A 114,223-nucleotide genomic window follows, 5' to 3' on the forward strand; every position below is an offset into this window, starting at 1 on the left:
AACACGCTGGACCTGAATCGCGTCCAGGCTGAGGCCGATACGCGCAACGCGGCTTCTGCCCGCGTGCTGGAGAAGCTCGGCTTCGTGCGTGAGGGGACGTTGCGGGAAGACTGTGTTGTCAACGGCGAGGTCTCTGACTCGTGGGTCTACGGGCTGCTCAGGCGGGAGTGGCGGCCGTCGTCCGAGCCGGCTCCCGCCCGCTGAATCCCATCGCCCGGCACCTGGTATCGACGCCCCGAACCACTGATCACTGCGCCTCATCCAAACTCAACGACGAACCGGATAAAAGCTCACATCTCGCCCTCTCAGAACCGGGGACGAGCCGACGACCGGCAGCATGACGCGGACCCTGCTGAACATCTGCGCCGCCTGTCCAGCACGACGGCGGCACCCATGCCTGCCGCCGCACCGCCGCCCGACTACCGCACGACTGCTGACGTCATCGGCGGCTGTCGCTCTCCTTGCCGGGGCGCAAGGCCTCGGCGCTCGCCCTGGTGCGCACCTCAGCAGCAGCAGTAAGGGCTGCGTGCACGACTCGGCGGGCGCCGAAGGTGCCCTTGCCGACACGGATTGTCGGGGGCCGGGCCCGGTGCCCGCCATGAAGCCGCCGAGGACGCCGGGCCGTTGCTGGAAGCGTTCGAGCCGGTTGAGGACGGGGTCCTTCCTTGGCCCGATCTGTCGCGGAGCGCCCAAGCCGGCTCAGGGGATTATTGACATCCTCCCCCTCTTAAATGAGGGGGATTCCAACCGAGGTGGGTTGGGGTTCACGGACGCTCGACCGTTGTTTGGGCGGTGTCGTCCCTCCGGCACCGGCTGATTGCCGGGGGCGGGGTATCCCGCCCTGTCCTGCCGCGATGTTGGTTGCTGCGTTGGTGTCCGCGTTGCAGGTGAAGCCGCACAGGGAGCAGACGAACTCGGCTTGGCTCTTGCGCGAGTTCTTGTCGATCCATCCGCAGGCGCTGCATCGCAGGCTGGTGTAGGGGGCGGGGACGTCTTCGACCCGGCCGGGGGCCTTGTGTTCGGTGCGCTGGCGCAGCAGGCCCCAGCCCTGGGCGAGGATGGCCCGGTTCAGGCCGGCTTTCTGCCTGACCTGCTTGCCGGGCTGCTCGGTGTTTCCGCCGGCCGAGCGGGTCATGTTCTTGATGTTCAGCTTCTCGAACCGCACCAGGCGGTAGGTGCGGGCCAGCATCGTGCTGGTCTTCTCGCACCAGTCCTTGCGCCGGTCGGCTTCACGCGCTTTGAGCCTGGCCACCTTGGCGTACGCGGCAGTCTTCCGCTCACTTTTGGGGGCGCGTGCGGCACGCCGCTGGTGTTTACGGACCTGCGCGCGTTCCTTCACGGTGAGCTGCGGGCAGTTCAGCTTTTGCCCGTCGGACAGGGCGGCCGTGATGGTCACGCCCCGGTCGATACCGATGACCTCGCCCCTGCCGGGTGCGGCGACCGGTGCGGGGACGACCGCGAAGGCGATGTGCCAGCGGCCGTTGCGCAAGGTGACGCGGAACGTCTTCGCGGCGGGTAGTTCGGGCCGGGTGAGCCGGAAGCGGACCCAGCCGCAGCCGGGCACCTTGACCTGAGCCCACCGGCGGTTGAGCTGGTGCACCACCACGGACCGGCCCATGACCTGCCTGCCGGTCTTCGCGTTGAGCTTCGGCGAGCCGTCCTCGGCCAACTCCGCCACCCGGTCGGTGCCGATGACGCGGAATCCCTCGTGCCGGTACTTCTTACGCCAGGTCGGCTCACCGAACCCGGACGTGAAGCGGGCGTTCTTGGCCTTAGCGAAATCCTTCAGCGCCTGCTGCTGAACATCCGCATTCCCGCTGCCGAGCCACTCATTGGCGCGCCGGGCCTCAGTGAGCTGCCGGCACTGCTCAGCGAAACCCGGCGCCGGCCTGCGGCCCGGATACCAGTGCGCATGCTGCTCGACCGCCAGGTTCCACACGTACCGGGCGTGCGCGCAGTGCAGCAGCATCTGCCGCTCCTGCCGCGGCGTCGGGTACATACGGAAACGTGACATTCCGTCACGGTAATGGCTCAATAACGCCATAACAGCGGAATGCTCAAATTCACGCTTCGCATCCCCAAAGAACTCCACGCCCGGCTCACCGCTCAAGCGGCCGCCGACCGGCGGCCCCTCAACGCCGAGATCCTGCACCTGCCCGAGATCGCCCTCCACCCCGTCAGGGCGACGACGAATCGCCCCGACGGCGATTCCTCTACCCCTGCCCCGCTCCGCAGGGGCTCGCATTCACCCCCGGCCCGAAGGCCGGGGCACCCTGCAAGGAAACGAGGTGGTTGTTTCGGTCCGGGTGCCCAATATGATGTGGGATCCGATCGCGGCCCTGGAGCAACCACCTCGTCGGGGGCCTCAGCGTGGGGGTGGAGTGACGTCAGCAGGCAGCAGTGACCATCCGCCTGGCCAAGGCCGTGACGAGCGCCTCTCCGGTCCGTTTCCGCCACCGTTACGTCCGCCGGACTCGTCCGGCCGCAACTGGTCCGCGGTGGCCGACGAGGTCACCGACGCCACCCGGCTGCTGAGCGCGGGCACGTACGTCGATCCCGGCTTCCGGGACGCGGTCGTCCAGGAGCTCCACGTACATCAGGAGCGCGTCATCGCCCCGTCCGTCGGCTTTGACGCCGTCACGGTCCTGTGGCACGCGTTGCGCGCACGACGCCTGCAGACCCTCTGGGCGGCGGCAACCGCGGTCCTGTGGGTGGCCGGCCTTCTGCTGGGCGGCGTCTTCTTCGCGCTTTTCACCGTCCCCGCCGCCGTGCTCCTCCTCGCATCGGCTCTCGCCGGGCCGGCACCCGGGAAGGACCGTGGCCGTCTCGGGAGCCCAGCCCGCCGGACCGGCCGGATACGACGGGTCCTCGCTACGGCGATGAACGTCGTCGGCGGCCTGCTGTTCGCCGGTTACGCCGCAGTGGCGCTGGCGAAAGTTGCCGTCGACCCAGGAGGCAACGGCGTTCCCGCCTGGTTCGCCCTCGCCGTCCCGATCGCCATGGCCGTTTGCGCCGCGGGGTACCAGGCGCAGGTGTCCCGGATCATCGGTGAGGATCTGGGGCCTGCTTCGTTTCGTCCAGTCGGCGTCAGCGGGCTGGAGGGGCACCCGTGGATGCAGGTGCCGGGACGAGACATCCGGCGTGAACAGCACTCGCCGCTGATCGTCTACCACCCGGATTCTCCCTTCCTCGGCTTCGGCGCCCCCCATCGGCCCTGGGTCGTGGCAGTCGGACTGGTCCGCAGGCGTCCGGGCCGGCCGTATGCCGAGGACGAGTTCGACGACCGGATGGTCATGGACCAGGTCCGCGCGCAGGTCGAGCAGCTGCGTGAGCCGGACGGGGGCCGTGCGGGAACGAAACGGAACGTCCTGCGGAGACTGGCGGTCGACGACTGCGTGTTTCTGCCCGTGACCGGGTTGCCGCACCGCACCGCCGCACCGTACGCCTGGCAGGACTTCCCAGTGCACCGGGACGCCGCCCTCGCCGAGAGTGGCACCCGAAGGCGGCACTACCTGCGTGTCCAACTGGACTCAGGGGGCGGCGAGAGCGTCCTCACCGTGTTCGTCCGCGCGTATGCGCAGCGCGGTGTGCTGACGCTCGAATGCGTGCCGTGCGTGCTGCCCCCTGTCCGGTCGGCGTTTCGCGAGGTGGACCGGATCACCAGCACGCGGCGGGGTGAAGCCGCGGTCGTCAAGGCGCTCCGGGCGATGGGGCAGACGCCGGCTTTCGCGGCACGATCGGTGGTCGATCTGGTCCGCCGGACCGCGGCCGCGTTCCGGGAGTGGACCGCAGGCCACGGTTCGGCACCGGCTGACGGACCGCACGTTTCGGTACGGGAGCTGGGCAGCGGCGAGAGCGCGTCGCTGTTCCAGGAGATCGACGTCGAGGGCTCGCTGGCGGCCATCCGAGACCGCGTGCTGGGTGGTGTGACCCAGGCTCTGCGTGAACAGGGTTACGAGACGGACGAGTTCCAAGACGCGCTGGGCAACCTCGCCCGCGGAGCGGTCTTCCTCGGCGGTCCGATGACCGGCCAAGCCATGGCCACCGGTGCAGGGAGCACCGCGACTCCGCTGGCAGCCGGCCCCCGCTCCCCCGGCCCGACGACGAATCCCGACGACGACAGCTGGGAGAGCGACTGAGCCCATGGGAGACATCGCCAAGGGAGTTCTGGTAGGGGCATGGGGTCTTCTCGTCGGCTGGATCCTGCCGACGACGATCAACCTCGCCATCCTGGGTTTCACCGTCTTCCCCAGCGTCGACGACGAGTTCGGCGTAGCCCGGCTGCGGCCCGCCACACCCCACGGGGCCACACTGCTGCTGGTCCTGGCCGTGCTGTTCGGGCTGATCCTGTACGCGCTGCAGAACCCCCTCTACCGCATCCTGGAGGGCTACCTCCTGTGGCCCCCTGCGGCTTACGGCCGGCGATGCAGGCACCATCAGAAGGCGCGTACCGCCCTCGACGACCGGCTGACGCTGCTGCGCCTCGAACGGCAGTCTCGCGCCGGAACGTTGCGCGAACCGGAAGCACGGACTCTGGCGCGGTTGAGCGGCAGCCCGCACCTGACCCGTTGGCGCGAGGCCGACCGGCGGCGCAGCCTGACCCAGCGCGCTCTCCTTCAGGAGCAGCTGGCCCGCTATCCCGTCGACACGGACCAGATCGCCCCCACCCGGCTGGGCAACGCCATCCGCCGGTTCGAGGAGTACGGCCACGACCGCTACCGCCTCGACACCCAACTGTTGTGGAACGAGCTACAGGCGACCGCCCCGGACCAGGCCTGCCGCCAGGTTGATGCCGCCCGCACCAGCGTGGACTTCTTCGTAGCCCTGCTGTACGGGCACGCGGTCCTCGTCGTCCTCGCGTTGGCCGCGCTGACCGCTCCCGATGCCGCCCCCATCCGGCTCCTGCCGACGGCGGCGGCCGTCACCGTGCTGATCCCGGTCTGGTACCGCTCTGCGGTCGTGGCCACCGACGAATGGGCGACCGCCGTCCGTGCCCTGGTGAACGTCGGCCGCGGCCCTCTCGCCCACTCCCTCGGCTTCGCTCTCCCCAAGGGCCTCGCCGACGAACGGGCCATGTGGACGATGGTCTCGAAGTTCACCCGCATCCCCTACGACGACCCCGCCGTCGCCGTGGACCGGTTTCGCAGACAACTGGAGCCGCCCTCCGCGCCGCCCGCCAGTCCTCCCGGGCCGGGCCCCGCGGACTGACAATCGGCCCTCCTGGTCACAGGTCGTGCAGGCGCTGCCCCCGACCGCAACCGGTCGCCGCTTACCCGGCCAGCCGCTCCGACCGGACGTCGAACAACCACCGGACGGCCGCTGCCGCCTGCTGTCCCTGGTCGTCACGCCAGGTCAGCGGGCGGACTGCACCCAGTTCAAGGTGGTCCTGGAGAAGATCCGAGTACCCAGCCCCTGCCAGGGTCGGCTCAACAACCAACCCACAGTGCCTATTAGGCCTACAGCAACGGCCCCATCCGGGAGTACCTGCGCAGGAGGGGCATTCGCCACACCATCCCGGAGAAGACCGACAGCCAGGCTGCCCGCCTGCGCAAAGGTTCGCGCGGCGGACGGCCACCCGGGTTCGACGAAGATCGCTACAAGAAGCGCAACACCATCGAACGAGCGATCAATCGCCTGAAACAGTTCAGGGCGATCGCCACTCGCCATGACAAGCGAGCCCGAGTTCACGCTCGCCCAGGGAGGCGAAGAAGCGCTCGACGTCGGCGTCGGTGACCTCGGCGAGGGTTGCCGGGGACCAGTGCGGGTCGCGGTCCTTGTCGATGATCTGGGCCCGGACACCCTCCACCAGGTCGGGGGCGGACAGCGCCGCGCAGGAGACGCGGTACTCCTGGTCCAGAACGCGCTCCAGCGAACCGAGCCGCCGGGCGCGGCGCAGGGCGGCCAGCGTGACCTTCACCGCGGTGGGCGAGTTGCCGAGGAGGATCTCCGCCGTCTCCTTCGCCGCCGGGTCGCCGACCGCGAGCAGTCGCTGGACGATCTCCTCGACCGTGTCGGCCGTGTAGCAGGCGTCGATCCACTCCCGCCGCTCCGCCAGCTCACCCCGGGGCGCCGGCTGCGCATGGCGGGCCAGAGCCTCTCGCACGGGAAGGTCCGCGAGGTCCGAAACGAACTGCCGGAGCGACGGGGACGGCAGGTAGTGGTCGGCGAGTCCGCACAGCAGAGCGTCGCCGGCACCGACCGAGGCACCCGTCAGGGCGAGGTGCGTACCCAGTTCGCCCGGGGCGAGGGCGAGCAGATGGGTGCCGCCGATGTCGGGGACGAAGCCGATGCCGGTCTCGGGCATGGCGACGCGTGAGCGCTCGGTGACGACCCGGACGCTGCCGTGCGCGGAAATACCGACGCCGCCGCCCATGACGATGCCGTCCATGACCGCGACGTACGGCTTGGGGTAGCGGGCGATACGGGCGTTGAGGTGGTACTCGTCGCGCCAGAAAGCGGCGGACGCGGTGCCGTCCCCGTCGCGCGCGTCGTCGTGGACGACGCGGATGTCGCCACCCGCGCACAGTCCGCGTTCGCCGGCGCCGGTGATGACGACGGTCTCGACGGCCGGGTCGTGTTCCCAGGCGGTGAGCGCCCGGTCGATCCGGCGCACCATTTCGTGGTTCAGGGCGTTCAGCGCCCTCGGCCGGTTCAGAGTGAGATGAGCGGCCCGTCCGTCGGTGTGCAGCAGGACGGATTCCTCGGCTCCGGGTGCCTCGGTGCCGTTCATCCGAGAGCCTCCGTCAGGCCGCGGGCCACGGTGACGCGCATGATCTCGTTCGTTCCTTCCGGGGGTCTTTCGGATTCGCCGGTCACGACGATCTTCCCGATACCGTACTCACCGAGGACCGTGGCCCCTGTACGGGTGCGGAGTGCGGTACGCCACCGGATACCCCGGATCGGCGGCGAGCCGCTTCATCGGGACGCTCGGCCGAACGGCCTGTCCCGTCAGACTTCCTCTGCTGGTCCTTCTTCCCCCGGCCGCAACACGTACAGCTGAGGCAGGTTGACCACGATCGCCTCCTGGGTGCTGCGGGCGATCACGACGACGGCCTCTTCGGCGGGGTCCGGGTTCTCCTCGCGGTGCGGCACGAACGGGGGTACGAAGATGTAGTCACCGGGTGAGGTGCGCAGGCGTACTTCCTCGGGCTGCGCCCCCGTGTCGTCCAGGAAGACGAACTCCGGGTGTCCGCTCACCACATAGATCGCGGTCTCGGACGCTCCGTGATGGTGGTCCGAGGAGGCGGTGGAGGGGGCGACGTGGGTCTGGCCCATCCACAGCTTCTCGGAGCCGACGGTGGTGCCGCTGACAGCGGCGAATCTGCGCATGCCTCCGGTCTGCGCCGTGTCGCCGTCGAGGGCGTCGGCGCGGACGTGGTGCAGGCGGGTACGCAGGGGTCGTACGGACTCCCCTGCGCCGTCCGGGAGATGGGGGTGGAAACCTTCGCCGGGGGTCGTCAACGGCTCGCTCATGGACGGGGACGCTAGAGCGGCCCGGAAAAGGATGTCAAGAGGTGTCCATTGCGCTTCACCTGCGGCAATGTTCCCGCAATGTAAGTGGGGAACCCGTGGAAGCCCTGTCGGCGCACACCGTGTCGGGCATCATGGGCGCATGCATATCTCCGCGAAGGCGGACTACGCCACCCGGGCCCTTCTGGAGCTCGCCCGCGAACCTGCCCGCCCGCTCACGTGCGAGGCCATGGCCTCGTCGCAGCAGGTCCCGTTCCGGTTCCTGAAGTCCGTGGTGGGCGAGTTGCGCCGATCCGGCCTGGTGCGCAGCCAGCGAGGCTGCGAGGGCGGGTACTGGCTCGGAAGGCCCGCCGACGAGATCACCCTGCTGGACGTCGTACGCGCCGTGGACGGCGAATTGATCACCTTGCGGGGCGAGTCGCTATCCGGGCTCGACTACCCGGGTCCCGCGTCCGGACTGCCGGGGGTGTGGCGCCGTATCGAGGCGGACGCGGCGGCCGTTCTGGGCGGGACGACCCTGGCCACGCTGCTGCCCGCCGAGGTGGGCGAGCCGCTGAACCGCAAGGGAGCCGCGTGACACGCCCGCCGGACCGGCCTGCGGTGGAGGCGGAGGTGGAGGTGGTGGAGTACACCGACCCGCTGTGTCCCTGGGCCTGGGGATCGGAGCCGGTGTTCCGCCGGCTCCGGGCCGCGCTGGCGGGCCGGGTCACCTGGCGCCGCGCGTACTGCGTTCTCTTCGACCACGACGACGACCCGCCGCCCGACCCGGCGGCGGAGACCGCCTGGTACGCACGCTACGTCGAGGACATCAGCGGCCACACACGGGCGCCCCGGGCGCTACGGCTGAGCCGGGTCGCGGCGAGTTCCTGGCCGTCCTCGCTGGTAGCCAAGGCCGCCGAGCGGCAGGGCGACGAGGTGTCCGGGCGCGTACTGCGGCGGCTGCGGGAGAGCGTGTTCGTGCTCGGTGAACCGGCGGACACACGTGCGCTGGCGGAGGCGGCGGTACGGGGCGTGCCCGGCCTGGACGGTGAACTGCTGGCCGCCGACGCGGCCTCGGCGTCCGTGCTGGAGGCGGTGCGCGCCGACCGTGCCGAGGCGCGCCGGCCGGTCCCCGGGGTGCTGTCGGTGCGCGGCGGGTCGCCGCATCCCGGCGCAGCCAAGGAGACCGCCGACGGCGGGTACCGCTATGCGCTGCCGACCCTGCTGGTCCGCACTCCCGCGGGGTCTCGCGTGGTGCCCGGCTGGCGGCCGTACGAGGAGTACGCGTCGGCGATCGAGGAGTTGAGCCCCGGACTGCTCACGGAACCCCTGAGGCCGGCCCCCTCGGACGCCCTCGCGCGCTACCGGAGCCTGACCGACCCGGAGCGCGAGCTTCTGACCGACGGTCCGTGGCCTCCCTCGGGTGCCGTGCGCGTCGAGACCGGCAACGGCCCCGTGTGGCTGCACCCGGAGGAGGCCGCCACGCACCCGGCCCGCGGCCGCGGCGCTCCTGCCGCACCCTGACGGGCTTCTGATCAGTGGTCAGGGCGCGGGCGGGCGGGTGCCGCGAGCCCGGGAACCTTCCGTGAGGAACCTTCCGTGACAGGCGACTGATCGGCAACAGGGCAACGGCCGGTGGCCGCGATGCTCCCTGCCGTCCCCTGCCCATGCTCTGATCAGTGGTCAGGTTCCGTCCCGCCCAATGAGACACCAATTGGTGTCCATTGACAGCCGCCGAGAACCGGCCCCAGGATGTGCACCATGCTCACGACGCACCCCGGCGTGGTGTGCCGCTACGTGGACCTGCGGCGCACCTGCAGCGCTCTCTGTCGCTGACCGCCCGCACACCGCGGCCACCAGGCGCCTGACGCCCGTCCCGCCGGCACCGGCCACGCGCCGCTTCGCCGCCCGGCCCCCGTCGTCACGCGCCGCCCTCTCGGCGTTTCGTCGCCTCCGCTCCCCTCTCCTCCTGGCTCTCCCCGCGATCCGCCGACGCCTCCTGCCCTGAGCGCGGCATGCCCACGTGCGCACCGAAGCCCACGCACGCATGCCTGTTCCCGGGTTGCGCGGCGTCCGTCGGCGGGGCGTGCCGCCCTTGCTCCCCTTCCGCTGCCCCGGCGCGGGCGGGAGCCTTCGCAGAAAGAAAAACCGATGCCCGGACGCCTCACTCTCCGCAACCCCGCAGCCACCTTCCGTTCCGGCCGGCGGTCCGGCCGACTGCGCGCCGCCGCCCTGGGGACCGCACTTGCCACCGTGCTGGTCCCCGGGCTCAGCGCCTGCGGCGGCCAGGCGGCGTCGGCCGCCGGCAGTGCCGCCGCACTCAAGTGGACCTCCTCCTACTTCCCCGCCCACTGGGACCCGGTGGTCGGCGGCAGCGGCGCCCAGTTCCGTGAACTCGCCCTGGTGTACGCCTCGTTGACGCGCACGGACGAGGACGGAAAGGCCGTCCCGGACCTGGCCAAGAGCTGGGAGTACAACACCAGGGGTGATGTGATCACCTTCCACCTGCGCCCGCATCTGAAGTTCAGCGACGGTGCGCCGGTCGACGCCGCCGCCGTGAAGGCCGCCATCGAACGGGCCCAGAAGCAGAAGAACTCCGCCCTTTTCGGCGACCTGACCTCCATCAAGTCGGTGGACGCCCAGGGCCTGGACGCGGTGATCCACCTCAGCCAGGTCGACTACCAGATCCCCCAACTGCTGGGCGAGCGCGTCCTGCAGATCGCCAGCCCCAAGGCGGCGGCCTCCCCCGAGAAGCTGGACCAGAGTCCGGTCGGCGCCGGTCCGTTCACCGTCACCCAGCTCGTCCCGGGCACCAAGGCGGTCCTGAAGAAGAACCCGGACTACTGGGACGCCAAGAACATCCACATCGACACCGTCGAACTGACCTCCGCCCCCGACGCGTCCACCGTCGTCTCCGGCCTGCAGACCGGCGTCTACAACTTCGCCGACATAACCCCCAGTCAGGCCGACGCCGCCAAGAAGGCCGGACTCGACGTCTTCGTGCAGCCCGGCTTCAACGCCTCCAACCTCAGTCTCAACACCAACAAGGCGCCCTTCGACAACGACAAGGTCGTCGACGCGTTCCGCTACGCGATCAACCGTCAGGAGTTCGTCGACAAACTGACCTTCGGCTACGGCTCGGTGACCAACCAGCCCTTCCCCAAGGGCTACGTCGCCTTCGACCCGCAGTCGGCCGACGCCTACCCCTACGACCCGGCGAAGGCGAAGAAGCTGCTGGGCGAGGCCGGTTACAAGCCGGGCGCGCTCAAACTCAGTCTCGTCATCCCGGCCGAGGATCCCCAGGCCGAGATCGTCCAGGCGCAGTTGGCGAAGGTCGGCATCACCGTCACCATCAAGATCGACAAGAACTGGGCCACGCCGTTCTTCGCCAAGAACCTGACGTTCTCGCTGTACGGCACCACAGGGCGTGACTCCGCGGCGCAGACCCTCACGGCGCACTTCGGCCCGAACGGCCCGCTCAACCTCAGCTCGCCCTATGAGCCGACCGGTTTCGAGGCCGCCATCGCCAAGGTCCGGCAGACCCCGCTGGACTCGCCCGACTACCCGAAGGTCCTCCAGGCGGCGACCCGGGCCGGACTGAAGAGCAAGGCGCTGGTGTTCACGTACTCCTCGCCCAACCTCATCGCCAAGAGCAAGTCCATCTCCGCGCTGCCGAAGAACCCGGCCCACATCGACTGGACCGGCGTGACCATCGACGGCTCCAACTGACACTCCGTCCATCACAGAGAGGGGGCAACCCATGACGACGACGGAGGCACCGGCCCCGCCCGACGTCCGTGTCCCGGCCACCACGGCCAGGACACGGCACACCCTGGGCCGCGTCCTGGCCACTCTCGCCCGGTCGGTCGCGATCTTCGTACCCGTCTTCCTGGTCGCGACGTTCGTGACGTTCGCGCTGCGGTCCCTGAGCGGGCTCAGCCCGGCGCGCATCCAGCTGGGCGAGGAAGCGACTCCCGAAGCGGTCGCCCGCGTCGAGGCCCACTGGGGCCTGAACCGGCCGTTCCTCGTGCAGTACGCGGACTGGTTCGGCGGTGTCCTGCACGGACAGCTCGGCGCGAGCTGGACCAACGGCGCCGACATCTCCACCCTCATCGGCCTCGGCCTGGGCGTGAGCCTGTCGGTGGCGACCTTCGCGCTGCTCATCGGGGTGGTCGCGGGCTTCGCCCTCGGCACGGTGGCGGCCCTGCGGCGCACCACCTGGGCCGACCGCGCGATCACGGGCTTCGTCACGGTGATCTCGGTCATGCCGGCCTTCGTCGTCGGCATCGTCCTGGTCGCGGTCTTCGCGGTGGGACTGCACCTGTTCCCGTCCGCCGGGTACGTTCCGGCGGAGCAGGGGTTCGGTCCGTGGCTCGCCCACATCACCCTGCCCGCCGTCGCGCTGAGCTTCGACGTCGTCGCCGATGTCGCCCGGCAACTGCGCGGCAGCCTCATCGGGGCCTACCGCGAGAACTACGTGACGGGCGCCGTGGTCCGCGGGCTGAGTCCGCGCAGGATCTTCTTCGGCCATGTACTGCGCAACGGCCTCGGGCCCGCGCTCGCCACACTCGGCCTGAAGTTCCCCGCGCTGGTCGGTGCCTCCGTCGTCACGGAATGGATCTTCGGGCTCCAGGGCTTCGGACGGTTCGCCAACGACTCCGCCCAGGCCGGCGACGTACCGGCCGTGCAGGGCGTCCTCGTGGTGTCGATCGTCCTGGTCGTCGCCTTCAACCTGCTGGTCAACCTGGTGCTGGCGCGCGTCACGCCGACCGCGCAGCGGGGGGTGTGACCATGGTGCGCCGCGTCCTCTCCCTCGCCACCGGGCGGATCGCCCTGGCCGTCCTCACCGTCATCGCCGTGCTCGCCCTGTTCGGGCCGCTGCTCGCTCCGCAGAATCCCCTGGCCACCGGCGACCACCCGCTCGCCGCCGCCTCCGGCGCCCACTGGCTGGGGACCGACTATCTCGGCCGCGATGTGCTGAGCCGGCTCCTCGACGGCTCCCGTGTCAGCGTCCTCGGCTCGCTGGAGGTCGCGTTCACGGCCCTGGCCATCGGCGCCGTCCCCGGCATCCTGTCCGTCCACCTCGGCCGGGTCTTCGAATGGGTCACCCTCCGGCTCGCCGACACACTGGTCGCCCTGCCGTTCCTGCTGTTCGCCGTCGCCGTCATCGCGCTGCTCGGCAACGGCCTCTCCCAGGCGATGCTGGTCACCGGCGCGTTGGTGTCTCCGCTGTTCTACCGCGTGGCCCGCGCGGCCACCCTGGCCGTGGCCCGCTCGCCGTACGTGGAGGCCGCCATCGTCTCGGGCGCCTCCATCGGCTGGGTCGTACGCCGTCACGTCTGGGCCAAGGTGCTCCCGCCGATCGCGGTCGCGCTCGCCCAGACCGTCGGCGTCGGCTTCGTGATCGTGTCGAGCCTGACCTTCCTCGGGATCGGCGTCCAGCCTCCCGCACCCACCTGGGGCGGTCTGCTCGCCTCGGATCTCGGTTACCTCAGCCACCAGCCGTGGGCACCGCTCGCCCCCGCCCTGCTGATCATGGTCACCGTCTGGGCCTGCAACCTCCTCGCCGACGCGATACGCGATGTCTCCGGCGAGGCGGGTCGCGCGCTGGTCAACACCCGCAAGGCCCGTGCCAACCGCCGCCGCGAGGCCGACCCCGCTCCTGCTCCCGCTGGAGGTGTGCGATGACCACCCTGTCCGAGAAGATCCTCACCGAGGCCGAGTCCGAGATCGAGTCCGAGGCCGAGTCCCAGGCCGAGATCGAGGAGAGCACCGAGCCCGGTCCCGGGCACCCGGCCGAACAGCCGTCCCCGGTACTGGCCGTGCGCGATGTGCGCATCAGTGACCGGGCCGGTGACCGGGAGATCGTCCACGGCGTGAGTTTCACGCTCACACCCGGCAGCGCCGTCGGCATCGTCGGCGAATCCGGCAGCGGAAAGACCCTCACCTGCCGTGCCGCGCTGGGCATCCTGCCCGCCCACTTCGAGATCACCGGCGGCTCGGTCGAGATCGACGGCAACGACATCGCCGGCCTGTCCCCCACGCGGTGGACGGACCTGCGGGGCGCCACGATCAGCGCGGTCTTCCAGGATCCGGCGTCCTATCTCAACCCCTCGATCCGGGTGGGGGCCCAGATCGCCGAAGTACTCCGGGTCAAGAAGGGACTGAAGCGGCGCGCTGCACACCGCCGCGCGATCGAACTGCTGCGGGTGGTCCACCTGCGGGACCCGGAACTCGTCCACGCCCAGTACCCCCACGAGCTGTCCGGCGGCATGCTCCAACGGGTCCTCATCGCCGTGGCCATCGCCGCGGGCCCGCGGATCCTCATCGCCGACGAGGCCACCACCGCGCTCGACGTCACCGTCCAGGCCGAGATCCTCGACCTGCTGGCCGACCTGCGCGAGCGGACCGGACTGGCCCTCGTCGTGGTCTCCCACGACCTGGCCGTCGTCGCCCAGCTGTGCGACGAGGTCCTGGTCATGCGCCGGGGCGAGGTGGTCGAACAGGGCCCGACCAGGGACGTACTCCACCATCCGCGGCACGAGTACACCCGGCTGCTGATCGCCGAACACGAGCAGTACGGCCTGGAGAAGTTCCTCGCACCCGCGCCCGAGGAGGACGCATGAGCACCGGTCCGGCGCCCAAGGCCACCACCCCCGGGGAACCGGCAAAACCCGTCCTGGAGGTCAAGGACCTCCAAGTGCACTACGGAACGCCTCGGCGACGCCGACCCGCCCTGCGCGGCGTCTCCCTCAGCGTCGCGCCGGGCGAAACCGTCGGCATCATCGGCGAGACGGGTTCGGGCAAGTCCACCTTCGCTCGGGCCGCGCTCGGCCTGGTGCGCGCTTCGGCGGGATCCGTCGTCGTCGACGGTGAGGACGTCAGCGCGTACGGGGCACGCCAGTGGCGCGCTCTACGCCGCCGCGGTGTGATCCAGTACGTCTTCCAGGACCCGCTGCGCAGTCTCGACCCGGACCTCACCATCGAGGCTTCCCTGGCCGAACCGCTGCTCGTCCGGGGCGATTCCCGTGAGGAGGCGGCGCGCCGGGTCCGTGCGTTCCTCGCCCGGGTCCACCTGTCCGAGGACCTGCTCGACCGGCTGCCCGGTGAGCTCTCCGGCGGGCAGCGCCAACGCGTCGCGGTGGCACGGGCGTTGGTCACCGAACCCCGGCTGGTCATCCTCGACGAGCCGGTCAGCGCCCTGGACTCCGCCAACCGCGTCCAGATCCTGCGGATTCTGGAGGAACTCCGCGACGACGGTGTGGCGCTCGTCTTCATCTCCCACGACCTCGGTTCCGTCGCCGGGATCGCCGACCGCATCGCCGTGCTGTACCAGGGCGAACTGGTCGAGGTCGGCGCCGCAGGCGATGTCATCGGCCGGCCCCGGCACCCGTACACCCGCCTGCTGGTCCGTTCCGCGCCCACGCTGCACTCCGCCCCGGCCGACCGGGCCGAACGCGCGGCTCTGCGGGCCCTCTTGAACGCCTGAACGCCCGACCCCCACGAGAGACAGGAAGAAAAGCCATGCCCCGCACGATCCATCTCGCCCTGCACCCCTACGGCGTCGGCGGTCCCGGCCAGCACGGTCTGTGGAAGGACCCGCGCGTAGCGAAGAACGCGAGCATCGACATCGACTACTACATCCGACTGGCCAAGGCAGCCGAACACGCCCTCTTCGACGCGCTGTTCATCGTCGACAGCCAGTTCATCAACGCCACCTACCCGGCGCACTACCTCAACCGCCTCGAACCACTGACCCTGTTGTCCGCGGTCGCCACCCACACCAAGCACATCGGCCTGGTCGGCACGGCGAGTTCGACCTACAACTCGCCGTTCAACCTGGCCCGCCGGTTCGCCTCCCTGGACCACATCAGCGGCGGCCGGGCCGGCTGGAACGTCGTCACCAGCTTCGACACCGGCACCTCCCGGAACTTCGGGCTCGACGAGCACCTCGACTACACCGCCCGGTACGGCCGCGCCCTGGAGTTCGTCCGGGTCGCCCGGGGCCTGTGGGACTCCTACGAGGACGACGCCTTCCCGGCCGACGTGGCCCGGGGCGTCTTCCTCGACCCGGCCAAGCTGCACGCGCTCGACCACGAGGGCGAGCACTTCAAGGTGGCGGGACCGCTCAACCTCTCCCGTTCCCCGCAGGGCCAGCCGGTGATCTTCCAGGCCGGGGTCTCCGAGGAGGGACGCGACCTGGCCGCGCAGGTCGCCGAGGGCATCTACGCGCCGGGCGGCACCCTGCAGCAGGCGCAGGAGTACTACACGGACATCAAGAAGCGCACCGCTTCCTACGGCCGGAACCCCGAGCACATCAAGATCTTCATCCACGGGAGTCCGGTCGTCGCCGCCACCGACGAGGCGGCTCGGCGGCGCGAGCGGGAGATCTTCGAGGAGGACAACGACTTCGACCGCAACCTCGCCCTGCTCGGCCGTTCCTTCGGCGCCTACGACTTCAGCGTGCACGACCTGGACGCGCCGTTCCCCGACGTCGCGCACCTCGCCGAGAAGGGCGGCCGCACCGGCGCGGCGGCCCTCATCGAGCGGGCCCGGACGGAGAACCTGACGCTGCGTCAAGTCGCGGAGTCCGTCAATCAGTTCCGCAGTTCACCCTTCGTCGGGGCACCTCGGACCGTCGCCGACACCATCGAGAAGTGGTTCGACGCCGGCACCTTCGACGGCATCAACCTGGCCTTCCGTACCGAGGACGAGCTGAACCTCTTCGTCGACGGCGTCGTCCCGATCCTCCAGAAGCGCGGGCTGTTCCGCACCGAGTACACGGCCGACACCCTGCGCGGCAACCTCGGCCTGCCCCTCCCGGCCAATCGCCACACCCGCGAACCCCAGCTCGTGAACGACTGAGTCCATCGCCGCGACCGTCCGAGCACGCCTTCGCACCCTCAGGCCCCGCACGCCGGCCGGCCCGGCACCGATGCCGGCCGGCCCGGCGGCCCGACACCGAAAGGCCTTCACCTCATGACGAGCGAGCGACCGCGCTTCAGGCTCGGCTTCCTCACCCATGTCCAGGGACGTGACCAGGACATCGCCCGCACCTACCGCAACGCGCAGGAGCTGTTCGTCGTCGCGGACGAACTCGGCTTCGACGTCGGCTGGGTCGCCCAGCACCATGTCGCCCTCGGAGGCGGCGGACTCTCCTCGCCGTGGACCTTCCTCGCCCACGCGGCGGCGCGGACCAAGCGGATCCGGCTCGGCACCGCCGTCACCGTCCTGCCGCTGGAGGACCCGGTCCGCCTCGCCGAGGACGTCGCCACCGTCGACGCGCTCAGCGGCGGCCGCGTCGAGATCGGCGTGGGCAGCGGAACGAGCGGTCTGGAGTACGCCGCGTTCGGCAAGGACGCCGCCCGCAAGAGGGAACTGACCAGCGAGAACCTCGACGTCCTGCGCCGGGCGCTCGCCCAGGCCGAGGTGGGCGCGCCCGGCTTCCGCATCCAGCCGCGGTCCGGCGACTTCACCCAGCGCGTCTGGCAGGGCGTGTTCAGCGCGGAAGGGGCCGCGTACGCCGCGAAACGCGGTTCGCATCTCCTGCTCAACCGGGCCGCCTACGGCTACGACGCCCCCACCGACGAGGTGCAGCGCCCCTGGGCCGACGCCTTCCTCGCCGCCTGGGACCGGCCGCACCGCCCGCGCATCGGCCTGTCCCGCTTCGTCTTCCCGGCCAAGGACCGGCGCACGGCGCTCCGCGCGATCGGCGACGACGTGCACCGGGCGGCACTGCGCATGGCCGAGAGCGGAGCGTTTCCGAAGGGCCTCGGCCCGGACGAGGCGCTGCGCCGCTTCCACGCCTTCTACGGCCATCCCGACGACATCGTCGCAGCCCTGGGCCGCGAGAAGGTCCTGCCCGTCGCGACCGACCTGATCACCCAGTTCAACCCCGCCGTCCCCGACCACGACGCCTCCGTCCGTGCCCTTGAACTCATCGCGACCGAGGTGGCACCAGCTCTGGGCTGGAGGCCCGCGCACACGGACGAGCCCGCATCCGCAGGAGTATGAGATGACCCAGTACAGCGACCACCACGGGCCCGAAGGGCTCCTCGTCCGCGGCACGGTTCTCGTGGTGCCCGGTCGCGGCGAGACCCGGGCGACCTACGCGCGCTTCGGCGGACGGCTCGCCGCCGACGCCTACCGCGTCCGGGTGATCGACCCCCCGGCCCTCGACGCCGAGGACCCGACCGCGTCCCTGACCGATCTGGCGGCCCGGCTCGCCGAGGCCGTGGAGGGCACCTCCTCGAAGGACGGTGGCGTGCGGCCTGTCGTCCTCGTCGGGGCGGACTCGGGGGCCGTCGCGCTCGCCGCGCTCCTCGGCGGGGCCCAGGCTCCGACCGCCTGGTGGCCGGACGCCCTCGTCCTCGCCGGCCTTCCCGGCCCGTCCGCGGAGACCGGCGAGGACGTCGAGACGTGGGACGACGAGCTCGACGTCCGCACCTCGTGCCCCACTCATCGGGGCAACCTCACCCAGGACCCCCAGGTACGGCGAGGGTCACTCAACGACGCGATACCGGAATTCGTGCTCGGCGCGGCCTACGACAGCGAGACACCCGTCCCGACCCTGCTGCTCGTCGGCGACTCCGATCCGCTCGCCGACGACGAGGCGCTCGCCCGCCTGGCCAAGTCGCTGCCCCTGGCCCGCCTTTCGGTCGTGCGCGGCGCCCACCACGACGTCCTCAACGACCTCCAGCACCGCTCGGCGGCGGCCGAGATCATCACCTTCCTCGAAGCGCTGCGGGGTGGTGACCCGCGGCCGCTGATCACCGTGCGCTCGAGCGCCTGGTGAGGGCTCGCGGTGCGGGCTCGGCGGGTGAACTCTCCCGCCGAGCCCGCACCGCCGCTCGCCGCACACCCGCTTCACGTAACCGAATCCCGACCCGGAAGGTCCGCCATGGCCACGATCGTGTCCGTCTCCGGAAGCCCCTCCCCCACCTCCCGCACCACGCGTCTCCTGCGTCACCTGGACGACCGGCTCCGCCTCCAGGGCCATGAGGTGATTCCGCTGGAGGTACGTGCACTTCCCGCCCACGCGCTGCTCGGGGCCGACTTCCAGCACCCCGCGATCGTCGAGGCCGCCGCCCTGATCGAGGGGGCGGACGGAGTGGTGATCGGCACACCCGTGTACAAGGCCGCCTACTCGGGCCTGTTGAAGTCGCTGCTCGACCTGCTCCCGCAGTACGCGCTGGCCGGCAAGACCGTACTGCCCCTCGCCACCGGCGGCAGCACGGCCCATGTCCTCGCCATCGACTACGCGTTGCGTCCGGTGCTCACTTCCATGGGCGCGTCGCACATCGTGCCCGGCTGGTTCACCCTCGACAAGGATGTCACCGCCGGCGAGGACGGCACGGCCGTGATCGCGCCCGCCGCGGCCCAGGCGCTGGAGCAGGTGACGGACCACTTCTCCGCCGCGCTGGGAGGCCGCACGGCCGCCCTCGCCTCGACCGGCTGAACGGGACCGCCGGCATCGCCCCGCACCGTGGATGTCAGTCCCCGATGCCGGCATGGAGCCATGAAATACATGGTGCTGATGTACTCCGATCCCGCGGCGACCGAAGCGATGACAGCGGAGCAGCGGGCCGAGGTGTTCCGTCGGCATGAAGCCCTCCACAAGGATCTGGAGGGCTCGGGCGAGTTGCTGAACGGAGCGGGGCCGGCCCATACGCGGGACACCACGACTCTGCGATGGAGCGAGGAAGGACCGGCCGCGGCCGCCGGGCCGTTCGTGGAAGCCGCCGAACACCTCACCGCCTACTACGTGATCGAGTGCGCGACCCCCGAGTACGCGCGCGCCGTCGCCGAGCGCGTACTCGACTTCCACGTGGTGGCGGTCGAGGTGCGGCCGATCCACGACGTGTTCGGCATGGGAGACGTCTGATCACACGCTTCGAACGCCGGGTTCCTCGAACCGGAGCAATCGCTGGGCAGCGAGCTCGGAACGGGTCAGTTCGAGCAGTCGTCCGATCCAGTTTCGCCCTCGGCCGTCGGGCACGTCCCGCCAGAAAGGTGAGTCCGAGAAACCGGTGTAGCTGATCCTGGCATCCTCTGTGGACACGAGGACCTGGGCGAGTGCGGGGTGCTGCGTGAACTTCGCGCAAAGGAGACCTGCCATGACCGCGAGGCGAACCTCCGGCCAGTCGGTCCTGTGCTTCACCTGACCGCCCAGGTCATGTGCCTCCCGGCCGGAGGCCGCGTCCCGGATTCTCCTTCTGTCGGCGTCGTCCGCCGCTGCCCATGCCCAATACCCGTGCAGAACGGACGCGTAGCATTCGCCGGCGAACACGATCTGCGCCGGGAAGTCGTTGCGGAGCATGAACAGACCCGGTTCCTCGGGCCAGCCCTGGGGGTAGACGGTCTCGTGGGAGATGAGAGCCGGTCGGCCAGGTTCTGAAGGATCGTCGGAATGCTGGGCGGCTCGCCGCTCTCCCTCGCTCTGGACTCTCTCATCTCCGGCGTTGAAGTAGTCCAGGACGTCCTGATGCATCTCCGCTGTCACGACCGGGCCATCGCCGTCGACGGGCTCACCGATGTCCGTGAGCAGGATCCGCAAGGGCCGGTCCTGACGGTCCATGTCTCCGAGGACATAGATCCGAAGATGCGGTGGCACCGCCAGATATGCCGCTCGGAGAAGTGCCCGGCTGGACTCGGCCGGCTCCTGCTGAAAGCGTCGAATCGCATCGCGGCAACGTTGCCCGGCAGTCGGCCGCTCGTTGAGCTCTTCGATGCGGTCGGAGACTTCCAGAAGAAATCCCTCTGGTGTGAGCGGTTCGCCGCGACGGGAGGCCCACTTCGAGGGCTCGTCTGGAAGCGGCGGAGTCTCAGGCCTGGTCACCGCCAGTCGGCCCGTCGCCAGCATTCTCCCGAGGCCGGCCAGGTCTGTGCGTTCTCCGCAGGTGATCGCCCCGTCCGCGAAGACGATCAGGTCGGCGACGTAGTAATCACCATCTGCTCGATACCGCCGCCAGACGTGGCACCAGGCCCCGTCGATCCTCTCTCCGTCCACCATCCGATAGGTCGGTCCCCGCCAAGTCATGGGCGCACGCTATCGCCTGTCCTCCGCGAGGGGTGCGCGCGGGTGCTCATGTGACGGCCCCGTGCCCGGAGTCCCGGGCACGGGGTTCACGGCTCGCTGCTCCGGCCGTCTCTCGGCCGATGCCGGCTCACCGCACGCGCCACTCCTCGGCCAGCAGCTCGTACGACCGCACCCGGTCCGTGTGCCCGTGGGTGATGGTCGTGATCAGCAACTCGTCGGCTCCGGTGGCTTCTTGGAGCTGCTCCAGCTGGTCGGCGACGCGGCGCGGTGAGCCGACGAACTGGGTGTCGAGACGGTCCTGGACGAGTGCCCGGTCGGCGTCCGACCAGACGTGGGCGCGCGCCTCGTCCGGCGTGGGGAACTCGATGGCACCCTCGGCCGTACGGATGCTGCGGACCCAGAGGCCGTATCCCGTGGCGAGTTCACGGGCCCTCTCGTCGTCCTCGGCGACCACGACGTCCGCGGACACGCTGACGTACGGCTTGTCGAGGACGTCGGAGGGCTGGAACGCCGCGCGGTAGCCGTCCACCGCCTCCAGCACGGTGGCCGGACTGACGTGGTAGTTCGCCGCGAACCTGAGCCCGCCCCGGCCCGCGACCTCGGCGCTGGTCCCACCGCTGCTGCCCAGGATCCACAGTTGCAGGTCCGCGCCCTCACCGGGTACGGCGCGCGCCTGCGTGCCGTCCGCCGAGCGGTAGGTGCCCGCGAGCAGCGCGAGGATGTCGTCGATCTGCTCGCCGTAGTCCTGCGACTGGGCGTTGGGCTGCTGGAGGAGGGCGCGCTGGACGGCGACCCGCGGTGAGCCCAGAAGGTGTTCGAAGGAGAAGCGGGGTGGAATGCGGAGTCCGTTCGGGGCGCGGCCGTCGACCACGGGAGTCGCGGTCACGGGCGGGACGGAGGGCGGGCCGGACGGTTTGCCACCGGAGCGCCCGAGGCCCAGGTCGAGGCGCCCGGGGTGCAGCGCGTCGATCAGGCCGAACTCCTCGACCGTGGACAGGGCGGTGCGGTGGCCGAGTTGCACGGCACCGGAGCCGAGGCGGATGGTCGAGGTCGCGGAGGCGGTCAGGGCGAGGACGACGGCGGGCGAGGTTCCGGCCACGCCCGGGTTGAGATGGTGTTCGGCGAACCAGTAGCGGGCGTACCCGAGGCTCTCGGCCCGCCGGGCCAGATCGATGGAGTTGCGCAGGGCGTCGCCGGCGGTGGAGCCGGAGGAGATCGGAACGAGATCAAGGACGCCGAGAGGGATGTCGGACATGTGCGGAGGCCTCCTCAGCGCTCGGCGGATGTGCGGACGGGTTCGAGAGCGGGTACGGCTTCCGGCGCGGGCTCGGACGACCCGAGGACCGGCTCCCACGGGAACGGCGGATCGGGAATCTCGCGGCGCAGCACGGGCGCGACGGCGGACTGGAACAGTTCGAGCGAGTCACGGTGCTGACGGTCGGTCAGCCCTCCGGCGTCCGCGTGCAGATGCAGCACGCTGTGCCCGAACTCCGCGTGATACCGGTGCACTTTGTCGATGATCTGCTGGGGACTGCCGATCAGTGCCGAGCTGCGCTCCACGAAGTCCTCCAGCGAGGTGAACACCGGCTCCAGACCGAGCCGCTTCTGGAACGCCAGGTTTCCCTCGAAGACGGGCCGGTAGGCGTTGAGCGCCTCTTGGGAGGTCCGCGCCGCGTAGAAGCCCGCCGTCCCGGCGCCGACCGCGATGCCGGCCGGATCGTGGCCGTAGTACTCCCAGCGTTCGCGGTAGTGGCGGATCAACTCGGCGTACGGCTCTATGGGGTTGGTGACGTTGGCGGAGAAGAGCGGGTCGCCGTGGCGGGCGGCCAGATCGACCGACTCCTTGCTGGTGGCGCTGCCGTGCCAGACCCGGACGGGCTGCTGGAGGGGGCGGGGCCACACCTCGGCGTCCTTGAGTTCCGGGCGGAAGCGGGTCGCCGCGGTGACCTTGTCCTGCCGCCAGATCCGGCGGAACACCTCGTAGCTCTCGGCGTTGCGGTCCCACTGGTCCTCGGTGGTGACCTGGAACAGCTCCCGTTGTGCGCCGCCGTTCCCCTTGCCGACGATCAACTCCAGTCGTCCGCCGGACAGATGGTCGAGCGTCGCGTAGTCCTCGTAGGCTCGCACCGGGTCGAGAAGACTGAGCGTGGTGACCGCGGTGAACAGCCGGATTCTCGAGGTGAGCGCGGCGATGTGGCTGAGGACCACGGGCGGCGAGGACGAGATGAACGGACGCTCGTGCCGCTCCCCCACGCCGAAGCCGTCGAAGCCCAGTTCCTCGGCGAGCAGCGCGTTGTCGACCACTTCACGGAAGCGGTCGTTCGTCGGCTTCTGGATCCCGGTGACCGGATGCGGGGCGTGCACGATCAGGGTGATCGCCAGGAACTTCATGACGCCACTCGGCCGGCCGGCGCCTCGGCGTCGGGGTGGGCCAGGCCGAGGTGGTCGCGCAGGGTGCTGCCCTCGTAGTCCGTGCGGTAGACGCCGCGTTCCTGGAGGAGCGGGACGACGGTGTCCGCGAAGGAGTCCAGGCCGCCCGGCGTGATGTGCGGGACGAGGATGAAGCCGTCGGAGGCGTCGGCCTGGACGAAGTCGTTGATGGTCTCGGCGACCGTGGCCGCGCTGCCGACGAAGGCCTGCCGGTTCCCGGTCTCGATGACGAGGTCGCGGATGGACCAGTTGTTGGCGGCCGCCCGCTCCCGCCACTCGCGGGCGGTGGCCAGCGGGTCGCGGTACATCCGGACCTGGGCGCGGCCCCGGGCGATGGTGTGTTCGCCGAGGTCCGGGTCGATGTCGGGCAGCGGACCGTCCGGGTCGTACGAGGACAGGTCACGGTTCCAGACGAACTCCAGGTGCTTGATGGCGGTGGCGCCGCTGACCTGGGCGCGCCGTACCTCACGGGCGTGTTCCTCGGCCTCGGCGTCGGTGTCCCCGAGGACGAACGTCGCGGCGGGCAGGATCAGCAGCTGGTCGTGGCGTCGGCCGTACCGGGCGAGGCGTCCCTTGACGTCGGTGTAGAAAGCCTGGCCCTCTGTGCGGGTGGCGTACCGGCTGAAGATGGCGTCGGCGCCGGCGGCGGCGAACTCGCGGCCCTCCTCGGAGTCTCCGGCCTGGAAGATCACCGGGCGGCCCTGCGGGGAGCGCGGGACGTTGAACTGGCCCTCGATGTCGAAGTGTTGTCCCTGGTGGACGAAGGCTCCGGCCTTGGCGTCGCTGAGGAAGGTGCCGGTCTCCTGGTCGGCGATGATCTCGTCGCCGTGCCAGGAGTCGAAGAGCTCGTTCGCCGTGGCCAGGAACTCCTTGGCCCGGGAGTAGCGCTCCTCCTGGGGCAGGAAGCCGCCGCGGCGGAAGTTCTCGCCGGTGAAGGCGTCCCAGGAGGTGACGACGTTCCAGGCTGCCCTGCCGTCGGAGAGGTGGTCGAGGCTGGCGAACTGACGGGCCACCTCGTAGGGCTCGTTGAAGGTGGAGTTGATGGTGCCGGTCAGGCCGAGGTGTTCGGTGACGGCGGCGAGCGCGGTCAGGACGGCGAAGGTGTCGGGCCGTCCCACGACGTCCAAGTCATATATTTTGCCGCCCTGTTCACGCAGGCGCAGGCCCTCGGCGAGGAACAGGAAGTCGAACTTGGCGCGCTCGGCGGTCCGCGCGAAGTGCGCGAACGAGCTGAACTCGATGTGACTGCCGGCGTCGGGGTCGCTCCACACGGTGGTGTTGTTGACACCGGGGAAGTGCGCCGCGAGGTGGATCTGCTTGAGCGGCTTGCTCATGGTCGGGGGTCCTTCCGGCTCAGGCGGTCGTGGCGGCTGGGGACGCCCCCTGCTCGGCGAGCTCGGGGGAGTAGCGGTTCGCGGGGCGGGCGAGCCCGAGCAGGCCGCGCAGAGTGTCGGCCTCGTAGGCGTTCCGGAAGACGTTCCGGCGCTGGAGTTCGGGCACGAGGCCGCGCGTGATCGCGGGAAGGTCGTGTCCTACGACGGCGGGCCGCAGCCGGAAGCCGGAGAGCCCCGCGGCGGACAGTTCCTGGAGGAGATCGGCGAGCTGGACCGGTGTTCCGGCGAAGATGCGCGCGTCGCTGGTGTACGGCTCGCCCGCCAGCGCGTCCAGCCGCTCCCGGCGGGCCTCGGCGGCCCCCGGGTCGTCGTCCAGGAAGACCACCAGGTCCCCGAAGACATGCACGGTGTCGCCGGCCCGGCCGGCCGCGTCCTGTTCGGCGCGGATCTCCTGGACGATGGCGCGGGCCTGGTCGGCGTCGTGCGGCGTGACGTAGCCGACGTCGGCGGCCCTCGCCACCAGCCGGTACGGGATCGTCGCGTGGGCCAGGGCTGTGACGACGGGCTGGCCCTGCGGCGGCCGGGGAGTGATGGAGGGGCCCTTGACGCTGAAGCGCCCGCCCTCGAAGTCGATGTAGTGCAGCTTGTCGCGGTCGATGAAACGGCCGGTCGCGACGTCCCGGATCTCGGCGTCGTCCTCCCAGCTGTCCCAGAGCCTGCGCACGGCCTCGACGTGGTCGGCGGCCTCGTCGAAGAGGTCGGTCACCACCTCCTGCACCGCGGGGGTGTCGTAGTCCTCGAACCGGAAGGGCGGGATCGTACGGCGCCCGAAGTGCGCGGCCTCGTTCTGGCGTGCGCTGATCTGCACACGCAGGCCCGCGCGGCCGGAACTCACATAGTCGAGAGTGGCGATCGCCTTGGATATGTGGAACGGCTCAGTGTGTGTGGCCACCACGGTCGGAACCACGCCTATGTGGCGGGTCAGCGGCGCGATCCGCGACGCGATGAGGACGGCGTCCAGGCGGCCCCGGACCTGGTCGGTGCGCCCGTCCGGTCCGTGGAGCGAGGAGGACTGGAGGCCGAGTCCGTCCTCGATCGTCACGAAGTCGAGGAGACCTCGCTCGGCCTCGGCGACCAGGCCGGTCCAGTAGGCGGCGGTCAGCAGTTCGCGGGGGCGGGCCACGGGCTCGCGCCAGGCGGCCGGGTGCCAGCCCGCGCCGTCCAGCGCGACGGCGAGGTGCAGGGGTGTTGGTGACGAGGACACGGAGGTGCCTTCCTGATCGACCGTACGAGGAAGCCCGCCCCCGGCGAACGGGGCGGGGCTGCGTGGGATCGGGTCAGGGGCGACAGAGCGCGCCGGCGACCCGCAGCAGATCGATGTGCGGCCGGCCGTACAGGTGGAGGCGGCGGGGCGAGAGCGGCCTCGGCGCGCGGCGGCGGGACACGCGACGCATGTGCCTCACCTCCGCCCTTTCGGCCCGGTGCTCCGGGGTTCCTGGTCCGCCCGGCCCTCGCGGGTACCCGACGGGGCGCCACACGGCCTTGGACAAGCACAACCGCACGGCTATGCCCTTTCTTCCGGCATCCCGGATTCTTTTCGCCTCTCGTACGCGCCCTGCTCTCCGCCGGGCGTGCGGACGAGCACGAACCGCGTCCGGCGGCGCAGGGTGAACCCGATCGACTCGTAGAGCCGGATCGCGTTCGTGTTGTCGGCGGCGGCGTGCAGGAAGGGGATGTCGCCGCGTTCCCTGATGCCCGCCGCGACCGCGCGGACCAGGCGTGTGGCCAGGCCCCGGCCGCGGTGACCGGGATGGGTGCACACCGCGCTGATCTCGGTCCAGCCCGGCGGGCGCAGGCGTTCGCCGGCCAGGGCGATCAGGCGACCGTCCTCCCGGATGCCCAGGTACGTGCCGAGTTCGACGGTACGGGGCAGGAAGGGGCCCGGCCGGGTGAGGGCGATCAGGTCGAGGATCTCGGGCACGTCGGCGGGGCCGAGCCGTACCGCTTCGGGCGCGGGCTCGGAGTGCAGCGCGGTGGCGAGCAACTGGACTCCGTCGCCGCTCTGTTCGACCGCCCAGCCCTCGGGCACCGCCTCGACCGCGGTGACCGCGACGACCGCGCCCGGACCGGCGAGTTCGGCCAGGTCGGCCCACGAGCGGGGGTCGTCGGGGGCGTCGAGGGCGGTGAACGGGGCCACGTCCGTGGGATAGCGGGCGGCCCGGCCGACGCGCTCGGCGAGGTGGGCGTGCGGACCGGTCAGCGCGGCCCACGCCGCGTTGTCGAGGATGTGCGGTGCGGCCGGGCTCGGGGAGAGGACGGGGTGGAGACTGGTGGACATGGCGGTGCGGGTTCTCCGTATCTGGAACGCGGCCGGAGGCGCCCCGGGACTCCGCCGCGGTGCCGCGGAGTCCCTTGAGGTGGACGCTGGTTCAGGAGTTGTCGAGCGGCAGGCCGGGCGGGTTGACCTGGGAGGTGTCGACGGCCTCGTTGGAGAGGTTGTAGGCGGCGAGCCACTTGGCGTACTGACCGTTCTTGATCAGATGGTTGATCGCGTCGGCGATGGGCTTGGCGAGCCCGCTGTCCTTCTTGGTGGTCGCCGCGATCAGGCCCTGGATCGTGGCACCGGCACCGGAGAACGTGCCCGCGCTGCGGGTCGGGTTGGGCGACTTGGCAGTCTGCGTGATGTGATAAGCGACGCCCGGGTTGGCGGCGAAGTAGACGTCGATCTTGCCGCCCGTCAGCGCCAGGCTGACGGCGTTCTTGCTGGCGTAGCTCTTGACGGTGAGGGTCTTGCCCTCCTTCTTCAGCTTCGTCTGCCACTCCAGGAGGATCTTCTCCTGGTTGGTGCCGTTGTCGACGGCGACGGTCTTCCCGGCGAGGTTCTCGTAGTTGCCGTCGAAGTTCCAGGTGCTCTTCTTGAGCACCTCGAAGCCGACGTTGTCCTTGCGGTAGGAGGCGAAGTCGTACTTCTTCTTGCGCTCCTCGGTGTCGGTGATGTTGGCGAAGGCCACGTCGACCTTGCCGCTGTCGACACCGACGAACATGTTCTCCCAAGTGGAGTTCCGAAGCTCGGGCTTGAGGCCGAGGACGGCGGCGATCAAGCGGCCGAAGTCGGGCTCGGCGCCGGTGAGGGTCTTCTGGTCCTCGCCGACGTACGCCAGCGGCGGGAAGCCTTCGGGCAGGGCGCCTACGCCGATCTCCAGCTTGCCGCTCTTGCTGACCGACGCGGGAAGCTCGGCGCTGATCGACTTCACCTCCGAGACCTTGAGCGCGGTCGGCTTGGCGGCCCCGTTGGACAGCTGTCCCACGGTGACCGTGCCGGCGGCCTCGGTCGTGGTGGCGGCGTCGCTGTCACCCCCGCACGCGGCGAGCCCGGCGGCGAGGGAGGCGACGGCCGCGGTGGCGGTGACGCCGCGAAGAATTCTGCTGTTCAGGGGGAGCGTGCGCATGGCTGTCCTTGTCGGGTGTGTGCGGTGCGGGTGTGGGGGCGCGGTCCCGGCGGGCCGCGAAATCGGGTGGTGGTGCGTAACGGCTCACGGCGGATGGCGAGTTCCGGAGCTCGTGCTGGGAGGTGCTACGCCGAACGCGTGCCCGCGGAGGGGACCGAGGTCGGTGCCGACAGGTGCCTCGCTGTCCGCCGTCGGCGTGCGGGTCAGAGGACCTTGCTCAGGAAGTCCCTGGTGCGTTCCTGCTGCGGATGGTCCAACACCTGTGCGGGCGGGCCTTGTTCGACGATGCGGCCACCGTCCATGAACACGACCCGGTCGGCGATCTCACGGGCGAAGCCGATCTCGTGGGTGACGATGACGAGGGTGGTGCCGCTTCTGGCCAGATCCTTGATGACCGCGAGCACCTCGCCGACCAGTTCGGGGTCGAGTGCCGAGGTCGGCTCGTCGAAGAGGATGACCCCCGGCCGCAGGGCGAGGGCGCGGGCGATGGCGACCCGCTGCTGCTGCCCGCCCGACAACTGCCGAGGATAGGCACTGGACTTGTCCGCCAGCCCCACACGGGCGAGCAGATCGCGGGCCAGTTGCCGGGCTTCGGGCCTGGACAGTTTTCCGGTCGCCACCGGAGCCGCGGCCACGTTGTCCAGCACGGTCAGGTGCGGGAAGAGGTTGAAGTTCTGGAAGACGAAGCCGATGCGGCTGCGCTGGCCCAGGATGACGCGCTCACCCAGTTCCTTCAGACGCTCGCCGTGCCTGCGGACGCCGATGAGTTCGCCGTTCAGGCTGACATGGCCGATCTCGGGCTTCTCCAGATGGTTGATGACCCGCAGGAGGGTGGACTTCCCGGATCCGGAGGGTCCGAGGACGACCGTGACCTCCCCGGGCCGGACGGTCAACTCCACTCCGTCCAGGACATGGTGGGCGCCGTACCACTTGTGCACGTCGTGCACCTCGACCGCGGCCGGCTGGATCCCGAGCGCTCCGATGACCTCGGCCGCCGGAGCCGTCCCCGTCCCCGTCACCTGCTCCTGCTCCTGCTCCTGCTCCTGCTCCTGCTCCTGCGGATCCGTCCTGGTCTTCACCGTCGTCCGACGCGCTTCGCCGCTCATATCGCCGTCTCCCTCCGGACCCGGGCCCGCACTTCGCGCAGACCGTTCCGTACCTTCTGCAACGGGGTCGGCGGGAGGGTGCGCAGCGCACCCCGCGAGTAGTACCGCTCGACGTAGAACTGGATGACGGACACGACGCTGGTCAGGATCAGGTACCAGGCCGTGGCGACCAGGAGCAGCGGCACGATGTCGCCGGGGTACGTGCTGCCCATGCTCTGCACGGAGCCGAACAGGTCCAGCAGGGACACGTAGAAGACCAGTGAGGTGCCCTTGATCAGGCCGATCAGCTGGTTCACATAGTTGGGGGTGATGGAGCGCAGCGCCTGCGGGAAAACAATCTTCGCGAACTGGTACCGCTTGGGCAGACCCAGCGCGGAAGCCGCCTCGTGCTGACCCTGGTCGACCGAGAGGATGCCGCCGCGCACCACCTCCGAGGCGTACGCCGCTTCGTTGAGGCTGAGTCCGATGACGGCGATGGCCATGTCGGTGGCGATGCGGGACTCGTCGAAGGTGAAGAAGGCCGGTCCGAACGGCACCCCCACGCTCAACGTCCGGTACAGGGCACTGAAGTTGTAGAGGAACAGCAGGACCACGATGAGCGGGACGGACCGGAACAGCCAGGTGTAGACCCAGCTCACCGCGCGGAGCACCGGGCTCGGGGAGAGCCGGGCCAGCGCCAGCAGGATGCCGCCCAGCAATCCCAGCACCGCGCTGTAGAAGGCGACTTCGAGAGTGATGAGCAGGCCGTCGAGGATCGTCGGGCGCAGGAACCAGTACTGGAAGCGGTCCCACTGGTAGAAGGGGTTGGTCACCAGGCCGTGGGCGATCTGGGCGACCAGCACGAGCACGACGGCCGTGATGATCCAGCGGCCGGGACGCCGGAGCGGAAGGACCCGCTGAGCGGCCAGGGGCTTCGGCGCGGCGGGGACGTCGGGACGGGGGATCGCCTCGGCGGGCGGTGCTGATCCGGAGGACACAGCTGCGCCGGGAGATTGACTCATGGAGAGCTCCAGCGGATGCGGACACCCCGGACCACGGCGAGCGGCAGCACGACGCGGAGCCGGAACGGCTCAGCGCGAACCGACGCACGGGTGCACGTGGAACGGGGGCTGGACGGAGAGAAGGGGCACACCGCGACAGCGGTGTTCGTCAGAGACTCGGAAGAAGAGCCGTCAGCCTTGGCAGAGGGGGCGACACGCGCCCGTACACAGTGCGCTGCTGACACGCAGCAGGTCGACGGAGCGGTCGGCGCACAGCACGTCGCGGCCGAGGCGCCGCCATGCGGCCGTCCCGTCAGCTGCGTACATCGCCGTCACCATCACTTCTCCGGCCCGGAGGCATCTCGTTGTGGGCCGCACGTTAGGCCTGCCCCGAAAAGAATGTCAATGAGGGTGACCACCAGGTGAGACCGTGCTCCCGGCCTTCTTGACGGCACCTCAGCACACACCGAGACTGGCCTGGACAGTCACGATTGTCAGCGCCCACGCTGCGGGTTCGCCCGCTCATGTGGTCATCGGCCCCGGCTCGCTGACAGGCAACCCTTCCACCGCGACGGGGTGCCCCGGGTGACGACCGGGTCCCGCCGGTGCGGTGGGGCAAGCGTGGTCTCGCGTCTCGCGAGCCCCGGAGTCGGGACCGGTGGGAATGCCCAAAAGCGGCTTGACGAGGCGCCTGCACATCGATCTGTTGCGTGTCTCCAGCGCTTACTGATCCGTAGCCGGTCCGTTAGATCCGGACCGGTGCGACCAGCGCAGTCAATCCGCAGTAGGCCGCCGATGCCCACAAGGCGGCGGTGGCTTCCTCGTTCCCCAAGGGAGAGTCATGCCCGAGACAGCTTCGCGGACTTCCGGTACGGCCAACTCGCGCCCCTGTGACCAGATTTCGTTCCCTTCGAGCCTGCGCCTCACGGCGGCCACGACGACGTCCGCCCTCCCCCACCGCGCCCACAGCCGTATCGGCGTCGGTCTGGCCGGCGGCTTCTACCCGGCACCGCACCGCTACGAGCTGTATCTGTCGGAGAGTTGTTCGCTCTCGCAGCGCATCGCGATCACCCTCGAACTGCTCGGCCTGAAGGACTCGGTCGCCACCACAGTCCTGGCGCACCCCGCCGGCACACCCGACGCCTTCGCCTCACTGCGCCGTGCCTATGAAGCCACCGAGCACCACTACGACGGACCGCTGACGGCACCCGCGCTGTGCGACCGATGGAGCGGACGCATCGTCAGCAACCACACGCCGGACATCCTCCGCGATCTCGCCGGGCTGCTCTCCGGCCACACCGCGGGCCGCCCCTCCACACTGTGCCCGCCGGCCCTCACCGCGGACATCGAGGCCCTGCGCGACCTGCTGGACCGCGACGTCACCCCGGCCGCCGAGCCCTCTGGGCTCTCGGCCGCCCTGGAGCTCCTGGACTGCCAACTCGCCGCGATGCCTTATGTGTTGGGCGAAGACCTGACGGCGGCGGACGTGGACGTGTGGGTGGCGCTCACTCGACTGGACCCGTCCGACATCCTCGGCACGCATCCCCGGCTCCAGGACTACGTACGCCGTCTGGGCGACCAGCCCGCCTTCCGGGGCGGCAGCGAAGCGGTGCCCGTCACGGCCGGCGCCTGACACTCCCGGCGGGATCGAGGGGGAGGTTCCACCCTGCCGAGCGCCCGGCCGGGCAGGTGACCGCGCGCCTCGCACGGATGGCTGAACGGACCGGACGCCGGGCCCGGCGTCCGGTCCGTTCAGTCGCGCGGAATCAGGATGATGCTCACGCCCCTCAGAGTCGAGGTCCACTGCCGGCCCTGGTCAAGGACCTCGCGCCCCGAGCCCAGGATCTGGTCCTGGAGGATCAGCGCCGACTCACGGAGCTCCTCCCACGGCTCCGGCACATCGAAGGCACGCCGGGACCGCTCGACGGAGCCGACCAGAGCACGGCAGGCCGCCTCCACGTCAGCGACGTTCTGGCCGGCCGATCCGACTCCCTCGATCGACCACGTCATCCACAGGCGCCCCATGACCACACTCTGTCCCATCCCCGGAACCAACGCATGCCCACCGCACAGAACACGCAGCACGTGCCGGGACCGTCCACCGGTCCGCCCCCGTCCACGTGCGATCCGCCGACGTTCGGCGCAGCCTATGAGCGCAGGAGCTCGACACCACCGTGCAGGGTGTGCAGATCGCGATCACGATCTTCCTGCTCGTCATGGCCGCCCTGATGATTCCCGGCGGCAAGCTGACGGACCGCTACGGCCGGAAGCGCTGCTTCCTGGCCGGCCTGACGGTGTACGGGTTCGGCGCCCTGCTGAGTGCCGCCTCCCCCGGCCTGGGCGTCCTCATCCTCGGCAACTCGATTCTCGAAGGCGTCGGAACAGCTCTGCTCATCCCGCCCGTCTACATCCTCACGACGCTCCTCTTCCAGGACATGACCTCCCGCGCCCGGGCCTTCGGAGTCGTCATGGCGCTGGGCGGCATCGGCGCGGCGGCCGGCCCGCTCATCGGCGGGCTCATCACCTCGTGGATCAGCTGGCGGGCCGCCTTCGTGTTCCAGGCCCTGGTCATCGCGCTGATCATCATGCTGAGCCGGCACATCGAGGACCCGCTCCCGCCGGATCCGACCCGCGCCTTCGACACCGTCGGAGCCGTCCTCTCGGCCACCGGCCTCGTCCTCATCGTCATGGGCATCCTGGCCGCCGACAACAACGTCTGGCTGATGACCGGCCTGCTCGCCCTCGGTGCGCTGACGCTGCTGTGGTTCTTCCGCTCCGTGCGCGCCCGCGAGGCGGCGGGCAAGGAACCGCTGCTGTCCACCAGCCTGTTCCGCAACCGCACGTCCAACCTCGGCCTCATCACCCAGAACATCCAATGGCTGCTGCTCATGGGGTCGTCGTTCACCGTGGCCGCCTACCTCCAAGTGGTGCGCGGCTACGACACCATCGCGACCGGCGTCATCTTCACCGCCGCCACCCTCGGTCTGCTCGCCACCTCCCTGGCCGCCGAACGCCTCGCCCGGCGCCGCCCCGACGCACCCTGATCATCGCGGGGTTCGTCGTCACGATCGCGGGCGTCGTCGTCCTGATCGCCATGGTCAACAGCTTCTCGAGCCCCTGGGCGTTCGCTCCGGGGCTCCTCCTGGTCGGACTGGGCCTGGGCGTGATGCTGACCCCGTCGGTCAACATCGTCCAGTCGAGTTTCCCCGAGGACCGGCAGGGCGAGATCTCCGGCCTGTCCCGTAGTGTGTCCAACCTCGGCTCCTCGCTGGGCACCGCCGTCGCCGGCACCATCCTCGTAGCCGGATTCACCACCCGTTCCTACGCCGCGGCCATGGTCACGCTCGCCGTCCTCGGCCTCCTCGGACTCACTGCCGCGGTCCTCCTTCCCGGAACCGCCGTCAGTGCCCGCAGCACGGTGGGCACCCGGGCACGCGACGGCGGCTGATTCCCTCGGCCCGGATACCGAACCGGCCATGCGGAAAGGCAGTTACGGCGCTCCTCGGGCGCGGCTGGATCACGGCCTTCCTGCTGGCCGTGCCGACCTCCGGTGCCGGGCTTGCGCTGCGCCGCCGGAGGTTCCCGAGCGTGCTGACCGGGCCGGGAACGATCAGCTACTCGGTCTGCCTGGTGCATGCGGTCCTGCTCGCGGTGAGCGACAGCGTGATCGGACGGTACCGGCAGGACGATCTCGTACTCGAAGCGGCGTTCTTCGCCGTGCCGCTGCCGCTCTCGGTGCTGACCCATCGTCGCGTCGAGGTGCCGGGCCGGGCCTGGGGCCAACGGTGGGTCCGGGTCCAGCAGCGGGCCGGCCGCATACGGTCGACGTGACCCCGTCAACATGTCCTCCGTAGTAGACATGACCCGCCCGCAACGCACAGGGGCGGTCGGCGTACGGGGCGGGCGGAGCCTTCGGTGAATCTTCCCCGGTCGAGCGCGGGCCCGGAATCGGGCGGCAACCTTCTGGCTTCCCGCGGCCACTGTGGGACACACCATCGGCTCGATCCTCGGAACGGATGCGCATGAAGGCAACGAGGCAGGCCGCGCGGCGGCGCGGGCACCGGCTCAGGCTGTCGACCGTCACCCCGATCGCGCTGATCGCGGTGGGCGCTCTCGTCAGTCTTGTCCTGGCGTTCCGCCCCGATCACCCAGCCGGTGCCGGGCACGCCGCGGCCTCGGCCGGCGCCGGTTCCCAGAGGACCGCGACGCCCGACCAGAGGGCTCCGGCCGGATCGGCGTCCCCCACGGCACCGCGGTCGCCGAGCTCGAAGACCTCCCCGACCGCGGCGGCCGGTGCCACCACCGCACCGGTGCGGCCGTCGGCCTCGAACACCTCCCGGACCGTGTCCACGACGGCTTCGCTGGCGGGACGGATCCGCCCCGGGGTCGGCTACCGGGGAGTGGCCACCGCCTACGACGCCGGATCGGGCGACGGTGCCTGTTCCTACGGCCCGACCGACGACCTCATGACCGCCGCGATGAACCACACCGACTACGAGACGTCCAAGGCGTGCGGAGCGTACGTCGTCGTCCGCGCGGCCGGCGGTGCGGCCGTCACCGTCCGGATCACCAATGAATGCCCGGTGGGCTGCGCCCCGGGGCAGCTCGACCTCAGCGCACAGGCGTTCGCCCGTCTCGCGAATCCCGCGGCCGGGCGGATCCCGATCACGTGGAAGCTGCTGAGCCCCAGCGCCTCCGACACGATCGCGGTCCGGTACAAGACCGGATCCAGCCGCTGGTGGTGCGCGGTCCAGGTGATCGGCCACCGGAATCCGGTGGCCCGGCTCGAACTCCGCACCACCGGCGGATGGCGGCAGCTGCCCCGTACCGACTACAACTACTTCCTCGCCGACAACGGCGGCGGATGCGGCGGCGCGATCAGGATCACCGACATCTACGGTGAGCGCCTGGCCGTCGACGGAATCGCGCTGCGACCCGGCACCGTGCAACCGACGCGGGTCCAGTTCGCCCGGCACTGACCCGTTCCGAAGGGCTTGCCGGCAGTCGCGCGCAGGGGCACAGCCGAGGTGGAGGTGTCACCTCCATGTGAAGGTGACACCTCCAAAGGGCTACTCCGCGCTCCTGCCGCAGCTCACACCCGCGCCCGGAGCAGGCGGCCGGGGCGGGGAGGGGAGGGTTACGGAGCCACCTCCTGTGACGACCGCGGATGCCGGCTCGGGAACGGCCGGCTTGCGGAGCAGGAGCAGGGCCGCGTCGTCGTGCAGGCGGCCGCCCACATGGGCCTGCAGCTCGGCGTCGAGCGCGGCCAGAGTGGACGCCGGCTCGTCGGACACATGCCGTGCCAGCCCTTCGGCGAGGGCGTAGAACTCGCGGCCGTGGTCGCGGGCCTCGGTGACCCCGTCGGTGTAGAGCAGAAGCTGATCACCGTCGGCCAGCGGCAGCACCTGGAGGCTCGGGGCCTCACCCGTCAGGGCCCGCAGACCGAGGGGCGGTGTGGGGTTGACGGGGTCGACCGACGAAACGCTCCCGGACGCGCGGACATGCAGCGGAGGCGCGTGTCCGCAGTTGACCACCTCCAGCCGGCCCGGCTCCGGGTACCCGGCGACCACGGCGGTCACGAAGTCGTCGTATCCCAGGTTCCGCGCCAGACTGCGCTCGATCCTGCCGACGACGGCGAGGAGATCGGGCTCGTCGTAGGCGGCCTCGCGAAAGACACCGAGCACGAGTGCGGCCGTGCCCACGGCAGGCAGCCCCTTGCCGCGGACATCGCCGATGATCATCCTGACTCCGTACGGCGTGGGCACCAGCGCGTAGAGATCGCCACCGATCCGTGCCTCCGCCGCGGCGGCGCTGTAGCGGACGGCCACCTGGAACGGTCCGACGCTCGACGGTATGGGTGCGAGCAGGGCGTGCTGTGCGGCCTCCGCGACCGAGCGGACGGCCGCGAGGACCCGCTCCCGGCGCCAGCGCAGGGCACTGGCCAGAGCGCTCGCCAGGGTGACGGCCGCCAGGGCGGACAGGACGGCCGCGAGCTCGCCGCCCGGGACACCGTCCCGGATGCCGAGGATCACGCTCAGCACCGCGGCCAGAAGACCGACGCAGAGAACTCCGTACGGTCGGCTGGTGGTGACCGCCAGCGCGGGTCCGGCGGCCAGCAACGGCAGCCAGATCATTCCTGCTCCGCCGGCCAGGTCGACGAGCACGATGGCGCCGACGATCAGGAAGGGCAGCACCGGCGTGCCGAAGGCGAGGTGGGCGGCGCGCTTGCGGACCGCCGCCCAGGAACCGACGCCTCGGTTCCTGAACGTCCGTTTCGGCCAGTGCTCGCTACGGTGCTCTCGGGCCTGACTCATGTTCGTCCGCAGTCCTCACCTGGGTTCATCCCTGAAATGTCCGATTAATACAGGAAAGACGTTCGAGGCGTGCGCCACAAGCACAGAGATTTCAGATAGTGAGCGACAGGCTCCTCGTCACCCGGTTTGCGGTCGGGATCAGCCGCGACAGGACCGCCTCGAGCCGGGGCAGACGTTCGGCGGGGAGCGAGACGCCGAGCGAGCCGAGCGTGTCCCCGCAGTAAACGGGTACGGCGACGCAGACCGTGCCGAGGGCGTACTCCTCCAGGTCGGTCACGGCCGGGGCCACGGGCGACGAGGCCAGGCGCCGCAACAGTTCCGGTCGGCTGGTGATGGTCCGCGGTGTCAGGTCGGCGAGGGCGTGCCGGGCGAGGTAGTCGTTGCGGGATTCCTCGTCCAGTTCGCGCAGGACGGACTTGCCCAGCGCGGTCGCGTGCCCCGCGTCCTCGAATCCGACCCAGAGGTCGACCCGGGGCGCCCGGGGCCCGTCGACGATCTCGGCGACCCTGATCTCGCCTTCCTCGTAGAAGGTGAGGTAGGCGGCGGACGCGAGCTCGTCACGCAGTGCGGCGAGCGTGGGACGGACACGGCTGAGCAGCGCCTGCCCGCGGCCCTGGGTCTGCAACGTCTGCATCTTGTCACCCAGGATGAATCCGCCGTCGTCAAGTTTGCGTATGTATCCGTCGTGGACGAGGGTCCGCAACAGGTGATACGCGGTGGCCAGAGGCAGCTCGGTCTCGCGCGCCAGCTGTTTGGCGGGCGCGCCGTTCTCGTGCGCGCTCACCGCCTCCAGCAAGCGGAAGGCCCGCTGAACGGAGGTGATGAGCGTCGGCCCGTCGCGAGCTCCCATGCCACCAGCGTGCGCCGAGGTCACGAGACAGGCAAGGCGTCACAGGACCCGCAACCCCAACGGCGCCCCCGGCTGCGGCACGGTGTTCCGGGGCAGCACCTCGGAGTAACGGACCCGGAGTGGCCCCTCACCCCGCAACCGCCGCGGTCACACCATCGCCGCATCCGCATCGCGGGCTGCCGGTCTCGCCGGCTGCCGGTCTCGGACAGACCACCCGTTGGACGGTCTGTCCGAGACCGGCAGCGGCACGTTTCAGGCGCCGCCGGGCTCGCGCCGGGTGAACCCGGTGCCGCCGAGGCGGCTGAGGAGGCCGGCGAGCTGTGCCGCCTCCTCCTTGGTCCACGGCGGCTCGGCGAAGATGTCCTCGGCGACGTGTTCGGCGGTGACGAGCATGTCGGCCAGCCGCTCCCGGCCGGTCTCCGTCAGCGCCGCATAGGCCACCCGCGCGTCACGTGCGTCCGCGTCCCGCCGGACCAGGCCGATGCGCTCCAGGGGCACGAGACCCCGGGTGACACCGGAGGCTGTCAGCCCCAGCGCCTCGGCCAGATCCACCCGGCGCATACGGTCGCCCGGGGCCTCGGACAGGCGCAGCAGCATCGTGAAGTCGGCCAGGCTCACCCCGTGCAGTCCGCCCAGGCCCGCATCGAACCGCTTCATCAGGGCGGCCTGTGCCCTCACCAGGCGCAGTGCCGCGTCCAGTCCCCTACTCATTGACACCTCCTTGACTACTCAAGCATATCTCGAGCGTAAGACCCCCTGAAGTACGAGGGATCAGGGGGTGCTCTGGGCGATGGCCCGCCGCTGTCGTTTGCCGAGGGGGGCCTGGGACAGGTCCTCACCCTGGGACTTGAGCCTCTTGAAACCGTAGCCGCGCCCGGTCAGCCAGGCCGTCGCGGCGGTTTCCGCCCGTTCGACCGCGTCCAGGATGTCCTCCTCCGCCTCCCCTGAGTCCAGGAAGCGGAAGGTGAAGGCCGGCCGGGCGGCCACGTCGTAGCTGAGGTGCCCCTCGGGGGTGAAGGCCGCCTGCAGGACGTCATGCTCCGACGCGCGGGACAGAAGTTCGGCGCGCTGGTCAGTGCTGAGCCCGTCGAAGACACCGCGAACGGTGATACGGAAAGTGCGTGTGGTCATCGGGCGAGCCTAACCAACGGGGTCGGCCCCGTTCCACCACGTTTCCGGTGCGCCCGCCGTCGGCGCGCACAACGCCGGAACCGGCGAGGGCGGACCGGGAGCGGAGTGGCCGCGCCCGGTCCTCACACCTCGACCGGAGCACTCAGTGGTTGTGATGGTGCTTGCAGTCCCAGTGGCCCTTGACCCAAACGTGGTCCCAGTGGCCGGGGACGTAGACCCACTTCTGCATCCAGCCGTGGCTGTGATGGCCGTGGTGCCAGGTGTCCTGGTGGACCCACTTCTTGACCCAGTGTCCGGGCACCCACTTGTTCTGCCAGTGGCCCTTCTTCCACTCGCAGCGGTCGTGGTGACCATGATGGTCAGCGGTCGCCGAAGGCGTGGGCGAAGGTGCCGTGGTCGCGGCGGCGGAACCGGACAGGCCCAGCGCGGCCCCGCCCGCCAGCAGGCCTGTCGCGGCCGCACCCGCGAGCAGGCGCCGGGTGCTGATGTGTGTGGTCATCGGACTCACCTCCCTCGAAATGTGATGGACGTGCGCAACGGGAGCCGGTGTCACGGGAGTTCGCGCCGAAGCTGTCGGAACGGTCCAAGGCCCTCGATGTGCGGGACATAAGGCATTCGGAGCTACGAAAGGTACGTATGAGGATAGACCTCCGTAAGTTTTTGGTACGAGTTTTCGGGAGGACAGTGGACAGGGCCGGTGCTCCGGGTGCGCCGGGCCCACGGCGCCCGGCGTGAGGACTTCGCGGCGCCCGCGGCTCATACGCGGGGCGTGGTGGCTACGGATACACGGTGTCGACGCCCATTGCCTCAACGGCTCCGGACGCCGGCGGCTCCGGACGACGCGGCCTTTTCGGCGTCATCACCTGCGCGCACCCCGTCGGCGAACGGCCCCGTCGCGCTGCGGAGGAGGCCGCTACGACGGAGAGTCGAGCCGAACAGGCAAGGCGAGAAGGAAGCAACGGACGGATTCTGTGAGCGATGTCCAAGACCGGCCAGGACGGACACGGTTCCCGGCGGCACTCCTCGGCGGAGGCGTGGCTGGACGCCCGGCTCAAGCGCGCGGCGGAGGGCGACCATGACGCGTTCGCCGACGTGTACGACGCCCTCGCGCGGCCGGTCAAAGGCCTGATCTGCCGCGTGCTGCGGGACGAGGCGCAGGCCGAGGAGGTGACGCAGGACGTGATGGTGGAGATCTGGCGGACCGCGGACCGCTATCGACCCGAACTCGGAACCGCCCGGGGATGGGTCCTCACGCTCGCGCACCGGCGGGCCGTCGACCGGGTCCGGTACGTCCAGGCCAGTGCCGCGCGCGAACGGCACAGCGCGCTGCTCGCGGAGGACCGGCCCTTCGACGAGGTGGCCGAGACCGTGGAGCGGCACGAGGATCACCATCGCGTCCGGAGCTGCCTTGCCGCCCTGGAGCGGCATCAACGCGTACCGCTGGTGCTCGCCTACTACCAGGGCATGACCTATCTGGAGGTGGCCGCTTGTCTGGCCACTCCGGCGGGCACCGTGAAGTCCAGGATGCGCTCAGGGCTGCGCCTGCTCCGCAGATGTCTGGAGGCCAGGTGATGACCGCCGACGAAGACCCGCACCAGCTCGTGGGCGCATACGTACTGCACGCCCTGCCGGCGGCCGAGGAAGTCTCCTTCGAAAACCATCTGGCCGGCTGCGCGGCGTGCCGGGCCGAGGTGGCGGAGCTGTCCGAGGTCACGCTGCGACTCGCCTCGGCCGAGGAAGCGGACCCCTCCCCCGAGCTGCGCCGACGCGTCCTCGACCGGATCGCCCACACGCGTCAGGAGCGCCTCCCCCGCGACCGTCCGCACGGCCTTCCGGTCCGTCAGCGGGCGCTGCGCCTGGCCCTGGCCGCGTGCCTCGTCCTCGCGGCCACGTTCGGCGGCCTCGCCGCGTGGCAGCACATCCAGGCGGACGAGGCCCGCACCGAAACCACCCGCACGCAGGCACAGGCTTCCGCCCTGACCGACATCCTCACCGCCCGGGACGCCACGATCAGCACGCAGAAGCTGCGCGACGGATCCGAGATCAGCGTGGTCGCCTCGCGCGCGCAGGACCGGTGCGCCTTCATCGCGTCGGACCTTCCACGGCTCGGCGACGACCAGGTCTACGAACTCTGGTACGCCGCGAAGACCGGCGGCCTTCGCCCGGCGGGTCTTCTCCCCGGCTCCGGCGGCGGGCAAGCGCGGGTGCTCCGCGATTCCCTGGACGACGTCAGCGCCGTGGGAATCACGGCCGAGCCGGCGGGCGGGTCGCGACAGCCGACCAGCGAGCCTCTCGGCATCGTCACGGTGCCGGCCTGACACCTCCCGCGTCCGCGCCGACCGTGCCCATGCCAACCGTGTCCGTGCCGACGACGCCGAGGGGGAGAACCGATCCACCGCTCGCTCGACCGACCCCATCCATCACAAGGAGCATCAAAACAGGATATTTATCTTTTTGATGCGCTTCACTCTTGATCATTCTATGCTGATGTGAGGGAGGGCTCGGGCGGCGGTCAACGGCCGGTCCTGGACCGGCGGGAAGCGGGCTTCCATGGTTGGGCGGCTTAAGTCGGGGCTGATCGGCGAAATGTCCGCCGAATTCCTCGGCACAATGATTCTCATCCTCTTCGGGTGCGGCGTGGTGGCCCAGGTGGTCGCCGGCGGCGCCCTCACGACGCCACCGGGCGGTCTGGGAAACCACGACAGCATCGCGTGGGCTTGGGGTATCGGCGTCATCATGGGCGTCTACGTCGCGGCACGGCTGAGCGGCGCGCACCTCAACCCCGCGGTGACGGTCGCCCTGGCCACGTTCAAGGGATTCCCGTGGCGCAAGGTGGCTCCCTACGTGGTGGCCCAGACCCTCGGAGCCTTCGTGGCGGCGCTGATCGTGCGCTGGAACTACACGGACGCGCTGGCGAAGGCCGACCCCGGCCACACCATCAAAACCCAGGGCGTGTTCTCCACACTGCCCGCCAACGGCAACCCGAACCTGCCGGTCCACGAGTGGGGCGCGTTCCGCGACCAGATCATCGGCACCGCCATCCTGCTGCTGCTGATCATGGCCATCACGGACCTGCTCAACACCCCGCCGGGCGCGAACCTGGCCCCGTTCATCATCGGCCTGGTCGTCGTGGGCATCGGAATGGCCTGGGGCACCCTCGCGGGCTACGCGATCAACCCGGCCCGTGACTTCGGTCCCCGGCTGGCGAGCTTCCTCACGGGATACGGAGGGGCATGGCGAGATCAGTACGGGAACTTCTACTTCTGGGTGCCGATCATCGGCCCCCTGATCGGTGGTGTGCTCGGCGCAGGCATCTACAAGCTCTTCATCGGCCGGTTCCTGCCGACGGCTGAGCCCGAACCCGCGGGACGCGTCCCGGTTCCCGAGGACTGACACCCCCAGCAGAGGCGGCAACCCATGGCTGACTTCGTGGGCGCGGTGGACCAAGGGACCACCAGCACCCGATTCATGATCTTCGACCACGCCGGCAACGAGGTGGCGAAGCATCAACTGGAACACGCCCAGATCCTTCCGCGCTCCGGGTGGGTCGAGCACGACCCGGTGGAGATCTGGGAACGCACGAACTCGGTGATCCAGAACGCCCTGCGGCACGGCAACCTGACCGCCGAGGACCTGGCGGCGATCGGCATCACCAACCAGCGCGAGACCACCGTCGTGTGGGACCCGCGCAACGGCCGGCCGTACTACAACGCCATCGTCTGGCAGGACACCCGGACGGACTCCATCGCCGCGGCCCTGGAACGTTCGGGCCAGGGCGACGTCATCCGCCGCAAGGCGGGTCTGCCGCCGGCGACCTACTTCTCCGGCGGCAAGATCCAGTGGATCCTGGAGAACGTCGACGGGGTCCGCGCAGCGGCGGAAGCGGGCCACGCCCTCTTCGGCAACACCGACGCCTGGGTCCTGTGGAACCTGACCGGCGGCCCCGACGGCGGCATCCACGCCACCGACGTGACCAACGCCAGCCGCACCATGCTGATGAACCTCGAAACCCTCGACTGGGACGACGAACTGCTGGGCTTCTTCGGTGTACCGCGAGCCATGCTGCCCAGCATCAACTCCTCGTCGGACCGCGAGGCGTTCGGTACGACGCGCACCTCCCGGCCGCTGCGCGCCCCCATCCCCATCACCGGTGTGCTCGGCGACCAGCAGGCGGCCACCGTCGGACAGGTCTGCTACGCGCCCGGCGAGGCCAAGAACACCTACGGCACGGGCAACTTCCTGGTCCTCAACACCGGTACGGAGCTGGTCCGTTCGCAGCACGGCCTGCTGACCACCCTCGCCTACCGGTTCGGTGACAGCCCCGCCGTCTACGCGCTGGAAGGCTCCATCGCGGTCACCGGATCCGCGGTGCAGTGGCTGCGTGACCAGATGAAGATCATCATCAACGCGGCCGAGAGCGAGACGCTGGCCCGCAGCGTGGAGGACAACGGCGGGATGTACTTCGTTCCGGCGTTCTCGGGTCTGTTCGCCCCGTACTGGCGCTCCGACGCCCGCGGCGCGATCGTCGGCCTCGCCCGGTACAACAGCAACGCCCACCTGGCCCGGGCGACCCTGGAGGCGATCTGCTACCAGAGCCGTGATGTCGTCGAGGCCATGGAGCAGGACTCCGGAGTCCATCTCGACGTGCTCAAGGTCGACGGCGGCGTGACCGCCAACGACCTGTGCATGCAGATCCAGGCCGACGTCCTCGGCGTACCGGTCAGCCGTCCCGTCGTCGCCGAGACCACCGCGCTCGGCGCCTGTTACGCGGCGGGTCTGGCCACCGGCTTCTGGAAGGACACCGACGAACTGCGCACCCACTGGCAGGAGTCCAAGCGCTGGGAGCCCCAGTGGTCCGAGGACCGGCGTCAACAGGGGTACGCGGACTGGAAGAGGGCGGTGGAGCGCACACTCGACTGGGCGAAAGTGGAATAGACCGGCCCGTCGATCACGCGGGCGACCGAGGGTCGATCACGCTGGTGACCGAAGGACACTCCGTTCAGCCCCTGGCGCGTATCGCGTCAGGGGCTGAACGCGGCCCCGGGCCCCCTGTACACATCTCGTCCCGGCACTTGGACACCGCGGCCAGGGCCACGCGATGCGGCCGGCCGAGCACTGCGCCGAGTGCCGCGAGGCCACTCGGTTCGTCGGCGTGGCCGGAATCCCGCAGGCGGGAGCTACGGGCCGCCCGAGGGCCAGGGCCGGATACGCTGACGGAATGAACGAAAATCTTCCTCCCTGTCCGACGTGCTCATGTGAATACACCTACGAGATGAACGCCCTTGTGGTGTGCCCGGAGTGCGGCCACGAATGGGTTCCCGCCGAAAGCGGTGCCGAGGATGGGGCCACCACCGGGGAACGGGTCGTCAAGGACGCTGTCGGCAACGTGCTGCAGGACGGCGACAGCGTGGTTGTCGTCAAGGCGCTCAAGGTCAAGGGGAGCCCTTCGGGGATCAAGGCCGGCACCAAGGTGCGCAGTATCCGGTTGGTCGACGGCGTCGACGGCCATGACATCGACTGCAAGGTCGACGGTTTCGGGGCGATGCAGCTCAAGTCCAGCGTGGTCAAGAAGGCCTGATCCGTGACTCACGGGTGACCGAGGCGGCAGTGTATTGCTGAATTGCAAAATTTAGCAATTGGTTAGATGCTGTATTCGCTGTTCCTGCAGGTAGTCTCGGGCACAGCCCTTGTCCGCCCCGGGTGGGGTGCCGTCCGGGGAAGTCGAGGGGCCGTGTCCGTTCCGCTGTACCAGGCCAAGGCCGAGCTCTTCCGGATGCTCGGGCATCCCGTACGGATACGGGTGCTGGAGCTGCTCCAGGACGGCCCGCGGCCGGTACGGGAACTGCTCGGGGAGATCGAGGTGGAGCCGTCCAGCCTGTCTCAGCAGCTGGCGGTACTGCGTCGGTCCGGGATCGTCACCGCCACGCGGGACGGCTCGACGGTCGTCTATGCACTGGCCGGCGCGGACGTGGCAGACCTGATGAAGGCCGCGCGCCGGATCCTGACCCAGATGCTGTCCGGGCGCAACGAACTGCTGACTGAGCTGCTGGAGACCGAGGTTGCCGCGCGATGACCTCGGGGATCAGCCGGGTCCGGGCCCGGATCGCCTCACTGCTGCCCACCCGCGGCGACCTGGCGGAGATGGGACGCAACCCCCGCCGGGACCTGCTCGCCGGGCTGACCGTGGCCATCGTCGCGCTGCCGCTCGCCCTCGGCTTCGGCGTCTCCTCCGGGCTCGGCGCCGAGGCGGGCCTGGCCACCGCCGTCATTGCGGGCACCCTCGCCGCATTGTTCGGCGGATCGAATCTGCAGGTGTCGGGGCCGACGGGCGCCATGACGGTGGTGCTGGTACCGATCGTGGGCCAGTACGGTCCGACGGGCGTCCTCACGGTCGGTGTCATGGCTGGAGTGATGCTCGTCGGCCTCGCCGTGCTGAAGGCCGGACGATACATGCAGTATGTGCCCGCGCCGGTCGTCGAGGGCTTCACGCTGGGCATCGCGTGCGTGATCGGACTGCAGCAGATTCCGGGCGTGCTCGGTGTGCCCAAACCGGAGGGCGACCGGGTATTGGCGGTGACCTGGCGGGCCATCGAGGAGTTCGTGCGGCACCCGAACTGGACGGCCGTCGCCGTCGCCGTCGCGGTGGCTGCGGTCATGCTCATGGGAGCCCGGTGGCGTCCGACCGTGCCGTTCTCCATCGTCGCGGTGATCGCCGCCACAGTCGTGGCACAGGCCGCCGGGCTGACCGGGGCGAAACCGATCGGTGAACTGCCATCGGGGCTGCGCCCGCGCCCTCGCTGTCCTTCCTCGACCTGGGCTCACTGGGCTCCTTGCTGGCCCCCGCGGTGGCAGTCGCGGCGCTGGCCGCGCTGGAGTCGCTGCTCTCGGCCTCGGTCGCCGACGGCATGACCGTCGGCCAGCAGCACGACCCGGATCGGGAGCTGTTCGGCCAAGGCCTTGCCAACATCGCCGCCCCTTTGTTCGGTGGCGTGCCGGCGACCGGGGCGATCGCACGCACCGCGGTCAATGTGCGCACCGGTGCGAGCTCCCGGCTCGCCGCCCTCACTCACGCCGCGATCCTCGCGGTGATCGTCTTCGCGGCCGCGCCTCTCGTCTCGAAGATCCCGCTGGCGGCCCTCGCCGGTGTCCTCCTGGCCACCGCGATCCGCATGGTCGAGGTCGGTTCGCTGCGGGCGATGCTGAAGGCCACCCGCTCGGACGCGCTGATCCTCGTCCTGACCGCCGTAGCGACGCTGGCCCTCGATCTCGTGTACGCCGTCATCATCGGCCTGGTCGTCGCCGGAGCCCTCGCGTTGCGCGCCGTTGCCAAGCAGGCCCGCTTCGACCAGGTGCCTCTCGACCGCGGAGACCACACCGCCGAGGAACATGCCCTGCTCGCCGAGCACATCATTGCCTACCGCGTCGACGGGCCTTTGTTCTTCGCCGCCGCGCACCGCTTCCTGCTGGAGATGACAGAAGTGGCCGACGTACGTGTGGTGATCCTTCGCATGTCGCGGGTGTCGACCATGGACGCGACCGGGGCGCTGGTGCTCAAGGACGCGGTCCAGAAGCTGAACCGGCGCGGAATCGTCGTCCTGACCTCCGGAATCAGGCCGGGGCAACGCCAAGTCCTCGACTCAGTCGGCGTGTTGGACCTCCTGCAGCTGGAGGGCCGCGAGTACACCACTACCCCCGAAGCGATCCACGGGGCCCGCGACCACCTGGAGAGGACCGGGGTCCTTCTCGCTGCCCGGAAGTCCGCTCGCAACGCCACAGAGATGAAAGAGGAGACACCCCGATGAGTGAGTTCGGGCGGCTGGTGATGCGCACTCCGCTCCAGGCTGCTGCGGTTCGTTCGTCCGTGACGGACCACGTCGACGAGGTCCGGTCCGCGACCGGCACCGGCTGGACGGTGACCGTCGCCGGGCCCGCCGAGGTGATCACCGACCCGAACGAGGCCGCCCACTACCGCCGTGCGCTCGCGTGCTGGAGCCACGGCCCGCACGATGCGATCGTCCGCATCCATCCCCCGACGGCATCCGGCTCCCGGCTGCCCCGGGGGACTGAGGGCTGATGTCCACGCTGTTCGAAGCCCTGCCCTACCGGCACGTCGTCACCCTGCCCAACGAGCCGTCCGCTGTCCGCCTGTCCCGCCAGACCGCCGAGCAGGCCCTGACTGAATGGGGGATCAGCCTGCGCCACCCCACCGTCGACCCGGCGCTGCTGATCCTCGGCGAACTGGTCACCAATAGTGTCCGGCATGCTGTGACGCTCTCTCCCCAGCTCACCGTCATCTATGCGGCCGGCTCCGACTGCCTGGCTTTCGCCGTCCACGACCGCCACCCCCACCAACCACCGCTGTACGGGGCCGCGATCGACATGGGGGCCGGCGGTCTGAGCACCGTCATGGAACTCACTCTCGGCCTGGGCGGCACCGCCGTCGTCCGCGGCGACGCCGACGGAAACGGCAAAAGCATCTGGATCACCCTGCCCCTGTGACCCGAGCCGGTCCAGGAGGAGAGCTGAACAGGCACCACCCACAAGAAGGTTCATCATCATGACGATCGAATGGCACTACACCGCCGGAGAGGATTTCAGTGTCCTCTCCCTCTCCGGGCGCCTCGGACCCGAGGGTGCGCATCGCTTCACCGGTGCCGTCGGCTGGGTCCTGGCCCGCGGCGCCGGTCCGGTCGTCGTCGACATGAACGGGCTGCGCAGCTGGTCCGTCAACGGCCGGCTCGCCGTCATCGAGGCAGCGCGCCGGCTCAGCACACACGGACGCAGCCTGGAACTGGCCTCGATCCCCGCCGACGGCTCCCTCATGCCTGACAGCGACTGCCCACCCATCACCATCCACACCGCCTTGCGGCGGACGTCGCGGGACATGACGCGGACAGCCAGGGCGGTGACGGTCAACAACAGTGGCGTACCAGCGGCCGGCCAACCTGATTGTTGGCCGCTGTCCTCGCCCGGCACGCTCGACCCGGAGAAGACGGAACATCAAGAAGGGTGCCCTGGGCCCGGCCGCCGAAGGACAGCTCCAGCACGCGGGCCTCACCGCATCGCGGCCGCTGTCCGTCCGGGCGGATGGCGCCGGGGCAGTACTTGAGGCGGCATGCGGGGTGTTTGAGCCAGACGGCGCCCAGGCCGCGCAGTGGGGTGCTTCTCACCCAGCCATCCCTTACGCGATATATTGAATTTCTAATCTTGGCAAGTCATGAGGCCTTCACTGCTTGAACGGGTGGACGGGTCCTCGCACGCGGATTCGGTCCGGCCGACTCTGCGGGCGAAGATGGGTGCCATGTTGTTGACGAGTAAGTGGATGCGATATACCGAGGACTGGCCAGCTCGGCCGGACAACTGTTCCGGGGAGGCGACAGCACGATGAGCACGCCGCTGTACCAGCTGAAGGCCGAGTTCTTCAAAACCCTTGGGCACCCTGCCCGCATCCGCGTCCTAGAACTGCTCAGCGAGCGTGAACACGCCGTCGCGGAGATGCTGCCCGAGGTGGGCATCGAAGCCGCACATCTGTCCCAGCAGCTGGCTGTACTGCGCCGGGCGAACCTGGTGGTGACGCGCAAGGAGGGCTCGACGGTGTACTACTCCCTGACCAGCCCGCATGTGGCGGAGCTGCTCAGGGTCGCGCGGACGATCCTGTCCGGGGTGCTGGCCGGGCAGGCCGAGCTGCTCGCCGATCTGAAGGCCGCTCAGCAGGAGATGAAAGCGTCCTCCTAGCGGCGGCCCCCGATCGGCGGCCGCCTCCTGGGGATTGGACAGCGCTCCGCGTACCTGGAGACGGCTGCCCCCTTCGGACGAAACGCTCCACGGCGACAAGGCGACTCACCCCGGTCGGCCGCCATTCGAAACGGTCCCGCTGCTGGACTGTGCCGCCCAGTTGACTGTCCCCCGTCCCCTCCGCCCTTCCCTGTCGAATCCGTCAGCCGCCGCCTGATCCGAATCAGGGTCCTCGGCCCAGCCGCCGAAGGGCAGCTCGGCACGCCGGCCTCGCCGCAGCGCGGCGACGCCCGGAAGGGCGCCGCCGCAGGGTTTTCCCACGTGTACCGGTCCTTCTCGCCCGTGGCCACGCGCATCCGCTGTTGAGATCATGCTGATATGGCGACTTGAAGAAGTCTTCATATCGTGGGCACACGTCGGCCCAGGGCTCCGGCCGGTCTAGATCTCCAGCTGCCCCTCGACGCGCTTGAGGTGGTGGCGGGCCATCGCCAGGTTCGAACGCGCCCTGTCGAGCACGAGATACAGGAACAGGCCGTTGCCGCTGCGCCCGGCAACCGGCCGAATGAGGTGGTACTGGTTTCCGAGGGTGATCAGGATGTCCTCGATCCGGCTCTTGAGATCCAGCTGCTCCATGGCGCGCACCTTCGCGCGGACGACATCCGTATTGCCGGCAGCGGCGACCGTCATGTCCAGATCCTTGCCCCCTCCCAGCGTGCCCAGTGCCATGCCACTGGTGTAGTCGACGACGGCCGCCCCCAAAGCTCCCTCGGCCTCGGTCATCATTTCCTTCAGCGACACTTCCACACTCGCCATAGCGTCTCCCCTTGGTTGTCGGTCACGCGGCAGGACCGGCAATTGTCCGTGCCTGCCGCGTGACCGCACCGTATGCGCACGCCCGAGTCACCAGCGGAGTATCTCCGAGGCTGACATCCGGTGACCGGGCATGAGCGCAAGAGAACCGCTTACCGACTACTCCTGTCGAAAGATCGGGCGTCAGGGGCGTACGCAGAACTCGCTCGGCGCGCACGGCACATCAGTCTCGAAGGCAGGTCCGTCCCCCGCTTCCCGGTAGCGTGCCGGGTCACTCCATCCATGGGACACGGGCCGGCTGCCGACGCGCATCCGACCGCTCTCCGCCCCGCCGGAGCGGTGACTTTCGGTGAACTTCCGGGCCCGTAGATGCAGCTCGAGTCGCACCAGTGGGCGCGGGCGGATGCCACGCGCCGGAGATCGCGGTATCCCGGTGAAGCCCGAGGCGCGTTTCACCCGCGGCTCATCGCTCCGTCATCCCGGGCCACACGCCGAATGATCACCCCCGGTCACGCGCCCACCGCCTCAGCCTCTCTATGCTCGGGGGCGAACATTCGCATCCATGAGGAGCAGAGCAATGAGCGAGAACGTCTACTTCGAGGTCACCGCCAACGGCGAGCCGCTGGGCCGCATCGAGTTCAAACTCTACGACGACGTCGTCCCGAAGACCGCGCAGAACTTCCGTGAGCTCGCCACGGGCGCACACGGTTTCGGTTACAAGGGTTCGCCGTTCCATCGGGTCATCCCGGACTTCATGCTCCAGGGCGGCGACTTCACGCGGCAGGACGGCACGGGCGGCAAGAGCATCTACGGCGAGAAGTTCGCCGACGAGAACTTCACGCTCAAGCACACCAAGCCGGGTCTGCTGTCCATGGCCAACGCGGGCCGGAACACCAACGGCTCGCAGTTCTTCATCACCACCATCGTCACCGACTGGCTGGACAACAAGCACGTCGTCTTCGGCGAGGTCGTCCAGGGCATGGACGTCGTGAAGGCGATCGAGGCTCTCGGCAGCCGTTCCGGCACCACCTCGAAGAAGATCGTCATCTCCGACTCCGGCACCGTCTGAGCGGTCCGACGGCCTGGGTCCACCCCACGGACGATTACTGACGGAGGCGGCGGTGTACCACCCGCCGCCTCTGTCGGGCAGCGCTCCGCTCCGGCGGGCGAAATCCGGGGTCGGCAGTCCGGGGTCGGCACCCCCCACTCACGTACCAGCAGCCTGCCCTCCTCCGATCAGCAGGCCATCCGCGTCGTCGAGGAATGAGACCGCCACCGCCCGGTGGTCGCACCGACCCCCCTGCCGCGCCCACTGCGCGGTCCGCCGCACAGGACCCCGCGGCCACCGGAACCGATCGTGCCCCACGCGTCGCGGGACCACGGCAGAGTTCAGCCGGATTCATGGCCGAATCCCGTACTCCAGGGGACCGGCCCGCCCGTGAGGGGTAGCCCCTTCCCGCACACGCCGAAGCGCGCGGGGGTTGGGGGGGAGCTGGCCCGAGTGACACCGAGGGGGCGGACACCAGGGAAACGCTTGTCAGGACGCGCGCAGCGGCAGCGAGCCGTCCGCCGGCTGCGCGCGGAAGGGCAGTACGGGCCCTTGCTTCGTGAGGTGCTGCCGGCCCTTGCCGCGGTCGTCGTCACCCTGTGCGCGATCGCCGCCGGCCTCGCCGTCGGCTACCGCGTGGCCGGCGTCGGCGTACTCCTCGGCGCGCTGGTCGTGCTTGCCGTCGCCATCCCGGCCGCGGTACGGCGGCACCGTCCGCCGGCTCGTCGGCGCCTGGGCTTCTACACGCCGGAGGAACTGGCGGAACTGGACACGGCGGGGCTGGCCCTGGCCGTGTCCCGGATGCTGCGCCGGGACGGCTGGCGGGTGCTCCCTCCGCGGAGAGCCGAGGACCGCGTCCGGGTACGCGCCCGGGACGGTCGCGGGCAGCGTCTGGAGGTCGCCTTCCGGCCCGTGGCCGAACCGCTGCCCGACGAGGACGCGCCCTCCCGTTCGGGACGTCCGGGCGGCCCCGGCCCGCCGCTCCGTCTCGTGGTGCACCGCGGGGCCTTCACCCGGCGTGACGTCCAGTGGGCGCGACGGCAGGGCGGTGTACGTCTGATCGACGGTTCCTGCCTCAGGCGATGGGCGCACGGGACACCGCTGAACGAGCTGAGCGACTCCTCCTGAGCCGGCACGGGCATGACCGCCGACCCGCCCGCGACCCGTGCCGCGGGCACCGCGCCGAACCGCCTCCCGGACCTCCTCGTCGACCGACGCGTACGCCCTCGTCGCCCCGCCTCGCGGTGGGGCGAACGACGAATCCGCGCGCACCGAACGTCCCGGTCACCCTCGCCACACCCCTCACTCGGAACGTGCGGCGCAACAGCGGTTTCACCGACAACAGGCGAGGTCAGCGGCGTGAACACGTTCCGACCAGGTACTTGAAGGAAACACCTTCGCATGGGCCGAAGGGCCGAATAGCGTGCGAGGACCCGAGCCGTCCCCCACCGTCCCGCGGTCCATGTACGCCGGGCCCGCACCCCCACCAGGAGACCGGCATGTCGTACGACAGCTCCGCACCGCGTCCCGCGCGACCGCCGCACGGACAGCACGACTCCCCCGCCCGCCATGTCCCGGACCCAGCCGGGGAACCATTACGCGGCGGGGCATCACCCCGCACCTGGACCGGGCACCATCGCGATCTGCGCATCCTGCGCCGCGCCTACCGCCGGCAACGGCGCGTGACCACGTTCGCGGTACTCGGCTGCTTCACCCTCTTCCTCGGTCTCTGTGCCGGCTGCCCCGGTTTCATGGACCGTCCCGTCACCGGAGGCCTGTCGACGGGCCTGGTGCTCGCCCTCTCCCAGATCCCCGCCACCTGGCTCGCCGTGCTCGTCTACGAGCGCACCGCCCGCCGCTATGTCGATCCCCTCGCACGCCGCGTGAACCGGAGCACTCCCTGGGCGAGCGGCGAGCAGGAGCGGGAGCGGTGAGCGCCTTCGGCGGCTCCACCCAGTCCTGGTCCCTCGTCGCGTTCTCCGTCGCCGTCACGGTGACCCTGCTGCTGTGTGTGCTGACCGGCCCGGACAGCGACGATCTCGCCGAGTTCTACACCGGCTACCGCTCGCTCTCCCCGCTGCGCAACGGACTCGCCATCGCGGGCGACTACATCTCCGCCGCGACCGTGCTGACCATCGGCGGCGTGATGGCCCTCTGCGGTTTCGACGGCGTCGTGCTGGCTCTGAGCACGCTGCTCTCTCTGCTGGTGCTGATGTTCCTGCTGGCCGAACCCCTGCGGAACACGGGCAAGTTCACCATGGGCGACGTGCTGGCCCGCAGGATGCCGGGGCGGGCCGTACGGATCACCGCGTGCGGCGTCACGATCGCCGCGCTCGTGCCGATGATGCTCGTCCAACTCGCCAGCACCGGGCAGCTGTTGGCCTTCATCCTCGGCTTCTCCGACAACTCCATGCAGACCGGCTGCATCGTGGGAGTCGGCACCCTGATGATCATCTACGCGGCCATCGGCGGCATGCGCGGCACCGCGTTGATCCAGCTCCTGAAGATGGTGGTGCTCCTCGGCTCCGGAATCGTCGTCGCGCTGCTGATATTGAGCAAGTTCCAGTGGAACCCCGGGGTCCTGTTCACCGCGGCAGCGAAGCGCAGTGGCTCACCGGCCGCGTACCTGCACGGCGGGCTCCAGTTCGCCGGTGGCCCGCATCCCCGGCTCGACATGATCAGTACGCAGTTCGCCATCGTGCTGGGCGGTGCCTGTCTGCCGCACGTGACCATGCGCATGTTCACCGCCAACAGTGCCCGCCAGGTGCGGCGTTCGATGTCCTGGGCGGTGTCCTCGGTGGCACTGTTCATGCTGGTGGCGGGCGTTGTCGCCATAGGAGCCACGGCGATGATCGGCCGGACCCGCATCACCGCAGCCGACCCTCACGGGCACACGGCCTATCTGCTGGGCTCCCTGGCCGCGTTCGGCCCGGTGATGTCCCGGGCGGAGACCCTCGTGTTCACCACGGTCACCACGGCGATCTTCCTGACCCTGCTCGCCTCGGTCGCCGGCATGACGCTCGCCTGCGCCAACTCGCTGGCCCATGACGTCTTCGCGGGCCGGAACGCCGCCATGTCACCGCAGCGTGAGACGGCCTTCGCCCGCGGCTCGGCCCTGGTCGTCGGCGCGCCCGTGATCGCCCTCGCGGTGCTCGTCCAGCACCGCAGCCTGCAACCGCTCGCCACCCTGTCCTTCTGCGTGGGGGCCTCGGCGATCGCCCCCGCTCTGGTCTACAGCCTCTTCTGGCGCCGCTACACGCGGACCGGGCTGATGAGCACGCTCATCGGCGGCACCCTCGCCGTCCTGATCCTGATGCCGGGCACCAGACTGGTGTCCGGGTCCCCGACGTCCGCCTTTCCCGCGGCCGACTTCAACTGGTTCCCGTTCACCACGACGGGGCTGGTGTCCATTCCGCTGGGTTTCGCCTTCGGCTGGCTCGGCAGCCTGCTGTCCGGCCGCCGTGCGGCGGACCGGGAACGCGGGGTGTACGAGGGCGTCGAGAGCCTGATCCTCGCGGGGCCGCGACCGAGGGAGCGGTGACGGTGGCGGGGTTTCCGCCACCGTCGCACGGCCGTCCGCTCTCAGCGGTTCACGGGCCGCTGACCACGATCTCGCGCTTGAGGATCTTGCCCGTGGGGCCCTTGGGCAACTCGGCCGCGATCGTGACGATGCGCGGGTACTTGTACGCCGCGACCCGCTCCTTGGTGTGGGCGCGGATCTCCTCGGCCGTGGCCTCGGCACCGGGCCGGAGCGTGACGACCGCCGCGACCTCCTCACCGTGCAGCGGGTGCGGCACCCCCACGACGGCGGCCTCGGCGACCGCGGGGTGCTCGTACAGCACCTCCTCGATCTCACGGGGATAGACGTTGTAGCCGCCGCGGATGATCATGTCCTTCTTGCGGTCGACGATGAAGTAGAAGCCGTCCTCGTCGACGCGGGCCAGATCACCGCTGTGGAACCATCCGTCACGGATCGCCTCCGCGGTGGCGTCCGGGCGGTTCCAGTATCCGGTCATGATGTTCTCGCCGCGGATGGCGATCTCGCCGATCCCGCCGGGCTCGACCTCACCGCCGCCCTCGGCGACGAGCCGCATCTCGACCCCGCGGATGGGCAGCCCGATCGACCCCGGCTTGCGCGGGCGGTCCGGGTGGTTGAAGGCGGCGACCGGCGAGGTCTCGGACAGTCCGTACCCCTCCAGCACGGCGGCACCGAAGCGTCGCTCGAAGCCGTGCAGCACCTCGACCGGGAGCGCGGACCCGCCCGAGACGGCCAGGCGCAGCCGGCCGGTGTCGAAGTCCTCGGGAAGTTCGGCGTGCAGCAGCGCCGCGTACATCGTCGGCACGCCCAGGAACACGGTGACCTCGTCCCGGGCGATGATCTCCAGGGCGCTCCGCGGGTCGAACCGGGGCAGCAGGGTCAGCGTGGCGCCGGCGGCGACGGCCGTGTTGAGCCCGCAGGTCTGACCGAAGGCGTGGAAGAGGGGCAGGCCGCCGAAGAGTACGTCGTCCGGTCCGACCTGGAGGAGGGTCTCGGAGGTGGTCAGGGTGTTGCTGGCCAGGTTCCGGTGGGACAGTTCGGCACCCTTGGGCGTTCCGGTGGTGCCCGAGGTGTAGAGGATCAGGGCGGGATCGTCGTCGGTGCGGGCCGGCGTGTCGCGCATCGGTTCGTGGCCGCGCAGCAGCGCGTCGAAGGCCTCGGGCTCGGTCACCAGACAGTCGGTTCCGGTCTCCGCCGCCGCCTTCGTGACCTCGTCGGCGAACAGCGGGAAGACCAGCGCGATCCGCGCCCCGCAGTCGCGCAGGGTGAAGGCGACCTCACGGGCCTTGAGCAGCGGATTCATCGGGACGACGACACCGCCGGCCCGCATGATGCCGTAGTAGAGGACCGGGAACAGCGGGACGTTGGGCATGGTCATCGCGACGCGGTCGCCCGGCAGGACGCCGCGGTCCCGCAGCAGCGCGGCCACCCGTGCGCTGGCGTCGTCGAGTTCGGCGTAGGTGAGCGTGCTGTCGTCATGACGGACGGCGACGCGCTCGCCGTGGGCCGCGACGGTGGCGGCCAGGAGGGTGACGAGGTTGGTCATGCCGGATGTCTCCTTGAATTCGTCGCGGCGGGCGCGGCGGTACTGCGCGGTCGGATCACATCGCGAAGAGTGACCCAGTGGCGTGCGTCCTGGCTACCGGGTCCCTGCGGGAAGGCCAGCCACAGGCGCAGCAAGTGGCGCTCGTCTTCCGGCGATCGATGGTCCTCGAACGCCGAGCGGGCGTGCATCACCCGGTGTGTGTTGAGCAGAAGCAGGTCCCCGACCTGGAGGTCGAGGTCGAGCCGGTACTCCGGGGAGCCGGCCACGGAGTCGATGAGATCGAAGAGTTCCCGGTCCGCCGCCTCCAGCCGGGGCACCTCGGGGAAGCGCTGGGCGGACTCGAGATAGCAGCGGTTGTACCGCATGCTCGGTGCCCCGAGGGCGCCGTCGGGGCGGGAGACCAGCGGGGCGGCCGTGTAGGGCGGCTCGCCGGGAGCGTGTTCGTCGCGGCGGTCGAAGTGGTACGTGCGGTAGAGGCGCCCGGCGAGATCGGGGCGCAGGTCCAGTACGGCGTTGTGGACCGCGGCCGAACTGACGAGGGAGATCCGTCCGCCGGTACGGGGCGTGCGCAACGGCAGAAGGGCGAGGAGATCGGCGCCGCCGGTGTGGAACGGCAGGGCCTCCCGGGTCTGGTAGCCGCGTACGGCGGGGTCGCTCAGACTGCGCCCGGTGTCCCGGACGTGGCCGAGGACGAGTCCGTCGGCGTTCTGCGGGACGGGATGCCCCAGGTGCCGGCCGAGGCCCCAGAAGACGGTGCTCGCGGCACTCTCGCCGAGTCGCTCGACGGGGATGCCGCGGACGATCGCGAACCCCCGTCCGTCTTCGAGGATCCCGGCGAGGTGCGCCAGGTCGGCGGCGAGGGTGGGGAGCGGGAAGTCGGCGGCTGTCAGCCTCAGCAGGGTGAGATCCCGTCTGCGGGCCGCGTGCAGGGCGGAGTCGATCTCGGCGAGCCGGGGCGCCGACAGGTGCAGCTGCCATTCCTCGGGGTGTGCCAGGTCCCTGCCCTTCCACACCGAGGGGCCCGAGCGGGGCGTGGGCGGTGTCCGGTCCGCGTCCGTCGTACCTGTCATGTTCGCCTCCGATCCGTCGCGTGTTCACCTGTCCGCGAGTGGTCCCCTGAGCGGGCCCGGCCGGTGAGTGGCGTCATGCTAGGTTCCTCGACCACCGCCGCGCTTGTCCTGACGGGACAGGAGACTAGGCTTTTCGGGACATCCCTGGAGTGTGCCCATGAGACCTCTGGTCCGCACCGCCGCCCTGAGCGGCTACGTCGAGCTGTGCCGCTCTCTCGGCATCGATCCGCAGGCGCTGCTGAAGCGGGTGGGTCTGGACACCGCCGCCCTCACCGTCCAGGACCGGTGGATCTCCGGCACGGCCGCCGTCCAGGTGCTGGAACTGTCGGCGGCCGAGTCCGGTCACGAGGACTTCGGGGTCCTCCTCGCGGAGTTCCGGCGCTTCTCCAATCTCGGCCCCATCAGCCTGGTCGTCCGCGAGGAACCCGACGTACGCAGCGCGCTGGAACTGCTCATCCGCCATCAGTACATGTACAACGAGGTGCTGCACACCCGGCTGTCCGAGGGGGACGGGCTGGCCACGCTGAAGGTGGATCTGCGGCTCGGTGAGGTGATGGAGTCCCGGCAGGCCACGGAGCTGGCTGTCGCCGCCTACCACCGCATCCTGAGCGACTTCCTGCACACCGGCTGGCAGCCTCTCTCCGTGTGGTTCCGGCATTCCGCGCCGACGGACACCACGGAGCACTGGCGCACGTTCGGGCCCAGCGTGGAGTTCGACCGCGAGATCGACGGCATCGTCTTCTACGCCGACGACCTCGACGCGCCCAACGCCATGGCCGATCCGCTGCTGCGCGAGTACGCCCGCCAGTACTTCGACGCGATCGCCGTCCCCAAGGACACCACCGCCGCGGACCGGGTGCGCGAACTGATCGAGGTCCTGCTGCCGACCGGGCGCTGCTCGATCGAGCAGGTCGCGCGCAGCCTCGGTGTCGACCGGCGCACCGTCCACCGGCATCTGGCCGCCTCGGGCGAGACATTCTCCTCGCTCCTCAATGTCACCCGCCGCCAACTCGCGGAGCAGTTCGTCGCGAACCCGCGGCGCTCACTGACGGAGATCTCCGACCTGCTGGGGTTCTCTTCCCTGAGCGGGTTCTCGCGCTGGTTCCGTGAGCAGTTCGGATGCAGTCCGAGAGCGTGGCGGGGCAGCAACGCTCCGTAGCGGCTCCAGCCCCTCCGCCCCAACTCCCCCACGGGGACTGCCGAGACGGGTGGGACGGGCGTCCGGCCATGCGCCGCCCTTTGCGATGCGCCACACACGGATGTCCCCAAATGACAAATCATCTGTCCCCTGACGGCAAGCACGCCCATGGACTCCGCCCTACCTTTGCACCACCGCACAGAAGACGCGGTCGGCCTCCGGAGGGAGCCGTGCCACTCCCCCGGCACTCCCTCCGGAACGGCCGCCCGCAGCGGGCCACCTCGCGCCCGCTGACACCCGGTGACCCGCATCGATCCCCGCCGGACATCCCAGGCCCGCACAGCGCGCGGCGATGCCCCCGGCGAGTGATCACCGATCCGACGAAGGAGACGGACCGTGCACTTCCACGACGACTCACTGTTCCCCGAGAACCAGGAAAAGCTCGTCATCCAGGCCGCTCCCTACGGGCCCGAGTGGCTCCCCGGAGACGCCGACGACCTTCCCCTGACGATGGACGAGCACGTACAGGCGGCCGTCGACTGCTACAACGCCGGCGCCACCGTGCTCCACATCCACGTGCGGGAGCTCGACGGCAAGGGCTCCAAGCGGCTCTCCATGTTCAACGAGCTGATCGGCCGCCTGCGCGAGGCCGTGCCGGACATGGTCCTGCAGATCGGCGGGTCCATCTCGTTCGCCCCGGAGGGCGAGGGCGCGGACGCCAAGTGGCTCGACTTCGACAGCCGCCACATGCTCGCCGACCTGGACCCGAAGCCGGACCAGGTCACCATCGCGATCAACACCAGCCAGATGAACATCGTCGAGATCATGACCGACGACGATCTGGAAGGCACCTCGATCGCCAAGCCGGACTACTACAAGGCGTACCGGGACATGTACCTGGAGGCCGGTCCGGACTTCTACCTGGAGCACCTGAAGCGTCTGGCCGCGAGCGGCATCCAGCCGCACTTCCAGCTCGCGACGCTGGCCCAGCTCGAAACCGTGGAGCGGCTCATCCGAGCCGGTGTCCACACGGGCCCGCTGATCCTCAACTACGTGGCGATCGGCGGCGGTTTCTCGGGCCGTCACCCGGCCGACCTCGTCGAGTTCGTCCGTCGCGCCCCTGACGGCGCCGTCCTCACCATCGAGGCCTCCATGCGCGCCGTGGCGCCCATGAACGCGATCGGCATCGCGCTCGGCGTGCACGTCCGGGTGGGCAACGAGGACAACCTGTGGCGGCGCAAGGGCGAGCGCATGTCCAGCGTCGAGCAGGTCGAGCAGATGGTGCAGATCTCCGAGGCGCTCGGCCGTGACATCGCGACCGGCGCCGAGGCCAGGAAGATCTACAAGCTCGGCGAGACCTACTCGAGCACCGACGAGACGCTGGCCCGCCTCGGCATGGTGCCGAACCGGCGTCCCGGCCAGCGCGGCTTCATGCTGCGCGACGCCTGACCCCACGGCGGACCTCCGTGCCGGACCGCCGGCCGGGCACAGACCGCCGGTGCGGTCCGCCCGGCTGCCGCGCGGCCCAGCATTGCGGCCCGCCGGGCCAGGGCAGGGACCACCGTCCTCGTCCACCCGGCCACGGCAAGGACCCACAGTCCCGGCCACCCGGCCACGGCAAGAATCACCATCCCGGCCACCCGGCCACGACCAGGACCACCATCCTGGCCCGCCGGGCCACGGCAAGGACCACCGTCCCAGCCGTCCGGCCACAGCACAGGTCCATGCGCCGGTCACCCTGTCGACCGGTGGCCGTGACACGGCCCTGTGCCGGCCGCTCGGCCGGGCACCGGCCGCCGTGCCGGCCCGAGCGACCGTCGCGCGCGTCCCCGCACCACCGGCCCGACCGACCGTCGGCCACCGCACGACAGGCCGGTCGCGGCCGGACCCACCGTGGCGCCGCTCGGCTCCTCGCCACGCCACGCGGCCGCCGGGGCCAGACCCCCCGGCTCCGGCGGCCCCTTCCCCTCTCCTCTTCACCCGACACCAGACACCCAACAACGGAGTGCTCCCGTGGCCCACGCCATTCGATTCAAGGAGACCGGCGGTCCCGAGGTCCTGCGCTGGGAGGAGGTCGTCGTCGGCGACCCCGGCCCCGGTGAGGTCCGGATCCGCCACCACGCGGTCGGACTCAACTTCGCCGACACCTACTTCCGCACCGGGCTCTACCCCGCGCCGCTGCCCGCCGGGCTGGGCGTGGAGGCGGCCGGCGTGATCGAGGCGGTGGGCGAGGGCGTCACCCAGTTCACCGAGGGCGACCGGGTCACGTACACCGGTAGTCCGCTCGGCGCCTACAGCACCGAACGAGTCATGCCTGTCGGCTCCCTGATCCGGCTGCCGGACGGCATCGGCTTCGAGACCGCCGCCGCGATGACCATGCGCGGTCTGACCTCCGCGTACCTGCTCCGCAGGATCCACCCTCTCAAGGCGGGTGACACGATCCTGCTGACCGCGGCGGCGGGCGGCGTCGGCCTCATCGTCTGCCAGTGGGCCAAGCTGCTCGGTCTGAACGTCATCGGCACCGTCTCCACCGAGGAGAAGGCCGAACTGGCGAGAGCGCACGGCTGCGACCACATCATCCACTACAAGCACGAGAACGTGGCCGAGCGGGTGCGCGAACTCACCGACGGCGCCGGGGTCCCGGTGGCCTTCGACAGCGTCGGCAGGACCACCTACGCCTCCTCGCTCGCGTCGCTGCGCCGCCGCGGCCTGCTCGTCTGCTTCGGCACCGCCTCCGGCCCCGTCCCGCCCATCGACGCCATGCAACTCGCCGTCCAGGGCTCCCTGTTCGTCACCCGGCCCGCACTCGCCGACTACATCGCGGACCCCGCGGAACGCGCGGAACTCGCGGGCGAACTCTTCGACCACGTCACCTCCGGCCGCATCACCATCGAGGTCAACCAGCGGTACGCCCTCGAGGACGCCGCCCAGGCGCACCGCGACCTGGAGGCCGGGCAGACCACCGGATCGTCCGTCTTCGTCCTCTGAGCCCCACCCCTCCCCCGCGGTTCAACTCCACTCTCTCCAGGAGGAAGCACCATGGAACACACGCTCGCTCCCCCCGAGGGCGCCCCGGTCCGCGCCCACAACCGCGGCTCGATCAGGGTCGAACCGCTGACCTGTACCATCGGCGCGGAACTGTCCGGCGTGAACCTCGGCGACGCCGCACGCGACGACGACCTCTTCGACGAGATCAGGGCGTTGCTGCTCCAGTACAAGGTGCTGTTCCTGCGGGACCAGGACATCACGCGCGCCGAACACGTCGCCTTCGCCGAGCGTTTCGGCGCGCTGGAGGACCACCCGGTGGCCGGCAGCGACCCCGAGAACCCGGGCCTGGTGCGGATCTACAAGGACCTGGACAGCCCGGCGGAGTCGTACGAGGGAGCCCTGCACACCGATGCCACGTGGCGCGAGCGCCCACCCATGGGCGCCGTACTGCGCTGCATCGAAGGGCCCCCCGTCGGCGGGGACACGATCTGGGTCAACATGGCCGAGGCGTACCGCCGGCTGCCCGAGGAGATCCGCACCAAGATCCGTGGCCTGCGGGCCCGGCACAGCATCGAGGCCACGTTCGGCGCCGCCATGCCGCAGGAGAAGCGGCACGCCCTCAAGGAGCGGTTCCCGGACGCGGAGCACCCGGTGGTGCGCGTCCACCCGGAGACCGGCGAGGAGATCCTCTTCGTCAACGCGTTCACCACCCACTTCGTCAACTACCACACGCCCGCGAACGTGCGGTTCGGACAGGACTTCGCCCCCGGCGCGAGTCTCCTGCTCAACTACCTCATCGGCCAGGCCGCGATCCCGGAGTACCAGGTGCGCTGGCGCTGGACCCCGAACAGTGTCGCCATCTGGGACAACCGCTCCACCCAGCACTACGCCGTACAGGACTACTGGCCCGCCGTCCGCCGGATGGAGCGCGCCGGAATCATCGGCGACAGACCGTTCTAACCCCGTTCCTCCAAGCGCGTGAGGTGATGACAATGGAGTTGCACACCACTGCTGGGTCCATTCCCGAGACGAACACGACCGCCTCGTCCGAATGGCCCGTGACCCGACGTTATGCCTGGGTGGTCTTCGCCCTCAGTTTCGGCCTGCTGCTGTCCGACTACATGTCCCGGCAGGTCCTCAACGCCGTCTTCCCCATGCTCAAGAGCGAGTGGCTCCTCACGGACGCCAAGCTCGGTTCGCTCAGCGGCGTCGTCGCTCTCATGGTCGGTGTGCTCACCTTCCCCATGTCGCTGATGGCCGACCGGTGGGGCCGGGTGAAGAGCCTGCTGCTCGCCGCGTCGATGTGGAGCGTGGCGACCCTCGGCTGCGCGGTGTCCGCGAGCTACGACCAGATGTTCGTCGGCCGGCTCTTCGTCGGCATCGGTGAGGCGGCGTACGGAAGTGTCGGCATCGCCGTCGTCCTGAGCATCTTCCCGATCGGCCTGCGCGCCACCCTCTCCGGTGCCTTCATCGCGGGCGGCGCCTTCGGATCGGTCCTGGGCATATCGATCGGCGGCGCCGTCGCCCAACACCTCGGCTGGCGCTGGGCGTTCGGCGTCATGGGCATCTTCGGCCTGGTTCTGGCCGCGGTCTACGGCTTCGTGGTCACCGAGAAGAAGCTGACGCCGGAGGCCGGTTCCACCGACGCCGAAACCGATCCCGGACCACGCGGCAGACTGCGCGTGCTGCTGCCCCGGCTGTTCTCCTCGGTCTCGGTGATCAGCGCGTACATCGGCAGTGGTCTCCAGCTCTTCATCGCCGCCTCCCTCATGGCCTGGCTGCCCAGCTTCTTCAACCGCTACTACGACATGCCCACCGCCAAGGCGGGCGCGACGGCCGGGATCTTCGTCCTCGTCATCGGCATCGGCATGATCGGCGGCGGCATCGTCTCGGACCGCATATGCCGGGCTTTCCCCATCCGCAAATGGGCTGTCGCCATCGCGTGCAGCATCGGCTCCCTCGTCCTGCTCATGAGCGCGTTCCAGCTGCCGACCGGCCCCCTCCAGCTCGCGGCGCTGGCGGCCGGAGCCCTGCTGTCGGCCGGCACGGCCGGTCCCGCGACCGCCATGGTGGCCAACCTGACCCCCGCGTCCATCTCCGCGACGGCCTTCGCCACCCTGACGCTCGCCAACAGCCTGCTCGGGCTGGCTCCCGGGCCCGCCGTGACCGGCGCGCTCGCCGACCACATGGGACTGCTCGGCGCCCTGCGGGTCATCCCGCTCACGGCGGTCGCCGCCACCGTCGCCTTCCTGATCGGCCGCCACTTCTACGAGCGTGATCTGAGCCGTCTGACGAGCAGCCCCGTCCCGGCGGCGGAACCGGAGGACGCGGTGGTGTCCGCATGAGCGCCACCACCGAACCGGTGATCGTGATCGTCCCCGGACTGCGCGATCATGTCGCGGAGCACTGGCAGACCCTCCTGGCGGACCGGCTGGCCGAGGCCGGGCGCACCGTCCGCACCGTCCCGCCGCTCACCGAGGACGCCCTGAGCCGCGAGGCCCGCGTGGCGGCGCTCGACAAGGTGGTCTCGGAGATCGAGGGCCCCGTCGTCCTCGTCGCGCACAGCGCCGGTGTGATCACCACGGTCCACTGGGCCCAGGGAAGCACGGCACAGGTGCGCGGAGCGCTGCTCGCGACACCGCCTGACTTCGACACCCCGCTGCCCGAGGGCTATCCGGCCCCCGAGGTGCTCGGCGAGAACGGCTGGACACCGGTGCCCCGGAAGCCGCTGCCCTTCCCCAGCGTCGTCGCGGCCAGCTCGAACGACCCCCTCGGCACGGCCGAGCGGGTCACGGAACTGGCCCGCGACTGGGGCAGCGCTCTGGTGGACCTCGGCGAGGTCGGCCATCTCAACCCCGCGTCCGGCTACGGTCCTTGGCCGCGCGCGGAAGACCTGCTCCGTGAAGTAGAGAAAACCGGCTGAACGCCGCGTCCAGCCCAGGAAGGCAACCGATGAACACCGACACCGACCTGCTGTGGTCCCCCGGTCGCCGTGAGTTGGAGGACTCCAACGTCGCCTGCTTCATGGAGTGGGTGAGCGAGGAACGGGGGCTCCACTTCTCCGACTACGCCGAGCTGTGGCGGTGGAGCTCCACCGACCTCGCCGGATTCTGGTCGGCGGTGTGGGAGTTCTACGGGCTGGACGCGGTCACCGACTACGACGAGGTACTGGGCGAGGCGTCGATGCCCGGCGCCGTCTGGTTCCCAGGCGCCCGGCTGAACTTCGCCGAACGCTGCTTCGCCCAGGCCACGGACGCGCGCCCCGCGCTCGTCTGCCTGACCGAGGGCGGCACTCCCGAGGACACCTCCTGGCACGAACTGCGCCGGCAGGTCGCCGACGTCGCCGCGGCCCTGCGCCGCATGGGCGTGCGGCCCGGCGACTGCGTGGCCGGCTACCTCCCCAACCTCCGGCAGACCGTCGTGGCGCTGCTGGCCTCGGCCGCCGTCGGTGCCGTATGGACGGCCTGCTCCCCGGACTTCGGCACGCCCAGCGTGCTCGCCCGGCTCCAACAGGCGCAGCCGACGGTCCTCGTGGCCGCGGACGGATACCGCTACGGCGGCAAGACCTACGACAAGCGCCCGGAGGTCGCCGAGCTCGCGGACGGCCTGCCCACCGTCCGCCACATCCTGGCCGTCGACAGCCTCTTCCCTGCCCCCACCGACCCGTGGTCGGCGCGGCCCGACGTCGAACAGCACGCCTGGGCGACGCTGCCGACGGCCGACGAGCCGCTGGAATTCGCCGACGTGCCCTTCGACCACCCGTTGTGGATCCTGTGGTCGTCGGGAACCACGGGCATACCGAAGGGGATCGTCCAGGGGCACGGCGGCATCGTCGTCGAACTGCTCAAGGCGCTGGGTCTGGGCGTCGATCTGCGCGCCGACGACCGCTATCTCTTCATCACCTCCACCAGCTGGATGGTGTGGAACTTCCTGGTCGGCGGGCTGCTGCACGGCAGCACCGTCATCCTGTACGACGGCAGCCCGACCTATCCCGACATCGACGGCGCCTGGAGGATCGCCGAGTGGACCGGCGCCACCGTGGTCGGCCTGGGCGCCGCGTATCTCACCGCCGGGGAGAAGGCGGACTCACGTCCCGCGGACATGTTCGGACTCGACAGACTGCGCACCGTCCTGCAGACCGGGTCGACCCTGCCGCCCAGCACCTGGCGCTGGGTCCACGACCGGCTGACGCCCGGAGCGCGGCTCCAGTCCATCTGCGGCGGTACGGACGTCTGCTCGGTCCTCGCGGGAAGCACCCCGCTGCTGCCGGTCCGCGTGGGCCGCATCCAGGCGCCCGCACTCGGCGTCGCCCTGGCCTCCTGGGACGCTCAGGGACACCCCCTGACGGGCGAACAGGGCGAGTTGGTGGTGACCGCGCCGCTGCCGTCCATGCCGCTCCGCTTCGTCGGCGACTCCGACGGCGCCCGCTACCGGGCCAGTTACTTCGACACCTACCCCGGAATCTGGCGGCACGGCGACTGGGTCACGATCGACACCGACCTGTCGGTCGTCGTCGCGGGCCGCTCCGACTCCACCCTGAACCGCTCGGGCGTCCGCATGGGCTCCGCCGACATCTACGCCGTGGTCGACCAGCTCCCGGAGATCGCCGACAGTCTCGTCATCGGTATGGAGAAGCCGGACGGCGACTACTTCATGCCGCTGTTCGTCGTGCCCGCCGAGGGCAGCACGCTCGACGACGGCCTGCGCCGGCGGATCGCCACGGCCATCAGGAGCCGGCTGTCCCCGCGCCATGTGCCCGACGCGATCGTGCCGGTCCCCGCCGTCCCGCGCACCCTCACCGGCAAGAAGCTCGAGGTCCCGGTCAAGCGCATCCTCCAGGGTGCCCGAAGCTCCGACGTCAGCAGCGAAGGATCCATCACCCACCCCGAAATGCTGACCTGGTTCGCGGACTTCGCGACGCGCACGGCAGCGTCACGGCCCTTGGCCGACGGGTGAGCCCTGCCCGCCGACCGCACGGCCACCGACCCTCCCCCAGGTCCGGCATCCATGGTCACCGACCGCACAACAGTGATCAATAGAGCATGCGTCGGCGGGCATTTCGATGCTCCTTCCGCCAGTCCCGAAACAACTCGGCTGCCCACCGCGGACGGTACGTAGGGTCCTGGTCACTGACCGGGCGGGAACTCCTCCGCCCGCGCAGTGACCAGGAGGAGACATCGGTATGGCAAATGTGGAGATCTCCCTCAAGGAGACCATGACGTCCATCGAGGGCGCGATGGGCGTCGCTCTCGTCGACTACACGAGCGGCATGGCACTGGGCACGCTGGGGGGCAGCAAGGAACTCAACCTGTCTGTCGCGGCGGCGGGCAACACCGACGTGATCCGGGCCAAGGTGCGCACCATGGAGCACCTCGGCCTCAAGAGCAAGATCGAAGACGTACTGATCACGCTCGCGGACCAGTACCACCTCCTCCGGCCGCTCAAGAGCCGTGACGGCAACGGGCTGTTCCTGTACCTGGTGCTCAACAAGGCGACCTCCAACCTGGCCATGGCGCGTCACCAACTCGCACGCATCGAGGCCGAACTAGAGGTATAGACAGCCACCTTCTCCGCGCCTTCGCATGCCCACGACTTGAAGACTTCTTCATTTAGGTACATCCAGATCAAGTCAATCCCGTGGGCGTGCGGAGGTGGAGCCGAGAGGATCGGTCCTTACGGCACCGCTCGCGGCAGGCGCGCAGACAGCCACCGCACCAGCCGGAGAAACAGCCCGTCCCAGGCGGCAGGGAGCGAACGATTTGACCAGGCAGGTCCCCCTCTATCAGGCCAAGGCCGAGTTCTTCCGCATGCTCGGACACCCTGTGCGCATCCGGGTCCTGGAACTGCTGCAGAGCGGCCCCGTCTCGGTGCGCGACCTGCTCAACGAGATCGAGATCGAACCCTCCAACCTCTCGCAGCAACTGGCCGTACTGCGCCGCTCGGGAATCGTGGTGTCCATCCGCGAGGGCTCCACCGTCAGTTACGCGCTGGCCGGCGGCGATGTCGCCGAACTCCTGCGCGCCGCCCGTCGCATCCTCACCGAACTGCTCTCCGGGCAGACCGAGTTGCTGGCCGAACTGCGCCAGGCCGACCTCGACACGGGCCTGCCCCCGGGTCCGCGCGACCCGGACCTCGTCGTCACCCGATCCGCGCGCCCCTCACCCGCCGTCCGGGGACACTGACGCCCAGAGCGACCGCCGGGCGGCCCGTCAGGCCCAGCCCTTGCGCGCGGCGTGCCAGCCGAGCTGGATGCGGCTCTCCGCGCCTGCCCGCGCCATGAGTTCACCGATGCGCCGCTGCACCGTGCGACGGGAGACGCCGAGGCGCGCGCCGACCGCCTGGTCGGTGAGTCCCGCGAGGACCAGGGCGAGCATCCGGGCGTCGAACTCGTCTATGGCGTCCGGGCGTTGCTCGGCGAGGCCGTCGCCCGTCGTATGCGGCGACAGCGGATAGGCCTGCTCCCAGGCCAGCTCGAAGTAGGCGACCAGCGCCTCCAGCAGCCCTCCGGCGTGCACCAGCACAGAGGCCGCCGCAGTATTGCGGCCTCTGTACAGGGGAAGCATCGCCAGTTCACGGTCCGCGATGATGAGTTTGACCGGAACGGCGTCGGCGACCCCGATCCGCTGTCCGGCCGCCAGGTCGGCGAGCGCCTGGGCGACCATGCCGGGCTCGGTCAGCGCCTCCCGATGCACGATCGTCCGGTACTGCACGCCACGGCGGACGCCGGCCCGCTCCGCGGCGTTGGCACTGCTCGGGACGACGGAGAGTTCGGGCACCATCATCGACCGCACCTCGTACCGGGCGGACTCCTGGAGCTGTCTGAACCGGTGCCGTACCGCGTCGATCTCGCTGATCACCTCCACGGCGCCGCCCTCGGCACCCGTGCGGTGCTGCTCCGCGAGGGCGAGCACCGCGTGCTCCGCCGCGCTCAACTCGTCGCGGCGCCTCCGCAGTTCACCACCCAGCGCGACCGCGGGGGGCGCCGCCGCGAACAGGGTGGCCGCGCCCTCGATCGCCTGGGGGACGACAAGGCCGCGCCCGGCCATGGCCGTGAGGATTTCACGCACCTCGGACTCGGGGCGGCCGCCGTCGGCCGCCAGCTCATGGACGGTGGCCCGTCCACGGGCCACCAGGAGGCGGTAGATCTCCTCCTCGGCCGGGCCGAGACCGAGCGCGGCGAGCATGGGCCACTCCTTGAAGTCGGCGGGTGAAGCCGGACGGGCCCCGGGCTGCGAACGCCCGGGGCCTGCCCGATCTCACGGTTCCGCCAAGGTCTACTTCAAGCCGTAGGCCCGTGTCACCTCCTGCGTGACGCTGTTGCCCGCATCGTCCCAAGTGCGGGCCTTGAGAGACACGAATCCGTGGTGCGGGGCATCGAATCGGGCGGTCCAGTGGCCCGTGGCCGTACGGTCCAGGTGGACCGGACGCCAGTGGCGGCCGTCGTCGTAGGAGACGGACAGTGCCGCGCCCGCGACCCGTCCGGCCCCCGCCGCGTCCGGCAGATGTCCGCCGGTCAGGCCGAGGGTCTGCCGGCCGCCCCGCGCGTCGCCCGCGAGGTCGGTGACGACGCCGTAGTCCAGCTGCATCAGCGCCATCCGGTCGATCTCCATCGGATCGGTCACCGGCGCCGATCTCACCTTCCACACGGTGTGGGTGCGGGGCGACAACCGGTAGGCGCCCGCGTCGCGTTCGGCGCGCAGGTCCAGGGTGTAGGTGCTGGACACGGTCGGCACCGGGTACAGCGTCGCCGATGCCCAGGCGGAGGTCTTCACCAGTTCACCGTCCTGGTACACCTTGAAGTCCAGACTGTCGTTGCCGTCCTGCATGTAACCGCCGTGGTCGAGACCGTTGTCCGTCCAGGGCTGGATGTTGAAGGACAGGAACCCCTGCTGCCGCTCCGACCACCAGAAGCCGCTGCCGTTGCGCGGATGCGCGATCGGGGCGAACCAGTCGCTGGTGACCCGCTTGCCGGCCTTGTAGGTGATCATTCCACCGCGTGACTCCATGGCCAGGTTCGGCCCGGTGATCGAGTCCTCGGCCCACGAGGTGCCCGGCTGTGCCGAGAGGTAGTCGGTGCGTGTGGTGGGCATGTCCGTGCGCAGCGGGAAGCCCACGGCGTAGCTGCGGTAGGGGCGGTAGTCCCAACGGTATTCACCGCTGGGGTACTTGGTGGTGCCGTGGAAGCGCATGTCCACGACGGCCAGCTCGGACGCGTGCGGCCGGTAGGTGAGGCCCGTGTCGGGAATCCGGCCCGGGTGCGGGTCGACGAGGTCGTACACGTACGGCGAGTTGGGCGCACCCTCGACGTTCAGGCGCAGGGTGCCGCGCTGGGCCTGCTTGACGAGGGGGGCGCCCTCACGCGCGGTCAGCGAGGCGACCGGGACGGCGCTGTAGCCGCCCTCGTCGGTACCGACCCATTCGAGGAGCTTGCCGGGCTGGTCGTTCACGACGAGCAGGAGGGCGGCTCCGTTGTCGGCCGCCGCCTGCGCTCGCTGCGCACCGGTGACGTCGTCGGAACGGGTCACCAGCACCGCCTTGCCCTTGGCGCGCAGCCCCGCGTAGTCGGCTGGGGTGCCGGATCCGGCGTACACCACGTCCAGCCGCTTGTGGCCGTCGTAGAAGGCGGATCCGGCCTGCCCGAGGGGGGTGAGAGCCTTGCCCTCGTGGCTCAGCGAGAGCAGCGGGTACGCCTTGCGCCAGCGCGTCTCGTACTCGAAGGTGCCCTGTGTCACCTTCCGCGTGGGCAGCACGAACATGCTGTCGTAGGTGGGCGGAAGCAGGTACTCGGAGTCCACGGTGCTGATTCCGCCGTCCGAGCGGTACCAGTTCATGTAGAGCATCCGGTCCTCGGTCCTGCGCGGCACCTCCGCGGTGACCTCACGGGTCCTGCTGCCGTCGAGGACCAGCTTCCGGTCGTGGTCGAGGACGATCTCCGGATCGCCGAGCAGCGCCATGCCGAGCGAGTCGGGGCCGTGGCTGCCGGTCACGTCGAGGTAGCTCAGGGCGCTGTAGGTGCCCGCCTGGAGGCGTACGGTCGCCTCGCCGGTCGCACCGACGGGGACGAACTGCGGTTCGGCGTCGGTGCCGAAGCGCTGCAACTGGACGTATCCGGAGGCCGGTTCGCCGGAGCGGTCCTTGAGCTGGACGTCGAGGGAGTAGCGCTCCTCCTCCCGGTAGAGCCCGACCTGGGTGCGGGCGCGCACCTCGTCCGACGCGTCGCTCGCGGACACCTGTCCGAGGTAGCGGCGGCCGTTCGCGCCGAGGCCGGGCCGCGCGCTGGCGGTGACGGTGGCGGTGCCGTGCGCGGGGACGGTCACGGAGTCGGCGGAGAGCGAGAACATCCCGTCGGGGGCGGGGTTTCCGGCGTCCGCGCCCGGGTCGACGTCGTAGGGGCCGCCGGCCACGGAGGCGGCGAGGGCGAGCTTCAGGGTGACGGCGGTGTCACCGGTGTTGCGGTAGGTGAGCGTGCGGTCGACGGTCTCCGGGCCGCTGTGCGGCCAGGCGTCGAAGCCGAAGTACGCCGAACCGGTGGCGGTCACGGTGGCGTCGACGGAGGCCGCCACATCGGCCCGGCCCGCGCCGACCTGGTAGGCGCTCAGGCCGGTGAGCTCCTTGGAGGTGCTCATCAGCGCGTCCTTCAGCCGGGGCGCGGTCCAGTCCGGGTGTTCCTCGGCGAGGATCGCGGCCGCGCCCGCCACGTGCGGCGTGGCCATCGAGGTGCCGCTCATGGTCTGGTACCAGCCGCTGTCGGCGCTGCCGCCGGCCTTCGCGGCGAGGATGTCGACGCCGGGTGCTGCGATGTCCGGCTTGAGGGCGTAGTCGCCGTAGCGCGGGCCTCGTGTCGAGAAGTCCGCGAGCTGGTCGCCGGAGTCCACCGCGGCCACGGTCAGCGCGTCGTCGGCGGCGCCCGGGGCGCTCATGGACGCTTCCATGCCCGTGTTGCCCGCGGCGACGACGAACAGCGCCCCGCTCTTCTCGCTGAGCCGGTCCAGGGCCTCGCTCATCGGGTCGGTGCCGTCCGTGGGCTCGGAGCCGCCCAGACTCATGCTCACCACCTTGGCGCCCTGGTCCACCGCCCATTCCATACCTGCGATGACCCAGGAGTCGTCTCCGTAGCCCTCATTGGCGAGGACCTTGCCGACCAGCAGGTCGGCGCCGGGCGCCACCCCCTTCTCGGCTCCGTCGGAGGCGGCTCCGCTGCCGCCCACGGTGGACGCGGTGTGGGTCCCGTGTCCGTGCCCGTCCTCGGCGGATTCGCCGGGTACGAAACTGACCGCGCTGCTGATCCGGCCGGCCAGGTCCGGGTGATGGCTGTCGGCACCGGTGTCGAGCACGGCGACCTTGACGCCCTTGCCGTCGAGACCGGCCTTCCAGGCGGCCGGCGCGCCGATCTGCGCGGTGCTGTCGTGGAGTTGGGCCTTGACACGGCCGTCCAGCCAGATCTTGGACAGACCGCCCTTCAGCGAGGGCCGCTGCGCGGGGGTGTCCGTGGCGACCGCTCTCCACAGCTTCCTGGCCTGCTTCTTGGACGCCCGGACGGAGGTGCCGTTGACGCTCTTCAGCGACCGCACCTTAGTGGTGCCGGTGGGCGTCGCGGCCACCTTGTCGCGGTAGCCGAGGATCAGCGGAAGTCCGGCGCTGTGCTGGTCGTCGTAACCCTGCTCGATGAGCGCGGTGACGTCGAAGAGGCGGCGGTCGAGACGGTTCGCGGCGAGGTAGGGCAGCGCCTCGTCCGGGTAGACGTAGAGGTCGCTGCCGACCGTCTCGGTGCGGACTCCGCCGGTGGCGCCGCGCGGCCGTCGTACGTCGACCGCGTGCTTGCCCGCGCCGAGGTCCATCACCTTGACCACGTCCCCCGTGATCAGCGTGACGGTGCGGTCGGCGCCGGTGCGGGACGGGGCGACGGGAGCCGTGGGCGCGCTGTTCGCGGCGCCCGCCTGGCCGGTGAGGGTGGTGACGACGGCGGCGACGGCCGCCGCTGCCGCGAGGGCCCGCCTGCCTCGTGGGCGGCGCGGTATGAGGGAAATCATGGCCTAGGTCCTACCGGGCCGCGCCGGGCGGGGGGAACGCCCGGCGGCTGGCACCAAAGCGCCACGTCTCACATGTGCCAGCGGGACCCTGCCGGGGCGAGCGGGTCGGCGGGAGGGCATTGTCAGTGGTGGCAGGCAGGATGACGGGTATGACAACACCAGTCGCAGTGATCGTGGATGCCGTCGCCTACGCGCAGGCGGTCGAGGACGCGTTGAAGGCGTCGGCCGCCTATTACGAGGGCGGCACGTCGGTGCTGGACGACGACGCGTACGACCGGCTCGTGCGTGGCATCGCCGCGTGGGAGGCCGGACATCCCGATCAGGTGCTGCCCGACTCGCCGACCGGGAAGGTCGCGGGCGGCGCCGTCGAGGGAGATGTCCCGCACACGGTGGCGATGCTGAGCCTGGACAATGTGTTCTCGCCCGAGGAGTTCACCGCCTGGACGGTGTCGCTGGCCCGGCGGATCGGTCACGAGGTGGAGCACTTCAGCGTCGAGCCGAAGCTCGACGGCCTGGCCATCGCCGCGCGTTACAGCCAGGGCAGGCTCACGCAGCTGGTCACGCGCGGGGACGGGACGGCCGGTGAGGACGTCTCGCACGCGATCGGAACGATCGAGGGCCTCCCCGGCGAGCTCACCGAGCCTCTCACGCTGGAGGCGCGCGGCGAAGTCCTCATGACGACGGCCCAGTTCGAGCACGCCAACGAGGTGCGCACCGCGCACGGCGGGCAGCCGTTCGCGAACCCGCGCAACGCCGCGGCGGGCACCCTGCGCGCCAAGGAGCGCGCCTACACCGTTCCGATGACCTTCTTCGGCTACGGCCTGCTGCCGGTGTCCGGCACCGAGGCCGATGAGGCCGCCCGGCTGGGCGAGCTCGCGCACAGCGAACTCATGGCACGGGCCGCCGAGTTGGGCGTGAACACCACCGCCGGCACCGCCGTCCCCGGCATCACGGCGGCGACCGCCGAGCAGGTCCTCGCCCGCGTCCAGGAGATCGGGGCACTGCGCGCCGAGCTGCCGTTCGGGATCGACGGGATCGTCGTCAAGGCCGACCTGGCCGCCGACCAGCGGTCCGCCGGGTCCGGCTCACGCGCGCCGCGCTGGGCGATCGCCTACAAACTCCCGGCCGTCGAGAAGATCACCCGGCTGCTGGCGGTGGAGTGGAACGTCGGCCGTACGGGCATCATCGCCCCGCGCGCCGTGCTGGAGCCGGTCGAGATCGACGGTTCGACCATCACGTACGCCACCCTCCACAACCCGGCGGACATCACCCGTCGCGATCTGCGGCTGGGCGACCATGTGATGGTCCACCGTGCCGGAGACGTCATCCCGCGCATCGAGGCGCCCGTGGCCCATCTGCGCACGGGCGAGGAACAGTCCATCGTCTTCCCCGAGACGTGCCCGAACTGCGGATCCGCCATCGACACGAGCGAGCAGCGCTGGCGCTGCGAGCAGGGCCGCAACTGCCATCTGGTCGCCGCGCTCTCGTACGCCGCCGGCCGCGACCAGCTCGACATCGAGGGCCTCGGCCACACGCGGGTCGTCCAGCTCGTCGAGGCCGGTCTGGCCGCCGATCTCGCGGATCTGTTCAGCCTGACCCGGGACCAGCTCCTCGGTCTGGAGCGCATGGGCGAGACCAGCACCGACAACCTCCTCGCGGCGATCGAGGCGGCCAAGGGCCAGCCTCTGTCGCGGGTGCTGTGCGCGCTCGGTGTGCGCGGCACCGGCCGTTCCATGTCCCGGCGCATCGCCCGGTACTTCGCCACCATGGAGTTGGTGCGCGCGGCGGATGCGGAAACGATGCAGCGGGTCGAGGGCATCGGCACCGAGAAGGCCCCGTCGATCGTCGCCGAGCTGGCCGAACTCGCCCCGCTCATCGACAAGCTCGTCGCCGCAGGGGTCAACATGACCGAGCCCGGCGCCACCCCGCCCGCCCCGGCCGGCGAGGACGACCCGAACACGGAGGGCGGCGAAGCCGCGGGCGGGCCGCTGGCCGGGATGACGGTGGTGGTCACCGGTGCGATGACCGGAGCGCTGGAGCAGCTCAGCCGCAACCAGATGAACGAGCTCATCGAGCGCGCCGGTGGGCGTTCCTCCTCCAGCGTGTCGAAGAAGACCACCCTGGTCGTCGCCGGCGAGGGCGCGGGATCCAAGCGCGCCAAGGCCGAGACCCTCGGGATCAGACTCGCGGCACCGGAGGAGTTCGCCACCCTGGTCGCCGACTACCTCACCTGATCGCTCCGGCCGTGCGGTGGGCCGATCCGCCGGGCCAGTACCTGGCCCGGCCAGGTCCCGGACAGGAAGGGGTCGGTGGGGGTGAATCCCTGGCGCTCGTAGAACGCGACCAGTTCGCCCCCGCCGCCCGCCCAGCAGTCGACCCGCAGCAATTCGACGCCGGCCCGCCGGGTCTCCTCGGCGGCGTGGGCCAGCAGCGCCGCCCCGATGCCCCGGCCGGCGTAGCGCCGGTCGGACACCAGGAGCCGGACGTACCGCTCGGGTTCCCCCGCGGGCTCGATCGGCATCTGCGGGCTGGGCCCGGAGTCCAGCACCATGGCTCCGACGGGTGTTCCGTCCGACTCCGCGATGTAGGGGGCGCACTCGGTCATGTACCGATGGACCCGCTCCGCGCCGCCCGACGTCCGCGAGTACGGGGTAGTGCCCCACTGCTCGGTGTTGCCGCGGCCGTTCATCCAGACCACCGCCGCGTCGAGCATGTCCAGCATGGCCTGCGCGTCGGCCGGGCCGCCCGGCCTGATCCGTATCTCCCGCGTGATGTCCTGTGCTGTGCCCTGTGTGGTGTCGTTCACGGCGGAAGCTTAGAGGTCGGCTCCGGAGTCCTTCGAGGGTTGACTCCGGAGCCGGTCGTGCTCGGAGTGCTGATGCCGCGCACGCTCTCCGCTCTCGATGTGACGTGGCCCACATCGACCCCATGTCACGAACGGAAGGGAAGCTTGCGTCTGGTGGTGGTCCGCACAGCGGGAACGACCGACACGAAAGAGACAGCAGAGCGATGAACGCGACAGCAGCGCAACAGCACGAGGTCCTGGTCCTGGGCGCCGGCTACGCCGGGCTCTCCGCCGCGATCCAGCTCGCGGCCCGCACCAGGAAACGCAGAAACCTGCGAGTGACGCTGGTCAACCGTTCCTAGAGACTGAGCGGGAGTGGGTCCTGTTGCCAGGATCCGTGCTCAGTCGAACGCCCCGGACGGTGTTGGGCGTTCTGGTTGCCCGCGTTCGCTCCGCGTCCGGGCGGCACGGATCGTGTCCGTGGTCCGGGAATGCGGGGGCGGGTTTCCTCACGCCCCGGGGAGCCCGGTCCGGCCTGGACGGTCCGATGCCCGTACCCATCGCTCTGGTGGGTACGGGGCGGTGCCGTCCGACGCCTGACCGGATGCCCCAGGGCGCGCCTTCCGATGGCCACGGCGGCAGCGTCGTGGCGGGTGGTGTTCCTGGTGGTGCTGGTGAGGGGTTTCTGCCAGTGCTGGGCGCCCCAGCGGGAGGTGTAGGCGGGGTCGACCGCGACCAGCGGGATGCCGAGCTCGGTGGCCATCGACACCAGGCGGGCGCGCAGCCGGGCGACGGGCATGCCGGAGATCAGCTGGCGGAACTTCTTGCGTCGGCCGTGTTTCTCCCGCGTCGTTTCCGCGGTGAAGTCGAGGTCCTCGACGGCGATCGCCAGGCGGTGGCGTGTGGCCCAGTGGAGCAGGCGGGTCAGGGCGTGGCGTACCTGGGCGTCGCGGTGGTCGGCGGTGCCGGACAGGGTGTAGTCGAAGCGGCGCGGGGTGCCGACCGGGTTGCCATACTGGTCCAGCCGCCAGGCCGCGAGGTGGTCGGCGTTGGTGTCGACGCCGATCAGGCCGCCTGCCCGGACGGCGGTCAGGGGCACGGTCTGGGCGGGTGGGATGGTCCAGGAGGCGGTCAGGTACCAGCGCCGACCACCGGCGTCCTCGTGGATGCGATAGGCCACCGCCCGGTTCGCCCCGACGCGGTCGCGCCATGTCTCGCCCCGGTGCGCGAACGACACCCGCGCGGTGAGGACGTAGCGGCCGTGCGCCGTGTTGGCCAGGTGGGCGAGCGGGGCCGGGAGTTTGATGCTGACCTCGCCGTCGGGGCCGATGCGGATGGTCTCGTTGCCGTACCGCTTCCCGGACTCGCCGTCCGCCTGCAGGAACCGGCGCGACGCCTCCCACCGGGCACGCCACCGCTCCTCGGTGAGCTGCGCCTGTTCCAGGTGGTGGCGAGTGTTCAGCAGCTGTTTTCCGCCCCGCACCACCCGCACCCGGCCGGCCGCCCAGTCGGCCCTGGCAGCAGCCAGCCGATCCTCCAACACGTGCAGGCGACGCGTCTTGGCATGCCACTCCCGCCGACTCCGGTAACCACCCGCCGCCCGCTTGCTGCCCTTCTCGCCGAGAGGCAACGACAGCCGGTGCCGGATCGTCCGCACCGCGGCTTCGAGCTGCCGGATGTGTGCGGCCTGGCCGCGCCGGGCCAGCGCCCACTGATCATGCGTGGCCTTCGTCAGCGATCCCGCCCACCGCGACGAGGACAGCCCGGTCAGCTCCCGCTTGCGGGACGCCCATGCCTTGTTGTCGTGCTCCAGACCGGCCGCGCACCGCACCTTCAGATCCCCCGACGCCAACGTGCCCAGATGGTCACCGACGAGCCGCAGCACCGTCTCGTCCTGGGCGGTCAGACCCCTGAGCCGGTCCCGGACCGCGACACCCGACGGGCCGGGCACCACGAACGACGCCCCCACCACCCGCAACCCACCCGCACCGCCCAACCCGCTCACCCCCGACCCGAACACCCCGCGAACATCCCCTCACCCCACCCAACGACCACCACCCGCAAAGGTCACCCCTTCGAGACAAGAACTCCCGTTCCCGCCCGCACCCCAAAACAGACAAACGTCACCGACACTCACCCATGCACGCCCAAACACCCTCACACGCAGCCAAAGGGCAGCAGTTGCCGACCCCTACGACACCTTCAGCGAGCGGCTCCGACTGCACATGACCGCCGCCGAGCGCCACCGGTTGAAGAAGCGCCCGGAAGAACGCTTGACCGGACGGGAGTTGGAGCAGTGCGGCCTGGGGCCACAAGACCGAGTACCGGGCCAGGCTGCGGGCGCAGATCGCGCTCCGGGCGGCTCGGGATAGGTGCAACGCGCGGATCGCCGTTGAGGTGGGAGTGCACGTGGACACCGCGCGTACGTGGCGGGGCCGGTTCGCCGACCTGGGCCCGCCGGGCCTGGCCGACCGCAAGCGCCCCGGGCAGCCGCCGCTTCCACCGCGCTGCAAGCTGCGCAGGTCAAGGCGCCGGCCTGCAGGCTTCCGGCCGAGGCCGACGCGCCGCCGTCCCGCTGGTCGTGCCCGGAGCCGGCCCGCGAGGCCGCGTCGAGCGTGGCATCGCGCCCTTCCTGCCAGCATTGCGGAGCGCGCCGCCACAGAACCGGGCGCCGCCTGACGGATCACGGACGAGTCCGTCGCCCGCCGGACGGGATCCTGACCCGGAGCTTAGGCGCACGAAGGGCACAGCCCCCGGTAGGTGACCTCGACAGCCGCCACCGTGAACCCGAATCGTTCCGTCGCCGGAAGGTCGGCCAGCGGGTTGCCGGTCGGGTGGACGTCACGGACGGTGCCACAGCTGGAGCACACCAGGTGCTGGTGCGGGTGGTGGGCGTTGGGGTCGTAGCGCTTGGCTCGGCCGTCGGTGGAGACCTCGATGACCTCGCCGAGGGAGACCAGCTCCCCCAGCGCGTTGTAGACGGTCGCCCGGGAGATCTCGGGCAGCCGTGCCGCCGCGCGGGCGTGCACCTCGTCGGCCGTGAGGTGCACATGCTCGCCGTCGAGGACCTCCGCAACGACACGCCGCTGGGAGGTCATCCGCCAGCCACGCTCTCGCAGTCGCTCCAGCAGGTCACTCATATCGGTTCACCTTTTCAGGATCAGTGGGAATCCGCAGTTTATCGGTGCGCATCCAGGGGTCCGATCGGATACGGGTTTGGCGTCCTTCTTGACTTGGACTCTGTCCATTGTAGGATCGGTTTTGGCACTGGCAAGGGACAGGAAGACTTCAGTACGGGCAGGAGAGACAGAGATGTCGGGACCACCGCCGTGGAGCCACGCGGCGCCGGCCTGCGCGTGACGGCCGCCCGTGACACGCTTCTCGGGACCCTCCCGGAGCCCTGGGGCACCTCGGCGACGACGCGCTCGCTGCCGTGGTGTGCCGCCCCGGCGCCGCACCTCCCCTCACGCCGCGCACGGCCCTCCGTCCGCTCACCGTGGCGGGACTCGTACCCCGCATCGGACCGGTCCAGCCGATCCGCTGCGAGCGGTGTACCGCGTCCCCGCCTCCGGCCGTGCGGGCGAATGCGCACGCTGCCTGTTCCCGTCCGAAGACCACGGCCTCCCCGTCGGCTCCGTCGATGGTTCCGGGGCCGGCCACCGGGGCCCCCGCCCCGGCTGTTCCCCCACTCGCAGTCTCTGAGTACCGAGATCCGCCCCGTCCGGAAGGATTCCCATGTCTGAGAACCACGATGCGATCGTCACCGACGCGAAAACGGAGGCCGGTGGCGGCTGCCCCGTCGCGCACGGGCGCGCCCCGCACCCGACCCAGGGCGGCGGAAACCGCCAGTGGTGGCCGGAGCGGCTCAACCTGAAGATCCTCGCCAAGAACCCCGCCGTGGCCAACCCGCTCGGCGAGGACTTCGACTACACCGCGGCCTTCGAGTCCCTCGACCTCGCGGCCGTGAAGCAGGACATCGCCGAGGTGCTCACGACCTCGCAGGACTGGTGGCCCGCCGACTTCGGCAACTACGGCCCCTTCATGATCCGCATGGCGTGGCACAGCGCGGGCACCTACCGCATCAGCGACGGCCGCGGCGGCGCCGGTGCCGGTCAGCAGCGCTTCGCCCCCCTCAACAGCTGGCCGGACAACGGCAACCTGGACAAGGCCCGCCGACTGCTGTGGCCCGTCAAGAAGAAGTACGGCCAGAGCCTCTCCTGGGCCGACCTCATGATCCTCACCGGCAATGTGGCCCTGGAGCAGATGGGCTTCGACACCTTCGGCTTCGCCGGTGGCCGTGAGGACGTGTGGGAGTCCGAGGAGGACGTCTACTGGGGCCCGGAGACCACCTGGCTCGACGACGAGCGCTACACGGGCGACCGTGAGCTGGAGAACCCGCTCGGCGCCGTCCAGATGGGCCTCATCTACGTCAACCCCGAGGGCCCGAACGGCAACCCGGACCCGATCGCCGCGGCCCGCGACATCCGTGAGACGTTCCGCCGCATGGCGATGAACGACGAGGAGACGGTCGCCCTGATCGCGGGCGGTCACACCTTCGGCAAGACCCACGGCGCCGGCCCGGCGGAGAGCGTCGGCGACGACCCCGAGGCCGCCCCGATCGAGGCGCTGGGCCTGGGCTGGAAGAGCACGTACGGCACCGGCAAGGGCGCCGACGCCATCACCTCCGGCCTGGAGGTCACCTGGACCACCGCACCCACCCAGTGGGACAACGGCTTCTTCGACATCCTCTTCGGCTACGAGTGGGAGCTGACCCAGAGCCCCGCGGGCGCCAACCAGTGGAAGCCGAAGGACGGCGCCGGCGATGGCACCGTCCCGGCCGCGCACGACCCCTCGAAGAAGATCGCCCCCTCGATGCTCACGACGGACCTGTCGCTGCGCCTCGACCCGATCTACGGGCCGATCTCCCGCCGCTTCCACGAGAACCCCGCCGAGTTCGCGGACGCCTTCGCGCGGGCCTGGTACAAGCTGACCCACCGTGACATGGGCCCGAAGTCCCTCTACCTCGGCCCGGAGGTCCCCGAGGAGACCCTGCTGTGGCAGGACCCGCTGCCGGAGGCGGAGGGCGAGGTCATCGGCGCCGGGGACATCACCGCCCTCAAGGCGAAGATCCTCGACTCGGACCTGACGGTCTCGCAGCTGGTCTCCACCGCGTGGGCGTCGGCCTCGACGTTCCGCGGCAGCGACAAGCGCGGCGGCGCCAACGGCGCGCGCATCCGTCTGGAGCCGCAGCGCGGCTGGGAGGCCAACGACCCCGACCAGCTGGCGGCGGTGCTGCGCACGCTGGAGGGCGTCCAGCGTGACTTCAACGCCGGTGGCAAGAACGTCTCGCTGGCCGACCTGATCGTCCTCGGCGGCGTGGCCGCCGTCGAGAAGGCCGCCAAGGACGCCGGTCACGACGTCCAGGTGCCCTTCACCCCGGGCCGCGTCGACGCGACGGACGAGCACACCGACGCGGAGTCCTTCGCCGCGCTGGAGCCGCGCGCGGACGGCTTCCGCAACTACCTCGGCAAGGGCAACCGGCTGCCGGCCGAGTACCTGCTGCTCGACCGGGCGAACCTGCTGACCCTGAGCGCGCCGGAGCTCACCGTCCTCGTCGGCGGTCTGCGCGCCCTGGGCGCGACCCACCAGGGTTCCTCGCACGGTGTCCTCACCGGGACCCCCGGGACGCTGACGAACGACTTCTTCGTCAACCTGCTCGACCTGGGCACGACGTGGACGGCGACGTCCGAGGACGCGACCACCTTCGAGGGCCGCGACGACGCCACCGGCGAGATCAAGTGGACCGGCACGCGTGCCGACCTCGTCTTCGGCTCGAACTCCGAGCTGCGCGCGCTCGCGGAGGTCTACGCGAGCGACGACGCCCGGGCGAAGTTCGTCACCGACTTCGTGGCCGCCTGGGACAAGGTCATGAACCTCGACCGGTTCGACCTCGTCTGACATCCGGTGTCCGGGCCGGCCCCGACCGGGGCCGGCCCGGACGCCTTCGGCCGGAACCGGCCCTCGGGATCCGTGGGCCACGGCCCGGCGGACCTGCAGGATCGGCGATCCGGTGGCATGGCGTTCTAGGCTGGCCACCATGAGCGCACACTTTGACGTGGTGGTCCTGGGCGCCGGCCCGGGAGGATATGTCGCGGCGATCCGAGCAGCCCAGCTCGGACTCAGCACGGCGATCGTCGAGGAGAAGTACTGGGGCGGCGTGTGCCTGAACGTGGGGTGCATCCCGTCGAAGGCACTGCTGCGCAACGCGGAGCTCGCCCACATCTTCACCCAGGAGGCCAAGACCTTCGGCATCCAGGTGAACGGTGAGGTGAGCTTCGACTACGGCGCCGCCTTCACCCGCAGTCGCAAGGTGGCGGACGGACGGGTCAAGGGCGTCCACTACCTGATGAAGAAGAACAAGATCACCAAGTACACCGGTCGCGGCACCTTCGACGACGATCGCACCCTCCGGGTCGCCCTGTCCGACGGCGGCACGGAATCGGTCACCTTCGGCCACTGCATCATCGCCGCGGGCGCCACCACCAAGCTGCTCCCCGGAACCTCGCTGAGCGAGCGCGTGGTGACGTACGAGGAGCAGATCCTGTCGGACACCCTCCCGGACAGCATCATCATCGCGGGCGCCGGTGCCATCGGCGTCGAGTTCGCCTATGTGCTCCACAACTACGGCGTCGAGGTCACCCTCGTCGAATTCCTCGACCGGATCGTCCCGTTGGAGGACGAGGAGGTCTCCGCTGAGCTGGCCCGCCGCTACAAGCGGCTCGGCGTCAATGTGCTGACGTCGACCCGCGTCGAGGCGATCGACGACTCCGGGGACACGGTCAAGGTCATGGTGACCACGGGCGGCCAGCGGCAGACGCTGGAGGCCGGCAAGGTACTGCAGGCCATCGGGTTCCAGCCGCGCGTACAGGGCTACGGCCTGGAGAACACCGGGGTGAAGCTCACCGACCGCGGGGCGATCGACATCGACGGCCGCTGCCGTACGAGCGTGCCGCACATCTACGCCATCGGCGATGTGACGGCGAAGCTCATGCTGGCCCACGCGGCCGAGTCGATGGGCATCGTGGCGGCCGAGACGATCGCCGACGCGGAGACGATGGAACTCGACTACGTCATGATCCCGCGGGCGACCTACTGCCAGCCGCAGATCGCCAGCTTCGGCTGGACCGAGGCGCAGGCCCGGGAGAAGGGCTTCGACGTCCAGGTGGCGAAGTTCCCGTTCACCGCCAACGGCAAGGCGCACGGCCTCGGTGAGACCGCGGGCTTCGTCAAGATCCTCAGCGACGCCCGCCACGGCGAACTGCTCGGCGCCCATCTGATCGGCCCCGAAGTCACCGAGCTGCTGCCGGAGTTGACGCTCGCCCAGCAGTGGGACCTGACGGTCCACGAGGTCGCGCGCAATGTGCACGGGCACCCGACCCTCGGAGAGGCGGTCAAGGAGGCCGTTCACGGGCTGGCCGGTCACATGATCAACATGTGACGCGCCACAATCACCTCCATGAACGACAGATCGAACGACACCGAGAGCCGGCTCGTCAGGATCGAGCGGCTCCTGGAGTCCGGCGAGCGCGAAGTGGCACCCGCCTGGCGGAGGGTGACGCACGGTGAGCCGCGCTGGGCGGTGACCGCCGCGATCCTGGTGGCGGTCACCCTCCAGCTGAAACTGCCGGAGCGGCTGACCTTGTTGCCCTCCTGGGCACTGCCGGTCCTGGAACTGGTCCTGCTGACGGGTCTCATCGTCGCGAACCCCCGGCGGGTCGAGCCCCGGAACAAGCGGCTGCGGTGGCTGGGCCTGGCTCTGATCTGCCTGATCAGTCTGGCCAACGGCTGGGCGGCGGCCCGGCTGGTGGAGAACCTGATTCACGGAGCCAAGGAATTGGACGCCACGACATTGCTGCTGACCGGCGGCAACATCTGGCTGACGAACGTCATCGTGTTCGCCCTGTGGTACTGGGAGTGGGACCGCGGTGGACCGGCCGACCGGATGATGGGCCATCACCAGTACGCCGACTTCCTCTTCGTACAGATGCAGAGCCCCGAAACCGCGCCGCCGGACTGGGAACCGGCGTTCCTGGACTACCTCTACCTCTCCTTCACCAACTCCACCGCGTTCAGCCCGACCGACGTGATGCCACTGACCCGCTGGGCCAAGATGCTGATGATGCTCCAGTCCACGGTCTCCCTGGTGACCGTGGTGCTGGTGGTGGCCCGTGCCGTCAATCTCTTCCCGTAGTGACCATCACACACCCGCGGCCGGAACCGGCCGTCCCGCCCGAGGCGCGCGAGCCCGCACCGCCGTCCACGAAGCGGACACCCGGGCAGCAAGATGCCCACTACATCTAACGTGCAGGGCGTGCCGACCGATCGAGGGGAGCCCGGACATGGCCGAGGCGCGGACCGGGGAAGACGTGAGTGACCGGGAGGCGGTGGTCGCACTCCACGGTGTGAACGTCCACCGTCACACGAGCGGCCAGGTGATCCTCTCGGAGATCGACTGGACGGTCCGGGCCGGTGAGCACTGGGCCCTGCTCGGGGCCAACGGCGCGGGCAAGACGATCCTGCTGCGGCTGCTGGGCGCGCTGATGCACCCCACGACCGGAAGCGTCGAGGTGCTCGGTTCCCGGCTCGGCCGGGTCGACGTGCGCGAACTGCGCGCCTGCATCGGCCATGTGAGCACGGCCCAGCGCGTACCGCAGGACATCGACGCCCACACCGTCGTCCTGACGGGCCATACCGGCACCGTGCAACCGCTGTGGCGGAAGTACGACGGCGAGGTGCGCCGGCGCGGCCACGAACTGCTCGCCGAACTGGACATCAAGGAGCTGGCCGACCGGCCGTACGGAGTCTGCTCGGGCGGGCAGCGGGCCCGCGTCCTGATCGCCAGGGCACTGATGGCCGAGCCGGCCCTGCTGCTGCTCGACGAGCCGTTCAACGCCCTGGACCTGCCCTCCCGCGAGGACCTCGTCGAGGCCATGCAGCGGCTGGCCGAGAGCCGCCCGGAACTGGCCACCGTGACGGTCACCCACCACCTGGAGGAGCTGTCCCCGGCCATCAGCCACACCCTGCTCCTGCGCGAGGGCCGCGTCCTCGCGCGCGGTCCGGTCGCCGACACCCTGACCGATTCCTGGATGACCAGCTGTTTCGGGCGCCGTATCACCGTGGTCCGGCACGAGGGCCGATGGGCTGCCTACTCCGGCCGTCGGCAGGGTAGTTGACAGCGGTACGAAGCAAGTCGTCGCGCGGGGAAGGGAAGTGGCGGGCGGCTGCCGCTCGGTGAGTGCGGACAGGTGCGGGCCCAGGCGAAGACCCTCAGCGTGAACACATTCGCCAGGCGGGGCGCACCAGTTGATGGAGTGTGCCCTGTACGCGCCCCCGTCCACACGGCGAAAATGAGCCTGTCGACGGTCATTTGACCCAGACACCGAGTACCCCGCCGCCAAGTCACCAGGAAAGCAGGTCGGCTGCCGTGCTGCTGCGTCTCCCCACGTCCGTGTCCGAAGCACAGGAGTGCATGACCGAAGGGGCGGTGCCGATAGGCGGCGCCACGCTGGTGTGGGCCACCTGGCAACGGGACGGCTTCCCCGACCGCGCCATGTCGCTGCGCGACCTCCCGGAGGCCAACACGATCGAACGCGAGGCCCTGGGAGCGGCCGTGGTACTGAACCGTATCGACGAGCGCGTACCGGAGGTGCTGCGCCGGGCGGCCGCCACCGTGGGGACCGGAGCGGTACGCCGGACGGCCACGGTGGGCGGCAACATCGTCGGCAGCACGCTGCGTTGCCTGCTGCCCGCGGCACTCGTCCTGGACGCCCGAGCGGTGATCCTGGAGCCCGAAGGCGTCTCCGAGACCGACCTGGCCGAGGTGCTGGCCAAACGCCATCTGCTGCTCAGTCTGCGCTGGCGCGCACCGATCGCCAGCAGCTACCACAAGGCCGCGGGCGAGGCAGGTGGGCCGTCGCCCCTCGTCGTCGCCGCCGCCCTGCACTCCGCCGAGGGCGGACAGACCCGCCTCCGCGTCGCCGTCCGCGACGATGACGAGGTGTTCAGCGAGAGCACCGTGTGCCACGGCGGCATCGAAGAGGATCTGCGCACACTGCGCAACGGCTCCTTCGGCCGTCTTCCGGCCGCAGCATGGGAGCTCGTCGGCCGACAGGTGACAGATCTCCTGGCGCGACCGGCCGATGTCTAGCCAGAGGCACTCGTTCCGGACCACGCCGTGGACGTGAGGTCCGGAACGCACTCCCGCGAGCTCTTCGAGCAGGGGGACGGGAAATTCAACAGGGGCCGATCAGTTGTACCGATCCGGTGGCGGGGGCGCCGACGCGCTCGCCCCCGGCGGGCCGCCGTACCGGGCTCTCCGGTTCGCTGACCGGCACTTCCGCGTGGCTCGGTACTGAGGGGCGGCGTACGAACGCGCACCCTCGGCACCGGCCACCGGAGCGCACCCCTAATTCATCAACGTGGAAATCGTGGGATGGACTCCCGACTCTGGGACCAGGCACCGGGATCCCCCCGGACCGCTCGGACGAAGGACAGGCTTCATGCCCTCCACGCGCGCCCCTGCCGCCGGTTCCGCACCGGCCGCACGTCACAACCTGATCCTGGTGGTCACCTGCGTCGCCCTCGGCGCGGTGGTCGCGGCCATGGCGTCGCTCAATGTGGCGCTGCCCGATCTCGCCCGCGAGACGCACGCGACCCAGACACAGCTGTCCTGGATCATCGACTCGTACAGCCTCGTCTTCGCGTCGCTGCTGCTGCCGGCCGGCGCCCTGGGTGACCGTTTCGGCCGCAGGCGGGCGCTGCTCGCGGGACTGGCGATCTTCGGCGCCGGTTCGGCCGCCGCCGCGCTGACGACCGAACCCTCGACACTCATCGCCCTGCGGGGCGTCCTCGGCGTCGGTGCGGCGCTGGTCATGCCCGCCACCCTGTCGACGATCACCAGCACGTTCCCGCGCGCTCAGCGGGCGCGGGCGGTCAGCGTCTGGGCCGCGGTCGCCGGGGCCAGTGCCCTGGTGGGCCTGTTCGCCACGGGAGCCCTGCTGGAGGGCTGGTCGTGGCGCTCGGTGTTCCTGCTGAACGTCGCCCTGGCCCTGGTCGCCCTGGTCGGGACGCTGCTGTTCGTGCCCGAGTCCGCGGAACCGCAGCAGCCGCGGCTCGACATCGGGGGCGCTCTCCTCGCCGTGGTGGGCCTGGTCGCGCTGGTCTACTCGGTCATCGAGGCGCCGACCCGCGGATGGGCCGACCCGGTCACGCTCGCGGGAATCGTGCTGGGCCTGGCCGTGCTGACGGGATTCGTCCTCTTCGAACTGCGCCGCGAGAACCCGCTCCTTGACCCCCGGCTGTTCCGCAACCGGCACTTCGCGGCGGGCTCGCTGTCGATCATGCTTCAGTTCTTCGTGTTCTTCGGGTTCATCTTCGTGATGATGCAGTACCTGCAACTGGTGCGGGGCGACAGCGCCCTGATGGCGGCCACCTCCATGCTGCCCATGGCCGCGACCATGGTGCCGGTCTCCCGTGCCGCCCCTCTGCTGGTCGGCCGGTTCGGTTTCCGGGGCCCCTGGGTGGCCGGCCTGGCCGGTGTAGCGGCGGGCATGGGGGTCCTCTCACGGCTCGACGCGTCCAGCCCGTACTGGCTCATCGCCACCGGTCTCGTGCCGCTGGGCGCGGGGATGGGCCTGGCCATGACACCGGCGACGACATCCATCACGGACGCCCTGCCGCGCTCGCTGCAGAACGTCGGTTCCGCCATGAACGACCTGGCGCGGGAGCTCGGCGGCGCCCTGGGGATCGCCGTCCTCGGCAGCCTGCTCAGTGCCGCCTACCGCGATCATCTGAGCCTGCCCGGTCTGCCGCACGAGGTGGCGGACGCGGCGCGCTCCTCGCTGGCCGCCGCCCACGCCGTCGGAGGCCCGGTCTCCGGCCGGGCCACGACGGCCTTCATCGACGGTATGCACCTCGCGCTCCTGGGCGCCGCCGGGGCCGCCGTACTCGCCGCCGTCGCCGTCGCGCTGCTGCTGCGTTCCGCTCCGCGGCCGGAGGTACCCGCCGACGACCTCGAGGTACCGCGGGCCGTCGGCGCGAAGGAGCAGCCTTCGTACCTCTGAGCCTCCGGGCCGGTGCCTCGCACGGTGCGAGGCACCGGCCTTCGGCGCGTCGCGGGCCGCGGGCCACGCCGTGTACGACGGAACCCGGGCGGCAGATAAGGGAGTTCGGTGTCGGTCGCCCTGCCGGTCAGGAGTTCGGCGTCGGTCGCCCTGCTGGTCAGGAGTGCGGCGGCGGTCGTCCCAACGGTAAGAAGTACGACGCAGGTCGCCCAGCGGTCGGGGGCGCGGCGCGGGCCGTCCCACCGGTCGGCGGCGCGGTGCAGATCGCCCCACCGGTCAGGGGCGCGGCACAGGTCGCCCCATTAGTCGGGGGCGCGGCACAGTCGCCTAGTCGGGGGGCGCGGCACAGTCGCCCAGCAGTCAGGAGCACGCGCAGGTCACCCCCAGCGGTCAGCGGCGCGACACAGGCCGTCCTGCCGGTCGGCGGCACGACACAGGTCGCCCCGCCGGACAGCGGCGCGCCGCAGGTCGTCCCGCCGGTCAGCGGCTCGGCGCAGGTCGCCCCGCCGGACAGCGGCGCGCCGCAGGTCGTCCCGCCGGTCAGCGGCTCGGCGCAGGTCGTCCCGCCGGTCGAGCGTTCGGCGCCGGGCGTCCGGGGCCGCGCAGTGCCTGCCGCAGCTGCGGGCTCACGAAGCGGACCACTTCATCGGCCGTCATGGAAACGATCGGCTCCAGGCGCAGCAGATAGCGGGTGGCGATCAGCCCGGCGACCACGGTGGTGAACGAGGCGGCGCGCTGCCGGGCCTCCCGGCCCTGCACGAGGCCCGCGATCCGGTCCACGATCTCGCGCTCGACCGCCTCTTTGACCAGCCCGCCGAGCGAGTCGTCGTCGATCGCGCTCTTCAGCATCGCGAGCAGGGGCGGGCCCGTCACGGGATCGTCCCAGACGGCGAGGACCTGCCGGATGACGCGTTCGGGGAACGTGCTGAGGTCCCCTTCCGCCACGACTCGCGCGAGGACTTCGGCCGGGTTCGCGCCCAGCGCCAGAGCGGCGCCGAACAGCCCCTTCTTGGACCCGAAGTAGTAGCTGATCAGAGCGAGATCGACCTCGGCCTCACCTGCGATGGACCGCAGGGTCACCGCGTGATAGCCGTCTTCGAGAAAACGGCGCCGTGCGACGTCCAGGATCGCGACCCGGGTGTCCGGACCTCCCGGCCGGCGTCCGCGCCGCGGTCCGGATTTATTCATCACGGACGAATTCTAGAGCGGCGGCGCGTACGGGAGCCCCCGCGAGACGGGGTGGACCAGTGCGTTCCGGTCCGTTCCGGTCCGATCCGACGCCGGGCACTTCTCACGAAATGGTGTCGTTAATCCGTATGAGTGGTACATCACACGCCAAAGCCGTAGCGTCGAGACAGAGCCGACACGCTGACGGCCACATGACAGAGCGTCCCGCACGGAGCTGATATGCGCAGAAACTCAATCCGGACCGCGATCACCGTCTGCGCGGCCGCGTCGCTGACAGCAGTGATGGGGACCGCGTCCGCCGCCCCCGCGGCCTCGCACGCCGCGAAGCAGCGGCAGACGACCCCGGTGCTCGTGGACTGCTTCTGGCACCCGGATGTGCGCCCCGCCGACTTCATCCTGGCCTGCGGCGACGGCAACAGCCGCCTCGTCTCACTGCACTGGTCGCACTGGAACCAGAACTCCGCGATCGCCGAGGGCGTCAACATGGTGAACGACTGCAAGCCGTACTGCGCGGCGGGCAAGTTCCACTCGTACCCGGTCGTCGTCCTCCTGGACCACCCGCAGCAGTGGAAGAAGAAGCCGCAGCTGCAGCACTACTCGCAGATGACGCTGGTGTACACCCACGACCGGCCGGTCGGGTACGCGCACACGGTCACCTATCCGCTGTGGAACTGAGGCCCGCCCACGGCGGACCGGGCACAGTGCGCTGACGGAGCCGGCCCGAGGCCGCTCCGGGGTCACCGCGAACCGACGCTCGCGCCGGACTCGTCGACGGTGGACGTCACGGTGGAGCCCACGGCCGTAGAAACAGGTACAAAATGGGGCATGTGGGTAACCGGCGCATGTCAATGGACCGTCTCGTGGAGCAACCGTCGGGCCGCGGTCTGGTGGCGATCCCGCTCGCGTTGATCGTCGTGATCACCTTGGTGGACATCCGCTCCCCCACCGACGTCCACCTGGGCCCGCTGCTGGTCATCGCGCCGACCCTCACCGCCTCGCTCGCGGGCCCCATGCTGACGGCCCTGGTCGGCGCACTGGCCGTGGCCGCCCAGGTGGTCATCGCCGTCCTGCACGGCGGCATCGGCACCACCAATCACATCGCGCAGCTCATCGCCCTGGTGGTGCTCTCCGCGCTGGTGGTGTTCGTCTGCCATGTACGGGAGCGGCGCGCCCGGGAGCTGGTGCGGGCACGCTCGGTCGCCGAGACCGCGCAGCGGGTTCTGCTGCGGCCCCCGCCACGCCGGATCGGCCCGCTGCGTGTGGCCTGGCTGTATCTGGCCGCCGAGGACGACACCCAGATCGGTGGCGACCTGTTCGCGGTCACCCGCGCCGCCGACTCGTCCACCCGCGTCATCATCGGCGACGTCCGGGGCAAGGGACTGGCCGCCATCGGTGAGGCATCGGTGGTGCTCGGCGCCTTCCGGGAGGGGGCCCACCGGTACGCCACCCTGCCGGAACTGACCGCGGCCCTGGAGGTGAGCGTGTGCCGGGACCTGGACGAGGTGGCCGACACCGAGCACGACCCGGGCGAGCACTTCATCACCGCGCTCGTCCTCGACATCCCCGACGACGGCACGCAGGTCGAGATGATCAACTGCGGCCACCCGCCGCCCCTGCTCCTGCGCGATCGGTTGGTCACCGTCCTGCACGCGCGGCACCCCGTGCCCCCGCTGGGCATGTGCGAGCTGCCCGCGGCCAGCCACCGCACCGATCCGTTCGCCTTCGAGGCCGGCGACTTCCTGCTGCTGTACACCGACGGCGTGATCGAGGCCCGCTCCCCGGAAGGAACCTTCTACCCCCTGGCCGAGCGGGTCGCCACCTTTCCCGCCTCCAGCCCCGACACCCTGCTGCGCCTGATCCACGACGACCTCGTACGTCATATCGGCGACCAACCCGGTGACGACGCCGCCTTCCTGGTCATCGAGCGCACCGCCTCCCACCACCTCCACCTCCCCCACCGTCCGCTGGACGGCCACCACAGGCTCCGCGCCGACGGATCGCCGCCCCCCGCGCAACGCTGAAGCGGCACAGCCTCGAAGTGGCACAGCCTCGAAGTGGCACAGCCGCAAAGTGGCACAGCCGCAAAGTGGCACAGCCGCGAAGTGGCACAACCGCGAAGCAGCGCGACACCGAGGCGGCAGCGCCGAAGCGACTTCGCACCCGGCGAAGGGGAGAGGGGCCCGTTCAGGCCTCCGTGACCGTCAGGCCTATGTGGCAGTCAGGCAGCGGCCCGCTCGCGGCCGTGCCGTGCGGCGTACTCGTCCGGGTAGCGCTCGGTGAACCGGACGGCGAGGACCAGAAGGGCCACCGGGATGACCCAGTTCAGCCAGTCCGAGGAGCCCTCGGTGTGGACGGCGACGAGACCGAGTACGGCGATCACCACGAAGACGCCGCCCCAGACCGCCGTGAGGACGCGGTTGATGTGCCGGAACGCGGGCGAGTCCCAGTACTCGCGCGGCGTCGACTCACGAGCGTACTGAGCCGTGAACGGATCGAACGCGAGGGAGACGAGGGCCACCACGGCGATCACACCGTTCGCCACCACCTGCGCGTAGGTCTCCAGCCAGATGAGGTCGTGCCGGTCCACGGCGAGCGCGAGCACGCTGAGGACGGCGAAGAAGACGATGCCCGTGACCTCGAGGATCTTCGGCCGGCCGCGGCGGATGTCACCGAGGTTCAGGACGACCGATGCCAGCAGGGCGGCCAGCGCCGCGTACTTCCAGGTACTGGGGCTCGCCACGACATCGAAGATGATCCACGGCGCGAACGCGAAGAAGATGTTGCCCGTTCGTCCGCCCGGTTCGGTACCTGCCACTGCGCGTCTCCCGTGGGGGCGGTACGGGGTGGGGCTCGATGCCCCTCCACTCTCGACCATCGTGGCTTCGACCTGCTCCGTTCGCATCCGATGAGCCGTCGCGCCCGCAGGCGCACGGGATTCCCGCGCCGGTGCTCGAGTAGCGAGGCCTGTCGCCCCGGGGCCACGATGGAAGTGATCGACTCGACGCAGGGGGCGTACGCAGGGAGGCTCCCGTGGCGCGCACCTTCGGAACCGACGTGGTCGTCGCGGGCGCGGGCCCGGTGGGTCTCACAGCCGCCGCGGAGCTGCGCAGGCGAGGGGTGCGCTGCCGTATCGTCGACCGGCTTCCGGCACGGCTGCCCTACGCCAAGGCGGTGGGCATCCAGCCGCGCACGCTGGAGATCTGGGACCACATGGGGCTCGCCCGCACGGCCCTGGAGGCGGCGGTGCCGATGTACGGGCAGCTGGCGTACGTCAACGGCGTCGAACAGGCCCGGATCGACCTCGTCCTGCCGCCCGAAGTGCCGTACGGCTTCGCCGCGTTGCCGCAGTACGAGACCGAGCGCGTCCTCGACGGATTCCTCACGCGGTTCGGGACCGGGATCGAACGGGGCACGGAACTGGTCACGTTCACCCAGGACGACGACGGCGTGACCGTCGCGCTGCGGTCGGCGGCCGGGGCCGAGGAGGAGCTCAGGGCACGCTACCTGGTGGGCTGCGACGGCGCACACAGCACGGTGCGCAAGCAGTTGGGTCTCACCTTCGAGGGCAGCGCGTTCCCGGAGGAGTACATGCTCGGTGACGTGGAGGTGGACTGGGACCTGCCGTCGGGGTACGGGGTACGCGCCATGCACCGGGACGCCGACGGCGAGGTGGACGACCTGCTGGTGTGCATCCCGCTCCCCGGCCGGGGACGGTACCGGATGTCGATGATGGTCCCGCCCGAACTCTCCGCGGCGGGACGGCGGGACGGGCCGGCCGGGCCGGCCGACGGTATCGTCCACGGTCTGGAGAACGGACACGCCCCCGCGCTCTCCGACATCCAGGCGGTGCTGGACCGGCTCTCCCCGCAGCCCACGACCGCCTCGTCCCTGCGCTGGTCCTCCGTGTTCCGCATCAGCCACCGGATCGTCGACCGCTACGGCGAGGGCCGTGTCTTCGTCGCCGGGGACGCGGCGCACATCCACCCCCCGACCGGCGCCCAGGGCATGAACACCGGTATCCAGGACGCCTGGAACCTGGCCTGGAAGCTCGCCCTCGCCGTCGGAGGCGGCACGCACCGCGACCTGGCGGCGAGTTACGACGCCGAGCGGCGGCCCGTCGGTGAGGAGGTCGTCGAGCGCACGGTCCGGCACGCCACTCAGGGTGTTCAGGCCGACCGGACCGACCCGGGGACCATGATGCTGCGCGAGGCCCAACTCCTCGTCGGCTACCGCGGCAGCCCGCTCGTGGACCCGGCGTCCGGGAAACCGGGCCTCCAGCCGGGCGACCGGGCACCGGACTGCGGCGGACTCTCGGCGCACATCGCCGCCTTTCCCCTGCGCCTGTACGACCTCCTGCGCGACCGAGGGCACGTCCTGCTGCTGTACGGGGACGGCGAGCGGGGCACGCGACTCGCCGACGCGGCGGGGGAGATCTCCGGGGGACGCGTGGACACGTGCGTGATCCGGCCCGCCGGCACCTCGACCGAGACCTCCGGCCCACCGGTGTACGTCGACACACTCGGCGAATTCGCCCGTCTCTACGAGGTCTCCGACGGAGTGACGGCCTTCCTGGTCCGCCCGGACGGGTACATCGGTGCCCGCCTCTCCCCACCGACGGCGGCGCGGCTGACGGCCCACCTCGCCCGCACGTTCGCCCCGAACGCCGGGACGTAGCGGCCCCCGCCCGGCGGCCGCGACAGGGCCGCCCCACCTCGACAGGATCAGTCCATCAGCTGGGCCGCGAGGGTCGCGCCGAGTTCCCAGCACGCCTCGATGTCGGCCTTGCCCGGCTCGCCGGTCACCTTCACCGCCTCGGCCGCACGGCGCCAGCCGAGGCCCGTCGTGATCGACTCGATGCCGCGCACCGCCCCGGTGACGTCGTTCCCGCCGTGCACGTAGTAGCCGAAGGGGCGCGCGGCCGTCGAGTCCAGGCACGGGTAGTAGACCTGGTCGAAGAAATGCTTCAGCGCGCCCGCCATGTAGCCGAGGTTCGCCGGGGTGCCGAGCACATAGCCGTCGGCGGCGAGCACATCCGAAGCGGTCGCCTCCAGCGCGGCCCGCCTCACCACCCGGACGCCCTCGATCTCGGGCGCCGTCGCGCCGGAGACCACGGCTTCGAACAGGGCCTGGCAGTTGGGCGAGGGCGTGTGATGCACGATCAGCAGAGTAGGCACACCCCGCACCCTGCCGCGCCGCCCGCCACCACCGCAAGCACCACCCCGCCGAGCCGACGGACCAGCCGAGGAAGGCTCCCTCGAACCCTCCGCCGCACGCGCAAGGCGTGCGGGGGCCGGTCGGCCGGCGGGGTCGGCGCAAGACACCCTGAAGAGCTGATAAGCTCATTTTCGAGCCCGCACCGATCACTCGGTGACGAGCCCGGCGTTGGTGGTCCAAGGAAAGACGCCCCGCTTCCTGCGGGGAAATGCAGGTGCAAGGCCTGCCCGGCGCTCCACAAGCACCGCCTCCGGTCATACCGGAGGCGGTGCTTTTTTGTGGCCCGAAAGCCGGGCGTTCACCGTCAGCGCCCCCGCAGCCCCGCGCTGATCGTCCTTCCCGCGCGCTGGACCACATCGGCGAGGCGGTCCAGCCGGTGCCCGGCATCGGTGACGGCGGACAGTGCCGCCACCGTGGCACCGCCCGGACCCTTCAGCGGCACGGCCACACAGCACACGCCCGTCACCAGCTCCTCGCGGTCGAAGGCGACGCCCTCCTCCCGGATGACGGCCGCCTCGCGGTGCCAGGTGGCGGGCTGCGGGCCCAGCGGCAGCCGGGGAGGGGCCCCGGCGACCAGAACCTTGCCCGCCGCGGTGAACCACGGCCACACCACGTCGAGGCGCAGCTGATCGCGTACGGCGTCAGGGGCGCCGGCGGTCCAGTCCAGGACCAGCGTCTGCCCCTCCCGCAGCACGTTGACCCCGACCATCGCGCCGGTCATCTGCGCCAGTCGGCGGGCCGACTCCCAGGTGGCCGCCCTGAGCCCGGGGTGCGGCTGCCACCGCTGACCGAGCCGGAAGAGCCTCGGCCCCATCCGGTAACCGCCGGCACACCGCTCCACCGCTCCCAGGTCCACCAGTTGCTCCAACAGCCGGTAGGCGGTGGTCTTGGGCAGGCCGCAGTCCGCCCCCAGCCGGGTCAGACCCGCCACCTGAACCCGCTCCAACGCTCCCAACAACGCGAAGGCGCCCTCCAGTACGCTCCGTCCGCCGGTGTCCGCGGACGGCACGGCGACCGGCACGGCCGAACGGTCCGCGGGCCGTGGCGGGTACCTGTCCGAACCCCTCGTACCGGCTGTCTCCGTGCGTCGCCTCTCATGCGTGTCCATCGACTCGTCACACTCCCCCGATCACTTCCCCGTGTGCGGTCCGGAGGCCGGCCGTCCGTGCGACACACGCACCCGGCCGCCCCGGGCCGGTCATGCCCGGAGCGGTCCGTCCGACGGTCCCGGTCCGCGGTCATGGCCGCGGGCCGGGGCCGGGCACGTGGACACGGGCCCGGCTCTCCCGTCCTGCGCGGCACTTCACTGCCGATCTCGCCTCTTCCGCACCACGGCGGTCGCGGGCATATGCGATTCCGCCGCGCCACCAGCGTGGCCTCCGAGCGTGGGTCGCAACGTTGTCGATAGCTTGTCGCCCAGCACTTGCGGATGCGCGACGGTGAAGGGCGATCTGCACGGGGGTGCGGACATCGTGGTGGAATTACGGCTGCTGGGCCCGGTGGAATTCGCGGAGCACGGACACGCGAGGGAAGTGGGTCCACCGCAACGACGTGCCGTGCTGGCGGCACTGGCCGTCGACACCGCACTGCCCGTGGCGACCGACGTACTGATCACAAGGGTCTGGGGCACGGAACCCCCGGACGGCGCGCGGCGTGCCCTGCACGCTCACATCGCCCGGATCCGGCGGCTCTGCGAGCAGTTGGGCGAGGTGGACGACGTACGGTTCCGGCTGGTGCGGCGCTCCGGCGGATACGTCCTGGAGGCGGGCCCGGACCAGGTGGACATCCTGCGCTTCAGGCACCTCGTCGGCCGGGCCCGGGAAACGAGGCGGTCGGACGAAGCCCGGGCGTCCCTGCTGCGGGAGGCCCTCGGACTCTGGCGCGGTGAACCGCTCGCCGGGCTGAGCGGCCAGTGGGCGGCACGGGTGCGCGAGGCATGGCGACGGCAGCATGTGGACGCCGCCGTCGGATGGGCCCGGCTGACGCTGCGGGCCGGTGACCCGGTCTCCGTGATCGGCCCGCTCGGCGACCTGCTCGGCGAGTATCCGCTGGTGGAACCGCTCAGCGAGGCCCTGATACGGGCGCTGCACGCCGCGGGACGCGGCGCGGAGGCCCTCGACTGCTACGCCGCTCTGCGCCGACGGCTGGCCGAGGAGCTCGGCTCCGATCCCTCTCCCGGACTCCAGGATGTCCACCAGGCCATCCTGCGCGGCAGTCTGTCCGCGCCTCCGGCCTGGCCGACAGCCACCGGCGCGGCGGACGACACCGCCGTCGCGACGCCCCCCGAACCACCGACACCTCCGGCACCGCCACCGCTGCCCACCGCGGCAGCCCGGTTGGGCGAGTTACCGGCCCAACTACCCATGGGTGTAAGGGGCTTCACCGGCCGCCAGGACGAACTCGCGCATCTCGACGGACTCCTCGCGGCGACAGTCGGCCAACCACGGGCCGTGGTGATCTGCGCCGTGTCCGGCACCGCGGGCGTGGGGAAGACGGCACTGGCCGTTCACTGGGCACGCACCGCACAAGGCGCCTTCCCCGACGGGCAGTTGTACGTGAACCTGCGCGGATTCGCCCCGGGCGGGCCGGTCATGGGCCCGGCGGAGGCCGTGCGGGGCTTCCTCGACGCCTTCGGTGTGCCGCCGAGCCGCATTCCGGTCGGCCTCGACGCGCAGGCGGGCCTCTACCGCAGCCTGCTCACCGGGCGGCGTGTCCTCGTCGTGCTCGACAACGCCCGCGACGCCGAGCAGATCCGCCCCCTGCTGCCCGGCTCACCCGGCTGCATGGCACTCGTGACCAGCCGCAACCTGCTCACCGGACTGGCCGCCGCCGAGGGCGCCCACCTCCTCGCCCTCGGACTGCTCACCCCCGACGAGGCACGGGACCTGCTGACCACCCGGCTGAGCGCCGACCGCACCGAGGCCGAACCGTCAGCCGTGCGGGAGATCGTCGACCGGTGTGCCGGACTGCCTCTCGCGCTCGCCGTCGTGGCCGCGCGGGCCGCCGCTGATCCCCGGCTGCCGCTCGCCCGGCTCGCCCAGGAGGTACGCCTGGCCGACAGCCGGCTCGACGCCCTCGACGGCGGGGAGCCGACCAGCCAGATACGGGCCGTTTTCTCCTGGTCGTACCACGCCCTGAGCCCCGAGGCCGCCCGGGTGTTCCGCCTCATCGGGCTGCATCCCGGGCCCGACACGGCGCTCCCGGTGGCCGCCGCGCTGGCCGGGGCGCGACCGGCGGAGATACGTCCGCTGCTCACGGAACTGGTGCGCGGGCACCTTCTGACCAAGACCGCCGCAAGCCGGTACTCCTTCCACGACCTGCTGCGCGCCTACGCCGCCGAGCTGGTCGCCACGCACGACAGTGCGACCGTCCGGCACGACGCCACGCTCCGGATGCTGGACCACTATGCGCACACTGCGCACCGAGCGGACGTACTGCTGACCCCCCAGCCCCGTCCGGCACCGCTCCCACCGCCTCAACCAGGATCCGAACCGCTGGAGTTGATGGACCATCAGCAGGCCCAGGAATGGTTCACCAGCGAGTTTCCCGTGCTCCTCGCCGCCGTGCACCGGGCCGCGGCCGAGGGCTTCGACGCGCACACCTCGAGACTCGCCTCGGCCCTCACCACCTTCCTCGACCGGCACGGACACTGGCGGGCGCTCGCCACCGTGCAGACCGCCGCCCTGGACGCCGCCCGGCGGCAGGGCGACACGGCGGGCCAGGCGGACGCGCACCGCGGACTCGGCCTGGCTCACGACCGGCTGACCCGGCGCGACGAGGCGCGCACCCACTACCTGCTCGCCCTCCAGTTGTTCGGCGCGCTCGGCCACCACGCCGGACAGGCCCGCACCCACCAGCACCTCGCCCGGATGAGCGCCGCGCAGCAGCTCCACCAGCAGGCCCTCGCGCACGCCCATCACAGCCTCACGCACTACCGGGCGGCCGACGACCGGGCCGGGCAGTCCGCCGCCCTCAACCACATCGGATGGATGCACGCCCAGCTCGGCTACCAGGAGAAGGCGCTGGTCCACTGCCGGCAGGCACTGGCCCTGGCCGAGGAGACGGGTGATCTGAACGGCCAGGCGCACACCTGGGACAGCCTCGGCTACATCCACCACCGTCTTGCCCAGTACGCCCAGGCCGTCGCCTGCTACCAGCAGGCCGTCGCCCTGTTCCACCGGACCGGCGACTTCCACAGCGAGGCCGCGGGTCTCGTCTGCCTCGGCGACATCCACCACGCCTGCTCCGCCCCACGCGCCGCGCACGGCGCGTGGGCGCGGGCTCTGGCCATCGCCGACCAGCTGGGCCTCGCCGACACGGATCCGCTGCGCGCCGGCCTGCTCCCCCGGCTCCGTCTCCCCCACATACGCGCCACGGGCGAGCGAGGCCGTCCCGGCGGCGCCTGGTCACCCCACCGGCCGGGCTCGGCCCTGGCCTGAGGCTTGAGGCCATGTACCGCAGAAAACGACCGAGGGGCCGACATCGTAATGTCGGCCCCTCGATCTTCGAGTAGCGGGGACAGGATTTGAACCTGCGACCTCTGGGTTATGAGCCCAGCGAGCTACCGAGCTGCTCCACCCCGCGTCGTTGAACTCAACTCTACGTCATCTTTTGCGGACCGAAGACCATGATCACCCGAGCACGGGCGCCGGAGCGCGTCTCCGGCCCCGGCGACCGGCCGGCCAGGGACCCCGACAGGCCCGATGCGCCCCGCGCGGGACAGGCCGGGGCCGGGCCCCGCTTCGGCCCACAGCGGCTCGCGTCCGCTCCGCTCCGCTCCGACCAGCCGGTTTACGGTTGTGCGGAACGGAACGGAACGGGACGGAACGGGACGGAACGGGACGGACAGTGTCACACGTCGGTGGGCAGACCGCTGGCCTCGGCGATTCCGCGCAGTTCCTCGTCCTGACGGTGGCGCTCTCCGATGAAGTCGGCGATCTCCCTGCACCGCTCCGGATCATCGGCGGTACCCGAATCCGTGACGACCCGGACGACACCGATCTCCTCGGTCTCCAGCTCGACGATCCGGTTGTCCAGTCGTCCCGTGACGGCTACGGCGACCACGAGGGACGCCTCGTCACGGACCTCCTGCGGGACGCTGTCGGGTTCCGCGCCGTCCAAACACAGTTCGATCGCTCCCGCCCTCTGTTCCCTGATCGCCTCGAGCACGGGCTCGACCATGCGCAGCAAGAGCGCGTAGTCCGCCGGATCCATACGCAGGCGGAGCATTTCGAGGTACAGGTCGAGGGGCCGGTCATCCGGTGCCTGTTCTGATGCGTCCATGGAGCTTCGCCTTCCCCAATGTGGACGACATGATCGCGTCTCCCACCAGCATGCTGTGAATCGGCGCACACCGCCGGTCGAGATTGCCGCCCCGGACGCGGCCGAGGGGGCCCGTGCCCTGTCAGCACAGGCCACGAGCCCCCTCAGAACTCATCCGTCAGGACTCGTCCGTCCCGGCCGGTCCGTGTCACCTATAGATGCGGCGGATGCGGAGAAGCACCACGAGGCCCCCGATCACGCAGATCCCGCCGATCGCGGCCGGCCACAGGTTCGCCCCGGTTTCGGCGAGCCCGCCGCTACCGACCGCCTGCGGCTGCTCGGCCCCCGATACGGCCGACGGATACGATCCGGCCGCGGGTTCCGTCTGCGCGGGCGTACCGACCTCGCCGTCCTGATCGTTGCCCGGGGTCGTCACATCGGACTTGGGCTCCACGCTGACGGGCGGTGCGTCGTCGCCCGCCGGCTCGGTGCCAGGCGCTCCGGCCGTGGGCTCCGCGGTCTGTCCGCCGCCATTGTCACCGGGGGCCGCTCCCCCCGCACCCTTGGACGGGTCGTCCGCGGTGGGCGCCGGCTGCTCCGAGGGGTTCTCGGAGGGGTTCGGATCCGCCTCGGACGGGTTCGGGACCGCCTCGGACGGGTTCGGGACCGCCTCGGAGGGGTTCGGATCCGCCTCGGAGGGGTTCGGATCCGCCTCCGACGGGTTCGGGGCCGCCTCCGAGGGGTTCGGCTCGGCGCTCTGTGACGGCTGCGGCTCACCGGTACCGGGGTCCTGCGGCTGCTCGGCTCCCGCACCCGCGCCGCACTTCCGGCCGCTGTTGATGCAGTCGACCATGTCCTTCATGAGGCCTTCGTCGAAGACGTTGATGAAGTCGCCGTGGTCCGTGACCGGCTTGTGCAGCTGCTCGGGGAAGGAGTCCACCGCGAACAACGGTGACGTACGGCCGCCGTCCTGCAGACTCGGCGCACCAATGGCGTAGACGATGCGCTGGACCAGCTGCGGAATGGCCTTGAAGCCGCCGGGGCAGTTGCCCTCGGCGTCCGCGAAGGCCACGTGGGTGCGGTGGTTGGCGCTGTCGATGTTCGCGCCGTCCCAGCAGCTCTGGAACTTGAAGGTGCGGACCACGTCGCTGCCCTGCGGGCAGACCGGGTACTTGTCCTTCAACTGCCGGTCCTCGAAACCGGTGCAGCTCCAGGAGGCGTTGGCGTTCTTGGTGCCGTTGACGAACGCCTTGGCGTCGCCGGTGATGATGCGCAGCAGACGCGGCATGGCCGTGACCTTGCTGCGCGGGCTGCCGACGAAGGTCAGCGTGACCTGCTTGGGCGTGACGATCTGACCGGCGTTGCCCTCGGTCCCGCCGCCGGCGGCGTCGGCGTCCCGTTCGCGGGTGCCGTTCTGGAGCCGCACCACGGGCCAGTAGTACGAGGACTTGTCGCCCTTGTCCTGGCAGGACGTGTCGGCCTTGGCCAGGTCGTCGTCACTGGCGAAGGCGGTGTTCGACTGGTTGCCGACGTAGTCGTGGAAGTGGTGGGCGCCGTTGGTGACGCCGGGAGCGACGATCACGTTGTCGGAGTTGAACAGTCCGTTGGCGTTCACCCCGCAACTCGTGGCGAACTCGCCCTGCGAGGCGTCTCCCTGGGGCTGCGGGGTCTGCACGTTGGGCTGGACGGACTTGATGTCCGCGAAGTCGGCGACCACGGGGCCGTTGCCGACCGGAGCGGCGCCGCCGCCCTGCTGGCCGCCCTGATTCTGGGGCGGGCTGCTCTGATCCTGCGGTGCGCCGCTCTGGTCCGACGGCGCGCTGCTCGGAGCGGCGCTCTCCCCGCTGCCGGGCTGAATGCCGGAGGGACGCAGTATGCAGGCCGCGAGACCGTCGAGACCGCTCGGCGGATCCCCCGCGGCGTCGATGGCGGCCACGATGCGGCCGATCGACTCGGCCCGCTTCTCCTTGAGCGGATTCATGATGGCGTCGGCGCCGCTGTCGCCGTTCTGCTGCATCTGATCGGCTTTTGCCTGGAGTTGCTGGTAGGCCTCGGCGATCTGCTGGTCCATGACCGCGAGTTCCTTGTCGACATCCCCCTTCGCGGCGTCCGGGACCGTCTTCAACTGGTCACCGACGTCAGGGCAGTCGATGGTGGCGGATCCGGCGGCCAGGACGTGCACGCCCAGCGGGTCGCCGCCCGCCCCGGTCTCGGTCGCCGATGCGTAGACGTTGACTGCTACCAGTCCGCCTCCGCCCAATATCAGTGCGAAAGCTGCAGAAGTCGCGCGTCTTGCGCCCGTGGGGCGTCTGCGCGTGTTGCGTCCCAAGGTGGTGCTCCTACGCGTCGTGGTCGGCTCGGCATGGAAATCCCCCAGCCCTATACGCGCGCAGGTTTCGTTGTGTTCAACCGTCCCTCGCATTCACAGTAACCCCGTACGGAGCAACGGCCCGAGGACGGTTCGGCAAGCGTCGGAAGACCGGCCCGTCCCGCGCGGACCGGGCAGAGCAAGGGCGGCCCGCGGCACCTCCGCGGTTGCACCGGACACGGAGCGGTGGCCTGATGGGAACACTGCACCACGCGTACGCCCTGGACGCGGCCCCTGCCATGCCCCGGGCAGGTGGGGCAGGGTCAGGTGCTCCGCCGCTTCCACCGTGGGCACGACCAGGGCCGCGGTGTGAGGCGGGTGAACAGGTGGCGGGAGCAGGGATCGACTACAGCGGTGTCTTCCACGCCCTGCCCGGCATGGTCGCGCTGCTCACCCCGCAGCTGGTCTTCGTGGACGCGAACGAGGACTACCTGACCAACTCCGGCCGCTCCCGCGAGCAGTTGGTCGGCCGGTACCTGTTCGACGTGTTCCCCGACCGCCCTGACGATCCGGCCGCCAACGGGATGCGGAACCTGGAGGCGTCCCTGCGCCGGGTGGTGGAATCCGGGGAGCGCGACGCCATGGCCCTGCAGCGCTACGACGTGGAGTCCCTGGACCGGCCGGGCGTCTGGCAGGAGCGGTACTGGAGCCCGGTCAACGCCCCCGTGCTCGGTGAGGACGGCACCGTGGTGCTGGTGGTCCACCGGGTGGAGGAGGTCACCGAGCTCATCCGTGCCCGCGGCGAGCCGGCGACCGGCGACCGGACCCCTGTCATGGAGGCCGAGTTGTACACCCGGGCCCGGGAGCTGCAAGAGGTCAACGACCGCCTGCGCCGGGCGCACGCCCGCGAACGGGAGGTCGCCGTCGCCCTCCAGGACGCGCTGCTGCCCTCACCGCACCAGGTGGGGCTCCACCATGCGGCCGTGCGCTACCGGCCGGCCACGAGTGCGCTGAACGTGTGCGGCGACTGGTACGACTTGGTGGCGCTGACCGGCGACCGTATGGCGGTCGCGGTGGGTGACGTCGTGGGGCACGGGCTGTCCGCCGCCTGTGTCATGGGGCAGTTGCGCAGTGCCCTCAGTGCCGCGTCCCGTGCCTCCAGAGGTCCCGCCCGAGCACTTGACGTACTCGGGCTGTACGCGCGTTCCGTCGAGGGCGCCGAATCCACGACAGCGGTGACGGCCTGTATCGACTGGGAGGCCCACACCATCACGTACAGCAGTGCCGGACACCTCCCGCCGGCCCTCCTGCGTGACGACGGGAGGGTGGATTTCCTGGACCGGGCGACCGACCCGCCGCTCGGAGCCCGGCCGGAACACGTGGCGCGCCCCGAGGCCACCACGGACTTCGCGGCGGGCGACACCCTGGTCCTGTACACCGACGGGCTGATCGAACGCCGTGTCGAAGACATCGACGTCGGCCTCGGACGCCTCGCCGCCGCTCTGACCCATAACCGGGACGCCGAACCCGAGGCGCTCGCCGACGCCCTCCTGTCGGGCCTGATCCCGCCCGGTGGCGCCACCGACGACACGGCCCTGGTGATCCTCCCGCTCTGAGCGGCACCGGCGGCGGACGGCGGTGGCTGCCGACGGACTGCGGCTACCGGCGGCAGCCGGTTGTCGGGGGGGCTGTCGGTCATCGGCGGCCGGCGAACGGCGTCACGCGGTGGCCGCATGGGTGAGGCGGTGCGAGCGGACCACCGCGAGCACGCACCCGGCGAGGAGTGCGGCTGCCAGGGCGGCCAGATCGCAGAGCGGCACGGTCGCCGCCGGTCCGGCCGCCAGGGCGCGGGGCGGTACCCGCCCCTCGGGGTCGTAGACGACGGCGAGCACGTCACCCGGCCGAGTGGTCCGCCCGCAGCCCTGCCGGATGCGGACCTTGATCGGTACACCGTCCCGGGCGACCACCGAGCACAGATAGCGCGTGCTGCCCGCGCCCGTCCGCCCGTCGCCCTCGACGGAGGTGACCACCATGGGCGCCACTCGCTCCCCGTCCGCCCGCACCAGGCCCGCCGCGGCCTGCGGGGCCTGGAGGGCGAGACACACGCCGAGCACCGCGACGATGCCGACCAGTGCCCGCCCCGCCCGCACACGAACGAGGTGAAGGACGAGGGCTCCGGCGCACACGAGCCCCGCCTCACCACTGGCCAGTACGGGCACCCCGGTCCGATCGCCGACGACCCCGACGCCGACGATCGACCCGGCCCCCAGAACCCCGGCGAGGACCCCCTCCCCCACCAGCCACCGGGGCGGCCATCCGACGAACTCGGCAGGCCCCCACACCGTGCTCCGCAGGTGCGCTGTCAGGTCCGGCTCCGGGGCGAGCGGAGGACGAAGCCACCCGCGCATACCGTCCCACCCCCAGCGTCGTTCCTCGTCGGTCAGCGCCTCGTATCCTGCCGTTCGCGCGCGGGCCGGGGCTCTGCCTCCGTCCGGAACAGATGGAGTGGGCAACGTTTCCGGGAGTCGGCAGCGAAGCCTCCCGTCCGCACTCTCCGAGAGCCGATGGCCACCCCCACATCGAAGTGACGGTACGTCACATATGTTGGCTGAGAACGGTGTTGGCCTCCGCGCGTCCTCAGTTCCGGGGTCGCTGCGCCAAGGACTTCGCCAGCAGCAGGCGTCCGCTCGCGCCGGCCAGCAGGAGCCCGGCCACCATGGAGACGAGACAGAGGGCCGGGCCCGAGGACCAGTTGACGGCCGGGGCGCGACAGGCCAGCACGACGGTCACGGTGACGGCCGTGCCGGGCAGGGCGATCAGGGCCGGGCCGGTGCGTCCGAGGTCGTCCTCGGCGAGCGCGCCGAGGACGCCGACGCCGAGGGCCAGTGCCCACACACCGAGCGCCTGCGCGTCCGGGCGGTTGACGCTCCACGGCACGAAGTCGGCCCAGAAGCCGGGCCGGGCCAGCAGTCCCGTACCGATACCGAGCCAGGCCGAACCGAGCACGGCCAACGCGGGTTTCGACCAGCCGGGAAGGGGCGCGCCGCGTGGGCCGAGCGGCTGGGCGGGGGTGAGGTACTGCCAGGCCAGCGCGATCAGGGCGCACACGCACAGCACGCCGAGCGTGAACAGCCAGCCGAGACTGAACAGCACCGGGACGACCGAGCCGCCCCGTGCGATGTACAGGTGCCCGGCGTTGAGCAGGCTCACCGTGAAGAGGCCGACCAGGACCACGGCCAGCGGGTGGACGAGCGCGCGGGCCTCGTGCCAGCCGCGGGCCCGGCTCACCGCGAACAGTCCCGGCGCGGTGCCGAGCATGGCCGCCCCGATCAGCCCCGGAGTCAGCGACTCCGGGGAGCGCCACGCGCCGAAGACGTGCCCTGTGAGGGCCACCGCCGCCAGCAGCCCGCCGACGAGAACGCTGACCACGCCGACGGCGGTGGCCAGCATCGCCACCCCCGGAGTCAGCGGCCGCCCGCCGACGGCTAGGGGTCCCCCAGCGCGTCCGGTGGCGCTCAGCGCCGCGTCCTGCGCCTCCTGCGACTCTTGCCCCTCTTGCCGCGCCTGTTGTTCCTGCCGCTCCTGCCGCTCCTGCCGCTCTGGTGCGTTTCGCGGAGGCTGCCGCGGGTGTCCCGTGGGGTCGTCGTGCCGGGGCAGGTCTGATGCGTTCGGCATGGGGACTCCGTTTCCGGACGGGGACCACGACGAGGTGGACGAGGTGGCTGAGAGAAATGAGGGAGACGAGAGGGGACGGGGGGTTACGAGACCGGCGTCGAGAGGCGGGAAGCCGAACCGGGTGCGGGTACGGCCCGCTTGAGGACCTCGCGTGCGTACATGACGCGCACGCTCACCATCAGGGTCGCCGTGACCGCCATCGCACCACAGCCGATCGCCGCCCCGGCGGCCAGCGCCGTGAGCCCGTCGAGCCCCAGTGATCGTTCGAGGATCGGAGCGGCCCCGGCCGACAGCACCGGCGCCAGGCACAGGGCCGCCCAGTGCAGACGCCACTCCTCCCGCGCCCAGAGGCGGCCTTCCCGGCCTGCACGCCGGGCGCACACGGCCATCACGGCGTACGTGCCCGCGTACGGCAGGAGATAGGCGAGCAGGAGCCGTCGCCCCTGCGTGCCGTGGTCCAGCGAGGCGCGCGCGATCCAGGTCAGCGCGGCAGCTCCGGCCAGGTGCGCGACGGCCAGGGCGGGCACAGGGGCCCAGGACCGCGACACGCCGGCGACCGTCGTGCGCCGGTCGAGGGAGCGCGAGGCGATCAGCGCGCCGAACGCGACGATCGAGCCCAGGTGCATGGTGGCCACCTGGTTGATCTCGGCCATGGACAGGCCGGGCAGGATCAGAGGCAGGCCGCCCCACTCGAACCTGAGCAGCGGGGCGGTCAGCAGGAACCCGTAGCACAGCAGCATCCAGCGCTGGTGCAGGTCGGGAAACCCGCCGACGGCGGCGAGCACACCGAACGTCACGCTCATCACGGTGCCCACCAGGATGGTCGCGAGCACGATCCAGAAGGCGGCGCCGCTGAAGGCGTCCTCGGGAGCCGTGCGCGCGAGATACAGCGCGGCGCCCGCCATCGAGGCGTACACGGTGACCGCGAAGACTGTCCCGAGAACCCGGTGCAGCCGCGTGCGGCGTCGTACGGCGGTGAGCACCTGCGCGGGGCCCAGCAGCATCAGCACACCGCCGAGTACGGAGTGCACGATCATCGGCACGAGGCTGTGGCGGTACGGCCCGATCCGGGTGGCCAGCGCGTCGGCAACGTAGCGCGGCGAGACCACGTGCGCCAGGATCCACTCGCCGAACGCCGGCGCGCCGGGACGCGCGTACGGCCACAGCTCGGTCATCGCGATCGGCGCGTAGCCCACGCACACGACCGATACGGCTATCAGGGCGACGCGACGCCAGGCGTTCCCGGTTGAACGACGCACGACAACTCCTTGCCCGTGGTCACGACCCGACCATCGATAGTCTCGTTTGGACTATCGAGACGGTAGGGGCCGTCCACCACCCGGGTCAACGGTCTGTCGTGTCCCCGTCCCCGTCCGTGTCCTCACCCCGGCGCTGCACCCATTGCCAGAAATCGATCATCATCCGCTCGTACCGGATACCGAACTCCAGCGCGTCCCGCTGCCCGCGCGTCAGCAGCTCTCCGACGCTTTCGGCGAGTTCCTCGTAGCCGTCCAGGGTCCGGTGGTGCTCGTCGAGCTGTACGGGGCCGAGCAGTTCGGGCCGGCCGCCGAACCACAGTTTGAGGATGCCGCGTTCCCGCGCCTCGACCGGGACGAAGGCGGGGTCCTCCAGCCAGCCCCGCAGAGCCGCCCTGCCCTGGTCCGTCAGCGTGAGCACCCTGCGGTTACGGCCGCTCTCCTGTCGCACCTGCGACAGGAGCCCGGCTTCGAGGAGACGGTCGCACTGCGCGTACACCTGCGCGTGCGGGACCGACCAGAAGGGCGCGACCGTACGCGCCGCCTCCACCTTGACGTCGTACGCGCTGGCCTCGCCCAGCTTGTCGATGGTGCCGAGGACGAGATACGAGGCGGTGGTCAACCGAGCGTCAGCCATGGGGCGACCGTATCGCCACGCGATCACCGGGTGGCAGGCACCGTCAGGTCCGGCCACCACCCGGCAGGCTCCGCCCGACGGGAAGAAGATCCGGGTGCCCGGCACAATGCGGGGTACACGGGCGATCACACAGCCGACCGCACTTCAGGCCCGCGGAGCACCCGCACTAGGAGTTCCTGTGACCACCTTCGTCATCACCGTTCCCGGGACGTTCGTCCACGGCCTCTCGGACGTCTCCCGTGCCGACGTGGAGCGCAGGCTTCGCCCTCAGGACCCGCAGAACACGGACCTGGGCGAGAGCGAGGAACTGAGCCTGCTGACCGTCGACGAGAACAACACGTTCTCCGTCCGGCTCGAAATCGAGGCGGCGGACCGGAGAAGCGCGGAAGCCGAGGCTGTACGGCTCGTCTCCGGCGCGCTCCGCGACAGCGGCCTCTCCGAGGACGACGCCCCGCTGGGACCGGCCGCCGTCACGGGGATCGACCGGGAATTCTGACGGCGCGCCGCTGCGGCGTTCCCGGGGACGCCCGCGCTCCCCGGACGACCCGACCGCACTCTCGGCTCGGGCAAGCGCACCCTTGGACGGCCGGGCCGGGCTCAGCCCGGTCGTACGACGCTGTGGATGGCTGCCTGTCCGACGTAGTTGATCGACTCCTCGGTGATCCGCGCTCCGGGACTCGGGGCATGGATCATCTTGCCGTCACCGACGTAGATACCGACGTGGCTCACGTTGGCGTGGAAGAAGACCAGGTCACCCGGCTGGATGCCGGTGAGGGAGACCGCCGGGCCGACCCCCGCCTGGTCGGGCGTCGCGCGGGGGAGCATGACCCCGGCACTCTTCCACGCCGCCTGGGTGAGACCGGAGGGGTCGTAGGAACCGGGTCCGGACGCCCCCCACACGCACGGCCTGCCGACCTGCGCGCGGGCGAAGGCGACCGCCTCCCCGGCCCTGCTGTCGTATCCGACGACCGGCGGGGCTGCGGCGACCGGCGGGGCTGCGGCAGCGACGAGGCTGTCGATGCTGAACCCCGGATTCGTGTCGACGGTCCCGGGAGCGGCGGGCCACACCTGCTCTTTACCGGTCCGCAACGACTGCCGCCAGGCGTCGTCGACCGGCGGGGGCGCGGGCTCGTACGCGGAGGCCGGAGGCGCGGGCTCGTACGCGGGCGGCATGGGGGCCGACTCATACGCGGGCGGCATGGGGGCCGACTGGTACGCGGTGGGCCGGGGGGCCGACTCGTACGCGAGCGGCAGGAGCACCGAACTGTACTCGGGCGGCGGGGGCGCCGGCTCGTACGAGGTGGGCAGCGGCGCCGACTCGTAGGCAAGCGGCAGAAGCACCGACCTGTACTCAGGGGGCGAAGGCGTCGGCTCGTAGGAAGTAGGCACGGGCGCCGGCTGGAACGAAGGGGGCACCGGGGCCGACTCGAAGGCAGGGGGCATGGGCCCCGTCCAGAACGCGGCGGACTGGGGCGCCGGCGCGTACGAGGTGGCTTGGGGCGCCGACGCGTACGAGGTGGCCTGGGGGGCCGACTGGAACGCGGCGGGCTGGGGCGCCGACTGGAACACCGCGGGCTGAGGCGCGGGCTGGAACGAGGGGAGCCGGGGTTCCTCCACCGGCCGGTACTCGACCGCCGGGGCCTGTACGGCCGGCATGCTCTGCCGCGCCGTGTGTCGCGACAGCAGCTCCTGTGCGGCGGCCAGCTTGCGCCGCGCCGTGTCCTTCTTGAGGTGCAGCGAGGACTTCTGCGACGCGGCCGCCGGAGCGGGCGCCGCGGGAAGGCTCGCGCGGGCGGCAGTCTCGGGTGCCGGTGCAGCCGGGGCACGCCCGGCCGTCATCTCGGCCACCGGTCCCGCGGTCAGTTCAAGGACGGGGCGCGCGGTCAGTTCCGGAGTCGGACCCGCGGTCAGCTCTCGTACCGGTGCCGCCGTCAACTCGGCCACGGGCCGGCCGGCTTGCTCCAGTTGATACACCGTCGGGAGCTCCGCGGGGAGCTCCTTCGGACGTCTCGCACCCTCCGTCGGACGGCCGTCTTCCCTGCCACGGTCCGGCTGTCTGTCGGCCGGCAATACGGCCGGGGCCGAGGGCCCGAAACGGGAGCGCGCTCCGTCGAACCACTGCCGCATCAGGGCTTCCTGAGCGGGATCGACATCGCCACGTCCTTGGTCGGCACGTCCTTGGCCGACGGCGCGCCGGTCGGACGTGCGGGTGGAGTTCGCCAGGGCGCGGGTCGCGTTGAAGTTACCGGTGGCGTTCTCCGCCTGGTCGTAGAGGGACGAGAGCCGTCGGCGGACTTCTTCGCCGCTGGGCGGGGTGCGTTCCGGCGCCATGGAGTGGTGCTCCTTCCGTCGTCCGCCTACCGGGTTAGCTGTCGGGTTCGGGCGGACGGTTCCGGAAGGTATGCCCTACGACCCCTGCCTGGTAAGGCAGTTGGGTCGATTCACCCCAAGTTCGGTGGGTCCCCGGCTCCAGCTGCCACGAGGGCAGGCCGGACTCGGCGGAGGCCGCACCGCCCGGCGAGCTTCGCCGGAGGGAGTCGGGCGGCCTGGTCGCCAACTTAGCCATGTTGTGCACCCGATGTGAAGATCCAGGTCCCAGATGTCCGATACGTTTTCGTGACCTTCATCGCATTACCTCGCAGCGCAACGGTGAGGACACACCCCGTGCTCGAAACGGCGGCTGAGCATGCCTGTTGGGGCGAGGGAACCCACCGCCGCCCCGACCCGAACCCGGATGCCTGTCCCGCAGTCCGAACCAACTCGGTCCAGAACCCTGCCCGACCGGGCGCAGACCGACGGCCCCGGCCCGCGCTCGTACGCCCGGCCGTCTCGGACTTGTCGAAAGTGCGCGCAGAACCCGCTTTCCCCGACATCTCGTTCGACATCGACGGCGCCCGTTGTTCACACTCTGACCGGTTCTGGCCGAGCTGGCCGGATGACCGATGGGGACACGTCCCGGCCGTACCTTCGAGGCACGTCAGACCACGAGAGCGAGTCGAGGATCCCCACGTGCACGATGCGCCGATCTATGCCCAACTGATTTCCGAACGCGGCGACATACCGACGCTCGTACGGAGCGAAGCCCGTCGGCTGCAACGCGACTTCGAGTGGATCCTCAGCTGGGATCCGTCGACGGGCGCCCCGCTTCCCGCTTCCGCCGCGCGACTGGCGTCCGGCGCCCGCCGCCCCTTCTCCACCGGCCCCGACCCGGACGACCGGCTGGACTCACCCGGCCACTGACGACGGGCTGGACCCGACCGGCGACGGACGACCGCGGGAGTCGACCGGAGATCGACGACCGGCTGGACCCGACCGGCCGTCAGAGAACGTCGGGTTCGCCGCCCGGCCGTTCGACGGAGAGCAGGTCGGGCCCGGCGTCGATCCGGGACACCAGGTCGGCGACCGTCGCACCCGTCACCCGATGCCAGGTCCGCGCGCGTCGGAGCATCGCGTGGTCACCGCCCTCGACCCGCACGGCGCTCGCGGAGGAGCCCGCCTCCGCGGCCCGGCGGACGAGGGCGAACGACTCCGCCGGGCCGGTGACCCGGTCACGGTCGCCGTGCAGCACGATCACGCGCTTGTCCCGGAGGTGGGCGACCGGCTCGCCCTCCGGGCACCAGGGCGCGAGGGCCACCACGGCCCGGACCTGCGGCGCGGCCGCGGCACGCAGGGCGGCGCGACCGCCCATCGAGTGGCCCACGAGCACGACCGGCACCTCCCCCACCAGATCGGCGAGTTCGGCGAGCGCCCGCAGAACATCGGCGAGGGGGTCGGCGTCCGCACCGTTCCATCCTCGGTGGCGGTAACGCACCTGCCCGACGAACGTGTCCTCGTCCGGCAGGGCCCGCGCCACGGCACGCACGAAGGGCCGCATCCGCACGCCTGCGACATTCCACCGTCGCGACGGGGCCTTGCTGTCCGCGGTGCCCCCGTGCAGGATCAGGACGGCAGCGCGCGTCGGAACCGAATCCGGACCGGCCGTGCGGCGCGGCATCAGCGCCGCGGGTGCGCCGGTCGCGTCGGGCCGGGACACATCATCGGCGGACATCCGCCCAGGGCCTCGCATGACACCTCTTCACCTTCAGGGCTCTTCTCCACGCCCCGCACTCGACCGAGAGGAGGGATCGTTTCACGACCACTGGACATCCTTGACATCCTCCCCGGCCTAAAGGCCGGGGATTCCCGTCTGCACCCAACCGGTCGGCTGGCAGCTTCGGGTGGGTTCCTGCTTCTTCCGCACCGCGGTGCGGGTTGCGCGCTGTGCCGGCACGAGTGCCGGTCTTACCTGCGCTCCACGGGCGTTTACGGTCTCCGCCTGTCCAGCGGCGACCTTCGATCCTTCGGTGCGGATGTTGCGGGCCGCATTGACGTCGCGGTCGTGGACGGTGCCACAGCCGGTGCAGGTCCATTCCCGGACCGCCAGGGGCTTGGGGCCGTCCTTGACGCCGCAGGCGGAGCAGAGCTGCGAGGACGGGAAGAACCGGTCCACGCGGGTGAAGGTGCGCCCGTACCGGGCGGCCTTGTACTCCAGCATCCCGACGAATGCCGACCATCCGGCATCGTGCACGGACTTGGCCAGGCGTGTGCGGGCCAGGCCCTTCACCGACAGGTCCTCGACGTGCACCGCTTGGCTCTCGCGGATCAACGTCGTGGACAGCTTGTGGTGGAAGTCCCTGCGCGCGTCGGCGACCCGGGCGTGAGCCCGTGCGACCTTCACGACGGCCTTCCTGCGGTTCGCCGAGCCCTTGGTCTTGCGGCTCAGGTTCTGCTGCGCCTTGCGGAGCTTCTTCTCCGCGCGGCGGAAGAACTTCGGAGCGGTGATCTTGCGGCCGTCGGAGAGGACCGCGAAGTGTGTCAGCCCCAGATCGATACCGACCTCACCCGTGGTCTGGGGCAGCACCTTGGATGTGTCCGTCTCGACGACGAAGCTCGCGAAATACCGGCCGGCCGCGTCTTTGACCACGGTCACCGTGGACGGCGTCGAAGGAAGGCTGCGGGACCACTTCACCGTGACGTCGCCGATCTTCGGCAGGCGCAGCTTCCCGCCCGGCGTGATCGACCAACGGGCGTTCGCGGTGAAACGGACCGCCTGCCGCCTGTCCCGCCTCGACTTGAAGCGCGGGGCGCCCATGCGTGGGCGCTTGCCCTTCAGGCCGTCGAAGAAGTTCGTGTACGCGGCATCCAGGTCCCGAAGGGACTGCTGCAACACGACGGCGGACACCTCGCCCAGCCAGGCCCGCTCGGGCGTCTGCTTCGCGGCAGTGATGAGCTGCTTCGACAGGTCGCCCGACTTCGGGAACGGCAGACCGTCCCGGCGGGCGTCCTCCCGGGCCCTCAGCGCGTCGTTGTAGACCACCCGAGCGCAGCCGAACGCCCGGCTCAGCGCGATGCGCTGACCGGGGCCCGGCTCGATGCGGAAGGCATACCTGAGCTGCACAGCCCAGACCGTACCAAGTTGTTCTGCGGCAGAAATGCAGGACATCCGAACGGGCAGACACTGCGTTTTCGCCCTTCACGCCCACTTGGTCTTCGTGACGAAATACCGCCACAAGGTGTTCACCGACCATCACCTGACCCGCCTCGAAGAGGCCATGCGCGCGGCGTGCGAGGACTTCGAGGTGGAGCTGGTCGAGCTCAACGGCGAGAGCAGTCACGTCCACCCCCTCGTGAACCTCCCGCCCAAAGTAGCCCTGTCCAAGCTCGTCCACAGCCTCAAGGGCGTCAGCTCCCGCAGGATGCGCCAGGAGTTCCCCGACCTCGTGCGGCACCACTACCGGGCCAACAACTGTGGTCCGGTTCCTACTTCGCCGGATCCGTCGGCGGCACCCCACTGCCGATCGTCCGTCAGTACACCGAACAGCAAACCGTCCACTCCAGCCTGCCCGTCAGAGCACTTCTCAGAATCGCTTCACCCCCGGCCCAAAGGCCGGAGCACCGCAATTTGTCCCGGTAGCACCTTGCACGTCCTCGCGGTGGTGTGGCGGTGCCGGCCAGAGGAGCGGAACGGAGCGGGCGGGACGTCATGACCGGCCCCTACTCCGAGTCCTCGGGCCACGCGGGGCGGCCGTTGCGCCACGCCTGGTAGAGACGCCACAGGCGCGCGGCCCGCGGGCAGCGCCCCGACTCCCGTTGGCACGTGCGGCAACTGCCGACGTGACCGACGTACGCGGCCTCGGGGGCGTCCCGCCCCGGTTGCGGATTCGTCATGGCCCTCGGCACCCGTCGGCGCGACGTGCACGAGCGCATCGTCGCTTCTGATGCCGTACTTCCGGCCCGGGGGCAGCGGCGGATGCACCGGCCGAGGACCGATTCCCGCTTGCCGTCGCGACGTGCTCCCCGCGGTCGACGCACACCGGAGGATCGGACGATCTGGTGATCAGACGAGCAGCACACTGCTGGATGCCTGCCACCGGATGGCAATCACCCGTTGCCGGTCACGAGTCGCGGGTCTCCAGTCCCTGATTCCCTGTACCGGCGTCAGTCGAGGATTTCGACCTCGTCCTCGGCCACCGCAGGGAACGGCTCGTCGAACTGGGGTCTGCGGACGGTCAGATGAGCCACCTCGAAGTCCATCTCGGTGGCCTCGGGGGGCGGCGGCGGGTGGTAGCGCCCCGCGCACACGGACAGGTTGACGATGAGATAGGCGTGCCAGGCTCTGCCCACCCCGCGCCGGTCGTCGAAGGCGCGGATTCCGTTGACCCACCACACGACGCGGCGTGCGCCGAACTCGACCACGAGGTCGACCCAGGCACCCGGCTGAACGGCCCGGTCACGGTAGTAGTGGTGGGCGACGCGTACATGGTTGGAGAGTTCCAGCAGGTCGGGGTTGTCGGGGTGGTATTCGAAGACGTCGATCTCCTGACCGCCGTCCCGCCACGTCCAGATGGCCGGCCAGGCGCCGGTCACCGTGGGCAGCCTGACCCGTGTCTCCAGCACATCTCCCGTGCGGAGCATGAACCCGTCCGTGCTGCCCTCCGTGGTGAGGAGGCCCGCGTTCCAGTCACCGTCCGGTCGCCGGGTGGCCCGGAAGCGACCCGCCCGGCAGTAGGCGGGGTCGCTCACCAGATGGTCGAGTTTGCCGTCGCCCGGATTGACCGGCCCGCCGTCGGGATAAGCCCAGGAGTGGCCCGCGACCCATTGACGAGTCGAGGCGAAATCCGCCGTGAAAACGACATCGGACACGCGGCGCTCCTCGATGACGGCGTTTCGCGTACGATCCAGGTTCTCCCCAAGGCACCTGCACCCACACCCCGTTCACCGCGACCCGCCACAAAACAACCCTTCGGGGTGAACCAGCCGCACTCCGGCATACCGTGCCATGTCTGCACCGGCTTACTTGCGCCCCGGCAGCCGCCCATGCGCTCGGCGCGCGTCAGACCGACGAAGGGGCGCTCATGCCCCTTCCACCCACCACCACTCTCGAAATCCTCGCCGCCAGCGGTCGCACCGAGCGGATCCGCAACACCGCCCGGACCCGTCTGAAGCGGCAGAGCCGACGCTGACCCGCGCGTCACCTTCCACGCCGGCCGAACACGTCACCGGTCCACCGAATCGAAGGGCTCGTCGTGTCGGCGCCAACACGGGCCAGGAAACAGCAGCCGTGGTGCAGTCGGCTCAGCATGGTTTCGGTCTGGCCGACTGCCTGGCCGGGCGCCGCATCTCGGGTGCCCGGCCAGGCTCCGTCCGGCTACAGGTACGGGCGGGTGATCAATTCGATCGCGTGGCCGGCCGGGTCCTTGAAGTACACGCCCCGGCCTCCGTGCTCGTTGTTGATCTCGCCCGAGCGTCGCATCTGGGGATCGGCCCAGTGCTCGATGCCATGGCCGCAGAGCCGCCGGTACGCCCGATCGAACAGCTCGTCGTCGATCAGGAACGCGTAATGCTGCATCTGGATCTCCACCGGCGGCTCGGCGAACTGCAGCAACACACCATCGGGCAGCTGGATGTTGGTGAACGGGCCCCAGGAAGGCGCCTCCGGCAGCTCCAGCAGATCGCGGAAGAAGCGCGCCGACTCATGGCGGTCCTTGGAGGCGATGATGGTGTGGTTGAACGTGACGGTCATTCGGCTTACCTCGGTATTGTTCGGCACGGAAGAAGGACTCGCGGTGCACTTGCACCGGGAGGTCCGCGTGCCGAACCGAGGGGATGCCTTCTGCGCCCCCGCTGCGTGATCAGCCCTCCACCGGATGGCCAATCCGTGTGTGGCGCAGCGCCGGTCCGGTGTTCACGTCGGTGACCCTACTCAATCCGACCGACCACGACAATGTGCGGCTCTCGGGCTGAGCCGCACACGAGGCAGTTACCTGGCCGCCCAGCATCGAAGTGGCCCAACAGGCTTACCCAGAGCTGGAGTTCACCGTGGGCCCTTGAGCCGGCGAACCGAGTTCGCTCGCCGGGTAGGAGGTCTGGTTCGCCGCGAGTGGTGGAAAGGGCGGTGGCCGGATCACGTGGGCGGCAGACTGGCCGCCATGACGTCACCGGATCACAAGGCCGACCTTCACCGTTACCTGCAGTCGGCTCGTGATGCCCTGCTGTGGAAGCTCGAGGGCCTCTCGGAGTACGACATCCGCCGCCCGCTCACACCGACCGGTACCAACCTCCTCGGCCTGGTCAAGCACGTGGCCACCATGGAGCTGGGCTACCTCGGCGACGTCTTCGGACGGCCGTCCGGTGAGCCGCTGCCCTGGCTCGAGGACGGTGCCGAGCCGAACGCGGACATGTGGGTCACGGCCGACGAGTCACGCGAGCACATCGTGGGGCTCTACCGCCGGGCGTGGGCACACGCGGACGC

General features: G+C 70.6%; 106 protein-coding genes, 1 tRNA gene, 2 pseudogenes and 2 riboswitches (1 of these 111 cut by a window edge). Of the genes and pseudogenes, 64 read left to right on the forward strand and 45 right to left on the reverse strand.

The genetic code is table 11. The annotated features are described in order from the left end of the window. The coding region (locus N4G66_RS21480) for a GNAT family N-acetyltransferase (RefSeq protein ID WP_261705772.1) at window positions 1–204 on the forward strand (204 nt) is incomplete at its 5' end. Window positions 205–727: 523 nt separating this feature from the next. Here N4G66_RS21480 and N4G66_RS21485 read toward each other — a convergent pair. Then, on the reverse strand, window positions 728–2,173 hold the full coding sequence (locus N4G66_RS21485) for an RNA-guided endonuclease InsQ/TnpB family protein (RefSeq protein ID WP_261705773.1): 1,446 nt from the start codon (window positions 2,171–2,173) through the stop codon (window positions 728–730). On the opposite strand from N4G66_RS21485, the gene N4G66_RS21490 reads away from it, so the two are divergent. The 3 genes from N4G66_RS21490 (at window position 2,054) to N4G66_RS21500 (ending at window position 5,208) form a co-directional block, all read left to right on the forward strand. Further along, a complete protein-coding gene (locus N4G66_RS21490) occupies window positions 2,054–2,404 on the forward strand; it encodes a type II toxin-antitoxin system HicB family antitoxin (protein ID WP_261705774.1) in 351 nt (116 codons plus the stop codon). The genes N4G66_RS21485 and N4G66_RS21490 overlap by 120 nt on opposite strands. A gap of 94 nt (window positions 2,405–2,498) precedes the next feature. Then, a complete protein-coding gene (locus N4G66_RS21495) occupies window positions 2,499–4,139 on the forward strand; it encodes a hypothetical protein (RefSeq protein WP_261705775.1) in 1,641 nt (546 codons plus the stop codon). Window positions 4,140–4,143: 4 nt separating this feature from the next. Then, a complete protein-coding gene (locus N4G66_RS21500) occupies window positions 4,144–5,208 on the forward strand; it encodes a hypothetical protein (RefSeq protein ID WP_261705776.1) in 1,065 nt (354 codons plus the stop codon). Window positions 5,209–5,644: 436 nt separating this feature from the next. On the opposite strand, the gene N4G66_RS21505 is transcribed toward N4G66_RS21500, so the two are convergent. Together N4G66_RS21505 and N4G66_RS21510 are read right to left on the reverse strand one after the other, a co-directional pair. After that, window positions 5,645–6,730, reverse strand: coding sequence for an enoyl-CoA hydratase/isomerase family protein (locus N4G66_RS21505; protein ID WP_261705777.1), 1,086 nt, complete (start codon window positions 6,728–6,730; stop codon window positions 5,645–5,647). A 218-nt stretch (window positions 6,731–6,948) separates the two neighbouring features. Further along, window positions 6,949–7,473 (reverse strand): cupin domain-containing protein, encoded by a 525-nt coding sequence (locus N4G66_RS21510; RefSeq protein ID WP_261705778.1) that lies wholly within the window; start codon window positions 7,471–7,473, stop codon window positions 6,949–6,951. A 139-nt stretch (window positions 7,474–7,612) separates the two neighbouring features. On the opposite strand from N4G66_RS21510, the gene N4G66_RS21515 reads away from it, so the two are divergent. The 12 genes from N4G66_RS21515 (at window position 7,613) to N4G66_RS21570 (ending at window position 19,333) form a co-directional block, all read left to right on the forward strand. Then, window positions 7,613–8,047 carry an RrF2 family transcriptional regulator gene (locus N4G66_RS21515; RefSeq protein WP_261705779.1) on the forward strand — a complete coding sequence of 145 codons (435 nt, stop codon included), beginning with the start codon at window positions 7,613–7,615 and terminating at the stop codon, window positions 8,045–8,047. Further along, a complete protein-coding gene (locus N4G66_RS21520) occupies window positions 8,044–8,973 on the forward strand; it encodes a DsbA family oxidoreductase (protein ID WP_261705780.1) in 930 nt (309 codons plus the stop codon). The genes N4G66_RS21515 and N4G66_RS21520 overlap by 4 nt, the downstream gene beginning before the upstream one ends. Before the next feature lie 627 nt (window positions 8,974–9,600). Further along, window positions 9,601–11,178 (forward strand): ABC transporter substrate-binding protein, encoded by a 1,578-nt coding sequence (locus N4G66_RS21525; RefSeq protein ID WP_261705781.1) that lies wholly within the window; start codon window positions 9,601–9,603, stop codon window positions 11,176–11,178. Between the two features lie 31 nt (window positions 11,179–11,209). After that, window positions 11,210–12,238, forward strand: coding sequence for an ABC transporter permease (locus N4G66_RS21530; RefSeq protein WP_261705782.1), 1,029 nt, complete (start codon window positions 11,210–11,212; stop codon window positions 12,236–12,238). Window positions 12,239–12,240: 2 nt separating this feature from the next. Then, the gene (locus N4G66_RS21535) at window positions 12,241–13,137 is read left to right on the forward strand and encodes an ABC transporter permease (protein WP_261705783.1); all 897 of its coding nucleotides are present in this window, start codon (window positions 12,241–12,243) and stop codon (window positions 13,135–13,137) included. Then, window positions 13,134–14,075: an ABC transporter ATP-binding protein gene (locus N4G66_RS21540; protein ID WP_261705784.1), complete on the forward strand. Its 942-nt coding sequence runs from the start codon at window positions 13,134–13,136 to the stop codon at window positions 14,073–14,075. The genes N4G66_RS21535 and N4G66_RS21540 overlap by 4 nt, the downstream gene beginning before the upstream one ends. Next, the gene (locus tag N4G66_RS21545; protein WP_261705785.1) at window positions 14,072–14,938 is read left to right on the forward strand and encodes an ABC transporter ATP-binding protein; all 867 of its coding nucleotides are present in this window, start codon (window positions 14,072–14,074) and stop codon (window positions 14,936–14,938) included. The genes N4G66_RS21540 and N4G66_RS21545 overlap by 4 nt, the downstream gene beginning before the upstream one ends. 35 nt (window positions 14,939–14,973) lie before the next feature. Then, the gene (locus N4G66_RS21550) at window positions 14,974–16,314 is read left to right on the forward strand and encodes an LLM class flavin-dependent oxidoreductase (RefSeq protein ID WP_261705786.1); all 1,341 of its coding nucleotides are present in this window, start codon (window positions 14,974–14,976) and stop codon (window positions 16,312–16,314) included. 114 nt (window positions 16,315–16,428) lie between these two features. Continuing rightward, a complete protein-coding gene (locus N4G66_RS21555; protein WP_261705787.1) occupies window positions 16,429–17,463 on the forward strand; it encodes an LLM class flavin-dependent oxidoreductase in 1,035 nt (344 codons plus the stop codon). Window position 17,464: 1 nt separating this feature from the next. Next, a complete protein-coding gene (locus N4G66_RS21560) occupies window positions 17,465–18,244 on the forward strand; it encodes an alpha/beta hydrolase (RefSeq protein WP_261705788.1) in 780 nt (259 codons plus the stop codon). Window positions 18,245–18,349: 105 nt separating this feature from the next. After that, window positions 18,350–18,907 (forward strand): NADPH-dependent FMN reductase, encoded by a 558-nt coding sequence (gene ssuE / locus N4G66_RS21565; protein ID WP_261705789.1) that lies wholly within the window; start codon window positions 18,350–18,352, stop codon window positions 18,905–18,907. A 60-nt stretch (window positions 18,908–18,967) separates the two neighbouring features. Next, on the forward strand, window positions 18,968–19,333 hold the full coding sequence (locus N4G66_RS21570) for a YciI family protein (RefSeq protein WP_261705790.1): 366 nt from the start codon (window positions 18,968–18,970) through the stop codon (window positions 19,331–19,333). Here the strand turns inward: N4G66_RS21570 and N4G66_RS21575 are convergent, their stop codons facing one another. The 10 genes from N4G66_RS21575 to N4G66_RS21620 form a co-directional block, all read right to left on the reverse strand. Further along, window positions 19,334–20,488 carry an NADAR family protein gene (locus N4G66_RS21575; protein ID WP_261705791.1) on the reverse strand — a complete coding sequence of 385 codons (1,155 nt, stop codon included), beginning with the start codon at window positions 20,486–20,488 and terminating at the stop codon, window positions 19,334–19,336. A gap of 127 nt (window positions 20,489–20,615) precedes the next feature. Further along, window positions 20,616–21,743, reverse strand: coding sequence for an MsnO8 family LLM class oxidoreductase (locus tag N4G66_RS21580; protein ID WP_261705792.1), 1,128 nt, complete (start codon window positions 21,741–21,743; stop codon window positions 20,616–20,618). Window positions 21,744–21,757: 14 nt separating this feature from the next. Then, entirely contained in the window at window positions 21,758–22,879 is a 1,122-nt protein-coding gene (locus N4G66_RS21585) for an LLM class flavin-dependent oxidoreductase (protein WP_261705793.1), read from the reverse strand. Then, window positions 22,876–24,252, reverse strand: a complete 1,377-nt coding sequence (locus tag N4G66_RS21590) for an NtaA/DmoA family FMN-dependent monooxygenase (protein ID WP_261705794.1) — start codon at window positions 24,250–24,252, stop codon at window positions 22,876–22,878. The genes N4G66_RS21585 and N4G66_RS21590 overlap by 4 nt, the downstream gene beginning before the upstream one ends. A 19-nt stretch (window positions 24,253–24,271) precedes the next feature. Further along, window positions 24,272–25,516: an LLM class flavin-dependent oxidoreductase gene (locus N4G66_RS21595; protein ID WP_261705795.1), complete on the reverse strand. Its 1,245-nt coding sequence runs from the start codon at window positions 25,514–25,516 to the stop codon at window positions 24,272–24,274. Window positions 25,517–25,589: 73 nt separating this feature from the next. Further along, the gene (locus N4G66_RS21600; protein WP_261705796.1) at window positions 25,590–25,706 is read right to left on the reverse strand and encodes a putative leader peptide; all 117 of its coding nucleotides are present in this window, start codon (window positions 25,704–25,706) and stop codon (window positions 25,590–25,592) included. 110 nt (window positions 25,707–25,816) lie between these two features. Beyond that, complete coding sequence (locus tag N4G66_RS21605; protein WP_261705797.1) at window positions 25,817–26,590, reverse strand: GNAT family N-acetyltransferase; 774 nt, start codon at window positions 26,588–26,590, stop codon at window positions 25,817–25,819. A 91-nt stretch (window positions 26,591–26,681) separates the two neighbouring features. Beyond that, the gene (locus N4G66_RS21610) at window positions 26,682–27,701 is read right to left on the reverse strand and encodes an ABC transporter substrate-binding protein (RefSeq protein WP_261705798.1); all 1,020 of its coding nucleotides are present in this window, start codon (window positions 27,699–27,701) and stop codon (window positions 26,682–26,684) included. A 203-nt stretch (window positions 27,702–27,904) separates the two neighbouring features. After that, the gene (locus N4G66_RS21615) at window positions 27,905–28,669 is read right to left on the reverse strand and encodes an amino acid ABC transporter ATP-binding protein (protein WP_261705891.1); all 765 of its coding nucleotides are present in this window, start codon (window positions 28,667–28,669) and stop codon (window positions 27,905–27,907) included. Between the two features lie 134 nt (window positions 28,670–28,803). Then, window positions 28,804–29,808 carry an amino acid ABC transporter permease gene (locus tag N4G66_RS21620; RefSeq protein ID WP_261705799.1) on the reverse strand — a complete coding sequence of 335 codons (1,005 nt, stop codon included), beginning with the start codon at window positions 29,806–29,808 and terminating at the stop codon, window positions 28,804–28,806. Between the two features lie 499 nt (window positions 29,809–30,307). Continuing rightward, window positions 30,308–30,415: riboswitch (SAM riboswitch) on the forward strand. 36 nt (window positions 30,416–30,451) lie between these two features. Between N4G66_RS21620 and N4G66_RS45935 the strand changes: the two genes are divergently transcribed. Further along, window positions 30,452–30,517, forward strand: coding sequence for a putative leader peptide (locus N4G66_RS45935; RefSeq protein ID WP_355773383.1), 66 nt, complete (start codon window positions 30,452–30,454; stop codon window positions 30,515–30,517). 111 nt (window positions 30,518–30,628) lie between these two features. Beyond that, window positions 30,629–31,420 carry a glutathione S-transferase family protein gene (locus N4G66_RS21625; protein WP_261705800.1) on the forward strand — a complete coding sequence of 264 codons (792 nt, stop codon included), beginning with the start codon at window positions 30,629–30,631 and terminating at the stop codon, window positions 31,418–31,420. A 119-nt stretch (window positions 31,421–31,539) separates the two neighbouring features. Here N4G66_RS21625 and N4G66_RS21630 read toward each other — a convergent pair whose 3' ends face one another. Further along, window positions 31,540–31,830: a hypothetical protein gene (locus tag N4G66_RS21630; protein WP_261705801.1), complete on the reverse strand. Its 291-nt coding sequence runs from the start codon at window positions 31,828–31,830 to the stop codon at window positions 31,540–31,542. A gap of 131 nt (window positions 31,831–31,961) precedes the next feature. Here N4G66_RS21630 and N4G66_RS21635 point away from each other — a divergent pair, with 131 nt between their 5' ends. From N4G66_RS21635 to N4G66_RS21640, 3 genes are all read left to right on the forward strand, one after another. Then, a complete protein-coding gene (locus N4G66_RS21635) occupies window positions 31,962–32,831 on the forward strand; it encodes an MFS transporter (protein ID WP_315903669.1) in 870 nt (289 codons plus the stop codon). 44 nt (window positions 32,832–32,875) lie between these two features. Continuing rightward, window positions 32,876–33,235: an MFS transporter gene (locus tag N4G66_RS45680; RefSeq protein WP_315903676.1), complete on the forward strand. Its 360-nt coding sequence runs from the start codon at window positions 32,876–32,878 to the stop codon at window positions 33,233–33,235. Between the two features lie 140 nt (window positions 33,236–33,375). Next, window positions 33,376–33,618 (forward strand): hypothetical protein, encoded by a 243-nt coding sequence (locus N4G66_RS21640; RefSeq protein ID WP_315903670.1) that lies wholly within the window; start codon window positions 33,376–33,378, stop codon window positions 33,616–33,618. Window positions 33,619–33,931: 313 nt separating this feature from the next. Here N4G66_RS21640 and N4G66_RS45940 read toward each other — a convergent pair whose 3' ends face one another. Further along, entirely contained in the window at window positions 33,932–34,138 is a 207-nt protein-coding gene (locus N4G66_RS45940; protein WP_391858849.1) for a hypothetical protein, read from the reverse strand. On the opposite strand from N4G66_RS45940, the gene N4G66_RS21645 reads away from it, so the two are divergent. Continuing rightward, window positions 34,131–34,766, forward strand: a complete 636-nt coding sequence (locus N4G66_RS21645) for an expansin EXLX1 family cellulose-binding protein (RefSeq protein ID WP_391858850.1) — start codon at window positions 34,131–34,133, stop codon at window positions 34,764–34,766. The two genes, N4G66_RS45940 and N4G66_RS21645, sit on opposite strands and share 8 nt — an antisense overlap. A 90-nt stretch (window positions 34,767–34,856) precedes the next feature. Here the strand turns inward: N4G66_RS21645 and N4G66_RS21650 are convergent, their stop codons facing one another. The 5 genes from N4G66_RS21650 to N4G66_RS21670 all read right to left on the reverse strand — a co-directional run bounded on the left by N4G66_RS21650 (window position 34,857) and on the right by N4G66_RS21670 (window position 38,581). Continuing rightward, window positions 34,857–36,101, reverse strand: coding sequence for a PP2C family protein-serine/threonine phosphatase (locus tag N4G66_RS21650; RefSeq protein WP_261705803.1), 1,245 nt, complete (start codon window positions 36,099–36,101; stop codon window positions 34,857–34,859). Between the two features lie 91 nt (window positions 36,102–36,192). Continuing rightward, window positions 36,193–36,951: an IclR family transcriptional regulator gene (locus N4G66_RS21655; protein ID WP_261705804.1), complete on the reverse strand. Its 759-nt coding sequence runs from the start codon at window positions 36,949–36,951 to the stop codon at window positions 36,193–36,195. A 252-nt stretch (window positions 36,952–37,203) separates the two neighbouring features. After that, window positions 37,204–37,662, reverse strand: coding sequence for a MarR family winged helix-turn-helix transcriptional regulator (locus N4G66_RS21660; RefSeq protein ID WP_261705805.1), 459 nt, complete (start codon window positions 37,660–37,662; stop codon window positions 37,204–37,206). A 60-nt stretch (window positions 37,663–37,722) separates the two neighbouring features. Beyond that, window positions 37,723–38,082, reverse strand: a complete 360-nt coding sequence (locus tag N4G66_RS21665) for a DUF6204 family protein (protein ID WP_261705806.1) — start codon at window positions 38,080–38,082, stop codon at window positions 37,723–37,725. A gap of 142 nt (window positions 38,083–38,224) precedes the next feature. Further along, window positions 38,225–38,581: a hypothetical protein gene (locus N4G66_RS21670; protein ID WP_261705807.1), complete on the reverse strand. Its 357-nt coding sequence runs from the start codon at window positions 38,579–38,581 to the stop codon at window positions 38,225–38,227. 479 nt (window positions 38,582–39,060) lie between these two features. Here N4G66_RS21670 and sigK point away from each other — a divergent pair, with 479 nt between their 5' ends. The 11 genes and pseudogenes from sigK (at window position 39,061) to N4G66_RS21725 (ending at window position 47,817) form a co-directional block, all read left to right on the forward strand. After that, window positions 39,061–39,654 carry an ECF RNA polymerase sigma factor SigK gene (gene sigK / locus N4G66_RS21675; protein WP_261705808.1) on the forward strand — a complete coding sequence of 198 codons (594 nt, stop codon included), beginning with the start codon at window positions 39,061–39,063 and terminating at the stop codon, window positions 39,652–39,654. Beyond that, window positions 39,654–40,400, forward strand: coding sequence for an anti-sigma factor (locus N4G66_RS21680; protein ID WP_261705809.1), 747 nt, complete (start codon window positions 39,654–39,656; stop codon window positions 40,398–40,400). The genes sigK and N4G66_RS21680 overlap by 1 nt, the downstream gene beginning before the upstream one ends. Window positions 40,401–40,632: 232 nt before the next feature. After that, window positions 40,633–41,475: an MIP/aquaporin family protein gene (locus tag N4G66_RS21685; RefSeq protein WP_261705810.1), complete on the forward strand. Its 843-nt coding sequence runs from the start codon at window positions 40,633–40,635 to the stop codon at window positions 41,473–41,475. A 24-nt stretch (window positions 41,476–41,499) separates the two neighbouring features. Further along, window positions 41,500–43,017 (forward strand): glycerol kinase GlpK, encoded by a 1,518-nt coding sequence (gene glpK / locus N4G66_RS21690; protein ID WP_261705811.1) that lies wholly within the window; start codon window positions 41,500–41,502, stop codon window positions 43,015–43,017. Between the two features lie 283 nt (window positions 43,018–43,300). Then, window positions 43,301–43,660: a zinc ribbon domain-containing protein YjdM gene (locus N4G66_RS21695; RefSeq protein WP_261705812.1), complete on the forward strand. Its 360-nt coding sequence runs from the start codon at window positions 43,301–43,303 to the stop codon at window positions 43,658–43,660. Window positions 43,661–43,813: 153 nt separating this feature from the next. Then, window positions 43,814–44,155, forward strand: a complete 342-nt coding sequence (locus tag N4G66_RS21700) for an ArsR/SmtB family transcription factor (protein WP_261705813.1) — start codon at window positions 43,814–43,816, stop codon at window positions 44,153–44,155. Then, window positions 44,152–45,884 (forward strand): annotated as a pseudogene (locus N4G66_RS21705) (SulP family inorganic anion transporter). Before N4G66_RS21700 ends, N4G66_RS21705 begins: the two are co-directional and overlap by 4 nt. After that, the gene (locus N4G66_RS21710; protein ID WP_315903671.1) at window positions 45,881–46,156 is read left to right on the forward strand and encodes a pyridoxamine 5'-phosphate oxidase family protein; all 276 of its coding nucleotides are present in this window, start codon (window positions 45,881–45,883) and stop codon (window positions 46,154–46,156) included. Before N4G66_RS21705 ends, N4G66_RS21710 begins: the two are co-directional and overlap by 4 nt. After that, on the forward strand, window positions 46,156–46,581 hold the full coding sequence (locus tag N4G66_RS21715; RefSeq protein ID WP_261705814.1) for an ATP-binding protein: 426 nt from the start codon (window positions 46,156–46,158) through the stop codon (window positions 46,579–46,581). The genes N4G66_RS21710 and N4G66_RS21715 overlap by 1 nt, the downstream gene beginning before the upstream one ends. Window positions 46,582–46,639: 58 nt before the next feature. Continuing rightward, complete coding sequence (locus N4G66_RS21720; protein ID WP_315903673.1) at window positions 46,640–47,191, forward strand: STAS domain-containing protein; 552 nt, start codon at window positions 46,640–46,642, stop codon at window positions 47,189–47,191. Window positions 47,192–47,466: 275 nt separating this feature from the next. Beyond that, the gene (locus tag N4G66_RS21725) at window positions 47,467–47,817 is read left to right on the forward strand and encodes an ArsR/SmtB family transcription factor (protein ID WP_261705815.1); all 351 of its coding nucleotides are present in this window, start codon (window positions 47,467–47,469) and stop codon (window positions 47,815–47,817) included. Window positions 47,818–48,255: 438 nt separating this feature from the next. Here N4G66_RS21725 and N4G66_RS21730 read toward each other — a convergent pair whose 3' ends face one another. Next, on the reverse strand, window positions 48,256–48,630 hold the full coding sequence (locus N4G66_RS21730) for a hypothetical protein (protein WP_261705816.1): 375 nt from the start codon (window positions 48,628–48,630) through the stop codon (window positions 48,256–48,258). A gap of 574 nt (window positions 48,631–49,204) precedes the next feature. Here N4G66_RS21730 and N4G66_RS21735 point away from each other — a divergent pair. The 4 genes from N4G66_RS21735 to N4G66_RS21750 all read left to right on the forward strand — a co-directional run bounded on the left by N4G66_RS21735 (window position 49,205) and on the right by N4G66_RS21750 (window position 53,216). Next, window positions 49,205–49,696, forward strand: a complete 492-nt coding sequence (locus N4G66_RS21735) for a peptidylprolyl isomerase (protein WP_261705817.1) — start codon at window positions 49,205–49,207, stop codon at window positions 49,694–49,696. 465 nt (window positions 49,697–50,161) lie between these two features. Continuing rightward, window positions 50,162–50,803, forward strand: a complete 642-nt coding sequence (locus tag N4G66_RS21740) for a hypothetical protein (protein ID WP_261705818.1) — start codon at window positions 50,162–50,164, stop codon at window positions 50,801–50,803. Window positions 50,804–51,174: 371 nt separating this feature from the next. Then, window positions 51,175–51,609: a DUF485 domain-containing protein gene (locus N4G66_RS21745; protein WP_261705819.1), complete on the forward strand. Its 435-nt coding sequence runs from the start codon at window positions 51,175–51,177 to the stop codon at window positions 51,607–51,609. Beyond that, window positions 51,606–53,216: a sodium/solute symporter gene (locus tag N4G66_RS21750; protein ID WP_261705820.1), complete on the forward strand. Its 1,611-nt coding sequence runs from the start codon at window positions 51,606–51,608 to the stop codon at window positions 53,214–53,216. Before N4G66_RS21745 ends, N4G66_RS21750 begins: the two co-directional genes overlap by 4 nt. A gap of 49 nt (window positions 53,217–53,265) precedes the next feature. Here N4G66_RS21750 and N4G66_RS21755 read toward each other — a convergent pair whose 3' ends face one another. Beyond that, the gene (locus N4G66_RS21755; RefSeq protein WP_261705821.1) at window positions 53,266–54,759 is read right to left on the reverse strand and encodes a long-chain-fatty-acid--CoA ligase; all 1,494 of its coding nucleotides are present in this window, start codon (window positions 54,757–54,759) and stop codon (window positions 53,266–53,268) included. Further along, on the reverse strand, window positions 54,756–55,829 hold the full coding sequence (locus N4G66_RS21760) for a TauD/TfdA family dioxygenase (RefSeq protein ID WP_261705822.1): 1,074 nt from the start codon (window positions 55,827–55,829) through the stop codon (window positions 54,756–54,758). Before N4G66_RS21760 ends, N4G66_RS21755 begins: the two co-directional genes overlap by 4 nt. Window positions 55,830–55,986: 157 nt before the next feature. Here N4G66_RS21760 and N4G66_RS21765 point away from each other — a divergent pair, with 157 nt between their 5' ends. The 9 genes from N4G66_RS21765 (at window position 55,987) to N4G66_RS21805 (ending at window position 66,137) form a co-directional block, all read left to right on the forward strand. Further along, window positions 55,987–56,988 (forward strand): AraC family transcriptional regulator, encoded by a 1,002-nt coding sequence (locus tag N4G66_RS21765; RefSeq protein ID WP_261705823.1) that lies wholly within the window; start codon window positions 55,987–55,989, stop codon window positions 56,986–56,988. A 375-nt stretch (window positions 56,989–57,363) separates the two neighbouring features. Beyond that, window positions 57,364–58,416 carry a BKACE family enzyme gene (locus N4G66_RS21770; protein WP_261705824.1) on the forward strand — a complete coding sequence of 351 codons (1,053 nt, stop codon included), beginning with the start codon at window positions 57,364–57,366 and terminating at the stop codon, window positions 58,414–58,416. A 564-nt stretch (window positions 58,417–58,980) separates the two neighbouring features. Further along, window positions 58,981–59,955, forward strand: a complete 975-nt coding sequence (locus tag N4G66_RS21775; RefSeq protein WP_261705825.1) for a quinone oxidoreductase family protein — start codon at window positions 58,981–58,983, stop codon at window positions 59,953–59,955. Window positions 59,956–60,006: 51 nt separating this feature from the next. Further along, window positions 60,007–60,915: a TauD/TfdA dioxygenase family protein gene (locus N4G66_RS21780; RefSeq protein WP_261705826.1), complete on the forward strand. Its 909-nt coding sequence runs from the start codon at window positions 60,007–60,009 to the stop codon at window positions 60,913–60,915. Window positions 60,916–61,013: 98 nt separating this feature from the next. Then, window positions 61,014–62,300, forward strand: a complete 1,287-nt coding sequence (locus N4G66_RS21785) for an MFS transporter (protein WP_261705827.1) — start codon at window positions 61,014–61,016, stop codon at window positions 62,298–62,300. Further along, entirely contained in the window at window positions 62,297–62,878 is a 582-nt protein-coding gene (locus tag N4G66_RS21790) for an RBBP9/YdeN family alpha/beta hydrolase (RefSeq protein WP_261705828.1), read from the forward strand. The genes N4G66_RS21785 and N4G66_RS21790 overlap by 4 nt, the downstream gene beginning before the upstream one ends. A gap of 29 nt (window positions 62,879–62,907) precedes the next feature. Beyond that, the gene (locus N4G66_RS21795) at window positions 62,908–64,911 is read left to right on the forward strand and encodes an acetoacetate--CoA ligase (protein WP_261705829.1); all 2,004 of its coding nucleotides are present in this window, start codon (window positions 62,908–62,910) and stop codon (window positions 64,909–64,911) included. A gap of 226 nt (window positions 64,912–65,137) precedes the next feature. After that, window positions 65,138–65,512, forward strand: coding sequence for a hypothetical protein (locus tag N4G66_RS21800; protein WP_261705830.1), 375 nt, complete (start codon window positions 65,138–65,140; stop codon window positions 65,510–65,512). Window positions 65,513–65,762: 250 nt separating this feature from the next. After that, entirely contained in the window at window positions 65,763–66,137 is a 375-nt protein-coding gene (locus N4G66_RS21805; protein WP_391858852.1) for an ArsR/SmtB family transcription factor, read from the forward strand. Between the two features lie 27 nt (window positions 66,138–66,164). Here N4G66_RS21805 and N4G66_RS21810 read toward each other — a convergent pair whose 3' ends face one another. Beyond that, window positions 66,165–67,139, reverse strand: a complete 975-nt coding sequence (locus tag N4G66_RS21810; RefSeq protein ID WP_261705832.1) for a helix-turn-helix domain-containing protein — start codon at window positions 67,137–67,139, stop codon at window positions 66,165–66,167. Window positions 67,140–67,229: 90 nt separating this feature from the next. Next, complete coding sequence (locus tag N4G66_RS21815) at window positions 67,230–70,985, reverse strand: S8 family peptidase (protein ID WP_261705833.1); 3,756 nt, start codon at window positions 70,983–70,985, stop codon at window positions 67,230–67,232. 149 nt (window positions 70,986–71,134) lie between these two features. On the opposite strand from N4G66_RS21815, the gene ligA reads away from it, so the two are divergent. Continuing rightward, complete coding sequence (gene ligA, locus N4G66_RS21820) at window positions 71,135–73,219, forward strand: NAD-dependent DNA ligase LigA (protein WP_261705834.1); 2,085 nt, start codon at window positions 71,135–71,137, stop codon at window positions 73,217–73,219. On the opposite strand, the gene N4G66_RS21825 is transcribed toward ligA, so the two are convergent. Continuing rightward, window positions 73,207–73,707, reverse strand: coding sequence for a GNAT family N-acetyltransferase (locus N4G66_RS21825; protein ID WP_261705892.1), 501 nt, complete (start codon window positions 73,705–73,707; stop codon window positions 73,207–73,209). The genes ligA and N4G66_RS21825 overlap by 13 nt on opposite strands. Window positions 73,708–73,994: 287 nt before the next feature. Here N4G66_RS21825 and N4G66_RS21830 point away from each other — a divergent pair, with 287 nt between their 5' ends. Next, window positions 73,995–74,132, forward strand: a complete 138-nt coding sequence (locus tag N4G66_RS21830; protein ID WP_315903674.1) for an FAD-binding protein — start codon at window positions 73,995–73,997, stop codon at window positions 74,130–74,132. On the opposite strand, the gene N4G66_RS21835 is transcribed toward N4G66_RS21830, so the two are convergent. Then, window positions 74,129–75,775, reverse strand: coding sequence for a transposase (locus tag N4G66_RS21835; RefSeq protein WP_261705835.1), 1,647 nt, complete (start codon window positions 75,773–75,775; stop codon window positions 74,129–74,131). The two genes, N4G66_RS21830 and N4G66_RS21835, sit on opposite strands and share 4 nt — an antisense overlap. Window positions 75,776–76,104: 329 nt before the next feature. Between N4G66_RS21835 and N4G66_RS21840 the strand changes: the two genes are divergently transcribed. Beyond that, on the forward strand, window positions 76,105–76,449 hold the full coding sequence (locus tag N4G66_RS21840) for a helix-turn-helix domain-containing protein (protein WP_449343316.1): 345 nt from the start codon (window positions 76,105–76,107) through the stop codon (window positions 76,447–76,449). A gap of 50 nt (window positions 76,450–76,499) precedes the next feature. On the opposite strand, the gene N4G66_RS21845 is transcribed toward N4G66_RS21840, so the two are convergent. Then, window positions 76,500–76,910 (reverse strand): Fur family transcriptional regulator, encoded by a 411-nt coding sequence (locus N4G66_RS21845; RefSeq protein WP_261705836.1) that lies wholly within the window; start codon window positions 76,908–76,910, stop codon window positions 76,500–76,502. Window positions 76,911–77,505: 595 nt separating this feature from the next. Here N4G66_RS21845 and katG point away from each other — a divergent pair. From katG to N4G66_RS21875, 6 genes are all read left to right on the forward strand, one after another. Next, window positions 77,506–79,728 carry a catalase/peroxidase HPI gene (katG, locus tag N4G66_RS21850; protein WP_261705837.1) on the forward strand — a complete coding sequence of 741 codons (2,223 nt, stop codon included), beginning with the start codon at window positions 77,506–77,508 and terminating at the stop codon, window positions 79,726–79,728. Between the two features lie 139 nt (window positions 79,729–79,867). Next, entirely contained in the window at window positions 79,868–81,268 is a 1,401-nt protein-coding gene (gene lpdA, locus N4G66_RS21855; RefSeq protein WP_261705838.1) for a dihydrolipoyl dehydrogenase, read from the forward strand. A gap of 18 nt (window positions 81,269–81,286) precedes the next feature. Then, entirely contained in the window at window positions 81,287–82,021 is a 735-nt protein-coding gene (locus N4G66_RS21860) for a DUF1345 domain-containing protein (RefSeq protein ID WP_261705839.1), read from the forward strand. 148 nt (window positions 82,022–82,169) lie between these two features. Beyond that, window positions 82,170–83,003, forward strand: a complete 834-nt coding sequence (locus N4G66_RS21865; RefSeq protein ID WP_261705840.1) for an ABC transporter ATP-binding protein — start codon at window positions 82,170–82,172, stop codon at window positions 83,001–83,003. A gap of 251 nt (window positions 83,004–83,254) precedes the next feature. Next, a complete protein-coding gene (locus N4G66_RS21870; RefSeq protein ID WP_261705841.1) occupies window positions 83,255–83,977 on the forward strand; it encodes an FAD binding domain-containing protein in 723 nt (240 codons plus the stop codon). A 352-nt stretch (window positions 83,978–84,329) separates the two neighbouring features. Continuing rightward, window positions 84,330–85,892, forward strand: a complete 1,563-nt coding sequence (locus N4G66_RS21875) for an MFS transporter (RefSeq protein ID WP_261705842.1) — start codon at window positions 84,330–84,332, stop codon at window positions 85,890–85,892. Between the two features lie 540 nt (window positions 85,893–86,432). Here N4G66_RS21875 and N4G66_RS21880 read toward each other — a convergent pair. Next, entirely contained in the window at window positions 86,433–87,080 is a 648-nt protein-coding gene (locus tag N4G66_RS21880; protein ID WP_261705894.1) for a TetR/AcrR family transcriptional regulator, read from the reverse strand. 219 nt (window positions 87,081–87,299) lie between these two features. Here N4G66_RS21880 and N4G66_RS21885 point away from each other — a divergent pair, with 219 nt between their 5' ends. Then, window positions 87,300–87,755: a hypothetical protein gene (locus N4G66_RS21885; RefSeq protein ID WP_261705843.1), complete on the forward strand. Its 456-nt coding sequence runs from the start codon at window positions 87,300–87,302 to the stop codon at window positions 87,753–87,755. A gap of 185 nt (window positions 87,756–87,940) precedes the next feature. Continuing rightward, window positions 87,941–89,101 (forward strand): PP2C family protein-serine/threonine phosphatase, encoded by a 1,161-nt coding sequence (locus N4G66_RS21890; RefSeq protein ID WP_261705844.1) that lies wholly within the window; start codon window positions 87,941–87,943, stop codon window positions 89,099–89,101. Between the two features lie 197 nt (window positions 89,102–89,298). Here N4G66_RS21890 and N4G66_RS21895 read toward each other — a convergent pair whose 3' ends face one another. Beyond that, window positions 89,299–89,895 carry a hypothetical protein gene (locus N4G66_RS21895; protein ID WP_261705845.1) on the reverse strand — a complete coding sequence of 199 codons (597 nt, stop codon included), beginning with the start codon at window positions 89,893–89,895 and terminating at the stop codon, window positions 89,299–89,301. Window positions 89,896–90,110: 215 nt separating this feature from the next. On the opposite strand from N4G66_RS21895, the gene N4G66_RS21900 reads away from it, so the two are divergent. Further along, on the forward strand, window positions 90,111–91,754 hold the full coding sequence (locus N4G66_RS21900) for an FAD-dependent monooxygenase (RefSeq protein WP_261705846.1): 1,644 nt from the start codon (window positions 90,111–90,113) through the stop codon (window positions 91,752–91,754). A 47-nt stretch (window positions 91,755–91,801) separates the two neighbouring features. On the opposite strand, the gene N4G66_RS21905 is transcribed toward N4G66_RS21900, so the two are convergent. Both N4G66_RS21905 and N4G66_RS21910 read right to left on the reverse strand, forming a co-directional pair. Next, entirely contained in the window at window positions 91,802–92,254 is a 453-nt protein-coding gene (locus tag N4G66_RS21905) for a flavodoxin family protein (RefSeq protein ID WP_261705847.1), read from the reverse strand. A 344-nt stretch (window positions 92,255–92,598) separates the two neighbouring features. Next, window positions 92,599–93,315, reverse strand: a complete 717-nt coding sequence (locus N4G66_RS21910) for an IclR family transcriptional regulator (RefSeq protein ID WP_261705848.1) — start codon at window positions 93,313–93,315, stop codon at window positions 92,599–92,601. A gap of 388 nt (window positions 93,316–93,703) precedes the next feature. Here N4G66_RS21910 and N4G66_RS21915 point away from each other — a divergent pair, with 388 nt between their 5' ends. Next, window positions 93,704–96,733 (forward strand): AfsR/SARP family transcriptional regulator, encoded by a 3,030-nt coding sequence (locus tag N4G66_RS21915; protein ID WP_261705849.1) that lies wholly within the window; start codon window positions 93,704–93,706, stop codon window positions 96,731–96,733. 71 nt (window positions 96,734–96,804) lie between these two features. Here the strand turns inward: N4G66_RS21915 and N4G66_RS21920 are convergent. The 3 genes from N4G66_RS21920 to N4G66_RS21930 all read right to left on the reverse strand — a co-directional run bounded on the left by N4G66_RS21920 (window position 96,805) and on the right by N4G66_RS21930 (window position 99,819). Beyond that, window positions 96,805–96,878: transfer RNA gene (locus tag N4G66_RS21920), tRNA-Met, on the reverse strand. 267 nt (window positions 96,879–97,145) lie between these two features. Then, the gene (locus N4G66_RS21925) at window positions 97,146–97,577 is read right to left on the reverse strand and encodes a hypothetical protein (RefSeq protein ID WP_261705850.1); all 432 of its coding nucleotides are present in this window, start codon (window positions 97,575–97,577) and stop codon (window positions 97,146–97,148) included. Window positions 97,578–97,764: 187 nt separating this feature from the next. Next, window positions 97,765–99,819 carry a DUF1996 domain-containing protein gene (locus N4G66_RS21930; RefSeq protein WP_261705895.1) on the reverse strand — a complete coding sequence of 685 codons (2,055 nt, stop codon included), beginning with the start codon at window positions 99,817–99,819 and terminating at the stop codon, window positions 97,765–97,767. A 431-nt stretch (window positions 99,820–100,250) separates the two neighbouring features. Between N4G66_RS21930 and N4G66_RS21935 the strand changes: the two genes are divergently transcribed. Beyond that, window positions 100,251–101,480, forward strand: a complete 1,230-nt coding sequence (locus tag N4G66_RS21935) for a PP2C family protein-serine/threonine phosphatase (protein WP_261705851.1) — start codon at window positions 100,251–100,253, stop codon at window positions 101,478–101,480. Window positions 101,481–101,582: 102 nt separating this feature from the next. Here the strand turns inward: N4G66_RS21935 and N4G66_RS21940 are convergent, their stop codons facing one another. The 4 genes from N4G66_RS21940 to N4G66_RS21955 all read right to left on the reverse strand — a co-directional run bounded on the left by N4G66_RS21940 (window position 101,583) and on the right by N4G66_RS21955 (window position 105,432). Next, a complete protein-coding gene (locus tag N4G66_RS21940) occupies window positions 101,583–102,272 on the reverse strand; it encodes a hypothetical protein (RefSeq protein ID WP_261705852.1) in 690 nt (229 codons plus the stop codon). A 229-nt stretch (window positions 102,273–102,501) separates the two neighbouring features. Next, the gene (locus tag N4G66_RS21945; RefSeq protein ID WP_261705853.1) at window positions 102,502–103,539 is read right to left on the reverse strand and encodes a hypothetical protein; all 1,038 of its coding nucleotides are present in this window, start codon (window positions 103,537–103,539) and stop codon (window positions 102,502–102,504) included. An 83-nt stretch (window positions 103,540–103,622) separates the two neighbouring features. Next, a complete protein-coding gene (locus N4G66_RS21950) occupies window positions 103,623–104,798 on the reverse strand; it encodes a DUF2306 domain-containing protein (RefSeq protein ID WP_261705854.1) in 1,176 nt (391 codons plus the stop codon). 85 nt (window positions 104,799–104,883) lie between these two features. Continuing rightward, window positions 104,884–105,432 (reverse strand): PadR family transcriptional regulator, encoded by a 549-nt coding sequence (locus N4G66_RS21955; protein ID WP_261705855.1) that lies wholly within the window; start codon window positions 105,430–105,432, stop codon window positions 104,884–104,886. A 178-nt stretch (window positions 105,433–105,610) separates the two neighbouring features. Between N4G66_RS21955 and N4G66_RS21960 the strand changes: the two genes are divergently transcribed. Beyond that, complete coding sequence (locus tag N4G66_RS21960; RefSeq protein ID WP_261705856.1) at window positions 105,611–105,928, forward strand: hypothetical protein; 318 nt, start codon at window positions 105,611–105,613, stop codon at window positions 105,926–105,928. Between the two features lie 101 nt (window positions 105,929–106,029). On the opposite strand, the gene N4G66_RS45945 is transcribed toward N4G66_RS21960, so the two are convergent. Next, entirely contained in the window at window positions 106,030–107,763 is a 1,734-nt protein-coding gene (locus N4G66_RS45945; RefSeq protein WP_391858851.1) for a C40 family peptidase, read from the reverse strand. A 7-nt stretch (window positions 107,764–107,770) separates the two neighbouring features. After that, a riboswitch (cyclic di-AMP (ydaO/yuaA leader) is annotated at window positions 107,771–107,943 on the reverse strand. Window positions 107,944–108,441: 498 nt separating this feature from the next. Between N4G66_RS45945 and N4G66_RS21970 the strand changes: the two genes are divergently transcribed. After that, a complete protein-coding gene (locus N4G66_RS21970; RefSeq protein WP_261705857.1) occupies window positions 108,442–108,672 on the forward strand; it encodes a hypothetical protein in 231 nt (76 codons plus the stop codon). A 79-nt stretch (window positions 108,673–108,751) separates the two neighbouring features. Here N4G66_RS21970 and N4G66_RS21975 read toward each other — a convergent pair whose 3' ends face one another. Together N4G66_RS21975 and N4G66_RS21980 are read right to left on the reverse strand one after the other, a co-directional pair. Then, window positions 108,752–109,498 carry an alpha/beta hydrolase gene (locus N4G66_RS21975; protein ID WP_315903675.1) on the reverse strand — a complete coding sequence of 249 codons (747 nt, stop codon included), beginning with the start codon at window positions 109,496–109,498 and terminating at the stop codon, window positions 108,752–108,754. A gap of 99 nt (window positions 109,499–109,597) precedes the next feature. Continuing rightward, entirely contained in the window at window positions 109,598–110,869 is a 1,272-nt protein-coding gene (locus N4G66_RS21980) for an RNA-guided endonuclease InsQ/TnpB family protein (RefSeq protein ID WP_261705858.1), read from the reverse strand. Between the two features lie 34 nt (window positions 110,870–110,903). Between N4G66_RS21980 and tnpA the strand changes: the two are divergent. Next, window positions 110,904–111,295 (forward strand): annotated as a pseudogene (gene tnpA, locus N4G66_RS21985) (IS200/IS605 family transposase); the annotation flags it as partial. Between the two features lie 170 nt (window positions 111,296–111,465). Here the strand turns inward: tnpA and N4G66_RS21990 are convergent. The 3 genes from N4G66_RS21990 to N4G66_RS22000 form a co-directional block, all read right to left on the reverse strand. Next, window positions 111,466–111,639, reverse strand: a complete 174-nt coding sequence (locus tag N4G66_RS21990; RefSeq protein ID WP_261705859.1) for a hypothetical protein — start codon at window positions 111,637–111,639, stop codon at window positions 111,466–111,468. 270 nt (window positions 111,640–111,909) lie between these two features. Next, window positions 111,910–112,614, reverse strand: a complete 705-nt coding sequence (locus N4G66_RS21995; protein ID WP_261705860.1) for a beta-glucanase — start codon at window positions 112,612–112,614, stop codon at window positions 111,910–111,912. A 505-nt stretch (window positions 112,615–113,119) separates the two neighbouring features. After that, window positions 113,120–113,494, reverse strand: a complete 375-nt coding sequence (locus tag N4G66_RS22000) for a VOC family protein (RefSeq protein WP_261705861.1) — start codon at window positions 113,492–113,494, stop codon at window positions 113,120–113,122. Window positions 113,495–113,900: 406 nt separating this feature from the next. On the opposite strand from N4G66_RS22000, the gene N4G66_RS22005 reads away from it, so the two are divergent. Next, window positions 113,901–114,223, forward strand: partial view of a DinB family protein gene (locus N4G66_RS22005; RefSeq protein ID WP_261705862.1) — the 5' portion only. The gene runs 271 nt beyond the window's last position; only the first 323 of its 594 coding nucleotides appear in the window; its start codon is at window positions 113,901–113,903; its stop codon lies off the right edge, out of view.

It is taken from the genome of Streptomyces rhizosphaerihabitans (assembly GCF_025399795.1).
Taxonomy (GTDB): domain Bacteria; phylum Actinomycetota; class Actinomycetes; order Streptomycetales; family Streptomycetaceae; genus Streptomyces; species Streptomyces rhizosphaerihabitans.

Coding starts and splice junctions, on each gene's coding strand:
- N4G66_RS21490 (WP_261705774.1), top strand. CDS start 2,054: ATGCTCAAATTCACGCTTCGCATCCCCAAAGAACTCCACGCCCGGCTC.
- N4G66_RS21500 (WP_261705776.1), top strand. CDS start 4,144: ATGGGAGACATCGCCAAGGGAGTTCTGGTAGGGGCATGGGGTCTTCTC.
- N4G66_RS21505 (WP_261705777.1), bottom strand. CDS start 6,730: ATGAACGGCACCGAGGCACCCGGAGCCGAGGAATCCGTCCTGCTGCAC.
- N4G66_RS21510 (WP_261705778.1), bottom strand. CDS start 7,473: ATGAGCGAGCCGTTGACGACCCCCGGCGAAGGTTTCCACCCCCATCTC.
- N4G66_RS21515 (WP_261705779.1), top strand. CDS start 7,613: ATGCATATCTCCGCGAAGGCGGACTACGCCACCCGGGCCCTTCTGGAG.
- N4G66_RS21525 (WP_261705781.1), top strand. CDS start 9,601: ATGCCCGGACGCCTCACTCTCCGCAACCCCGCAGCCACCTTCCGTTCC.
- N4G66_RS21530 (WP_261705782.1), top strand. CDS start 11,210: ATGACGACGACGGAGGCACCGGCCCCGCCCGACGTCCGTGTCCCGGCC.
- N4G66_RS21535 (WP_261705783.1), top strand. CDS start 12,241: ATGGTGCGCCGCGTCCTCTCCCTCGCCACCGGGCGGATCGCCCTGGCC.
- N4G66_RS21540 (WP_261705784.1), top strand. CDS start 13,134: ATGACCACCCTGTCCGAGAAGATCCTCACCGAGGCCGAGTCCGAGATC.
- N4G66_RS21545 (WP_261705785.1), top strand. CDS start 14,072: ATGAGCACCGGTCCGGCGCCCAAGGCCACCACCCCCGGGGAACCGGCA.
- N4G66_RS21550 (WP_261705786.1), top strand. CDS start 14,974: ATGCCCCGCACGATCCATCTCGCCCTGCACCCCTACGGCGTCGGCGGT.
- N4G66_RS21555 (WP_261705787.1), top strand. CDS start 16,429: ATGACGAGCGAGCGACCGCGCTTCAGGCTCGGCTTCCTCACCCATGTC.
- N4G66_RS21560 (WP_261705788.1), top strand. CDS start 17,465: ATGACCCAGTACAGCGACCACCACGGGCCCGAAGGGCTCCTCGTCCGC.
- ssuE (WP_261705789.1), top strand. CDS start 18,350: ATGGCCACGATCGTGTCCGTCTCCGGAAGCCCCTCCCCCACCTCCCGC.
- N4G66_RS21570 (WP_261705790.1), top strand. CDS start 18,968: ATGAAATACATGGTGCTGATGTACTCCGATCCCGCGGCGACCGAAGCG.
- N4G66_RS21575 (WP_261705791.1), bottom strand. CDS start 20,488: ATGACTTGGCGGGGACCGACCTATCGGATGGTGGACGGAGAGAGGATC.
- N4G66_RS21580 (WP_261705792.1), bottom strand. CDS start 21,743: ATGTCCGACATCCCTCTCGGCGTCCTTGATCTCGTTCCGATCTCCTCC.
- N4G66_RS21585 (WP_261705793.1), bottom strand. CDS start 22,879: ATGAAGTTCCTGGCGATCACCCTGATCGTGCACGCCCCGCATCCGGTC.
- N4G66_RS21590 (WP_261705794.1), bottom strand. CDS start 24,252: ATGAGCAAGCCGCTCAAGCAGATCCACCTCGCGGCGCACTTCCCCGGT.
- N4G66_RS21600 (WP_261705796.1), bottom strand. CDS start 25,706: ATGCGTCGCGTGTCCCGCCGCCGCGCGCCGAGGCCGCTCTCGCCCCGC.
- N4G66_RS21605 (WP_261705797.1), bottom strand. CDS start 26,590: ATGTCCACCAGTCTCCACCCCGTCCTCTCCCCGAGCCCGGCCGCACCG.
- N4G66_RS21610 (WP_261705798.1), bottom strand. CDS start 27,701: ATGCGCACGCTCCCCCTGAACAGCAGAATTCTTCGCGGCGTCACCGCC.
- N4G66_RS21620 (WP_261705799.1), bottom strand. CDS start 29,808: ATGAGTCAATCTCCCGGCGCAGCTGTGTCCTCCGGATCAGCACCGCCC.
- N4G66_RS21625 (WP_261705800.1), top strand. CDS start 30,629: ATGCCCGAGACAGCTTCGCGGACTTCCGGTACGGCCAACTCGCGCCCC.
- N4G66_RS21630 (WP_261705801.1), bottom strand. CDS start 31,830: ATGGGACAGAGTGTGGTCATGGGGCGCCTGTGGATGACGTGGTCGATC.
- N4G66_RS21650 (WP_261705803.1), bottom strand. CDS start 36,101: ATGAGTCAGGCCCGAGAGCACCGTAGCGAGCACTGGCCGAAACGGACG.
- N4G66_RS21655 (WP_261705804.1), bottom strand. CDS start 36,951: ATGGGAGCTCGCGACGGGCCGACGCTCATCACCTCCGTTCAGCGGGCC.
- N4G66_RS21660 (WP_261705805.1), bottom strand. CDS start 37,662: ATGAGTAGGGGACTGGACGCGGCACTGCGCCTGGTGAGGGCACAGGCC.
- N4G66_RS21665 (WP_261705806.1), bottom strand. CDS start 38,082: ATGACCACACGCACTTTCCGTATCACCGTTCGCGGTGTCTTCGACGGG.
- N4G66_RS21670 (WP_261705807.1), bottom strand. CDS start 38,581: ATGACCACACACATCAGCACCCGGCGCCTGCTCGCGGGTGCGGCCGCG.
- sigK (WP_261705808.1), top strand. CDS start 39,061: ATGTCCAAGACCGGCCAGGACGGACACGGTTCCCGGCGGCACTCCTCG.
- N4G66_RS21680 (WP_261705809.1), top strand. CDS start 39,654: ATGACCGCCGACGAAGACCCGCACCAGCTCGTGGGCGCATACGTACTG.
- N4G66_RS21685 (WP_261705810.1), top strand. CDS start 40,633: ATGGTTGGGCGGCTTAAGTCGGGGCTGATCGGCGAAATGTCCGCCGAA.
- glpK (WP_261705811.1), top strand. CDS start 41,500: ATGGCTGACTTCGTGGGCGCGGTGGACCAAGGGACCACCAGCACCCGA.
- N4G66_RS21695 (WP_261705812.1), top strand. CDS start 43,301: ATGAACGAAAATCTTCCTCCCTGTCCGACGTGCTCATGTGAATACACC.
- N4G66_RS21710 (WP_315903671.1), top strand. CDS start 45,881: ATGAGTGAGTTCGGGCGGCTGGTGATGCGCACTCCGCTCCAGGCTGCT.
- N4G66_RS21715 (WP_261705814.1), top strand. CDS start 46,156: ATGTCCACGCTGTTCGAAGCCCTGCCCTACCGGCACGTCGTCACCCTG.
- N4G66_RS21720 (WP_315903673.1), top strand. CDS start 46,640: ATGACGATCGAATGGCACTACACCGCCGGAGAGGATTTCAGTGTCCTC.
- N4G66_RS21725 (WP_261705815.1), top strand. CDS start 47,467: ATGAGCACGCCGCTGTACCAGCTGAAGGCCGAGTTCTTCAAAACCCTT.
- N4G66_RS21730 (WP_261705816.1), bottom strand. CDS start 48,630: ATGGCGAGTGTGGAAGTGTCGCTGAAGGAAATGATGACCGAGGCCGAG.
- N4G66_RS21735 (WP_261705817.1), top strand. CDS start 49,205: ATGAGCGAGAACGTCTACTTCGAGGTCACCGCCAACGGCGAGCCGCTG.
- N4G66_RS21745 (WP_261705819.1), top strand. CDS start 51,175: ATGTCGTACGACAGCTCCGCACCGCGTCCCGCGCGACCGCCGCACGGA.
- N4G66_RS21755 (WP_261705821.1), bottom strand. CDS start 54,759: ATGACCAACCTCGTCACCCTCCTGGCCGCCACCGTCGCGGCCCACGGC.
- N4G66_RS21760 (WP_261705822.1), bottom strand. CDS start 55,829: ATGACAGGTACGACGGACGCGGACCGGACACCGCCCACGCCCCGCTCG.
- N4G66_RS21765 (WP_261705823.1), top strand. CDS start 55,987: ATGAGACCTCTGGTCCGCACCGCCGCCCTGAGCGGCTACGTCGAGCTG.
- N4G66_RS21780 (WP_261705826.1), top strand. CDS start 60,007: ATGGAACACACGCTCGCTCCCCCCGAGGGCGCCCCGGTCCGCGCCCAC.
- N4G66_RS21790 (WP_261705828.1), top strand. CDS start 62,297: ATGAGCGCCACCACCGAACCGGTGATCGTGATCGTCCCCGGACTGCGC.
- N4G66_RS21795 (WP_261705829.1), top strand. CDS start 62,908: ATGAACACCGACACCGACCTGCTGTGGTCCCCCGGTCGCCGTGAGTTG.
- N4G66_RS21800 (WP_261705830.1), top strand. CDS start 65,138: ATGGCAAATGTGGAGATCTCCCTCAAGGAGACCATGACGTCCATCGAG.
- N4G66_RS21805 (WP_391858852.1), top strand. CDS start 65,763: ATGCTCGGACACCCTGTGCGCATCCGGGTCCTGGAACTGCTGCAGAGC.
- N4G66_RS21810 (WP_261705832.1), bottom strand. CDS start 67,139: ATGCTCGCCGCGCTCGGTCTCGGCCCGGCCGAGGAGGAGATCTACCGC.
- N4G66_RS21815 (WP_261705833.1), bottom strand. CDS start 70,985: ATGATTTCCCTCATACCGCGCCGCCCACGAGGCAGGCGGGCCCTCGCG.
- ligA (WP_261705834.1), top strand. CDS start 71,135: ATGACAACACCAGTCGCAGTGATCGTGGATGCCGTCGCCTACGCGCAG.
- N4G66_RS21825 (WP_261705892.1), bottom strand. CDS start 73,707: ATGCTGGACATGCTCGACGCGGCGGTGGTCTGGATGAACGGCCGCGGC.
- N4G66_RS21830 (WP_315903674.1), top strand. CDS start 73,995: ATGAACGCGACAGCAGCGCAACAGCACGAGGTCCTGGTCCTGGGCGCC.
- N4G66_RS21845 (WP_261705836.1), bottom strand. CDS start 76,910: ATGAGTGACCTGCTGGAGCGACTGCGAGAGCGTGGCTGGCGGATGACC.
- katG (WP_261705837.1), top strand. CDS start 77,506: ATGTCTGAGAACCACGATGCGATCGTCACCGACGCGAAAACGGAGGCC.
- lpdA (WP_261705838.1), top strand. CDS start 79,868: ATGAGCGCACACTTTGACGTGGTGGTCCTGGGCGCCGGCCCGGGAGGA.
- N4G66_RS21860 (WP_261705839.1), top strand. CDS start 81,287: ATGAACGACAGATCGAACGACACCGAGAGCCGGCTCGTCAGGATCGAG.
- N4G66_RS21865 (WP_261705840.1), top strand. CDS start 82,170: ATGGCCGAGGCGCGGACCGGGGAAGACGTGAGTGACCGGGAGGCGGTG.
- N4G66_RS21875 (WP_261705842.1), top strand. CDS start 84,330: ATGCCCTCCACGCGCGCCCCTGCCGCCGGTTCCGCACCGGCCGCACGT.
- N4G66_RS21880 (WP_261705894.1), bottom strand. CDS start 87,080: ATGAATAAATCCGGACCGCGGCGCGGACGCCGGCCGGGAGGTCCGGAC.
- N4G66_RS21885 (WP_261705843.1), top strand. CDS start 87,300: ATGCGCAGAAACTCAATCCGGACCGCGATCACCGTCTGCGCGGCCGCG.
- N4G66_RS21925 (WP_261705850.1), bottom strand. CDS start 97,577: ATGGACGCATCAGAACAGGCACCGGATGACCGGCCCCTCGACCTGTAC.
- N4G66_RS21940 (WP_261705852.1), bottom strand. CDS start 102,272: ATGCGCGGGTGGCTTCGTCCTCCGCTCGCCCCGGAGCCGGACCTGACA.
- N4G66_RS21945 (WP_261705853.1), bottom strand. CDS start 103,539: ATGCCGAACGCATCAGACCTGCCCCGGCACGACGACCCCACGGGACAC.
- N4G66_RS21955 (WP_261705855.1), bottom strand. CDS start 105,432: ATGGCTGACGCTCGGTTGACCACCGCCTCGTATCTCGTCCTCGGCACC.
- N4G66_RS45945 (WP_391858851.1), bottom strand. CDS start 107,763: ATGGCGCCGGAACGCACCCCGCCCAGCGGCGAAGAAGTCCGCCGACGG.
- N4G66_RS21975 (WP_315903675.1), bottom strand. CDS start 109,498: ATGCGAGGCCCTGGGCGGATGTCCGCCGATGATGTGTCCCGGCCCGAC.
- N4G66_RS21990 (WP_261705859.1), bottom strand. CDS start 111,639: ATGACGAATCCGCAACCGGGGCGGGACGCCCCCGAGGCCGCGTACGTC.
- N4G66_RS22000 (WP_261705861.1), bottom strand. CDS start 113,494: ATGACCGTCACGTTCAACCACACCATCATCGCCTCCAAGGACCGCCAT.